At 66.3% G+C, this 112,213-nt stretch carries 108 protein-coding genes (1 of these 108 cut by a window edge); 52 read left to right on the top strand and 56 right to left on the bottom strand.

All coding sequences use genetic code 11. The features are described 5' to 3' along the window. Positions 1-36 carry the 3' portion of an FAD-binding monooxygenase gene (locus J2805_RS18100; protein ID WP_309978688.1) on the top strand. Its footprint begins 1,881 nt before the window's first position, so only the last 36 of its 1,917 coding nucleotides appear in the window; the start codon falls outside the window, past its left edge; its stop codon occupies positions 34-36. Here the strand turns inward: J2805_RS18100 and J2805_RS18095 are convergent. From J2805_RS18095 to J2805_RS18080, 4 genes are all read right to left on the bottom strand, one after another. Beyond that, positions 26-883: a prephenate dehydratase gene (locus J2805_RS18095; protein WP_309978686.1), complete on the bottom strand. Its 858-nt coding sequence runs from the start codon at positions 881-883 to the stop codon at positions 26-28. The two genes, J2805_RS18100 and J2805_RS18095, sit on opposite strands and share 11 nt — an antisense overlap. Positions 884-1,016: 133 nt before the next feature. After that, entirely contained in the window at positions 1,017-1,733 is a 717-nt protein-coding gene (locus J2805_RS18090; RefSeq protein ID WP_309978684.1) for a GntR family transcriptional regulator, read from the bottom strand. Positions 1,734-1,737: 4 nt separating this feature from the next. Then, on the bottom strand, positions 1,738-2,268 hold the full coding sequence (locus J2805_RS18085) for a PTS sugar transporter subunit IIA (protein WP_309978682.1): 531 nt from the start codon (positions 2,266-2,268) through the stop codon (positions 1,738-1,740). Then, on the bottom strand, positions 2,265-2,495 hold the full coding sequence (locus J2805_RS18080; protein WP_309978680.1) for a glucose PTS transporter subunit EIIB: 231 nt from the start codon (positions 2,493-2,495) through the stop codon (positions 2,265-2,267). The genes J2805_RS18085 and J2805_RS18080 overlap by 4 nt, the downstream gene beginning before the upstream one ends. 185 nt (positions 2,496-2,680) lie before the next feature. Between J2805_RS18080 and J2805_RS18075 the strand changes: the two genes are divergently transcribed. From J2805_RS18075 to nagB, 3 genes are read left to right on the top strand one after another with little or no spacing between them, the layout of a single operon-like run. Further along, the gene (locus J2805_RS18075; RefSeq protein ID WP_309978678.1) at positions 2,681-3,955 is read left to right on the top strand and encodes a PTS transporter subunit EIIC; all 1,275 of its coding nucleotides are present in this window, start codon (positions 2,681-2,683) and stop codon (positions 3,953-3,955) included. After that, a complete protein-coding gene (locus J2805_RS18070) occupies positions 3,945-5,321 on the top strand; it encodes an N-acetylglucosamine-6-phosphate deacetylase (protein ID WP_309978676.1) in 1,377 nt (458 codons plus the stop codon). The genes J2805_RS18075 and J2805_RS18070 overlap by 11 nt, the downstream gene beginning before the upstream one ends. Next, a complete protein-coding gene (gene nagB / locus J2805_RS18065; protein WP_309978674.1) occupies positions 5,302-6,105 on the top strand; it encodes a glucosamine-6-phosphate deaminase in 804 nt (267 codons plus the stop codon). The genes J2805_RS18070 and nagB overlap by 20 nt, the downstream gene beginning before the upstream one ends. Positions 6,106-6,213: 108 nt before the next feature. On the opposite strand, the gene J2805_RS18060 is transcribed toward nagB, so the two are convergent. Continuing rightward, a complete protein-coding gene (locus tag J2805_RS18060) occupies positions 6,214-7,623 on the bottom strand; it encodes an aldehyde dehydrogenase family protein (protein WP_309978673.1) in 1,410 nt (469 codons plus the stop codon). A 260-nt stretch (positions 7,624-7,883) separates the two neighbouring features. On the opposite strand from J2805_RS18060, the gene J2805_RS18055 reads away from it, so the two are divergent. Then, on the top strand, positions 7,884-9,359 hold the full coding sequence (locus J2805_RS18055) for an APC family permease (protein WP_309978671.1): 1,476 nt from the start codon (positions 7,884-7,886) through the stop codon (positions 9,357-9,359). Here the strand turns inward: J2805_RS18055 and J2805_RS18050 are convergent. After that, positions 9,336-9,989, bottom strand: coding sequence for an AmiS/UreI family transporter (locus J2805_RS18050; RefSeq protein WP_309978670.1), 654 nt, complete (start codon positions 9,987-9,989; stop codon positions 9,336-9,338). The two genes, J2805_RS18055 and J2805_RS18050, sit on opposite strands and share 24 nt — an antisense overlap. Before the next feature lie 206 nt (positions 9,990-10,195). On the opposite strand from J2805_RS18050, the gene gdhA reads away from it, so the two are divergent. Then, positions 10,196-11,533 (top strand): NADP-specific glutamate dehydrogenase, encoded by a 1,338-nt coding sequence (gene gdhA / locus J2805_RS18045; protein ID WP_309978843.1) that lies wholly within the window; start codon positions 10,196-10,198, stop codon positions 11,531-11,533. Positions 11,534-11,565: 32 nt separating this feature from the next. Here gdhA and J2805_RS18040 read toward each other — a convergent pair whose 3' ends face one another. Together J2805_RS18040 and J2805_RS18035 are read right to left on the bottom strand one after the other, a co-directional pair. After that, positions 11,566-12,525 carry an AraC-like ligand-binding domain-containing protein gene (locus tag J2805_RS18040; RefSeq protein ID WP_309978668.1) on the bottom strand — a complete coding sequence of 320 codons (960 nt, stop codon included), beginning with the start codon at positions 12,523-12,525 and terminating at the stop codon, positions 11,566-11,568. 125 nt (positions 12,526-12,650) lie between these two features. Further along, on the bottom strand, positions 12,651-13,247 hold the full coding sequence (locus J2805_RS18035) for a TetR/AcrR family transcriptional regulator (RefSeq protein WP_309978666.1): 597 nt from the start codon (positions 13,245-13,247) through the stop codon (positions 12,651-12,653). A 123-nt stretch (positions 13,248-13,370) separates the two neighbouring features. On the opposite strand from J2805_RS18035, the gene J2805_RS18030 reads away from it, so the two are divergent. Both J2805_RS18030 and J2805_RS18025 read left to right on the top strand, forming a co-directional pair. Further along, positions 13,371-15,317: a primary-amine oxidase gene (locus J2805_RS18030; RefSeq protein ID WP_309978664.1), complete on the top strand. Its 1,947-nt coding sequence runs from the start codon at positions 13,371-13,373 to the stop codon at positions 15,315-15,317. A 9-nt stretch (positions 15,318-15,326) separates the two neighbouring features. Then, the gene (locus tag J2805_RS18025) at positions 15,327-15,824 is read left to right on the top strand and encodes a hypothetical protein (RefSeq protein ID WP_309978662.1); all 498 of its coding nucleotides are present in this window, start codon (positions 15,327-15,329) and stop codon (positions 15,822-15,824) included. A 65-nt stretch (positions 15,825-15,889) separates the two neighbouring features. Here the strand turns inward: J2805_RS18025 and J2805_RS18020 are convergent, their stop codons facing one another. Beyond that, positions 15,890-17,218, bottom strand: a complete 1,329-nt coding sequence (locus J2805_RS18020; RefSeq protein ID WP_309978660.1) for an MFS transporter — start codon at positions 17,216-17,218, stop codon at positions 15,890-15,892. A gap of 306 nt (positions 17,219-17,524) precedes the next feature. Here J2805_RS18020 and J2805_RS18015 point away from each other — a divergent pair, with 306 nt between their 5' ends. Beyond that, positions 17,525-18,322: an IclR family transcriptional regulator domain-containing protein gene (locus J2805_RS18015; protein ID WP_309978658.1), complete on the top strand. Its 798-nt coding sequence runs from the start codon at positions 17,525-17,527 to the stop codon at positions 18,320-18,322. A 1-nt stretch (position 18,323) separates the two neighbouring features. Then, on the top strand, positions 18,324-19,256 hold the full coding sequence (locus J2805_RS18010) for a threonine/serine dehydratase (RefSeq protein WP_309978656.1): 933 nt from the start codon (positions 18,324-18,326) through the stop codon (positions 19,254-19,256). A gap of 96 nt (positions 19,257-19,352) precedes the next feature. On the opposite strand, the gene J2805_RS18005 is transcribed toward J2805_RS18010, so the two are convergent. Together J2805_RS18005 and J2805_RS18000 are read right to left on the bottom strand one after the other, a co-directional pair. After that, the gene (locus tag J2805_RS18005) at positions 19,353-20,723 is read right to left on the bottom strand and encodes an LssY C-terminal domain-containing protein (protein WP_309978654.1); all 1,371 of its coding nucleotides are present in this window, start codon (positions 20,721-20,723) and stop codon (positions 19,353-19,355) included. 96 nt (positions 20,724-20,819) lie between these two features. Next, a complete protein-coding gene (locus J2805_RS18000) occupies positions 20,820-21,293 on the bottom strand; it encodes a sensor histidine kinase (RefSeq protein WP_309978651.1) in 474 nt (157 codons plus the stop codon). 259 nt (positions 21,294-21,552) lie between these two features. Here J2805_RS18000 and J2805_RS17995 point away from each other — a divergent pair, with 259 nt between their 5' ends. From J2805_RS17995 to J2805_RS17975, 5 genes are all read left to right on the top strand, one after another. Continuing rightward, positions 21,553-23,046, top strand: coding sequence for a sensor histidine kinase (locus tag J2805_RS17995; protein ID WP_309978649.1), 1,494 nt, complete (start codon positions 21,553-21,555; stop codon positions 23,044-23,046). 64 nt (positions 23,047-23,110) lie between these two features. Then, on the top strand, positions 23,111-23,719 hold the full coding sequence (locus tag J2805_RS17990) for a response regulator (protein WP_396134415.1): 609 nt from the start codon (positions 23,111-23,113) through the stop codon (positions 23,717-23,719). 139 nt (positions 23,720-23,858) lie between these two features. Then, positions 23,859-25,406 (top strand): HNH endonuclease signature motif containing protein, encoded by a 1,548-nt coding sequence (locus J2805_RS17985; RefSeq protein ID WP_309978645.1) that lies wholly within the window; start codon positions 23,859-23,861, stop codon positions 25,404-25,406. 208 nt (positions 25,407-25,614) lie between these two features. Then, positions 25,615-27,456, top strand: a complete 1,842-nt coding sequence (locus J2805_RS17980) for a sensor histidine kinase (RefSeq protein ID WP_309978643.1) — start codon at positions 25,615-25,617, stop codon at positions 27,454-27,456. After that, positions 27,453-28,109, top strand: a complete 657-nt coding sequence (locus tag J2805_RS17975) for a response regulator transcription factor (protein ID WP_309978641.1) — start codon at positions 27,453-27,455, stop codon at positions 28,107-28,109. Before J2805_RS17980 ends, J2805_RS17975 begins: the two co-directional genes overlap by 4 nt. Positions 28,110-28,240: 131 nt before the next feature. Here J2805_RS17975 and J2805_RS17970 read toward each other — a convergent pair whose 3' ends face one another. Beyond that, positions 28,241-28,735 carry a hypothetical protein gene (locus J2805_RS17970; RefSeq protein WP_309978639.1) on the bottom strand — a complete coding sequence of 165 codons (495 nt, stop codon included), beginning with the start codon at positions 28,733-28,735 and terminating at the stop codon, positions 28,241-28,243. A 296-nt stretch (positions 28,736-29,031) separates the two neighbouring features. On the opposite strand from J2805_RS17970, the gene J2805_RS17965 reads away from it, so the two are divergent. After that, entirely contained in the window at positions 29,032-29,598 is a 567-nt protein-coding gene (locus J2805_RS17965; RefSeq protein WP_309978637.1) for a type 1 glutamine amidotransferase domain-containing protein, read from the top strand. A 109-nt stretch (positions 29,599-29,707) separates the two neighbouring features. Here the strand turns inward: J2805_RS17965 and J2805_RS17960 are convergent, their stop codons facing one another. The 6 genes from J2805_RS17960 to J2805_RS17935 form a co-directional block, all read right to left on the bottom strand. Further along, complete coding sequence (locus J2805_RS17960) at positions 29,708-29,962, bottom strand: hypothetical protein (protein WP_309978635.1); 255 nt, start codon at positions 29,960-29,962, stop codon at positions 29,708-29,710. A 132-nt stretch (positions 29,963-30,094) separates the two neighbouring features. Next, on the bottom strand, positions 30,095-30,325 hold the full coding sequence (locus J2805_RS17955) for a hypothetical protein (protein WP_309978633.1): 231 nt from the start codon (positions 30,323-30,325) through the stop codon (positions 30,095-30,097). A 362-nt stretch (positions 30,326-30,687) separates the two neighbouring features. After that, entirely contained in the window at positions 30,688-32,352 is a 1,665-nt protein-coding gene (locus tag J2805_RS17950; protein WP_309978632.1) for an FAD-dependent oxidoreductase, read from the bottom strand. Then, positions 32,349-33,455 carry an alcohol dehydrogenase catalytic domain-containing protein gene (locus J2805_RS17945; RefSeq protein ID WP_309978631.1) on the bottom strand — a complete coding sequence of 369 codons (1,107 nt, stop codon included), beginning with the start codon at positions 33,453-33,455 and terminating at the stop codon, positions 32,349-32,351. The genes J2805_RS17950 and J2805_RS17945 overlap by 4 nt, the downstream gene beginning before the upstream one ends. Positions 33,456-33,465: 10 nt before the next feature. After that, a complete protein-coding gene (locus J2805_RS17940; RefSeq protein ID WP_309978629.1) occupies positions 33,466-33,771 on the bottom strand; it encodes a YciI family protein in 306 nt (101 codons plus the stop codon). A 170-nt stretch (positions 33,772-33,941) separates the two neighbouring features. Continuing rightward, positions 33,942-34,838: a LysR family transcriptional regulator gene (locus J2805_RS17935; RefSeq protein ID WP_309978627.1), complete on the bottom strand. Its 897-nt coding sequence runs from the start codon at positions 34,836-34,838 to the stop codon at positions 33,942-33,944. An 89-nt stretch (positions 34,839-34,927) separates the two neighbouring features. Between J2805_RS17935 and J2805_RS17930 the strand changes: the two genes are divergently transcribed. From J2805_RS17930 to J2805_RS17885, 10 genes are all read left to right on the top strand, one after another. Continuing rightward, positions 34,928-35,758 carry an IclR family transcriptional regulator gene (locus tag J2805_RS17930; protein ID WP_309978625.1) on the top strand — a complete coding sequence of 277 codons (831 nt, stop codon included), beginning with the start codon at positions 34,928-34,930 and terminating at the stop codon, positions 35,756-35,758. A 156-nt stretch (positions 35,759-35,914) separates the two neighbouring features. Beyond that, entirely contained in the window at positions 35,915-37,291 is a 1,377-nt protein-coding gene (locus J2805_RS17925; RefSeq protein WP_309978624.1) for an MFS transporter, read from the top strand. Between the two features lie 89 nt (positions 37,292-37,380). Continuing rightward, on the top strand, positions 37,381-38,493 hold the full coding sequence (locus J2805_RS17920) for a Gfo/Idh/MocA family protein (RefSeq protein ID WP_309978623.1): 1,113 nt from the start codon (positions 37,381-37,383) through the stop codon (positions 38,491-38,493). Between the two features lie 3 nt (positions 38,494-38,496). Further along, the gene (locus J2805_RS17915; RefSeq protein ID WP_309978621.1) at positions 38,497-40,581 is read left to right on the top strand and encodes an FAD-dependent oxidoreductase; all 2,085 of its coding nucleotides are present in this window, start codon (positions 38,497-38,499) and stop codon (positions 40,579-40,581) included. Beyond that, positions 40,578-41,414, top strand: a complete 837-nt coding sequence (locus J2805_RS17910; protein WP_309978619.1) for a sugar phosphate isomerase/epimerase family protein — start codon at positions 40,578-40,580, stop codon at positions 41,412-41,414. The genes J2805_RS17915 and J2805_RS17910 overlap by 4 nt, the downstream gene beginning before the upstream one ends. Continuing rightward, the gene (locus J2805_RS17905) at positions 41,411-42,247 is read left to right on the top strand and encodes an aldo/keto reductase (RefSeq protein WP_309978617.1); all 837 of its coding nucleotides are present in this window, start codon (positions 41,411-41,413) and stop codon (positions 42,245-42,247) included. Before J2805_RS17910 ends, J2805_RS17905 begins: the two co-directional genes overlap by 4 nt. A gap of 49 nt (positions 42,248-42,296) precedes the next feature. Continuing rightward, positions 42,297-44,168, top strand: a complete 1,872-nt coding sequence (locus tag J2805_RS17900) for an FAD-dependent oxidoreductase (protein ID WP_309978615.1) — start codon at positions 42,297-42,299, stop codon at positions 44,166-44,168. Positions 44,169-44,312: 144 nt separating this feature from the next. Then, positions 44,313-46,406, top strand: a complete 2,094-nt coding sequence (locus tag J2805_RS17895) for a S8 family serine peptidase (RefSeq protein WP_309978613.1) — start codon at positions 44,313-44,315, stop codon at positions 46,404-46,406. Between the two features lie 31 nt (positions 46,407-46,437). After that, positions 46,438-47,331: a CPBP family intramembrane glutamic endopeptidase gene (locus J2805_RS17890; RefSeq protein ID WP_309978611.1), complete on the top strand. Its 894-nt coding sequence runs from the start codon at positions 46,438-46,440 to the stop codon at positions 47,329-47,331. Between the two features lie 114 nt (positions 47,332-47,445). Further along, complete coding sequence (locus tag J2805_RS17885) at positions 47,446-47,652, top strand: hypothetical protein (protein ID WP_309978608.1); 207 nt, start codon at positions 47,446-47,448, stop codon at positions 47,650-47,652. On the opposite strand, the gene J2805_RS17880 is transcribed toward J2805_RS17885, so the two are convergent. From J2805_RS17880 to J2805_RS17865, 4 genes are all read right to left on the bottom strand, one after another. Further along, complete coding sequence (locus tag J2805_RS17880) at positions 47,649-48,632, bottom strand: CapA family protein (protein ID WP_309978606.1); 984 nt, start codon at positions 48,630-48,632, stop codon at positions 47,649-47,651. The two genes, J2805_RS17885 and J2805_RS17880, sit on opposite strands and share 4 nt — an antisense overlap. Before the next feature lie 28 nt (positions 48,633-48,660). Then, entirely contained in the window at positions 48,661-49,911 is a 1,251-nt protein-coding gene (locus J2805_RS17875) for an ABC transporter permease (RefSeq protein WP_309978603.1), read from the bottom strand. 2 nt (positions 49,912-49,913) lie between these two features. Next, on the bottom strand, positions 49,914-50,861 hold the full coding sequence (locus tag J2805_RS17870) for an ABC transporter ATP-binding protein (RefSeq protein ID WP_309978602.1): 948 nt from the start codon (positions 50,859-50,861) through the stop codon (positions 49,914-49,916). 178 nt (positions 50,862-51,039) lie between these two features. Next, a complete protein-coding gene (locus J2805_RS17865) occupies positions 51,040-51,216 on the bottom strand; it encodes a CsbD family protein (RefSeq protein ID WP_309978600.1) in 177 nt (58 codons plus the stop codon). Between the two features lie 143 nt (positions 51,217-51,359). Between J2805_RS17865 and J2805_RS17860 the strand changes: the two genes are divergently transcribed. Next, positions 51,360-51,758, top strand: coding sequence for a hypothetical protein (locus J2805_RS17860; RefSeq protein ID WP_309978598.1), 399 nt, complete (start codon positions 51,360-51,362; stop codon positions 51,756-51,758). Here J2805_RS17860 and J2805_RS17855 read toward each other — a convergent pair. The 7 genes from J2805_RS17855 to J2805_RS17825 form a co-directional block, all read right to left on the bottom strand. Continuing rightward, entirely contained in the window at positions 51,755-52,885 is a 1,131-nt protein-coding gene (locus tag J2805_RS17855; protein WP_309978596.1) for a Gfo/Idh/MocA family protein, read from the bottom strand. The two genes, J2805_RS17860 and J2805_RS17855, sit on opposite strands and share 4 nt — an antisense overlap. After that, positions 52,882-53,670 (bottom strand): ThuA domain-containing protein, encoded by a 789-nt coding sequence (locus J2805_RS17850; RefSeq protein ID WP_309978593.1) that lies wholly within the window; start codon positions 53,668-53,670, stop codon positions 52,882-52,884. Before J2805_RS17850 ends, J2805_RS17855 begins: the two co-directional genes overlap by 4 nt. 81 nt (positions 53,671-53,751) lie before the next feature. Next, on the bottom strand, positions 53,752-54,606 hold the full coding sequence (locus tag J2805_RS17845; RefSeq protein WP_309978591.1) for a carbohydrate ABC transporter permease: 855 nt from the start codon (positions 54,604-54,606) through the stop codon (positions 53,752-53,754). Positions 54,607-54,613: 7 nt separating this feature from the next. Continuing rightward, a complete protein-coding gene (locus tag J2805_RS17840) occupies positions 54,614-55,624 on the bottom strand; it encodes a carbohydrate ABC transporter permease (RefSeq protein ID WP_309978589.1) in 1,011 nt (336 codons plus the stop codon). A gap of 9 nt (positions 55,625-55,633) precedes the next feature. Beyond that, positions 55,634-56,866 carry a sugar ABC transporter substrate-binding protein gene (locus J2805_RS17835; protein ID WP_309978587.1) on the bottom strand — a complete coding sequence of 411 codons (1,233 nt, stop codon included), beginning with the start codon at positions 56,864-56,866 and terminating at the stop codon, positions 55,634-55,636. 127 nt (positions 56,867-56,993) lie between these two features. Beyond that, positions 56,994-58,016, bottom strand: coding sequence for a LacI family DNA-binding transcriptional regulator (locus J2805_RS17830; RefSeq protein ID WP_309978586.1), 1,023 nt, complete (start codon positions 58,014-58,016; stop codon positions 56,994-56,996). 202 nt (positions 58,017-58,218) lie between these two features. Beyond that, positions 58,219-58,962, bottom strand: coding sequence for a GAF and ANTAR domain-containing protein (locus J2805_RS17825; protein ID WP_309978583.1), 744 nt, complete (start codon positions 58,960-58,962; stop codon positions 58,219-58,221). Between the two features lie 365 nt (positions 58,963-59,327). On the opposite strand from J2805_RS17825, the gene J2805_RS17820 reads away from it, so the two are divergent. After that, positions 59,328-60,656: a phosphoribosyltransferase gene (locus J2805_RS17820; protein ID WP_309978581.1), complete on the top strand. Its 1,329-nt coding sequence runs from the start codon at positions 59,328-59,330 to the stop codon at positions 60,654-60,656. 48 nt (positions 60,657-60,704) lie between these two features. Here the strand turns inward: J2805_RS17820 and J2805_RS17815 are convergent, their stop codons facing one another. Then, on the bottom strand, positions 60,705-61,748 hold the full coding sequence (locus J2805_RS17815; RefSeq protein WP_309978580.1) for a glycosyltransferase family 4 protein: 1,044 nt from the start codon (positions 61,746-61,748) through the stop codon (positions 60,705-60,707). A 269-nt stretch (positions 61,749-62,017) separates the two neighbouring features. On the opposite strand from J2805_RS17815, the gene J2805_RS17810 reads away from it, so the two are divergent. After that, positions 62,018-63,688, top strand: coding sequence for a GAF domain-containing sensor histidine kinase (locus J2805_RS17810; RefSeq protein ID WP_309978578.1), 1,671 nt, complete (start codon positions 62,018-62,020; stop codon positions 63,686-63,688). 72 nt (positions 63,689-63,760) lie between these two features. Here the strand turns inward: J2805_RS17810 and J2805_RS17805 are convergent, their stop codons facing one another. Then, positions 63,761-64,399 carry a response regulator transcription factor gene (locus J2805_RS17805; protein WP_309978575.1) on the bottom strand — a complete coding sequence of 213 codons (639 nt, stop codon included), beginning with the start codon at positions 64,397-64,399 and terminating at the stop codon, positions 63,761-63,763. A gap of 293 nt (positions 64,400-64,692) precedes the next feature. On the opposite strand from J2805_RS17805, the gene J2805_RS17800 reads away from it, so the two are divergent. The 3 genes from J2805_RS17800 (at position 64,693) to J2805_RS17790 (ending at position 67,108) form a co-directional block, all read left to right on the top strand. After that, the gene (locus tag J2805_RS17800) at positions 64,693-65,010 is read left to right on the top strand and encodes a DUF3040 domain-containing protein (protein WP_309978574.1); all 318 of its coding nucleotides are present in this window, start codon (positions 64,693-64,695) and stop codon (positions 65,008-65,010) included. Between the two features lie 185 nt (positions 65,011-65,195). After that, on the top strand, positions 65,196-66,068 hold the full coding sequence (locus tag J2805_RS17795; protein ID WP_309978572.1) for an NAD-dependent epimerase/dehydratase family protein: 873 nt from the start codon (positions 65,196-65,198) through the stop codon (positions 66,066-66,068). A gap of 8 nt (positions 66,069-66,076) precedes the next feature. Next, the gene (locus tag J2805_RS17790; protein WP_309978571.1) at positions 66,077-67,108 is read left to right on the top strand and encodes an aldo/keto reductase; all 1,032 of its coding nucleotides are present in this window, start codon (positions 66,077-66,079) and stop codon (positions 67,106-67,108) included. A gap of 84 nt (positions 67,109-67,192) precedes the next feature. Here J2805_RS17790 and J2805_RS17785 read toward each other — a convergent pair whose 3' ends face one another. The 6 genes from J2805_RS17785 to J2805_RS17760 all read right to left on the bottom strand — a co-directional run bounded on the left by J2805_RS17785 (position 67,193) and on the right by J2805_RS17760 (position 73,218). After that, positions 67,193-67,423, bottom strand: a complete 231-nt coding sequence (locus J2805_RS17785; RefSeq protein ID WP_309978569.1) for a hypothetical protein — start codon at positions 67,421-67,423, stop codon at positions 67,193-67,195. A 14-nt stretch (positions 67,424-67,437) separates the two neighbouring features. After that, entirely contained in the window at positions 67,438-67,647 is a 210-nt protein-coding gene (locus J2805_RS17780) for a hypothetical protein (protein ID WP_309978568.1), read from the bottom strand. Positions 67,648-67,691: 44 nt separating this feature from the next. Then, positions 67,692-69,005 (bottom strand): multiple monosaccharide ABC transporter permease, encoded by a 1,314-nt coding sequence (gene mmsB, locus J2805_RS17775; RefSeq protein WP_309978566.1) that lies wholly within the window; start codon positions 69,003-69,005, stop codon positions 67,692-67,694. Between the two features lie 5 nt (positions 69,006-69,010). Then, positions 69,011-70,540, bottom strand: a complete 1,530-nt coding sequence (gene mmsA / locus J2805_RS17770; RefSeq protein WP_309978565.1) for a multiple monosaccharide ABC transporter ATP-binding protein — start codon at positions 70,538-70,540, stop codon at positions 69,011-69,013. A 100-nt stretch (positions 70,541-70,640) separates the two neighbouring features. Then, entirely contained in the window at positions 70,641-71,765 is a 1,125-nt protein-coding gene (gene chvE, locus J2805_RS17765; protein ID WP_309978564.1) for a multiple monosaccharide ABC transporter substrate-binding protein, read from the bottom strand. A gap of 337 nt (positions 71,766-72,102) precedes the next feature. Next, positions 72,103-73,218 carry a DNA alkylation repair protein gene (locus J2805_RS17760; RefSeq protein ID WP_309978561.1) on the bottom strand — a complete coding sequence of 372 codons (1,116 nt, stop codon included), beginning with the start codon at positions 73,216-73,218 and terminating at the stop codon, positions 72,103-72,105. 145 nt (positions 73,219-73,363) lie between these two features. Between J2805_RS17760 and J2805_RS17755 the strand changes: the two genes are divergently transcribed. Both J2805_RS17755 and J2805_RS17750 read left to right on the top strand, forming a co-directional pair. Continuing rightward, positions 73,364-74,146 carry a phosphatase PAP2 family protein gene (locus J2805_RS17755; RefSeq protein WP_309978559.1) on the top strand — a complete coding sequence of 261 codons (783 nt, stop codon included), beginning with the start codon at positions 73,364-73,366 and terminating at the stop codon, positions 74,144-74,146. Positions 74,147-74,152: 6 nt separating this feature from the next. Further along, a complete protein-coding gene (locus J2805_RS17750) occupies positions 74,153-74,458 on the top strand; it encodes an MmcQ/YjbR family DNA-binding protein (RefSeq protein ID WP_309978557.1) in 306 nt (101 codons plus the stop codon). A 25-nt stretch (positions 74,459-74,483) separates the two neighbouring features. Here J2805_RS17750 and J2805_RS17745 read toward each other — a convergent pair whose 3' ends face one another. Then, on the bottom strand, positions 74,484-74,780 hold the full coding sequence (locus tag J2805_RS17745) for a MerR family transcriptional regulator (RefSeq protein ID WP_309978556.1): 297 nt from the start codon (positions 74,778-74,780) through the stop codon (positions 74,484-74,486). Between the two features lie 138 nt (positions 74,781-74,918). Here J2805_RS17745 and J2805_RS17740 point away from each other — a divergent pair, with 138 nt between their 5' ends. From J2805_RS17740 to J2805_RS17725, 4 genes are all read left to right on the top strand, one after another. Next, positions 74,919-75,341 (top strand): Hsp20/alpha crystallin family protein, encoded by a 423-nt coding sequence (locus J2805_RS17740; protein ID WP_309978841.1) that lies wholly within the window; start codon positions 74,919-74,921, stop codon positions 75,339-75,341. A 66-nt stretch (positions 75,342-75,407) separates the two neighbouring features. Beyond that, positions 75,408-75,794, top strand: a complete 387-nt coding sequence (locus J2805_RS17735; RefSeq protein WP_309978554.1) for a J domain-containing protein — start codon at positions 75,408-75,410, stop codon at positions 75,792-75,794. Between the two features lie 14 nt (positions 75,795-75,808). Beyond that, entirely contained in the window at positions 75,809-76,198 is a 390-nt protein-coding gene (locus J2805_RS17730) for a hypothetical protein (protein ID WP_309978552.1), read from the top strand. Between the two features lie 42 nt (positions 76,199-76,240). Further along, on the top strand, positions 76,241-77,791 hold the full coding sequence (locus J2805_RS17725; protein ID WP_309978550.1) for a GH1 family beta-glucosidase: 1,551 nt from the start codon (positions 76,241-76,243) through the stop codon (positions 77,789-77,791). Positions 77,792-77,834: 43 nt separating this feature from the next. Here J2805_RS17725 and J2805_RS17720 read toward each other — a convergent pair whose 3' ends face one another. Continuing rightward, positions 77,835-78,893, bottom strand: coding sequence for an App1 family protein (locus J2805_RS17720; RefSeq protein WP_309978548.1), 1,059 nt, complete (start codon positions 78,891-78,893; stop codon positions 77,835-77,837). 87 nt (positions 78,894-78,980) lie between these two features. Then, positions 78,981-79,712, bottom strand: a complete 732-nt coding sequence (locus J2805_RS17715; RefSeq protein WP_309978546.1) for a DUF72 domain-containing protein — start codon at positions 79,710-79,712, stop codon at positions 78,981-78,983. A gap of 123 nt (positions 79,713-79,835) precedes the next feature. On the opposite strand from J2805_RS17715, the gene J2805_RS17710 reads away from it, so the two are divergent. From J2805_RS17710 to J2805_RS17695, 4 genes are all read left to right on the top strand, one after another. Beyond that, entirely contained in the window at positions 79,836-81,629 is a 1,794-nt protein-coding gene (locus J2805_RS17710) for a glycoside hydrolase family 15 protein (RefSeq protein ID WP_309978544.1), read from the top strand. Between the two features lie 116 nt (positions 81,630-81,745). Continuing rightward, positions 81,746-82,612 carry a fumarylacetoacetate hydrolase family protein gene (locus J2805_RS17705; RefSeq protein WP_309978540.1) on the top strand — a complete coding sequence of 289 codons (867 nt, stop codon included), beginning with the start codon at positions 81,746-81,748 and terminating at the stop codon, positions 82,610-82,612. A gap of 97 nt (positions 82,613-82,709) precedes the next feature. Beyond that, on the top strand, positions 82,710-83,021 hold the full coding sequence (locus tag J2805_RS17700) for a hypothetical protein (RefSeq protein ID WP_309978538.1): 312 nt from the start codon (positions 82,710-82,712) through the stop codon (positions 83,019-83,021). A 13-nt stretch (positions 83,022-83,034) separates the two neighbouring features. Continuing rightward, complete coding sequence (locus tag J2805_RS17695) at positions 83,035-83,736, top strand: HAD family hydrolase (protein ID WP_309978536.1); 702 nt, start codon at positions 83,035-83,037, stop codon at positions 83,734-83,736. Here the strand turns inward: J2805_RS17695 and J2805_RS17690 are convergent. Continuing rightward, positions 83,733-83,960, bottom strand: coding sequence for a hypothetical protein (locus tag J2805_RS17690; protein WP_309978534.1), 228 nt, complete (start codon positions 83,958-83,960; stop codon positions 83,733-83,735). The two genes, J2805_RS17695 and J2805_RS17690, sit on opposite strands and share 4 nt — an antisense overlap. A gap of 199 nt (positions 83,961-84,159) precedes the next feature. On the opposite strand from J2805_RS17690, the gene J2805_RS17685 reads away from it, so the two are divergent. Beyond that, positions 84,160-85,335: a zinc-dependent alcohol dehydrogenase gene (locus tag J2805_RS17685; RefSeq protein WP_309978532.1), complete on the top strand. Its 1,176-nt coding sequence runs from the start codon at positions 84,160-84,162 to the stop codon at positions 85,333-85,335. Between the two features lie 20 nt (positions 85,336-85,355). Here the strand turns inward: J2805_RS17685 and J2805_RS17680 are convergent, their stop codons facing one another. The 6 genes from J2805_RS17680 to J2805_RS17655 all read right to left on the bottom strand — a co-directional run bounded on the left by J2805_RS17680 (position 85,356) and on the right by J2805_RS17655 (position 92,800). After that, a complete protein-coding gene (locus J2805_RS17680) occupies positions 85,356-86,255 on the bottom strand; it encodes a CHAD domain-containing protein (RefSeq protein WP_309978530.1) in 900 nt (299 codons plus the stop codon). A 72-nt stretch (positions 86,256-86,327) separates the two neighbouring features. After that, positions 86,328-87,491, bottom strand: coding sequence for a serine hydrolase domain-containing protein (locus tag J2805_RS17675; RefSeq protein WP_309978528.1), 1,164 nt, complete (start codon positions 87,489-87,491; stop codon positions 86,328-86,330). Between the two features lie 143 nt (positions 87,492-87,634). Beyond that, positions 87,635-88,447 carry a bifunctional allantoicase/(S)-ureidoglycine aminohydrolase gene (locus tag J2805_RS17670; protein WP_043484707.1) on the bottom strand — a complete coding sequence of 271 codons (813 nt, stop codon included), beginning with the start codon at positions 88,445-88,447 and terminating at the stop codon, positions 87,635-87,637. Positions 88,448-88,457: 10 nt separating this feature from the next. Beyond that, on the bottom strand, positions 88,458-89,732 hold the full coding sequence (locus J2805_RS17665) for a DUF6986 family protein (protein ID WP_309978526.1): 1,275 nt from the start codon (positions 89,730-89,732) through the stop codon (positions 88,458-88,460). Between the two features lie 3 nt (positions 89,733-89,735). Continuing rightward, the gene (gene aceB, locus J2805_RS17660; protein WP_309978524.1) at positions 89,736-91,334 is read right to left on the bottom strand and encodes a malate synthase A; all 1,599 of its coding nucleotides are present in this window, start codon (positions 91,332-91,334) and stop codon (positions 89,736-89,738) included. 26 nt (positions 91,335-91,360) lie between these two features. Continuing rightward, on the bottom strand, positions 91,361-92,800 hold the full coding sequence (locus tag J2805_RS17655; protein ID WP_309978522.1) for an NAD-dependent malic enzyme: 1,440 nt from the start codon (positions 92,798-92,800) through the stop codon (positions 91,361-91,363). Between the two features lie 221 nt (positions 92,801-93,021). Here J2805_RS17655 and J2805_RS17650 point away from each other — a divergent pair, with 221 nt between their 5' ends. After that, complete coding sequence (locus J2805_RS17650) at positions 93,022-93,777, top strand: IclR family transcriptional regulator (protein WP_309978520.1); 756 nt, start codon at positions 93,022-93,024, stop codon at positions 93,775-93,777. A gap of 117 nt (positions 93,778-93,894) precedes the next feature. Here J2805_RS17650 and J2805_RS17645 read toward each other — a convergent pair whose 3' ends face one another. Together J2805_RS17645 and pucL are read right to left on the bottom strand one after the other, a co-directional pair. Next, complete coding sequence (locus J2805_RS17645) at positions 93,895-95,400, bottom strand: nucleobase:cation symporter-2 family protein (RefSeq protein ID WP_309978518.1); 1,506 nt, start codon at positions 95,398-95,400, stop codon at positions 93,895-93,897. A 220-nt stretch (positions 95,401-95,620) separates the two neighbouring features. Next, a complete protein-coding gene (gene pucL / locus J2805_RS17640) occupies positions 95,621-96,529 on the bottom strand; it encodes a factor-independent urate hydroxylase (protein WP_309978515.1) in 909 nt (302 codons plus the stop codon). Positions 96,530-96,876: 347 nt separating this feature from the next. On the opposite strand from pucL, the gene J2805_RS17635 reads away from it, so the two are divergent. Beyond that, positions 96,877-97,065, top strand: a complete 189-nt coding sequence (locus tag J2805_RS17635) for a hypothetical protein (protein WP_309978513.1) — start codon at positions 96,877-96,879, stop codon at positions 97,063-97,065. Positions 97,066-97,177: 112 nt separating this feature from the next. On the opposite strand, the gene ligD is transcribed toward J2805_RS17635, so the two are convergent. Both ligD and J2805_RS17625 read right to left on the bottom strand, forming a co-directional pair. Further along, positions 97,178-98,422: a non-homologous end-joining DNA ligase gene (gene ligD / locus J2805_RS17630; RefSeq protein WP_309978511.1), complete on the bottom strand. Its 1,245-nt coding sequence runs from the start codon at positions 98,420-98,422 to the stop codon at positions 97,178-97,180. A gap of 119 nt (positions 98,423-98,541) precedes the next feature. After that, a complete protein-coding gene (locus tag J2805_RS17625; protein WP_309978509.1) occupies positions 98,542-99,906 on the bottom strand; it encodes an 8-oxoguanine deaminase in 1,365 nt (454 codons plus the stop codon). 387 nt (positions 99,907-100,293) lie between these two features. On the opposite strand from J2805_RS17625, the gene J2805_RS17620 reads away from it, so the two are divergent. The 5 genes from J2805_RS17620 to J2805_RS17600 all read left to right on the top strand — a co-directional run bounded on the left by J2805_RS17620 (position 100,294) and on the right by J2805_RS17600 (position 107,696). Beyond that, positions 100,294-100,788 carry a nucleoside deaminase gene (locus J2805_RS17620; RefSeq protein WP_309978507.1) on the top strand — a complete coding sequence of 165 codons (495 nt, stop codon included), beginning with the start codon at positions 100,294-100,296 and terminating at the stop codon, positions 100,786-100,788. Positions 100,789-100,802: 14 nt separating this feature from the next. Then, on the top strand, positions 100,803-102,299 hold the full coding sequence (locus J2805_RS17615; RefSeq protein ID WP_309978839.1) for an NCS2 family permease: 1,497 nt from the start codon (positions 100,803-100,805) through the stop codon (positions 102,297-102,299). A gap of 218 nt (positions 102,300-102,517) precedes the next feature. Beyond that, positions 102,518-103,783: an XdhC family protein gene (locus J2805_RS17610; RefSeq protein WP_309978505.1), complete on the top strand. Its 1,266-nt coding sequence runs from the start codon at positions 102,518-102,520 to the stop codon at positions 103,781-103,783. Beyond that, positions 103,774-104,808: an FAD binding domain-containing protein gene (locus tag J2805_RS17605; protein ID WP_309978503.1), complete on the top strand. Its 1,035-nt coding sequence runs from the start codon at positions 103,774-103,776 to the stop codon at positions 104,806-104,808. Before J2805_RS17610 ends, J2805_RS17605 begins: the two co-directional genes overlap by 10 nt. A gap of 2 nt (positions 104,809-104,810) precedes the next feature. Then, entirely contained in the window at positions 104,811-107,696 is a 2,886-nt protein-coding gene (locus tag J2805_RS17600) for a molybdopterin-dependent oxidoreductase (protein WP_309978501.1), read from the top strand. 13 nt (positions 107,697-107,709) lie between these two features. Here J2805_RS17600 and J2805_RS17595 read toward each other — a convergent pair whose 3' ends face one another. Both J2805_RS17595 and J2805_RS17590 read right to left on the bottom strand, forming a co-directional pair. Beyond that, the gene (locus J2805_RS17595; protein ID WP_309978498.1) at positions 107,710-108,141 is read right to left on the bottom strand and encodes a DUF3592 domain-containing protein; all 432 of its coding nucleotides are present in this window, start codon (positions 108,139-108,141) and stop codon (positions 107,710-107,712) included. Positions 108,142-108,144: 3 nt separating this feature from the next. Next, complete coding sequence (locus J2805_RS17590) at positions 108,145-108,573, bottom strand: DUF3592 domain-containing protein (RefSeq protein WP_309978496.1); 429 nt, start codon at positions 108,571-108,573, stop codon at positions 108,145-108,147. Between the two features lie 80 nt (positions 108,574-108,653). Between J2805_RS17590 and J2805_RS17585 the strand changes: the two genes are divergently transcribed. After that, positions 108,654-109,637, top strand: a complete 984-nt coding sequence (locus J2805_RS17585; RefSeq protein ID WP_309978495.1) for an aldo/keto reductase — start codon at positions 108,654-108,656, stop codon at positions 109,635-109,637. Positions 109,638-109,693: 56 nt separating this feature from the next. Here J2805_RS17585 and J2805_RS17580 read toward each other — a convergent pair whose 3' ends face one another. After that, complete coding sequence (locus tag J2805_RS17580) at positions 109,694-110,218, bottom strand: DUF488 domain-containing protein (RefSeq protein ID WP_309978494.1); 525 nt, start codon at positions 110,216-110,218, stop codon at positions 109,694-109,696. A 142-nt stretch (positions 110,219-110,360) separates the two neighbouring features. On the opposite strand from J2805_RS17580, the gene J2805_RS17575 reads away from it, so the two are divergent. After that, positions 110,361-111,011 (top strand): uracil-DNA glycosylase, encoded by a 651-nt coding sequence (locus J2805_RS17575; RefSeq protein WP_309978492.1) that lies wholly within the window; start codon positions 110,361-110,363, stop codon positions 111,009-111,011. Between the two features lie 38 nt (positions 111,012-111,049). On the opposite strand, the gene nboR is transcribed toward J2805_RS17575, so the two are convergent. Both nboR and J2805_RS17565 read right to left on the bottom strand, forming a co-directional pair. Continuing rightward, entirely contained in the window at positions 111,050-111,658 is a 609-nt protein-coding gene (nboR, locus tag J2805_RS17570; RefSeq protein WP_309978490.1) for a nicotine blue oxidoreductase, read from the bottom strand. An 83-nt stretch (positions 111,659-111,741) separates the two neighbouring features. Further along, positions 111,742-112,213, bottom strand: a 472-nt coding sequence (locus J2805_RS17565; RefSeq protein WP_396134408.1) for a transketolase-like TK C-terminal-containing protein, incomplete at its 5' end; no start/stop codon positions are given.

Below are 112,213 nucleotides of genomic sequence, written 5' to 3'. Positions count from 1 at the left end.
ATCCTGCAGGGGCGTCAGGCAGCTGTCAGCCGCTGACGGCCTTTGCTGTCCGGTACTCCGCGGCCGCGTAGACACCCAGGATCCGCACCTCCGCGGTGAAGAAGTCCAGCTCCTCGAGGGCCAGCTTCAGCGGCAGGTCCTCGGGGTGGCCCTCGACGTCGGCCATGAACATGGTGGCGGCAAACTCGTCGCCCACCATGTAGCTCTCCAGCCGGGTCATGTTCACGCCGTTGGTGGCGAACCCGCCCAGCGCCTTGTAGAGGGCGGAGGGAACGTTCCGGACGCGGAACACGAAGCTGGTCACTGCCGGCCCGGGCAACTCATCCCGGGTCGGCAGCTCCTTTTCCCGCGCCAGGACCACGAAGCGCGTGGTGTTGGACGGATCGTCCTCGACCCGTGACGCCAGCACTTCGAGGCCGTAGATCTGGGCCGCGAGCGGGGGAGCGAGGGAGAGTTTGGCGGGATCGTTCCATTCCCGAACTTCCCGGGCAGACCCGGCCGTGTCTCCGGCGATGACGGGGCGCAACCCTGCTTCACGGATCAGGCGCCGGCACTGGCCCAGGGCATGGATGTGGCTGTGGACCTCAGTGGCGGCCTCGATGGTGCTGCCGGGGATGCCCAGCAGGTCAAAGTGGATGGGCAGGAAGAATTCGCCCACGATCTGCAGGTGGGACTGCGGGAGCAGGATGTGGATGTCCGCCACCCGGCCGGCAATCGAGTTCTCGATGGGAATCATGGCCAGGTCGGCCTCGCCGCTGGAGACCAGTTTAAAGACGTCCTCGAAGCTGGCGCAGGGGACGCTTTCCAGTTCGGGAAACATCTGTTGGCACGCGATATTGGAGTTGGCGCCGGGCTCACCCTGGTACGCAATTTTCTGGGTCACGATCCGTATGGTTTCACGTCCCGCGCCCACCCGCCCAAGTGAGTAGCAGCAGATGTCGTTTTGAGGGCCCAAAACGACACCTGCTGCTACTTAGTTGGGGGAGTCCCGGGGAGTCCCGAGCAGTCCCGGGTCGTCAGAGGGCCAGCCGCATCGACACCTGGTACCGGTCCGAGCGGTACGTCGAGATGGAGTATTCGATGGGCGTGCCCGGATCGTCCGTTCCGGTAAATGACCGGCGCCGGAAGAGCAGCACCGGGGCGCCGGGTTCGATGTCCAGCAGGGCGGCGGTTTCCTCCGGCGCCGCAGCGGCCTCCACGGTCTGTTCCACATGCTGCACCGGATGCCCGGAGGCGGAAAGGACGCGGTAAAGGGACCCCGTCAGGTCCTCCGCGAGCAGGTCGGGCAGGAGCCGCGGCGGCAGCCAGGATTCGTCGACACTGACGGGCGCCCCGTTGGCCAGGCGGAGCCTTCGGACCTGGTAGGCCGCCTGCCCCGGGGCGAATCCGAGGTGCTCGGCGGCCGCTGCCGGGGGCACCTCCTCAGCTGCAGTAATGACCCGGGTGCTGGGCTCGAAACCGGCCGCCCTCATGTCCTCGTTGAAGGAGGCCAGGTGCAGGGTTGAACGCACCAGGCCATGCGAGACGAAGGTCCCTTTGCCTTTGATCCGGACCAGCGCCCCGTCCTGTACGAGGTCCGAGATGGCCCGGCGCACCGTTATGCGGGAAACCCCGAACTGCTCCTCCAGCTGGCGTTCGCCCAGCAGCGCGTCCCCGGGCCGCAGCGTGGAGGCCACCAGATCCTGCAGCTGCCGGCGCACCCAGACGTGTTTCAGTTCCCCTGCCGTATCCATAGGTCTATTGTCCGGGCAGGTTGAACATGTGCCCGCCGGCTTCGATGCGTGCTCCGCTTTCCGGCGACTGGCTTTCCGGCGACTGGATGGCGTCCGGTGCACTGTCCAGGATCACCACCGGGCTGCACATGCTGAGGTTCTTCGACCGGACAAACGTGACGTCGACGCTGATCATGGGATCGCCGGCGCGGACCTGGTCGCCTTTCTGTGCCAGCACGCTGAACCCCTCGCCCTTCAGGCCTACCGTATCGATTCCCACGTGGACCAGCACTGCCGGCCCGGAGGCATGCTGGACGATGTAGGCGTGCGGCATGACCTTGATGACCTTGCCGTCCAGCGGAGCGACGGCGGTGAGCACACCGGCGTCGTCATCGGGGATGACGGCGGCGCCGCCGCCCACCAGCCCTTTGGCAAACACGGGGTCCGGCACTTCGCTCAAAGGGATGAGCCGGCCGGGTAGCGGAGAGGCCACGCTGATGGCCGCGGCGGGGGCCGCTGCGCCCGCCTCAGGCGTGCTCACTTCAGGCGTGCTCACATCAGGTCCTGGATGTCTTCGGCGAGGCTCTCGGCTTCGGGGCCCACCACCACCTGCACCACCGTGCCGGCCACCATGACGCCGTGCGCACCGGCTGCCTTGAGGGCGGCTTCGTCAATCTTGCCGGCGTCCACCACTTCGGTGCGCAGGCGGGTGATGCACCCTTCGATCTCTTCGACGTTATCGGCGCCGCCCAGGGCGGCGAGGATGATTTCTGCTTTGGACATGTCCACTCCTGTAGGTCGTTTCACATTCGGTGTGCGGGCTCCGGAGGCCTTTTTTCCTGCCTGAGGTTGACAACAGAGCCCGATGCACTTCACAGTGATCATTGTCACTGGTTATAACCAGTCAGCAAAACTCTACTGAATCCCGCATCCCCGCACAAGCACCCCTTTTCGAAACGAGGAACAACATGTCCACGGAAAACCCGTCCGCTTCCGCCGGGGCCGGCCCGCTGGCCGAACAGTCCCCGGGAAAGACCAAAGGCAGCGGCAAAGCGCTGCAGAACATGCAGCGCTTTGGGCGCAGCCTCATGCTCCCCATCGCCGCCCTCCCCGCAGCGGCGCTCCTTCTGCGGCTCGGCCAGGACGACCTGCTGGGACGGTTCGAAGGCCTGACCACTGTTGCCCAGGTGATCGGCGCGGCCGGCGGTGCCCTGTTTGAAAATCTCCCGCTGCTCTTCGCCGTCGGTATTTCCTTTGGCTTTGCCAAGAAGGGTGACGGGTCCACGGCGCTTGCCGCCGTCGTCGGCTTCCTGGTCCTGACCAACGTCTTCAAGGTCATGGCACCCCTGGTGCTGGGCGCCGCTCCGGAAGGCGGCAAGGATCCCGTCATCAACTACGGTGTCCTCGCCGGCATCGTGATGGGCCTGACCACAGCGTGGCTGTGGCAGAAATTCCACCGGACCACCCTGCCGGACTGGCTCGGATTCTTCGCCGGCCGCCGGCTGGTGCCCATCCTGACCTCCTTCGCCGCGATCGTGATCGGCGTGGTCATGGCCCTCATCTACCCGTTCTTCAACACCGGCCTGACAGCGGTGGGCAACGCCGTGGCGGATAACACCGTGGTGGGCAGCGGAGTCTATGGCACCCTCAACAGGCTGCTCATCCCGCTGGGCCTGCACCACATCCTGAACTCCATCGTCTGGTTCATCATCGGCGACTACAACGGCGTCCATGGCGACTTGAACCGGTTCTTTGCCGGCGACCCATCCGCCGGTGTGTTCATGACCGGGTTCTTCCCCATCATGATGTTTGCCCTGCCGGCGGCTGCACTGGCCATCTGGCACGAAGCCAAGCCGTCCCAGAAGAAGATCGTTGGCGGCGTCATGCTCTCCACCGGCCTTACGGCCTTCCTCACCGGCATCACCGAACCGCTGGAATTCTCGTTCATGTTCGTGGCCTGGCCGCTTTACGTCGTCCACGCCGTCCTGACAGGAACGTCGATGATGCTGGTCAACTTCCTGGGCATCCACCACGGGTTCGGTTTTTCCGCGGGCGCCATCGACTACGTCCTCAACTTCGGCATCGCCCAAAATCCGCTCTGGCTGATTCCTATCGGGCTGGGCTACGCGGCGGTGTACTACGTGACGTTCCGCTTCGTGATCCGGCGCTGGAACCTGCGGACCATGGGCCGCGAAGATGAGACTGACGAGAGCGGTTCGATGGCCAAAGCAGATGCGAGCTGATCCCGGCGTGCCGGGGACAGGCCAGCGCCTGGGAGGCAGCGCCGGCGGTGGTCTGGGGTTGCGGGGGCGCCTCGTCACCGGCCGGAGCGGCGACGGAGTAATCGACGACGGCACCGTGGTGATCGCCGGGGACGGCATCCTTTGGTGCGGCCCGACGGCGGAACTGCCCGACGGCGTCGACGTCGAAACGACGCAGGTGCCGCTGATCCTGCCCGGGCTGGTGGACGTGCACTGCCACGGTGCCGTGGGGCACACGTTCTCCGCGGATGCGGAGGGCGCCCGTCGCGCCGCGGGCTTCCACGCCTCGCAGGGTACGACGTCGGTACTCGCCTCGCTCGTTTCGGCGCCGTCGGCTGTACTGCTGGAGCAGATTGCCGTGTTGCGGGAGCTGGTCCGGGACGGAACGCTGGCCGGCCTGCACCTCGAGGGACCGTTTATCACCAAGAGCATGTGCGGGGCGCAGGATCCGGCGGCCATCATCGACGGCCACCCGGGGCTCCTGAAGGAATGGCTCGAGGCGGGACAGGGCACGGTCCGGTCCATCACGCTGGCACCGGAAACCGCCCACTTTGCGGAACTCGTAGCCTTGTGCCGGGAGTACCAGGTGGTCCCGTCGCTCGGCCACACCGACGCCACGGCGGCCGTGATGCGGGAAGCCCTGGCGGGATGGGTCCTGACGGAAACGTCCGGGGGTGCCGATGGCGGTGCCGACGGTTCGGCCGGCCGCGCGGCCCATGGGGGTGCCGAGGGCGGCGGTCCGTGGTCGGCCACGCACCTGTTCAACAGGATGCCGGCGTTGGGCCACCGCACGCCGGGACCCATCCCCGTACTGCTGCAGGCCGCCCGGCAGTCACCGGACCGGATGGTCCTGGAGCTGATTGCCGACGGCGTGCACCTTGACCCGGAGATCGTCCGCATGGTCTTCAACCTGGTGGGTCCGGACTCGATTGCGCTGATCACGGATGCCATGGCCGCGGCGGGTATGTCCGACGGCCACTACACACTGGGCAGCCTGGACGTGCTTGTCCAGGACCGTGTGGCCCGGCTGGTCACCCCCGGGCATGGTGCCCATCCCGGGGCCATCGCCGGGGCAACGAGCCTGCTGCTGGAAAACGTCCGGCGCTGCGTTGACTGGGGTATCCCGTTGGCCGACGCCGTCACCGCGGCTTCGGCAGCCCCGGCACGGCTGATGGGACTGGACCGGCCGGGAACTGACAAACCGGGTTCCGCCCGAGTCGGTGCTTTAGCCGCAGGGTTCCGCGCCGATGTGCTGGTCACCACCGAAAAACTTGAACTGTTGCAGGCCTACCGGGCCGGCACACCACTAACGCAGGAAAGGAATGCGCGTGCAGATTATTCTCTGTGAGTCCGCGGAACACGTTGGGGGCAGGGCAGCCGACATCATCGACGCCCGGGTCCGGCAGGGGCCGGCCGTCCTGGGGCTGGCCACCGGAGGTTCGCCGAAATCCACGTATCAGGAACTGATCCGGCGGCACAGCGAAGAACAGCTCAGCTTCGGCCAGGTGACGGCTTTCACCCTGGACGAATATGCCGGGCTGCCGCCCGAGCACGACCAGAGCTACTACTCCACCATCCGGCGCGAGTTTGCCGATCACGTGGACCTGCCGCTGGAGCAGCTCATCACGCCGCAGGGGGACGCCGCGGACCTCATCGCAGAGGCCGACCGCTACGACGCGGCCATCACGGCCGCCGGCGGCGTGGACATCCAGATCCTCGGCATCGGCGCCAACGGCCACATCGGGTTCAACGAGCCCACCTCATCCCTGGTCTCGCGTACCCGGGTGAAGACCCTGGCGGGAGCCACCCGGGCGGACAACGCCAGGTTCTTCCCGGAGGGCGACGTTCCGCGGCTCTGCCTGACCCAGGGACTCGGGACCATCCGCGAAGCCAAGCTCGCGGTGCTCGTGGCCATGGGGGAGAACAAGGCCGATGCCGTCCGGGCCATGGTGGAGGGCCCGGTCAGCGCACACTGCCCCGCCTCCGTGCTGCAGATGCACCGCCGGGCCGTGGTCATCCTGGATCCCGCTGCCGCATCCGGCCTGAGCCTGCTGGAGTATTACCGGGACGCCCAGGAGTTCAACGACCAGCTGGGCCAAACACCCACCCGGCCCTGGCTGCAGCCGGCCTAGGAGTTTTGTCCAGATAACGGGCAGCATGAACCCGAGGCTTGTCCGCGTTACCGAACCTTCAAGGTCAGGTGCAGCGGACAAGCCTCGGACTTTTTGCAACAGCTACGACTAGCCGTTGATGACCTGCGGGACGCCGACGGCTTTGAGGCCTTCGACGCCGAACTCCAGGCCGTAGCCGGACTGCTTGGCGCCGCCGAACGGGACGCGGGGATCCACGGCGCCGTGCTTGTTGATCCAGACGGTGCCGGCTTCGATCCGGGCGGCGACCTTGCGGGCTTCGGCGAGGTCGGGGGACCAGACGGAGGCGCCGAGTCCGACGTCGAGCGCGTTGGCCATGGCGACCGCCTCGTCCACGGTGCTGTAGCGGATGATCGGCAGGGCCGGGCCGAACTGTTCCTCGGCCACCAGCGGGTTGCTGTTGTCGATGTCGGCCACGAGGGTGGCGGGGTAGAAGTGGCCGGTCCGGTCCGGGTCCGGGTTCCCGCCGAGCAGGATCCGGGCGCCGGAGTCCCGGGCGGCGTCAACAAGCCCGGCCACGACGTCGTACTGCGCCCGGTTCTGCAGCGGGCCCAGAACGTTGTTCTCGTCCAGGCCGACGCCCATCGGCATGGCCTTCGCCACAGCCGTGAGTTCGCTGCAGACGGCGTCGTAGATGTCGTCGTGGACGTAGAGGCGCTTCAGCGCCGCGCAGGTCTGGCCGGTGTTGATGAACGCGCCCCAGAACAACCCCTCTGCAATCTCTTTGGGGTCGGCGTCGGGCAGGACAATGCCGGCGTCGTTGCCGCCGAGTTCGAGGGTGAGGCGCTTGACGGTGTCCGCGGAGGACTTGATGATGGACCGGCCGGCGGCGGTGGAACCGGTGAACATGATCTTGCCGATCGCGGGGTGTTCGGCCAGGCGGGCGCCCACCTCGCGGTCTCCGGAGACGACGCTCAGGAGGCCGTCGGGAAGTTCCTCGTTGAGCACCTTGGCCAGGGCCAGGACGGACAGCGGGGTCATCTTGGAGGGCTTGACCACCACGGCGTTGCCCATTCGCAGGGCGGGGGCGATCTGCCAGATGGTGATCATCATGGGCCAGTTCCACGGGCCGATGGCGCCGACGATGCCGATGGGCTTGTAGTGCAGTTCGGCGTAGGTCTCGCCGTCATCGACGACGACTTCCGGGGCCAGTGGTGTGGTGGCGGCGGCGCGGAGCCAGGCGGCGCAGGCGCCGACTTCGAAGCGGGCGTTGGGGCCGTTGAGGGGTTTGCCCTGCTCGCGGGAGAGCAGCCGGGCGAGTTCTTCGGCGGAGCGTTCGACGGCGTCGGCCGCCTTGAGCAGCGCGGCGGACCGGGCGTCGTGGCCCAGTGCGGCCCACGCCGGCTGCGCGGCCGCCGCGGCGGCGATGGCCCCTTCCAGGTCCTCAATGGTGTGCACGGGCGCTTCGCCGACGGCGGTGCCCGTGGCGGGGTCAATGATGGTCCGGGTTTCGCCGGCGTCAGGGGTGATCGAGGCCAGCAGGGCGTCGTAAGTTTCCATGGGGTACTCCACTTCGAGTAGGTCAGGGACCGCAGGCCGGTGCGGCCCAACAGCGCTGCTTCAAGCGTGCTCCGGCGGGCGTCCCGGGTCTTGTCTTTCCGTGAAGAGCTGTTGTGCGGGAGCGAACGGAACGGGACCACGTGAGTGTGACTGCGCTCAGGAACAACAACTGATCGCTGTGGGACAAACCACATCCGGAGCCCGCTGCCATGCTGGATTTCACTCACCTCCCAGCACTCAATGACCGTTAGAAGGATCCAATGAGTATTTCGAATCCCGAATCCCGGACCGCAGAAACCGGGTCCCGCCAGGAACACTCCACAGCACTGCGCGCCGGCAGCATCGGAGTCCTGGGCATCCTGTTCTTTGTCCTGTCCGCGCAGGCCCCGCTGACCGGAATCGTCGGAGCAGCACCCCTGGCGGCCGCGCTCGGCAACGGTGCCGGCGCCCCGGGCGCCTACCTCGTCGTCGGCATCGTCATTGTGGTCTTCGCGGTCGGCTTTGTGGCGATGAGCCGCAAGGTGCAGACCAACGGCGCCTTCTACGCCTACGTCACGGCAGCGTTCGGGCGGAAGGTCGGTGCCGGGGCGGCGTGGCTCGCGCTTCTGGCCTACAGCACGGTGCAGGCGGCAATGTACGGGTTATACGGAGCGGCATTCTCCGGCCTGCTGGCATCCGCCGGGCTGACCGTTCCGTGGTGGCTGCTCGCCCTGGCCACCATGGCGGGTGTCCAGGTCCTGGGTTCCATGAACATCGAGCTGGGCGCCCGCGTCCTCGCTGTCCTGGTGGGCCTGGAGGTGGCCATTCTCCTGATGTTCGGGTTCTCCGTCCTGTTCAAGGGTGGCGGCCCGGAAGGGCTGGACCTCGCGGCCTCGTTCGCGCCGGAAGCGATCGCCAGCGGAGCCCCCGGCGTTGCCATCATGTTCGCGGTGGCCTCCATGTTCGGCTTTGAGTCGACGGCCATCTATTCAGCGGAGGCCAAGGACCCGCACCGGACCGTGGCGCGGGCCACGTATCTGTCCGTGGGCATCATCGCCGTCTTCTTTTCATTCATCACCTGGATGCTGGTCAGCTTCTACGGCCCGTCCCACGTCGTCGACGCAGCAGGGGCAGCACTGGAATCCGGGGACGCGACCTCGTTCGTAATCGGCCCGATCGTCGAAATGTTCGGACCATGGGCAGGGGTCACCGCAGGCGTCCTGCTGGTGACGTCCCTGCTGGCCGGCATCATCGCTTTCCACAACGGCATCAACCGCTACCTGCACTCACTGGCGCTGCGCGGCTCCTTGCCCGCCGTCATCGCCCGGACCAACAAGCACCGCGCCCCTGCCGCCGCTGCCTGGATCCAGACGGCGGTCGCCGCCCTGCTGGTGGCCCCGTTTGCGCTGCTGGGACTGGACCCGGTGCTGACGCTCTTCTCGTGGTTCAGCGGCCTTGCCGTCGCGGCACTGCTGGTGCTGTACATGCTGTCCTCCCTCGCCGTCGTCGGCTATTTCCGCCGGGAACGCGTGACCGGACAGCAATGGCAGACCTTCATCGCCCCGATGCTGGCCTCGGTACTGCTGGCGTGGGTGCTCTACCTGGTGGTCAGCAACTTCACGTCCCTGATCGGCGGAAGCGCCGAAACGGCGGTAGGGCTGCTGGTAGCTGTCCCCGTGATTTTCCTGGCCGGTGTGCTGGTGGAGATCCGGGTGGAGAAGCGGGCGCGGAGCCTAGAGCCTGAGTTCGTGGGGTAACACGCCTCCGCCGGCGGCATCCGGCACGCTGCGGCGGCCTCGCCACGCAAGGCCGCCTGCCAGCAGCAACAGCGCCAGCAGGGATGCCGCCGCTCCCGCGGCGACCTCCGGTTCGCCCGGCCAGTTGCCCGTCAGTCCCATGAATGCCGGCAGCGTGGCCGATGCCTGGCTGGTGAGGAGAAGGGACCAGCCAACCAGCGGCGCCAGGCGGGCGAAGCCCAACGCCAGCTGAAGGAAGAACAGCATCCACAGGTACGTCCAGCAGAGCCACAGGACGGCCAGGAACGGATCCTCCCCGGCCCACGCCGCAGCCAGCAGGGGTCCGCACGCGCCCACCAGCCCGGAGAACCAGCCGAGTCCCTTGGAGCCCAGCTCCAGCAGATGATCCAGCCCCACGTAGACATAGGTCAGCCCGAACAGGAACATCCCGGCGGCCCCCAGCAGCAGCTGCGGGCCGCCGTCGTTGATGCCGGAAGAGGCCGAACCCAAATAGGTGACGCCCAGGGCAACCTGAATAATGCCGATGACCAGGCTGAACACCGCCGCGTCCCGGCGGGGGAGGTGCCCGAGCGTCGCGAGCCCGTTGATAAGCAGCGCTGCACCGGAGAGAAGCAGGCAAATATGGGCCATCAGAAGTCCCTCGCCAGAGCGGGAACCGATGCCTCAATTTTCGTCTCATGGAAATCAAATGTCACAATACGGAGGTTAGCGGAAGGCCGATTGGCCATGCGTGACCCACGCAGTCACAATTGGGTATGTTGAAGTTTCAATAAAATGGTGCGGGCGCGACGTTTGCCGGAGAATTTTCCGCGCCCGGTTCGACGTAAGGAATCATGATGGATGCACGGCTGGAAGCTATCCGGGACACGGTGCTGGCGCGGAATCCGGGAGAAGCCGAGTTCCACCAGGCTGTGACCGAGGTCTTTGAAAGCCTCGGTCCCGTCCATGACCGGCACCCCGAATTCCTTGAAGGTGCCGTGCTGGAGCGGCTGTGCGAGCCCGAACGGCAGATCATCTTCCGGGTGCCCTGGACCGACGATTCCGGCCGGGTGCAGATCAACCGCGGCTTCCGGGTCGAGTTCAATTCAGCGCTTGGCCCCTACAAGGGAGGCCTGCGGTTCCACCCGTCCGTGTACCTGGGCATCGTGAAATTCCTCGGCTTCGAGCAGATCTTCAAGAACGCCCTCACCGGCATGCCGATCGGCGGCGGCAAGGGCGGCTCCGACTTTGATCCCCGCGGGCGCAGCGATGCCGAAGTGATGCGCTTCTGCCAGTCGTTCATGACCGAGCTGTACCGCCACATCGGCGAATACACTGACGTGCCGGCGGGGGATATCGGCGTGGGCGGCCGGGAAATCGGCTACCTCTTCGGCCAGTACAAGCGCATTACCAACCGGTATGAATCCGGTGTCCTCACCGGCAAGGGCATCTCCTGGGGCGGCTCTTTGGTGCGGCCCGAAGCCACGGGCTTCGGCACGGTGATCTTCATCGAGGAAATGCTGAAGACCAGGGGCTCCTCCTTCGACGGGCAGCGCGTGGTGGTCTCCGGCTCCGGAAACGTGGCCACTAATGCCGTTGCGAAAGCGCAGGCGCTCGGTGCCACCGTGGTGGCCTGCTCCGATTCCTCCGGTTACATCGTGGACGAGGCGGGAATCGACGTCGCCCTGCTTCGCCAGATCAAGGAAGTGGAACGCGGACGCCTCAAAGACTATTCGCTGCGTCGGTCCGGCGTTGCCTATGTGGAGGCCGGGTCCGTGTGGGACGTGGACGCCACAGTGGCGCTGCCGTGCGCCACGCAGAACGAGCTCGACGGCGGCGCTGCCGCCCGGCTGGTCCGCAACGGCCTGCTCGCGGTCGGCGAAGGCGCGAACATGCCGTCCACCCGGGAAGCCGTGGCAGTATTCCAGGATGCCGGCGTGCTGTTCGCTCCCGGCAAGGCGGCGAACGCGGGCGGAGTGGCGACGTCCGCCCTCGAGATGCAGCAGAACGCGAGCCGTGACTCCTGGTCATTCGAGCATACGGAGCAGCGCCTCACGGACATCATGGTGGGGATCCACGATCTCTGCGCCCAGACCGCCGATGAATACGGTGAGCCCGGCAACTACGTGCTGGGCGCCAATATCGGCGGCTTCGTCAAGGTTGCCGACGCGATGCTCGCCCAGGGCCTGATCTAGGCCGGGCGCCGCGGCAGCGAGCGCCGTGCCGGCTAGGCGCCGCGCCGCCAGTCGCTCGGTGATACACCGAAAGCGTCCCGGAACGAGCGGCTGAAATGCGCCGCGTCCAGGAATCCCCAGCAGGCGGCGACGGCACCCACCGATGTGCCCGTGTGCAAGGGGTCCCTCAGGTCGCGGCGGATGCGCTCAAGCCGCTGGCTTCGAATCCAGCTGGCCACGGTGGCGCCCGACTCGTGGAAGATGTTGTGCAGATGCCGGGTGGAGATGAAGTGGGCCGCCGCAATGCTGGCGGGTGACAGCTGAGGATCGGCCAGGTTGGCCTCGATGTATTCCCGCACCGACGTGGCCAGCAGGACCTTCGGCTTCATGCTGTCCGCCGCCATGTCCAGCTCGGAATGAAGCATGGTTGAGACAAGGTCCAGGGCGTTGGCGGCCAGCCGGGACCCGCTGGGGCCGCTGAGAAGCTCGGGGTTGGCCGCGAGCTGGGCAATGAACGGGCCAACGATGCCGGTCAGGCCGCTGCCGCCCGCGAGGCAGACGGCGGAAAGCTGGCCTACGTAATCCGGCGGCAGGGCCAGCGCGTCGTGGGGAAACATCACCACCATCATCCGTGCCTGCTCTTCGAACGCGAGCGTGTACGGCCGGTTGGTGTCGTAAATGGCGAGGTCGCCGGGGCGCAGCACGGCCTCGCGGTTGTCCTGGATGAGGAGCCCGGTGCCTTCCAGCTGCAGGTTGAGCTTGAAATAGCGCTGGTCTGATTGCGCAAGCAGGGCCGGTGTGCGGTGGACGCTGTGGGACGTGGCCGAGACCTCTACGATGCACATGCGGTCCAGCACCCTGGACTTCATCCGGCCGCGGAAAGTGTCGGGGTGGTCGGTCTCCGCCGCCAGCGGCACAAAGGACTCCGCCACGAGGTGCCTCCAGTGGTCAAACGACGTCGCCACGTTGGAGGTGAGGTCCTGGCCCGCGGGACGGGCGGTAGTTGCAGACATGGTGTTCCTGACGCCGGACGGCCATCTGTATGTAGTCCCCAAGACTGTGTCCTGCGACACAGTTATCTCAGGTTAGCGCCGAAGCGCCCACGTGTCATCTTTTTTCGACATGTGTGGAAAAAAGATCAGCTTCCGGCCGCCAGCAGCGTCAGGAAGGCGTCCAGCTGGTCACCTAAACCGGGATCGGCCTGACCTTCGGGGGCAAGGGCGGCGGCTATCTGCGCGCCGAGCAGCATGTTCAGCAGGTGCCCTGCGACGGCGGAGTCGTCGACGGCGGCCCTGACGGAGCCGGCAGCCCTGGCCTCGGCCAGATAGCTAAGGATGGACGCGTGCCACTGCTCCATGGACTCGCGGTGGATGGCAGCCTTCCCCGGATCATTGATGGCCTTCTGCCAGAACGGAACAACAATCCGCGCTTCGTTGACGCGCTCCGAGTCCAGCGGCAGCACCTCGACGCAAAACGCCTTCAGTGCAGGGATTCCCGCCTTGCCTGCGGTCACTTGCCTGATCCGCTCGTTCGTCCGGTTGAAGACGTGCCCGAAGGCAAACGTCAGCAGCGTGTCCTTGGTGGGAAAGTACGGCTTCAAGGCGCCGTTGGCGAAGCCGGCCTCAAGCGCGATCTCCCGCATGGTGGCGCCTTCGATGCCCAGCCTTGCGATGATCCGCCAGGTCGCATCCACCAGTTCCAGGCGACGCTCGTCATGGTCAACAATCTTTGGCACGCTGGCGCTCCCCCGGAAACTTTTTTATGTCGAACTCTTGTGATCCATCTTACGGACGGTTTATTCTCTACAACTATAGAAAATAAAAATCCGACCTGCCAAGGTCCCGGACAAAAGGCCGTCATGACACCCTCCCCAACTGACACGCTTACGCCGCATTGCCTGACCCCGTTCAGTCTGGTGACGGGCGCTGAAATCACCGAGGTCCAGGGCATCCTTCGCGCCGGGGGACTGCTTGGCCCGGAGAAGCGGATTGCCTACCTGGGCCTGCTGGAACCGGCCCGGGGCGCATCCCCGACTGCGGAGTCGAACGCGGCGGACCGCCGCTTCCGCGTGTTCATCCACGATGTGTCCGGCGGGCGTCCCCTGGACGTGACTGTCTCGGTCTCGAACGGCGTGGTGACCTCCGCCGTCGAACTCGACACCGCCGCTACCGGCGAACTGCCTGTCCTGGAAGAGGAGTTCGAAGTCGTCGAGCAGCTCCTGGCGGCCGACGAACGGTGGCTCAAAGCCCTCGCGGAACGCGGGCTCGACGTCGGCAAGGTCCGGGTTGCACCGCTGTCCGCCGGCGTCTTCGAGTACCCCGAGGAGAGGGGCCGCCGCATCCTCCGCGGACTGGCCTTTGTGCAGGAGTTTCCAGAGGACAGCGCCTGGGCGCATCCGGTGGACGGGCTGGTTGCGTATGTCGACGTCGTCAGCAAGGAAGTCACGCAGGTCATCGATCTCGGAGCCATGCCGATTCCCGCCGAACACGGCAACTACACCGATCCGGAGCTGACCGGCCCGCTGCGCACCACGCAGAAGCCCATCAGCATCACCCAGCCTGAGGGACCCAGCTTCACGGTCACCGGCGGCAACCACGTGGAGTGGGAAAAATGGAGCGTGGACGTCGGCTTCGACGTCCGCGAAGGCGTGGTGCTGCACAACCTCGCCTTCCAGGACGGTGAGCGGAAGCGTCCCATCATCAACCGCGCGTCCATTGCCGAGATGGTGGTGCCGTACGGCGACCCGTCCCCCATCCGGTCCTGGCAGAACTACTTCGACACCGGCGAATACCTGGTGGGCCAGTACGCCAACTCGCTGGAACTCGGCTGCGACTGCCTCGGCGAGATCACGTACCTCAGCCCGGTGATCAGCGACGCGTTCGGCAACCCGCGTGAAATCCGCAACGGTATCTGCATGCACGAGGAGGACTGGGGCATCCTGGCCAAGCACAGCGACCTCTGGTCCGGCATCAGCTACACCCGCCGCAACCGCCGCCTGGTGATCTCCTTCTTCACCACCATCGGCAACTACGACTACGGCTTCTACTGGTACCTCTACCTCGACGGGACTATCGAGTTCGAGGCCAAAGCCACCGGCGTCGTGTTCACCAGCGCCTTCCCCGACGGCGGATCGGACAATATCTCCCAGCTCGCCCCTGGGCTGGGAGCGCCCTTCCACCAGCACCTCTTCAGCGCCCGTCTTGACATGGCCATCGACGGCTTCACCAACCGGGTGGAGGAGGAGGACGTGGTCCGGCAGCTCATGGGTGAAGGCAACGAACGCGGCAACGCATTCTCGCGGAAGCGGACTGTCCTGGCCCGGGAATCCGAAGCCGCCCGGGAAGCCGACGCCCGCAGCGGACGGACCTGGATCATTTCCAACCCGGACTCGCGGAACCGGCTGGGCGAACCCGTGGGCTACAAGCTGCACGCCCAGGGCCAGCCCACGCTGCTCGCGGATCCGGACTCCTCCATCGCCCGCCGGGCGGCGTTCGCCACCAAGGACCTGTGGGTGACCCGGTTCGCGGAGGACGAGCGTTACCCCACCGGGGATTTCGTGAACCAGCATTCCGGCGGTGCCGGACTGCCGGCTTACATCGCACAGGACCGCGACATCGACGGCCAGGACATCGTGGTGTGGCACACCTTCGGGCTGACCCACTTTCCCCGGATCGAGGACTGGCCCATCATGCCGGTGGACACCGTCGGCTTCAAGCTCCGCCCGGAAGGCTTCTTCGACCGCAGCCCGGTGCTGGACGTGCCCGCGGGCCCGAAGCCTGCCGCCGGCGGACACTGCCACGGCTAGGCCAACGCCATGACAGTCCTGCGGGGATGGGGCCGCACCGCCGTCCCCAACCCCGGGCTACGGCCGGCGCTTCATCCCCGCATTGTTGCCGCGGCGACTGCCGGATCCTGCGTGGTGCATCTCTGGCTCGTCGCGGGCAGCCATCACGGGCTTTGGCTGAACCTGCTGATGCTCGCCATGGTGGGAGTCTGCCTGCCGTGCGCCGTGCATATCTGGCGGGACGGCCGGCCGGGTGCCCTGCGGCAGGTGATGGCGTGCGGCCTGGCAATGACGGTGCTGCATGCCGCCCTGCTGATGGGCGGTGCAGGTTCCGGCCACGGGGCCGGTCCGGCCGGCGGGGCCGGTTGGGCGTCCGGCCACAGCCATGGGGCGGCCGCCCTGCCGGCGGCAGCAGCCGCCGGATCCGCAGCAGGCTCCGGGGCTGAAATATTGCTGGCCGTCATCGCCGTGGAAATTACGACGGCGCTGCTCGCCGCGACGCTGCTGGCCCGCCTCCGCCGCCTGTGACGTTGCAGGCCCGGTGGTTGAGCCTCTCAAAACCCGCGGGTTCGAGAGGCTCAACCACCGAGGCCCTAGGGGACGGGGTTGCCCAGTTCGCGCAGTGGCGTTTTGTGGGTCTCGCGGGCCCACAGTGCTCCGGCAACAGCGAGGAGCGAGGATGCCGCCACGATCCAGGCTGCCGGACCCCAGTTGGCCTTGGCTGCACCCACCAGTGCGGTTCCCAGCAGCGGCGTGAAGCCGGCGCACAGGATGCCGACCTGCAGCCCGATGGCCATGCCGGAGTACCGCACCTTGACGTTGAACAGCTCGGAGAACCATGCCGGGTAGATGGCGTTGGACATGGCATAGGTACCGGCGGTGATCAGGGTGCTGGCGAGGAAGATCATGGGGATGTTGCCGGTGGAGATAACGGAGAAGTAGACAAAGATCATGGCGCCGGATCCGAGTACGCCGGCGATAAAGACAGGGCGCCGGCCGAACTTATCCGACAGCCCGGCCATCAGCGGCTGGGTGGCGATGGCGATTACGTTGCCCAGGATACTGACCCACAGCATGGTCGAGGCGGGAACCCCGACTGACACGGCGTAGGCCAGGCCGAAGGACTGCATAAAGGTGTTCGTGACCGTTTCGAAGGACATCAGGGCCACCTGGAAGAACTGGGCCGGGTGGGTCTTGAACATCTTGGCGAAGGGGAGCTTCGCCAGTTCGCCGTGATCGTGCTTCTCCTCGAAGACCTCGGGTTCCTCGAGGGAACGGCGGACCATGTACGCCACGAACAGCACGATGACGGAGAGCCAGAACGGGATCCGCCAGCCCCACGCCAGCCGGTCCGCCTCGTTCATGGCAGCCACCGGAAGGAACGCCAGGGAGGCCAGCACGATGCCGAAGGAAATGCCGCTCATGGCAAAGCTGGCGAAGAAACCGCGCCGGCCTGTGGGAGCTTCCTCGGTGGTCAGGGCCGAGGCCCCCGCGGTTTCAGCGCCCGCCGAGAGGCCCTGCATGAGGCGGAGCAGCACCAGCAGGGCGGGCGCCCAGTAGCCGGCCGTGTTGAAGTCCGGCAGGACGCCGATCAGGAATGTGGCAGCACCCATCAGGACCAGGGTGAGGACCAGGGTTGCCTTGCGGCCGATCTTGTCGCCGAGGTGCCCAAAGAAGACTGCACCAAAGGGACGGGCCACATAGGCCACGCCGAAGGTGGCGAAGGAGGCGAGCAGTGCAACGGTGGGGTCACCCGAGGGGAAGAAGATCTTCGAGAAGATCAGCGATGCCGCCGTGGCGTAGATGAAGAAGTCATAGTACTCAAGGGCGCCGCCAAGGAAGGCGGCCAGCGCGGCCTTCCTGGCCCGCTTGAGCCTGCGTTGCGTCTCTGCGGCCTCTGCGGCGGTTGCAAGATTGGTCATTCTGATGGTCCTTCCACACTGAAAGACGGGTGATGGGCTGATGGGAAGCAATCTCAGTTGTGCGCATTGCGAACAGCTGTGCGGTATGCGATTACGAAATAGCGTACCGCAGAGTGAGGCGCCTCACAACGCCTCTACGACGGCCATGCGCCAGCGCCTCGTCGGGGCGCGCTCCGGGGAAGGCTGACCTCAGGCGGTGGACGAGGCCCGCGGAGTCCGCTGGGGTTATCCGGATATGATCGGAATAAGCCTGCAGCCAACCGCCTGTGGGGCCGAAGGTGAGCTTCAGGGAGGGCGAGCGATTCCATGGCGGAGCAACCCGCGTACTTCGTGAAGTCGGTAGAGAAGGCCTTTGACGTGCTTAGGGCCTTCTCCCCGGACGAGCCCCGCCTGACCGTCTCCCGGGTGGCCGCGAAATCGGACATGACCAGGGCCTCCGCCCGGAGGTTCCTGCTGACGCTGTCAGACCTCGGCTACCTTCGCGCCGACGGCGCCTACTTCGAACTGACGCCCAGGTCGCTGGACATTGGACAGTCGTTCCTGGCAAATCTGGCGCTCCCCAGGATCGCGGAGCCGCATCTCAAATCGCTGGCCGCGGACCTCAACGAAACCACGTCGCTGTGCATCCTTGACGGCACAGACGTTGTTTATGTCGCATGCGTCCCGTCACCGCGGCTCCTGAGCGTTTCCATCAGTGTGGGCACCAGGTTTCCCGCCTGGGCCACGTCCATGGGGCGGGTGCTGCTGGGTGCGCTGTCCGAGGCCGAGCTCAGGAGTTACTTCGATTCCGTCCAGCTGCAGCGGTTCACCGAGCGCTCGATCGGCAGCCTCGAGCAGCTGCAGGCCGAGGTGGAACAGGCCCGCGCCAAGGGATGGTCCATGGTTTCGCAGGAACTGGAGGAAGGCCTCCGCGGCGTCGCCGTTCCGGTCTGGCGCGGAAACGACGTCGTTGCTGCCGTCAACGTGTCCCTGCAGACCCACCGGGCGCCCGCGGAGGCCATCGAAAAAACAGTCGTGCCGCTCCTGCAGGACGCCGCCCGACAGATCGGCCACGACTACGGCGGCCGCGCCACCGAACCACACAGCACTGCCACCCGGGGATGAAATGATCACACGCACTGACGTCGATGAAGCTGCTGCCAGGATTGCCGGGCTGGTGCGCCGCACGCCCGTCATCGAAGCGGACCAGGGGAGTTTCCCCGGGAATGTCTGGCTGAAGTGCGAGTTCATGCAGCACACCGGGACGTTCAAGGCCAGGGGTGCGTTCAACCGCGTGCTTTCCTGCCGTGAACGGGGCGAGCTGAAGGAGGACGTGGGCATCGTGGTGGCGTCCGGCGGCAATGCCGGCCTCGCCAACGCCTATGCCGCGGCCCGGGCCGGTGTGCCGGCCGCCGTCTTTGTCCCCGAGACCGCGCCCGCCATGAAGGTGAAGAAGCTCCGGGAATCCGGGGCGTCCGTCATCCAGCGCGGCGCTGAATATGCGGTCGCCTACGATGCTGCCGTCGCGTATGCCGCCGAAACCGGTGCCGTGTACTGCCACGCCTACGACCAGCCGGAAATCGCCGCGGGGGCGGGCACCGTCGGTTCGGAACTTCTGGAACAGCTGGATGGCGTTGACACCGTGCTGGTGGCTGTGGGCGGCGGGGGACTGATGGCCGGGATCGCGGCCGCCGTCGAGGGGCTGGCCAATGTGGTGGGCGTTGAGCCCGCCGCGGCTCCCACGCTCCACGCCGCGCTGAAGGCGGGAGAGCCGGTGGATGTCGCTGTCTCAGGCGTTGCCGCCGACTCGCTCGGGGCGCGGCGGATCGGACAGATCGGCTTCGAGGTTGCCGTCAGGACCGGCGTGAAGAGCGTGCTGGTGTCCGACGACGAGATTGTCGCCGCCCGCTCGCAGCTCTGGGCCGATTACCGAATGGTGGTGGAGCACGGCGCGGCGGCCGCCTTTGCCGCGCTGACCTCGGGGGCCTATGTCCCGGCGGACGGTGAACGCGTAGCTGTGATCCTGTGCGGCGCCAACACCGACCCTTCCACCGTCTGATTAGCCCCGTCTGATTAGCCCCGTCTGATTAGCACCGTCGGAATACCGACGTCCGAATTTCCCTGTCTGATGACCGCGGGGTTCCCGCTGCTACGGTCAGATCGCTGCCCGGCCCCCGGGCCGGGCGGAGATCCGCTTTGGCTCCTTGCGGTCTCGGCGGGCGTAGACGCGGGACCGCTGGCTGGACAGGGCCAGGATGAGCAGGATGTCCAGGGTCAGGCCCGGGAGGTTGGTCTGCAGGGTGATGCCTGGACCTCCGTTCGCCACGTCGATGACCTGCAGGCAGATCGCGGCGGTGCTCACGGCCATAGTGAGCGTGCGGGCCCAGTTGCGTCCCAGGAAAACGAGCCAGGCGAGCAGCAGCTCGGCGAGGGCAAAGAGCACCACCACGGCCAGGCCGGCGTAGAGCACCAGCTGCGCCTGGCCGGGGGTGAGGCGGGTGCCGGAGCCATCGGCGGAGCCGCCACCGGACTGAAGCAGCGGTTCGAGGTGTTCGGCCGGGAAGAGCACGATGGACATGGCGAGGGCCGCCGCCGCCAGTGCGCGGCCGGCGACGAGAGCGGCGCCGATGATGGTGGGGGCGGGGCGCCTGTTCCGGCTGTCGCTCGTGAGCCGCGGAACGGCCACACCGGGCGCCGGTGTTCCGCGCAGGTCAATGATGGGCAGATCGCCGTCGGTGGCAATTTCATCGCCCCCGCCGTTGCGGGTGTGATACCCGGTGGAGAAGTCCCGGATCACCCGGACGGCGGCCGACGGTTCGGCGTCGGAAATGGTCTTGACGATGTGGTCCCGTTCATCGTCCGTATGTTCGTCGATCTTGTGCGTGATCTGGAGTGTGAACAGTGAGAAGCCGACGCTGCGGTCGTACGTGCCGGCGGCCAGCCAGTCCACGGCCACGCCGCCGGGGAGCAGCCAGCCCGGCGGGCAGTGCCAGAAGCGGACATGGTGGCGCTTGCCGGGACTTCCGTCCACTTCCTGCTGGTACGCGAAGTCCTGCTGGCGGCCGAACAGAAACAGGGGGCTGACCGGGGCCTCGAGGTAGCTGCGGCGCAGGACCGTGGATGTGATGATCCGCCAGCTGCCGGCCAGGGTCACGTCATCGGCGATGGTCCAGCCGGCCCGCCGCATGGCCTGATGGAGCTGGGCTTCGGAGCCGAGCAGGCCGACGTTGACCGGATCCCCGAGCAGGCCGTCGCTGGTGCGGGCGCGTCCGATGAAGTAGTCGGGCACGTAGACGCGGGTCAGGATCGAATGGAGCCGGGGCAGGACGAGGTAGGCGAGCATCGCCCAGAAGATGAACGTGAACCAGATCTGGCCCCAGCCCCACTGGAAGCTGAGCTCAAGGAGCAGATAGGTCAACCAGACGGCGGCGACACCACCGACCAGGAAGAAGATCCGGTCCCATACGGTATCCAGTGCGGGGCGCGCTACGCCCGCGACAGGGACCTTCACCGCAGGCCTGGTCATGAGCAAAATGATACTGGAGCCGGTAGTTCGTTCCGTGGGCACAGAGGCCCGGGCTGAGATGCATGGTGATTCCCCCAGAGAATCGTGTGGTGCTGGTTAATCGAGCGGAAGAGTGACCGTGACGCAGGTGCCCTTGCCGGGGGCTGCGTCTACGGTTGCGGTACCGCCGGCTTCGTGGACCGCGATGGACATCAGGAGCAACCCGAAGCCCTGCGGCCGGTTGCCGTTGTGGTCGTTGCGGTCGAAACCGGCGCCGTTGTCCGCCACTGTCAGCCGGATGCCGTGATGCACTGCCGCGAGCCTCACGGTCAGTTCGGTGGCGGCCGCGTATTTGAAGGCGTTGCTCAGGGCTTCCTGGGCAACGTGGTAGAGCAGGGCGGCACTGCCGGCCGGAATCTCGATGCCGTGGTGCGGTGTCTCCCACCGGACCGTGGTTCCCTGGTCCCGGAGCGGAGCGGCTAGCCGGTCTATGCAGCCAGCGAGTCCAAGGGCGTGGAAATCCACCGGACCCTGATCGGTGATGACACCGTGGATCGCGGTGACCTCGTTATCAGCTGGAGCCTTTTTCATGGCTAGTCCTGCTTCCTTGCAGCCTGTGATGCTTTCTTCTCACGGGTGCTGGGTTCCCGCCTGGATGTTATGACTCAAGGGTGGAATGAAAGAATCAGGGGCTCCGCGAGGTTCGCGCAATTTTGGCTCAAGTTCCATTTGGCTCAAGTTGCCCGGGCATTGGCCCGAAGGATGAATCTGCTGGCTTTGAGGTTGAGCTCGGGCAGAAATGGCGGCTATTGTCACGGGGGCGCCGCGGCGCGTGGATAGGGTGACAGGCATGGAACCATTTCTGAAATCAATGCGGCATTGGGGCGCCCCCGTGGCGGCCGTTCTTTTCTTCGCACTCTGGTGCGTGGGCGAAGCGGGAAGGATGGGGCCGTGGCCCGGACTCAACATCTGGCCGGGAACGGTGCCGCTGGTGCTGATGACGGCGGCCATCGCCGTGGCGGTATGGCAGCCGATCGCCTCATTGGCCCTGACTGCCGTCCTGCTGACCGGCCAGTTCTTCTACCTCATCCCGGCGATGTACCCGAATCACTGGGCGATTTACATCGGATCGTTCATCGCCCTGGCGTTCATCCTGTGGACCGGGGCAAAGCGGACGGTCATCATTGCCGTTTCGGCCAACGCGGTCTTCATCGTGGCCATGACGTTCCTGATGATCTCCTGGCGGTACAGCTACGGGGTGGGCTGGTTCTACCCGCTGTACGGCGGTGACCGGGTTGCCTTGCAGGTCCACGGCTGGCAGCTCTTCTCCATCCTGACGCTCATCGCCGCCGGCTGCTCCGCCGTCGGACTCGCGTTGGCCCTCTACCAGGAGCGCGGCAGCCTGTTCCAGGCCCGGAACATTGCCCAGGCGGGCCTGAAGGAAGCGGAAATCGACCTCATCGTGGAGCAGGAACGGACGCGCATTGCCCGGGACCTTCATGATGTCCTGGCGCACTCCCTGGCGGTTATCGCGGCACAGGCCGATGGCACGCGGTACCTGAGCTCGGACCAGCCCAGGGCCGTGCTCAACGCCCTGGAGAATATCGCCAGTTCAGCCCGTGGTGCCCTCGTGGACGCGCAGCGCGTCATCGAAGGTGTGCGCGACGACGGCATGGTGGCGCCGCAGCCGCGGCTCAGTGATGTTGACCCGCTGGTGGACATGATGCGGCAGGGCAGCCTGATGGTCCACCGCAGCGAATCGGGAACTCCTGCGCGGCTGACCGCCGGCCAGGAGCTGGCTGTATTCCGCATCGTCCAGGAGTGCCTCACTAACGCCCTGAAGCACGGTGGCCGCGGCACAGAGGTGCGGGTGCACTTTGACTGGAGCGGCCCCGGGCTTGCACTGCATGTGGCGTCAGCCCTGGCCGACGGGGCAGCAACACCGGAAACCGACGGGCCCGCGCGGGTGGGTCGAGGTATACCCGGTATGCGCGAGCGGGCGTACTTGGCGGGAGGCTGGGTAACAGCCGGGCCCGACGGCGAGCAGTTCCGGGTGACCGCGTTCGTCCCCTACGGGCTGCACCCCGCAGGGGATGGCGGAACAGCCGCCGGCGGAGGGGACAGTGAGGGCGGTAACGACGGCGAGGACGGCGTGGAGCCGTTCACGGAGCCACTGGACGCGGTGCAGCTGGATGCAGCGGAATTGGACGCGGCGCAGCTGGACGCGGTGCAACTGGACGCTGCGCAATTGGACTCGGCGCAGCAAGACCCAAGGCAGCTGGAAGCTGCGCCACGGGAAGCCGCCCGCGAAGGCGCACAGCCCAAAGCGGCCGTCCGTGGGTGATGCCGCCGGCCGCATCTCGGTGGCGCTCGTGGACGACCAGCCGCTCTTCCGTTCCGGAATCCGGATGCTCATCGAGAGCCAGGCGGACATGGAGCTTTCCGGGGAGGCCGCGGACGGCGAACAGGCCGTGGCGCTCGCCGCGGAGCGGAACCCCGACGTGATGCTGATGGACCTACGGATGCCGGTGCTCGACGGCGTCACCGCCACACAGCGCATCCTGCGGCAGGCGGATTCCGAGGGCGGGAGCAAACCAAAGATCATCGCCCTCACCACCTTCAACCGGGACCAGGCGGTGGTGGAGGCCGTTCAGGCCGGGGCGAGCGGATACCTGCTCAAGAGCGCGGAACCCGAATTCCTCCTGGCGGCCATCCGCACTGTCCATTCCGGCTACTCCGTGATTGCGCCCGGCTCCGTCCATGACCTATTTCAGCATGCGGCCCGCACGCTGCCCTCCGCCGGGCCGGACCTCTCCGTCCTCGAGGTGCTGTCAGCGCGTGAACGCGACGTCTTCCTGCTGGCGGCAAAGGGACTGACCAACGCCGAGATGGCGGATAGCCTGTTCGTTTCCGAGGCCACCGTCAAGACCCATCTGCGCAGCGTGCTGGACAAGCTGGGGCTCCGCACCAGGCTCCAGCTCGTGGCCTTCGCCTACGAACGGCGGCTGCTGGGGTAGGGATCCGCGGTGGCCCTGATCTATGGCCCCGGCCTCCAAGGATCGCAAACTCTGGCGCCGGCCTGGAAGGATTGCCAACTCTGACACCGGCTTGTTGGACGCCGGCTTTATTGTCGGTGCCCGCTGTCATGCTGTGGGTATGAAAGACAGCGCAGTCGTGGAGACGTTGGAGGCCATCAGTGCCTCCGCCGCTGCGATGGCTGTGGCGTTCCGCCAAAGAACGGAGTACCCGGGCCAGGATGGTGCGGACCCGCTTCGGAAGCAGGCTGATGCTTTCCTGGACGGGCTGACGGGCGTGGCCGGGATGGAAGCCCAGCTCGCGGCCGTAAGAGTTCATTGCGCCGCCGGATATGCCGGCACCGACGCGGCAATGGCGCCGCCGGCCGCATCCCCACAGGAACACACCGCGCAGGTGATGTCCGTGACCGCTGAGGTGGCCTGCGCCCTGACCATCAGCGAACGCAGCGCCGGCGCACTGCTGGATGAGGCCCACGCCCTGACCACCCTCCTGCCGCTGACGCTGGCCGCGCTGCAGGCCGGAACCGTGTCCTGGCCGCATGCGCGGGTGATGTGTGATGAAACCACCGGGCTGGAACCCGCCGCGGCCGCTGCGTTGGAGGCGCATTTCCTGGACCCCGCCGCGGCGGGCCCGGCGCGTGGCTGCCCGGTCGGGGACCTGACGCCCGGACGGTTCCGTGCCAAAGCCCGCACCTGGCGGGAACGGCACCACCCGGTCAGCATCGAAACCCGCCACCGCAAAAGTGCCGCGGACCGGCGGCTGGAATACATCCCGGACCGGGACGGCATGGCCTGGCTCTCCGCCTACCTGCCCGCCCACACTGCGGCCGGGATCTGGGACCGCACCAGCGCCGCCGCACGCGCCCTCCAAGGACCCTCCGAACACCGCACCCTCACCCAACTGAGGGCCGACGTTGCCGCTACCTTGTTCCTCACGGCCGGTACCGCAGCTGACGGGACTGAGGGTGCTGACTGGGCTGACCGTGCCGACAGGGCTGAGGGCGCTGACCGGGCTGAGGGTGCCCTTGCGGGTTCCCGGCGGGCCGGTGATGTCCCGTCGCCTGCCGCGCAGGTCCTCGTTACCGTCCCGGTCTTCTCCCTCCTCGGCCTGACCGAGGAACCGGCCATTCTGTACGGATACGGACCGATCCCGCCGTCCATGGCCCGCCGCCTCGTAGCCGACGGCGCCTCCTCGCTTCGGCGGGTCCTGACCGACCCACGCGACGGGGCGCCGCTGGAAATCGGACGCAGCACCTACCGGATCCCGAAAACGTTGCGCCAATGGCTCCGGCTCCGCGACGGACGGTGCCCCTTCCCGGGCTGCAACAACTACTCCCTGGACAACGAGGCCGATCACCTCCTGGCCTGGTCCGACGGCGGGACCACCGGCATCAGCAACCTCGGCCAGCCCTGCCGCAGGCACCACCGACTCAAGCACACCACAGCATGGAAACCGGTCGGAGCCACCACCCACGAACCACCCGGCTGGACCTCACCTGCCGGACGAAGCTATCCCAGCGAACAACAGGACTGGGAACCACCCGACTGGCCGGAGCTGATGGACCCGTTGGCCAGCCCCGCGGGCTCAGCGGACCTGGACCCGCCACCGCCTGTGAATCTTCTACCGGTGGATCCCTTGCCCGACTGGGCGGTATTCACAGCGGCCTAGGATCGCTCCTGCCTTGGCTGCTCGCATCACCTTCGTGGCGGGTCACCGCCCTGCCTTGGCTGCAGCTGGATGCCCACGGCAGTTGAGGGCCCATCCGAGGGGACGCGCGTCGGATTAGGGCGTCGGACTCTGGCTTCGAACTCTGGCTTCGAACTCTGGCCGGACACCCGGTGAGGTGGGATTGTTAAGCTTGGCGGAGGGAAGCACCGTGACTCCCAAGCAACTGGTACTGGTAGTGGCTGCCACCGTGGGCGTCCTGGCCCTGGTGCTGATCTCGATCGACTGGGCGCCTGCGGCACTGCAGGATCCGGCGCGGACCCTGGGAGTCCTCAACGCCCAGGGGGTCATCCGCTGGGGCGAGAACCCTGACCGGGCCCCCTTCTCCGTCTTCGAGCTCACCCTCTTCATCGCCGTCGGGCTGGCTTTTGTGCTGGCAGGGGTGACGGCATGGCAGACCCGGCCCAACCGGAATCCCGGCCTGCTCCTGGTGGTCGCCGGGCTGCTGTGGCTGGCGGCCGGCGTGCGGCGGTCCAGTGATCCGGTCCTGTTTACGGTGGGTGTGGGGCTGACGCTGATGTACCAGCCGCCGCTGCTGCAGCTGGCCCTGAGCTTCCCGTCGGGAGTCCTGCGCTCGCGCGCGGAACGCGGTGCGGTGGTCTTCTTCTTTGCCGCCTGGGCGGTCATCGCGGCCGCCAGCTGGGCATTTTTTGATCCTCGGCTGCACGTCGCCGCCGGGCAGTCCACGTCCCGGAACCTGCTGCTGCTGTGGGACAGTCCGCAGCTCACCAACGCCATCGGGGACGTGGCCAGGATTGTTCAGGTGGGCGTTGGCCTGGCCATTGTGGCCGTCCTGGTTTCCCGTTGGCGATCAGGGTCGTCCGCGTACCGGGCTGCTTTCCTGCCGCTGTGGCTGGCCGTGATCATCAAGACGGCATCCACGGTCTGGGCAACCCTGGCTGTGGTCCAGCTGACGGGATCGCTGTCCAACGAGGCCCTGCTGTGGCAGTACCCGGCGACGGCCATGGTGCCGCTCGCCGTCCTGCTGGGCCTGTGGCGGTACCGGTTCGCGCGCGGCGCGCTGAGCGACTTGATGGTGGAGATCGGCATGGCGCCGGTCAGCGACCGGCTCATCCGCGCCCTGCGCAGATCGGTCCGGGACCCCTCCCTCAGCCTGTGGCGGTGGTCGCCCGCGTTGTCGGGATTCGTGGACGACGACGGCGTGCCCCGCGCCGTCCCGGAGGACGGTTCCGGGCGGGCGGCCATGGTGCTGGAACGCAACGGAGCTCCCGTCGGGGCGCTGGTCTTCGACGAAGCCCTGAGGGACCAGCCGCAGCTGCTGGCCGCCGTGCGGAGCGCCACGTCCCTGGCCCTGGACAACCAGAACATGGAGCAGCAGCTGCGCGACCAGCTGATCGAAGTCCGCCGCTCCCGGGAGCGCATCGTCACCGCCGGGGACGCCCGGCGTCGTGAGCTGGAACGGGACCTCCACGACGGTGCGCAGCAGCGTTTGGTCGCCGTATCCATGGACCTGGCCAGGGCGAGGCGAGCCTCGAATCCCGCGGAGATGAAGGAACTGGTGGACCACGCCAGTGACGAGCTTGCCGTTGCCCTGGCCGAACTGCGTGAACTGGCGAGGGGCGTCTATCCGCCGTCCCTGCGGGAAAGGGGCCTGGCCGGCTCGCTCACGGCGCTTGCGGAGCGCTCCGCGCTGCCCATCCAGCTGGACGTCGACCTGCCGCAAAGGCCTCCGCCGCCTGTGGAACTCGCGGCGTACTTCATCTGCGCCGAGGCCGTGACCAATGCGGCCAAACACGCCCGTGCCTCCACCCTGCTGATCGGGGTCAAGGGCACGGAAGCCCAACTCAGCCTGCACGTCACGGACAACGGGATCGGCGGTGCCAGCGCAGGCGCAGACGGCGGGCTGTTGGGATTGGCCGACCGGGCCGCGGCGCTGGGCGGGTCCCTTACCGTCACCAGCCCGGCAGGCCACGGAACCACCGTGGCTGCAACGCTGCCGTTCGCGGCGGATCCAATGGAGGACATGCCATGACACTGCGTGTAGCCATCGCGGACGACTCGGCGCTGCTCCGCCGGGGACTTGCCGCCCTGCTCAGTTCCGAAGGGCTCGAGGTGATCTGCGAGGCCGCGGATGGCCGGGAACTGCTGGAGTGCGTTGCCGCCCTGCGGCCCGATGTGGCCGTCGTCGACATCCGCATGCCGCCCACCTTCACCACCGAAGGCATCCAGGCCGCCACCTCCATCCGGCGAGACCAGCCCGGAACGGGGGTGCTGCTGCTGTCCCAATACGTCGAGACCGAAAACGCCATGTCGCTCTTCGGGAACGGAGCAAAAGGGCTCGGTTACCTCCTCAAGGAGCGGGTCTCCGACATTGACGACTTCATCGATGCCCTGCACCGCGTGGCGGCCGGCGGCACCGCCGTCGATCCTGAACTGGTGGCCCGCATGGTGGCCCGGCCGCACAACGGCCAGCAACGCGAGGACGAGCTCAGCAGCCGGGAGCGGGATGTCCTGGAGCTGATGGCGGAGGGGCGCACCAACCAGGCAATCGGCAAGACCCTGTTCCTGGGGGAGCGGACGGTGGAAGCCCACATCCGAAGCATCTTCCTGAAGCTCGGGCTGCGGCCGGAACCCGAGGACCACCGCCGGGTCCTTGCCGTCCTCACCTACCTGCGCCAGCAGTAGCAAACCGGCGGCAGCCCTTTTCGGGGCTGCCGCCGGTTGGTTGGCTGGTTGGACGTAGAGCTGGTTGGTCGCCCTGCTAGTCCCCGACGGGGGCTAATTCGAGGGCCTGGTTCGAAGCTGGTTCGACGGAGCTAGTTCGACATCGACGTCGTGCCGCTGCCGGTCCAGCCGGTGAACGGCGACCAGACACCGTTGGCACCTTCCTGGTGGCGGACCTTGTGGTAAACCTCCTCGTTGCCGATCTCGGTGTTGGTCAGGGTGCGGACATTGTGGATGGTGTGCCAGCCGTTGGCGGGGCCGAGGTAGCGGCTGAACGCAGAGTTGCCGAGGTGGTCGTCACCGTTGGGCCAGTCGTCGCTCTCCCAGCGCTGCTGCTCGATGTAGACGGAACGGTTGGCTGCGCAGTAGACGTTGACCCGGTAGTCCACCAGCTTGGTGCCGGAGGAATTGAATCCGGCAAAGATGGGCTTCAGCGGCACCACCTGGCAGGCGTAGTTGGTAGTGGCGGCCTGGGCGGGTGCGGCCAGGGCGACGCCACCCGCGGCCAGTCCCAGCGTCATTGCCGAGACGAGCGCGATCTTGGCGCGGGAGGGACGGGACTTCCTTGTTCCGGCGGTCATGGACATGAGTTCTTGCTCCTATTGGGGGTGGGGTGGTTTCCGGTTCCGGGATGCTCTCCTGATCCGGTGTTTCCATGGTGCGCGCGGGGTCCTGCCCGTGACTTCCGTGCTAGCACTGTTTGTGCCGTGCGGCTTTGCGCCTGCGGATGCCGGGGCGGTTCCAGCGATCCGGCGGACATGATCAGCTTGCTTATTATTTCCGGGCTTAATAGGGTTAAACGCGTAAGGCATCAACTCTCGGCGGGGATGGCCGGCCGGCGTAACGGCTGCGCACGCGCCCCGCTCCAGCAAGAGGAGGACATATGTCAGCGCACAATATTGCAGGCAAGAAGGTTGCGTTCCTGCTGACCGACGGCGTGGAGCAGGTGGAGCTGACCAGCCCCTGGAACGCCGTGAAGGAAGCCGGCGGTGAGCCCACCCTGGTGGCACCCAAGGCCGGGAAGCTGCAGGGCTACGACGGCACCGAAAAGGGCGAGAAGTTCGACGTCGACATCACTGTGGCTGAGGCCAATGCCTCCGATTTCCATGCGCTGGTGATCCCCGGCGGAGTGGTCAACGCCGACCACCTGCGCGTGGACAAGGACGCCCAGACCTTCGCCCGCAGCTTCTTCGAACAGCACAAGCCGGTGGCTTCCATCTGCCACGGGCCCTGGCTCCTCATCGACGCCGGCGTGGTCCGCGGCCGCAAGCTGACCTCGTACCACACGCTCCAGACCGACCTGAAGAACGCGGGCGCGGATTGGCGCGACGAGGAAGTGGTGGTGGACCAGGGCTTCGTCACCAGCAGGCACCCCGGCGACCTCAAGGCTTTCAACGACAAGCTGCTTGAGGAGATCGAAGAAGGCGAGCATGCCGGCCAGACGGCCTAAGCAGCGCCACGCACAAACGCAAACTTGGGACGCGCAAAAGGGAGGGGCCCGACGGCGGCAATTGCCGCCGTCGGGCCCCTCCCTTGTGCTGAAGTGTCTAAGGGCCTGCCTAGTCGCTGGAACTCGGTTCCGTGGTGAGCCCGCGGTCGTCTCCGGTTTCCTTGTCCTGCTCCTCGGCAGGTCCCGGAGGGTTGGTGCCGCCGGCCTCGGGAGAGCCGGCTCCGGCGGAGCGGGCATCAACGGGGCCGGGGCCGGCATGGCGGCCGGCGGCCTGGTCCGCGGGCCTTTCCCTCGGCGTGGGGTTCGATCCGTCCTCCACGCCGTCGCTCACGATGTCTTCGGATTCGTTGTGTTCCGTGCTCATGGACTGCTCCTGATCTTGCGGTGTCGGATCTGTCCGGCCTGCTCTAAGCACCGGCCCTTGTACCAAGCGGACTTACCGCTCCACGCTACAGCCGGGGGACAGGTGCGTACAGGCAAGGACCATGGCGTGTTCCTACGCGATCGATGCCCATTGCCGCAGTTCCCGGGTTTCGCCGTAGGGGACGTCGCGGCTCACGGCGACGGTGTAGGTGGAGAAGCCGGTCTGGGTGACCAGCACGCCGTGGCGGCGCTCCTGCATGGCGTGCCGGAGGGCAATGTCCACGGCGCTGTTGAGGTCGTTTTCGATGGTGACGGGATCGTGGGCAATGATCTCGAGGAGGATGTCGGAGTGGTGCTTGATCATGGGATGCTCTCTTTCGCGGTGTAGGGGCAGGGGCGTCTGAGGATGGATTTGGTGAGGGCTGTTTCCTGGGGAAATTGGGTAGGACAAAGAAATGCCGGCTAAGGCTGGAAGTGATTCGAGGATGCCCGGCATTCTGTGATGGGGCTGGGCCGGCGCACTGCGTCCGGCGGGGGATCGGGAACGTTATGTCGTTCCTGCGGATCCACCCCTAGTGTGGCGGACCGGCGGGCCGCAGGGCAATCATTTCGGCGGAATTTGTTTTGTGTGCTGCATCACAGTCGCCTGCGGGCCTGGAGAATAGGGAAGGGGCCGACGGCGGGTAGTTCCCGCCGTCGGCCCCTTGCCCTGGTGTTGCCCCGTACTTAGCGCGTCGCCAGGTGCTCGCCTGCGGCGAAGGCGCGGGTGATGGCCGAACCCAGGGTGGCGCCGCCGCCGGGATAGTTGTTGCGGAACACGCTGGCGGAGACGTTGCCTGCGGCGTAAAGCCCGGGAATCGGCTGCCGGTGGCGGTCCAGGACCCGGCCGTCGAAGTCGGTTTCCAGGCCCCCCGAGGTGCCAAGCACTCCTGCCGAAACGGGCACCCCGTAGAACGGGGCGGTGTCCAGCGGGGCCAGGCAGGGGTTGGGGGTGTTGCCCGCATCGCCGAGGAAACGGTCCTGGGGAGTGTCCCCGCGGTGGAACTCCGTGTCGACGCCGGCGGATGAATCGGTGTTGAACCGCGCCACCGTGGCGCCAAGGCCGGCGGGGTCGATCCCGAGTTTCCCGGCCAGTTCCTCCAGCGAGTCCCCGGAGGCCATCCAGTCGGCCGGCGACCCGGGCGTGGAACCGGCCACCGGATACCTGGCCATGTAGGTCGAGTCGACCACGAGCCATGCCGGGTTGTTCTGCTGCCGCCCGGTGTGCGGGTTTACCGACGCGAAGACGCGGCAGGCGTCGTGGTAGTTCAGTGCCTCGTTGACGAACCGCTTTCCCGCGGCGTTCACCAGGATGGAACCCGGCAGGGTCATCTCCACGTTGCCCATCCTGCCGGACTGCCGTCCGTCGTACTGATGCTGTGGCGCGGAGATCACCGGGACACCCCAGATGGCCGTCATGTCCGCTACCGCTGCGCCGTTCTTCAGGCCCAGTTCCAGCCCGTCGCCCTCGTTGGACGGCGCGCTGATGGGTGTCACGGGGAAGGGCAGGAACGCCTTGCGTAGCCGGGGATTCCATTCAAATCCGCCGGAGGCCAGCACGACGGCGGCCGCCTCCACTTTCCTGCCGGGTCCCGGCGTCGCCGTCCCTTCCAGTGTCACCTTCCCTTCCAGAGCCACCGTCCAGCCGCCTCCATTGCGGACCAAGTCAGCAACCGGCGTCTCCGCGGCGATGTGGACACCGCGATCCAGTGCGCTCGCGAGCAACCGCCCCACGAGGGCCCCTCCCATGGTCCGGACCCCGGTGGCTGCCCGGCGGGCGAGCAGCGCGGGGTCCGCGGCGCGGCCGTTGAGCTGGTCGCGTTCGGTCATGGTCAGCAGCGGAAAGTACGACGATGGCCGGATGGTGTCCGCCAGGCCCGGGTACGCCGACGGATCGAACGCGTCGTTGTCCAGGCCCCTTCCGCCGTCGGCCGCTCCGTTCCACTCCATGTGGTAATCCGGACGGGCTATAGGGGCCATGGACACCCGGGTGCTATTACAGAGGTATTCGACGGCGCGCGGCGCGGTGCGGACGTACCAGTCGATTTCCGCCGGGGACAGCACATGTCCGGCAGCTTCGCTGAGGTAGGCCACCGCGTCATCGTGGCTGTCACTGAAGCCTGCGTCGCGGGCCAGGTGGTTGTTCGGAGCCCATACCACCCCGCCGCCTGCAGCAGTGGTGCCGCCCAGCAGTGCCGCCTTCTCGGCCACCAGCACGCTCAGTCCGGCGTCAGCCGCGCGGATTGCCGAAACCAGGCCGGCCGCACCGCTGCCTGCCACCACGACGTCATACCCGGCGGCCAGCTGCTCCAGCGGCGTGAGGACGCCGTGCGTGTTCGGGCCGTTGCTCATGCGGATGCTCCCGAGAGTGTTGCTTCGACGGAAAATTCGCTGATTGATCGCTGGCTGGCACGGGCCCGGGCGGCAGGCATATCGATGAGGATCTTGCCCACCTTCTCCGTGCGGTTGCGCATCAGCTCGTAGGCCTGCTGCAGCTCCTCGAACGCAAAGCGATGGGTCAGGAGGGCGCGGCCCTCGTCCGGGTGGCGGGCCAGGAGGGCCAGCCCGTCCGGGATCAGGTTGAGGCTGTTGCGGCTGCCCAGCAGGTCCAGTTCCTTGAAGGGAATGTCCTTCATGGGCACGGTGGCAGAGCGTGCCGAGATGCCCACCTGGACGATGCGGCCCGCGCTGGCCACCAGTCGAATGGCGTTCTCCAGCGAAGATGGCGCACCGGTGGCCTCAAGGACCAGGCCGGGCCCGTACCCATCGGTGAGCCGATCCAGGCGCGTCTTCTGTTCGGCGTCCGGGAAGCCCTCGGCCGGTGCAACGAGCAGGGTGTCCACTGCGCCGAAGGCGGTTGCCAGTTCCAGGCGGTCAGCTTCGGTGTCCGCGCAGACCACGTTCACGCCCAGGTCGGTCAGGTAGAGGGTAGCGAGCAGCCCGATGGGGCCGCTGCCCAGAACCAGGGCGGTCTCACCTGCCACGGGGCGCCCCCGGTTAACGGCCTGCATGGCGATCGACGCCGGTTCGGCCATGGCGGCGAGCTCCAGTGCCAGGCCTTCGGGCACCGGGCACAGCTTGTCCACCGGGACGCTGAGCAGTTCCACCAGGGCGCCGTCGGAATAGCAGCCGATGCAGCCGATCTTCCGGCAGACGTTGAACCGGCCCGATCGGCAGGGCCGGCACGTCCCGCAGTAGGTCATGGGACTGACGGCAACCATGTCGCCAACGCGGATGCCGGCAGCGTTCCGGCCAACAGATTCCACGACGCCGGAGAACTCATGGCCCTGGACGATGGGCAGGTCCGTGGGATAGTCGTCCTCCCAGATATGCAGGTCGGTGCCGCAGAGCGTGACGTGGTGGACGCGGACCAGGGCTCGGCCCGGTTCCAGGACGGGTGCGGCCACTTCCTCGTAGCGGAGGGTTTCCTTGGCGACGGTCCGTGCGGTCAGCATGGTGCGGCCCTCAATTCCGGCCGGCGTTGCCGGGGTCGGCGCCGAAGAAGATGTTCCATTGCCGGACGGTGCGCTCTTCGATGAGGTTGTTGATAAAGAACGGATCCTGGTCCATGAGTGCTTCCACATCGGCCTTGGAATCGCCCTTGATGATCAGCAGGGCGCCGGGGGCTTCCTCCGGGCCGAATGGACCGCTCTTGACCAGCCGGCCGCCGTCGAACTGGGCTTTTAGGAATTCGACGTGGCGCGGACGGTGTTCGTCGCGGCTGGCGGCCGTGGCGCCGGCATAGGCGTAGGTGACGGCGAAAATTGCCATGGGGGGGTCCTCTTCATTGAGCGGTGATTGCCAGCGATGACGCGGGGCACCCTCCCGGGGCCGGTCACGCTGATGTCACTCAATGGTGGCGACGGAATTGAGACAAGTCCAATACTTACTTGGTCAATAACTATGTGCGAAATGCACATAGTCGACTCATTGTTCCGGCGTTAGGGCGTCGGTGTGGGGAGAACGGTATCGGCGATCTCCAGGGCCAGTTTCAAGGCTGGCGACATGACGGCGGGATTCCACGCGATGCCCGAATTCAGCAGGGGCACTGCGCCGGAGAGCGGACAGAACACGGTGCCGCCCGGCATGATGTCGGCGACTGAGTCCGGCATGAGGCTGACCCCAACGCCGCCGGCCACGAGGGACAGGGCGGTGTACGGGTCTGAGACTTCCTGCACCACGCGGGGCCGGAAACCGGCGGCAGTGCAGGCCGAGAAGATGGCGTCCCGCAGGGTGGATCCCTGGGCGGCCGGCATGGTGATGAAACCGTCCACTGCCAGTTCGGCGAGGCCGATGGAGACCCTGCCTGCGAGGGGGTGGTCTTCAGGCAGTATGGCGCCGAGTGGTTCCACGGCGATGCTCCGGGTGGCCAGCGAGGGCGCGTCCACCGGCAGTCCGATGAAGGACAGGTCCAGGGAGCCGTTGTCCAGCTGGTCGAGGGCATCCTGGGTGAGCAGTCCGCCGGTGAGCGTCAGCGCCAGGTGCGGGTAGCGGTTGCGCAACGCCCTGGTCAGGGGCGGAAGGGTCTTGTGGTTCAGGGCGCCGGAGAAGCCGATGCTGAGCCGGCCGTACACCTCGCCGCTGTCTGCCGTGGCGGCCCGCCGTGCCAGGTCCAGCTCCTCCAGGATCTTCCGGGCATGCGGCAGGAACGCGAATCCGGCGGTGGTCAGCGACACGGCCCTGGTGTTCCTCTCGAAGAGGGCGGTGCCGAGGCTCTTTTCCAGCTTCCTGATGGTCTGGCTCAGCGGTGACTGCGCCATGCGAAGCCGGTGGGCGGCCCGGCCGAAATGCAATTCCTCGGCCACTGCCAGGAAAGCCTCGATCTGCCGCAGTTCCACGCCATTCCTTCCGCTGGTTCCTTGCTCAGGTGTTGTCACGCCAAGGCTATATTGGCAGGAAAGGCGCAGACGACAACCCGGGAGGAACCATGGCGAACTCCGCATCGGGGGAGTCCGTCATCCAGCGCGTCGTCAAGATCCTGGATGCCTTCTCCAAGGGCCGTCCGCGGCTGACGCTTCGCGAGCTGGTGCGCCTCACCGGGATGTCCAGCAGCACGGCCCACCGCCTCGCTAACGACCTTGTGGACAGCGGGCTCCTGAACCGCGGCGAGGCCGGGGACTACGGCGTGGGCATGAAGATGTGGGAGCTCGCCTCGCGCAGCAACCCCTTGGAGGAGTTCCGCCGCCGGGGCCTCCCCTTCCTGGAAGGCGTCCACGCCGCCGTGCGGGAACAGGTGTCCCTGTCCATTCCGGATGTCGAGTCCCGGAGCGTGCTGTACCTGGAACAGCTGGACCAGCACGGCACGGCAACCAACCTGGCGGCGGTGGCGGGCAGGCTGGACATCCACAACACGACATCCGGTATGGCCATGCTGGCGCACATGCCCCGCCATGTGCAGGAACGCTTCCTCGCCGGGCCGCTGGAGAAGACCACGCCGAATACGGAAACGGATCCCGTAAAGATCCGTGCGCATCTGGCACTGATCAGGGAACGTGGCTATGCCCGGATGGCCGGGGTCCTGGTAGCGGAGAACACCGCCTACGCGGTTCCCGTCTTCGGTGAGGGCAACCGCGTGATCGGTGCCATCGCCGTCGTGCTTCCCACAGCCCATGAGAACCCCCATGTCATCCTCCCCGTCCTGGTGGCGGCCGGCCGCGGCCTGTCCCGGACCATGGGTGCGGAACGCCGCCCCTACGGCACCCGGCCGTGGCTGGAATCGGGTCGCCAGGAGATCAAAACCCGGGACGCCGCGAACTAACCTCATCCCGTTGAATGGGATATACGGCCGCGGTTCGTGACGCGGCTCATACAGTTTTTCTTCAGAGCCGAGGCTTCGAAACTTCCCACGGGAACGCCACTCTGAGCTGGCGCCGGCCCCCACCATTCAACCCGTGACACTCAATGAGGAGACACTATGGGACACGTTATGCAGCCCCCGACGGCAGATGCCCAGCAGGCCGTCGCCCTGGACGGGTCGGAAACCCCGCCCGCCAAAATGCCCCGGAAGGCAGCCCTGGCCTCCTTCCTCGGATCAACCCTGGAGTACTACGACTTCTTCATCTACGGAACAGCCGCCGCCCTCGTCTTTCCGAAGATCTTCTTTCCGGGCGGCGATCCCGTGGTGGCCCTGCTCGGAGCCATGGCGACATTTGGAGTCGGATATCTTGCCCGTCCGCTGGGCGGCATCGTGATGAGCCACTTCGGAGACAAGATCGGGCGCAAACAGGCACTGATGATCACTCTCGTGATTATGGGCGTTGCCTCCATCGGCATCGGCTTCCTACCGACGTACGGCCAGATCGGCTACTGGGCCACCGCGTTGCTGCTGGTGGGCCGGCTGGCGCAGGGCTTCTCCGCCGGTGCCGAGGCCGCCGGTGCTTCCACCCTCACCATGGAGCACTCCCCGGAAGGGCGCCGCGGATTCTTCACCAGCTTCGTGATGACAGGCTACGCGTCCGGCATGGTGCTCTCCACGGTCGTCTTCATCCCGCTGGCCGCCCTCCCGGAGGACCAGCTGCTCACCTGGGGCTGGCGCATTCCGTTCTGGCTTTCCGTGGTGGTCCTCGGCGTTGCCTACTGGATCCGTACCCGCCTGGAGGAACCGCCGGTCTTTGAAGAGGTCGTGGAATCGGACAGGCCCAAGGGCATCCCGGCGGCCGAAGTACTCAAGACCCAGTGGCGCGATGTGCTTCGCGTCGCCCTCGTCATGCTGTTCTCCGTCATGCAGACCACCTTCACGGTCTACGCCCTGGCCTACGCCACGGGAAGCTCCATCGGGTTGGACCGGACGCTGATGCTCAGTGTCAACGCCATCACCATCGGCCTGTCCATGTTCACCATCCCGCTGGCCGGCATCATTTCCGACAAGTTCGGCCGCAAGAAGGTGCTCCTGGTCGGTGCCCTCGGCTGCGCTGTTACATCGTTCGGCTACTTCTGGGCCATCAGCGAGCACAATATCGCCTTGATCTTTGTCTTCGGGTTCCTGAACATGTCCGTGTTCTACTCCTGCTGGAACGGTGTCTGGACGGTCTTCTTCCCCGAAATGTTCCCCGCGGCGGTCCGCTACTCGGGGATGGCCATCGGCAGCCAGGTTGGCCTGATCCTGACCGGGTTCGCCCCCGTCATTGCCACGATGCTCGCCCAGCCGGGCCCCGGCGGCTGGATCCCGGTGGCCAGCTTCACGGTGGTCTGCCTGACAGTCTCGGCGATCGCCATTGCGACGGCGCGGGAAACCCACAAGACCCCGCTCGAGGAGCTCGGCCTGCCCCGCAAACGCCGCATCTCCGCCTAGCGCCTGCCGGTTCCGCCCACACGGGCCCCAGACGGGTCCCCCGACGGGTCCGCCCACGCCCACCCACGCACCAGAAAGTTGATTCTTCCGTGATTTCATCAGCATCCGTACCAGCCCGTATCTTCCGCGTCGGCATCGTCGGCTGCGGCGCCATCTCCGGCAACCATCTCAAGGCCTTCGGCGCCCTGGACAACGTCCGGATCGTGGGAGTCTGCGACATCGACCTGGGGCGGGCCCGTGCCACCGCCGAATCCTGGGGTGTCCCGCACGCAGTAAACACCGTGGCCGAGCTCCTGGACCTCGGGCTGGACATCATCTCCGTCTGCACCCCACACCCCACCCACGAGGAAGTGGTGCTGCAGGCGGCTGCCGCCGGAGTCCACGTGCTGTGCGAAAAGCCGATAGCCACCAGGCTGGACGCGGCGGAACGAATGGTCGCTGCATGCGAGGAGGCCGGGGTTCAGCTGGGCGTGCTGTTCCAACGGCGTTTCTGGCCCGCTGCCCAGCGGATCCGTTCCGCCATCGACGACGGAACACTTGGCAAGGTCATCATGGCCCAGTGTTCCGTGATGCTGCACCGCGCCCCGGAGTACTACTCCCGCGATGCCTGGCGGGGCACTTGGGAGAACGACGGCGGGGGTGTGCTGATGACGCAGGCCATCCACCAGATCGATCTGCTGCAGTGGTATCTCGGTGATGTCGCCGAGGTGTACGGGAAGGTCAACACCTACCGGCACGGAGACTACATTGAGGTGGAAGATTCGGCAACCGCTGTCATCACGTTCGCGTCGGGAGCGATGGCAACCCTGGAAGCATCGACGGCAGTCTCACCCAACCTGGGAATCCAGCTTCGGGTCACGGGGGAAACCGGAGCCTCGGCCTCGCTGACGGAGTTCCCGGAAGGCAGCGACGGACGGCTTGACCTCTGGGCGGTCGACGAAAAGATCATCGTGGACCCCGTTCATCCCGAGGGCGTGGAGCCCAATGTTGATCTCTCGACGATCAACAGCCAGCTGATTCCCCACCACACCAGCCAGGTACGGGATTTCGTGCGGGCCCTGGAAACCGGTGCGGAACCGGCCATCACCGGCAGGGATGCCCTCAAGTCGCTGCGGATCCTCCTGGCGGTCTACGAATCCTCCCGTACCGGACTTCCCGTCCGCTTCGCCCGGATCAAGGTCCCCGCGAAAGTTGCAGGCTAGGGCATGGCTGAGAACCACAACGCTAAGGAACATCGCTACGCCGGCCGCCCCCTCACCCTGGGCCGCAACGGCCGCACACCGCGTATGCTCCGCAACCGGCTGGCCTCGGCCCCGATGGAGCGAAACTACGGCACCCCCGACGGGCACATCACCGAGCAGTACATCGACTACCTGGTCATCCGCGCCAAGGCAGGCCTTGGCATGGTGACCACCGAGGCCACCTATGTCCGCGCCGACGGCAAGGGCCGCACCCACCAGTTGGGGCTGCACAGCGACGACATGATCCCGGGCCTGCGGAAACTCACGGACGCGCTGCACGCCGAAGGTGCGCTGGCCGCCGTCGAACTCAACCACGGCGGACGCACCGCCCAGGCCGCGGTGTCCGGATTCAGGAACCTGGCACCGTCACCGGTGCCGTGCGAGGTGGCAGGCGGCGAGGTGCCGCGGGAACTCACGGCTGCTGAGTGCCACGAGCTTGCGGCAGCGTACGGCCGGGCGGCCGCCCGCGCGGTGCAGGCCGGTTTCGACGTCATCAACATCCACGGCGCCCACGGCTACCTGATCCACCAGTTCATGTCTCCCATCTCCAACCACCGCACAGACGAGTTCGCCGCCCCGGAACACTTCATGAACCTGGTGATCGACGAAGTCCGCCGGGCCGCACCCGACGCCATCATCGGCATGCGCGTCTCCGTGGTGGAAGGACCGGAGGACGGCATTACCGCCGATCAGCAATTGGCCATCATCGCCATGGCCCATCTGGAACACCTCGACTTCCTGGACATTTCCGCCGGCAGCTACGAGGCCGGCGAATGGATCGTCCAGTCCGGCGAATGGAAGCCGGGAATCCTGGCCGACTACGCCAAAGCCTACCGCCGGTTCGGGCTTCCGCTGGGCATGGCCGGGCGGCTGAACTCTCCGGCCATCATCGAGGAAGTCCTCAGCGGCGGCACCTGCGACTTCGTCAGCCTGGCCCGCGCCATCCACGCCGACCCTGCCTTTGTGGGAGGAGTGCTGCGCGGCGGGCGCTACCGGCCGTGCATCGCATGCAACGTCTGCATCGACAACCTGGGACTCGGCCAGGTGACCTGCACGGTCAACCCTGCAGTCGGCCGCTCCCGCGTCCCTGTCCCCACGCCGGCCGTGCGCGAAGGCTCGCGCGTCGTGGTGGTGGGTGCAGGTCCCGCCGGCCTCACCGCCGCCCGCGAACTGGCTGAAGCCGGGGCGCAGGTGACCGTGTTCGACGACGGCGCCCGCCCGGGTGGGCAGTTCGCCCTGGCCGAGCGGATGAAGTCCACCCCGGACTTCCGCCGCTTCGCTGAGTGGTCGGCGGACGAGAATGACCGCCTCGGCATCGAGGTCCGGCTGGGCACGCACGTGGACACCGGCGACGTAGGTGGGCTGGTCCGCGAAACCGGTGCAGACGCCGTCGTGATCGCCACCGGCGGGTTCCGCCCGGCTGCCGGCTTCCCGGGCGCGGAGTCCCCGAACGTCCGGGACGTGCGCGAGTGGCTCGCCGCCAACCCGGCCGTTTTGGACGGTCAGGACATTCCCGAATCCGTGACCATCTGGGGCGCCGACTCCGTGGCCATGACCGTGGCGGACACCCTCGCTGACCACGGCACCGCCGTGTTGCTGGTGGGCCCGCAGGATGTCATCGCACCCGAATCGGGCCGCCGCGCCAAGATCCTGGCCGTGCCGAGGCTGCGAGCCAATCCGCTCGTCCGGATCCGGCTCGGCGCCACTATCGAGGAGTACGACGGCAACCGGGTCCGGATCAGGTCTGCCGGCGGACCCGAAGGGCCGGATGCCCCCAGTGAATGGCTGGACGCCCCCGGCGAGTTGCTGGTCTCCCGCTCGGTGGCCCCGCTGGACGGCTCCGTGCCGGCGCGGGAACGCGACGCCGCGCTCAGCATCGCTGCCGGTGTCCCGGTGACCCTCGCCGGCACCGTGGTCGACCAGACACCGGCCATCGCCTCCAACGCGGTGAAAAGCGGCTATGACGCCGCCCAGCGCGTGGCCGCTGCGCTCGCGGAGTCGCCAACCGACCATCCTCCTGCACTCATCCTGAACGGAGCAGCATCATGAATACCTCCCCACGCCGCCAGGTGGGCCTGGCCCAGTTATCCCTGGTGGGAACGGCGCCCCCGGCCCTCGTGGTCATTGCCGCTGAGGCGGGCTTCGACTTCATCGGCGCCCGCGTTCGGCCCGTCACCCCCACCGAACGCGCCTACGACCTGCAGCCGGGTACGCCCATGCTGAAGGACACCCTGGCCCGTATGCGGGACACCGGGGTGACCGTGAAGGATGTCGAGTTCCTGCTCCTCGACGGCAGCGACCAGCGCGAGGCCTGGCTGCGGATGATGGCGGCAGGGCAGGCACTGGGCGCAAGCTCGCTGACAGTTGCCGGCGCCGACGCGGACACATCCCGCCTGGCGGACACCCTCGCCCGGATGACCGAAGACGGCCGCGGCTTCGGCATCGTGCCCACGCTGGAACCGATCTCGTACCAACCGGTACGTTCCATCCCTGCTGCGGCGGAGCTCGCACACAAGGCAGGCTGCAAGATCGTGGTGGACGCGCTGCACTTCACCCGCTTCGGCGGCACGCCCGAACAGTTGGCGGGCAGCCTGGAGCTCGTTCCGCTGCTGCAGCTCTGCGACGGCCCGGCCGCGGGACCCGTCAGCCGTGAAGGGCTCGTGACCGAGTCCCGGTCCGAACGCGGTGTCCCCGGCGAGGGCGAGTTCGATCTCGCCGCGTTGGTGGCCGCCTTCCCCGCCGGAACGCCCGTGAGCGTGGAAACGCCGTCGGACCGGCGGGTTTCCCAACACGGCGAACTGGGCTGGGCCCGGACCCTCAAAGCCGCTTCCGACGCCGTGCTGCAGGCGGCGGACAATCTTCAGGAAGCAGGAGCCAAATGAGCGAAGTACTGGAAAGCATGACGGCGGAACTCACCGCCGGTGTCCGCGTCCCGCTGATCGGGCTGGGCACCTGGCCAATGGAGGGCGAGGATGCTACCGATGCCGTGGAGCGCGCCATCGGCAATGGTTACCGCCACATCGACACCGCCGAAAACTACGGCAACGAACACGCTGTGGGCGAGGGCATCCGGCGCAGCGGCATCGCGCGGGAGGACGTCTTCATCACCACCAAGTTCAACAAGGACTGGCACAGCCGGGACGGAGTCCGCACCGCCTTTGAGCGCTCCGCCGGCCGACTGGGCGTGGATTACCTGGACCTGTTCCTGGTCCATTGGCCCAACCCCGCGCTGGGCCGCTTCGTCGAGGCCTGCGAGGGCCTCCAACAGCTGGCGGACGACGGTGCCATCCGCGCCTGGGGCGTCTCCAACTTCAAGCCCGCCCATCTGCGGAAGGTCCTGGCTGCCGGGTTGACGGTGCCGGTCAACCAGGTGCAGGTGGACCCGGCGCACGGCCAGCCCCGCCAACTGGCGTTCCACCGGGAGCACGGCATCACCACCGGAGCGTACAGCCCGCTGGGCCGCAACGGTGATTTCCTGTCGAACCCGGCCATCACGGGACCGGCAGAGGAACTGGGCAGGACGCCCGGGCAGATCGTGCTCCGCTGGCATGTGCAGCAGGGCCGCATAGCCACGCCGAAATCCGCCAGTGACGCCCGGCAGCGGCAGAACCTGGACGTCTTCGGCTTCGAGCTGACGCCGGCCCAGCTGGCGGCCATCAGCGCATTGGAGACCGGCGGCCCGCCGCGCCTCGATTCAGACACCTTCGGCCACTGAGAACTACGGCCACCAGAGAGACACCGAACGAACCACAATGGAGAACCCTATGAACGCGAGCATCGACTCGGCAACGCCGGACTCGACAACAACGGCCTCCACTCCGGAGCTGGACCGCCGCCTTCCCGCCTTGGAGTGCGATGTCCTGGTGGTCGGATCCGGCGCCGGCGGCCTGTCCGCGGCCGTCACTGCCGCCTACCACGGCCTGAAAGTCATCGTGGTGGAAAAGGCAGACGTCTGCGGCGGTGCCACCTCCTGGTCCGGCGGCTGGGCCTGGGCCCCCGGCAATCCGCTGGCCAGGGCTGCCGGCGTGAACGAGGACAAGGAAACCTTCCGTACGTATCTGCGCCACACCCTGGGCGAGCACTACCAGGCGGACAAAGTGGATGCCTTCCTCGAAGCCGTGCCGCACATGGTCGGCTTTTTCCAAAACAGGACGTCCCTGCAGTTCGTCCCCGGGACCAGGATTAACGACATCTACGGCAAGGTACCGGGCGCAGGCACCGGCAACCGCTCGGTGGGGCCAAAGCCGATCGACGCCCGCCGGATCCGTCCGGAACTCCGGAACAGGATGCGCCACCAGCTCTACGAGACGTCCTTCCTGGGCATGGGCATCATGGCCGGGCCGGACCTCACCAAGTTCCTCTCCGCCTCGCGGGGGAATCCCAAGGGCATCCTCCACGCCGGCTGGCGCATGGGCCTGCACGTCCTGGACCTGCTGACCCACCGCCGGAACATGCAGCTGGTCAACGGCACTGCCTTGACCGGCCGCCTGATGAAGTCCGCGGACGACCTGGGCGTGGACATCCGCGTTTCCACGCCTGCCCGCCGGCTGCTTACCGACAACACCGGCAAGGTGACTGGCGCCGTCGTCGGCTCCCCGGACGGTGAGCTGCAGATCAACGCAGCACGCGGCGTCGTTCTCGCCGCCGGCGGCTTCCCCAACGACGTCCGGCGCCGGGAGGAGCTCTTTCCGCACACGCCCACAGGCCGCGAACACTGGACGCTGGCACCCAAGGAAGCCACCGGCGACGGCATCAGCCTTGCCCAGGCTGTGGGCGCCCGGTTCAAGAGCGATGTGAAGTCCGCTGCTGCGTGGTGCCCCGTTTCGCTGGTGCCGTACCGCAGCGGCCGGACCGGGACCTTCCCGCACATCATGGACCGCGCCAAGCCGGGCAGCATCGGCGTCCTCGCCAGCGGCAAGCGCTTCGTCAACGAGGCCAACGGCTACTACGACTATGTCGCTGCGCTGATGGAGGCCACGCCCGAGGGCGGGACTGCAGAGTCGTGGCAGATCGCGGACAGCCGGTTTGTCCGCAAGTTCCCGCTGGGCATGGCCAAGCCGCTGCCGGTCCCGCTGTTCCCGTACCTGCGCTCGGGCTACCTGAAGAAGGGCCGCTCTGTCGAGGAGCTTGCTGTGAAGTGCGGCATCGATCCGGCGGCCCTCAGAGCAACTGTCGAGGAGTTCAACCGCAATGCCCGCGACGGCGTGGATCCTGATTTCGGCCGCGGGGAGACGGCCTTCAACCGCTACGGCGGTGACGCAGGACACCGGCCCAACCCTTCGCTCGGCCCGATCGAAAAGGGGCCGTTCTACGCGGTCCGGGTGGTGCCGGGCAGTTTCGGGACGTTCGCCGGACTCGACGCCGACAGCCGCTCACGGGTGCTGGACCACGATGGCCGGCCCATCGGTGGCCTGTACGTGGCAGGCAACGACCAAGCGAACGTGATGGGCGGAAATTATCCCGCCGGCGGCATCAACCTGGGACCCGCCCTCACGTTCGGCTACATCGCCGGCCGCGACCTCGCCGGAGCCACCACCTACGAGGACGACGGCGGACTCCCGCAGGCGGGGCATGACGCCGGACCTGCTTCGAGGCCAGCCGCAGGGACGGCGTTGCACATGCCATTGACCGCCTAGGGTGCCGAGCGTATGCTGACGCTCACTTTCCGGGGCCGTCGCTCGGCGGGGGTCCAGGTCTCCTTCTAGAGCACGTGCGGCCGCCGGGTGCCGGGGCGGTTGCCGCGGGGCTATTTCCGGCGGATCGCCAAGGGGCACAATTCCATGTCTGAAATCACCATCAACGGCATCACCATCGATCCGATCAAACAGAACCGGGCCCTGCGTGACGCCGGGCTGGTCGCCGAGGATGCCTCGGAGTCGGACCATATCCTCATCCAGACCACGGAACCGCTCACGGCAGATCAGCGTGCCGAACTGGCCGGGATTGACGTCGAGATGCAGGAGTACGTCTCGGACAACACGTACCTTGCGGCGTTCCCGCCGGAGGACCTGAACCGGGTGCGCGAGCTGCCCTTCGTGAGCTGGGCTGACGTCTACTCCCGCGTCTTCAAGATCCCGCCGCCGCTGCTGCCCCGCAGCACGGACTCGGGCAGTGTCCGGTCGCTGGCAGACCACGAACCGCGTCCGGACCGCCGGCTGGAACGGGTGGACCTGCTGCTGCACCCGGGCCTCGAGGCCGGACCGGACCTGATCGCCCGGGTTGCCGCGGCAGCCCGGGTGGAGCCGGACGCCGTGGCGGTGACGCCGGGCAAACTTCGGGTCACCACTTCTGTGGGCCAGCTGCCCGACCTGGCGAAAATAGATGAGATCCGGGAAATCCATCCGGTGCGCGACCGCCAGCTCTTCAACAACGTGGCGCGGGAAATCCTGAATGCCCGGGTCCAGCTCAACGGAACGACGTACCGTGGCGACGGCGAAGTGGTGGCCGTAGCGGACACCGGCTTTGATACCGGAGATGCCGCCAATCCGCATCCGGCGTTCACGGGACGGGTCAAGGCGCTCTATGCACTGGGGCGGACGGCGCCGAACAAGGCGGATGATCCGCACGGCCACGGCACCCATGTTGCAGGCTCGGTGCTCGGCCGCGGAAACTCGGCCACCATGGGCGGAGACATTGAGGGAACGGCGCCCGAGGCGAAGCTGATCCTGCAAAGCGTCCTGGACGCCAGCGGCGGCCTGGGCGGCATCCCGGTCAATCTCAATGACCTCTTCCAAAAGACGTACGACGACGGCGCCCGCGTACACACGAACTCCTGGGGCGTCCCCGGACTCAACCTGCCGTACGACGCCAGCTCGCGGGAGATCGACGAATTCGTGTGGAACCACCCCGACCAGGTGATCTGCTTCGCCGCCGGGAACGACGGTGTGGACGGAAACAGCGACGGCACCGTGGACTCGAACTCCATCGGATCCCAGTCCGCCGCCAAGAACTGCATCACCGTGGGCGCCAGTGAAAGCCTCCGCAAGGAATTCGCACCGTCTTACGGCACCTACTGGCCGGGGGACTTCCCCTCGAATCCGGTGAAACGGGACAAACAGGCGAACAACCCGGACGGGATGGTGGCGTTCTCCAGCCGGGGGCCCACCAAGGAGGGCCGCATCAAGCCCGACGTCGTGGCGCCGGGAACCAGCATCCTGTCGGCGCTTTCGCGGAACGCCCCGATGGGCAACACCTTCGGCACGTCCACGGACCCGCTGTTCTTTTTCGATTCCGGCACCTCCATGGCCTGCCCGCTGGTTGCCGGCTGCGCCGCCGTGCTGCGCGAGACCCTGGTGAAGAACGGCCTTGCCGCGCCCAGTGCTGCGCTGATCAAAGCCCTCCTGATCAACGGCGCGGACGTGCTGCCCGGCCAGTACAACCCAAGCGAAGCCGGGGAATCGCCGAACGGAGCCTCCGGCTGGGGCAGGGTGAACCTGGCCCGTTCCGTGGTCCTTCCCGGCCAGCCGGGCAATGCGGGCCTGGGCGAAGGCGGCCCGCTGGAACAGGGGCAGGAGGAAACCTTCACCATCGACATCCCCGAGGAGGTCCCCAAGGTTGTTGCCAAGGCTAGGCGGCACCGTGGCCCGGCCGGGGATCCTGAACCCGCCGCGGCCGGTGCCACGTTCAAGATCACCCTCGCATGGTCCGATCCGCCGGGCCCGCAGCTGCAGAACGACCTCGACCTTATTGTGCTGGCCGCCGACGGCACTGAACGCCACGGAAATTCCGGTTCCGCCGCCGGCTTCGACCGCCGGAACAATGTGGAACAGGTCCTCTGGACGGGCATGCCGCCGGGCCGGGCGACGATCGTGGTCCGGGCCTTCCGGATCACGCAGTTTCCGCAGCCCTACGCCTTCGTATGGCGGCTGTCCTAGCATTGATGTAGAGCGTGAACCGAGGCACCCCATGAGCGTTGAACCCGCCAGCGTTGAACCAACCGCGCCGGCTCCCCGGGGAAGTATCCGTTTCCGGATTGCTGCGCACCCCGTCGCCGCGTTCCTGGTTCTTGCCATCCCGCTGGCGTGGCTCGCGCAGTGCCTCGCCATCCTGCTGCTGCAGGACGCCACCCCCGGTCTTCTGGTGGAACTGCTTGTCCTGCTCGGGGTTGCGGTCCTCGTCACGGCAGCCACGGACGGCCGCGACGGGTTGGGCCGGCTGTTCAGTGGGGTGCTCCGCTGGCGCGTCGGCGCCGGCTGGTACGTCATTGCCCTGCTGGCGCTGCCGGTCCTGACGATCCTTACCGCCGTCGTGACCGGTACGCTCCGCGAGCCCGGCGGCGGGTGGGCCGCCACCGCCGGCATCTACCTGCTGAAGGCCGTGGTGGTCGGCGCCGTGCTGGGCAACATCTGGGAGGAACTGGCCTGGGCAGGGGTTGTCCAGCGGCGGCTGATGGACCGGATGGGCGTGCTTGCGGGCTCACTGCTGACCGCCATCCCCTTTGCCCTGATCCATTTGCCCCAGGCCTTCGCCGAGCGCGGGTTTGCGGCCACGCCCTGGGCGGACGTGGCGCTCTCGTGGGGAGTCCTGTTCGGCTTCGCCCTCGTGGCGCGCTACCTGCTGGGCCTGGTGTACCTCTCAACGGGCGGAAGCATCCTCATTTTGGGACTCCTGCACGGGTCGTGGAATGCGTCTCAAAGCATGGACACAGTGGACTGGTGGCAGTTCATCCCGGCAGTGGTGCTGCTGACGGCGGCAGTCGCGGCATACCGCGCCATCAGGTCCCGGACCACCGGCCAGGGCAGCAGCGGACATGCCCTGCGCCGGCGGCGCATCCGGCCGGTGGGGCCTGCCAACACGTAGCCCTCCTGGCACGGGAGGACGCCGCCGGGACTTCCGCCGGCCAGTAGCGCATAATCTGAGGAAGCCAGGATGCTGCCAGAACAGCACCCAGTTCCTGGCCAAGAGAGGCACGACATGTCCGAGAAGCTGCATCTCACCCCGGAAGACGAGTTTCCGGAAGATCTCTCCGCGGTCGGGGACAAGGACCTTCAGGTCCTCGACAGCCAGATCCAGCGCCAACTCGATTACGAGTATGTGGCCGAAGGCGAACCGAATCCCGAAACGGAATTCAGGCACTACGACCTCGATGAGGAATTCAGCGAGCGGGACAAGCGGGACTAACTGCCCACCGGAATTTCCAGCACGCCCGTGTCGGCGGACCATTCACTCTGTGTTCCCAGGCGGGCGCACAGCCCCTGCATCCGTGTGGCGATCCGTTGCGCGCTTTTCCCGGCCAATCGCGCCTGGAACCCGGTGATGACGGTCGGATGGAGCCGCAGCCGGACGGGCACGCCGCCGGAGAACTCCACGCAGAAGATGAAGGACTGGTCGTTGCGCTCCTCGGCGTCCACGGCGTAATCGTCGATGAAGTCACCGGCGCTGTAGATAATGGGCCGGCCGCGGTGGATCTCCACCCCCCGGAAGATGTGCGCCGAGTGCCCGAACACGAGGTCCGACCCGGCGTCGACCAGCGCCTTGCCAAGGCGCCGGTGCCCCGGCGGTACCTCGGCTCCCCAGTTGCCGCCCCAGTGCGCGGAAACCACCAACAGGTCCACCCTGGCCTTGGTGCGGCTGACCAGCGCCAGCAGGTCCCGGACCCGGGGGTCATGCCGGGCACTGTCGTCCGCCGGTACGTAATGGACCCCTGGCCGCTGCGGCCCTGCTTCCCAGTCCGGCTGGTTGTCCGTGAAGGCGATGAACCCGACGGCGGTTTGACCCACCCGCCTGACCGCAGGCCGGCGCGCATAGTCCTGGTCCGGTCCGGCCCCGGCGTGCAGGATCCCGTTGCTGTCCAGCACGGGCAGGGTCTCGCTTAAGGCCTCCGCTCCGTAGTCCAGTACGTGGTTGTTGGCGAGGGACACGGCGTTGATGCCGGCCGCCGTCAGGACGGCGACGTTCCGGGTGTCCGAGCGGAAATGGAACACCTTTCCAGGCTGCGGGGTGCCGCTGTCGGCCAGGACGCACTCGAGGTTGGCGAACCTGATATCCGCCTGGTCCAGGACGGGAAGCGTGTCGCCCCAGGGGAAACCGGGCGCGGCTGTCTTGAGCCTCTGGTTCACCAGCCGGCCCAGCATTACGTCGCCCAGCAACACCATGCGCATGGTGCGCCTCCGCCCTCCACAGGTTGGCCTACTGCTGCGCAGGGCCGGCGACGGCGTGCCGTGACCCCGCTTTGAGGGCGGTCCTGATGCGGACCTTTGAGGTGTAGGAGATCGAGCCGTACTGGAATAGGCGCACGGCCACACGGAGCATCACTGCGGCCCCGGCGTAGAGGATGGCGATCACCACCGCGGCCTCAAAGTTGCCCAGTGAGCCGAAGGCGTTCCGCAGCAAAGCCGTGACCGGCGCGGAGAACGGGAAGTAGGTGAACACCTGCACGATCGGCGAATGCGGCTCGGAGACCACCAGGCTGACTGAATAGAAGGGAATGAATATCAAGGCGATCATCACGCCCATGAAATTACCGGCCTCCTTCGCTGTGGGCATCACGGCGCCGATAGCCACCAGCGTGGTGGTGAACAAGGCGAAGCCGCCCACGAGGATCAGGAAGCCGACGCTCATGCGCGCGGGATCGAAGACAAGCCGGGACGCCTCGACCTCGGGGATGCTCAGGGCGTCACGGTAGAAGAGCGCGCCGATCAGGACGGGGGAAGCGAAGACGGCCACCTGCACCATGCCCACCATGAACAGCGCCAGCACCTTGCCGGTGATGAGGGTAGTGGGTTTCAGCGTGGTCAGGATCATTTCGGTGACCCGGTTCTCCTTTTCCTCCAGAGTGGAATTCAGCATCTGTCCGGCCAGGAGCACCACGAGTCCGTAGAAGACCACCAGGAAGGCAAGCGGCGGAATCACGGAGTTCATGCCCCCGGCCAAATCGGAGCCCTGGTACGTGACGGTTTCCACCTGCACAGTCCCGCCCGCCAGGCTGGACAGTTGCGGTGAGCCGATCCTCAAGGCAACGGCGTGGGCGAGCATGGCCTGGGCGACGGCGGCGTACTTGCCGTTCTCGAAAACACCTTTGTCCGTCCCGTACACCCGCACTGCCGTGTTCTCGGGATGTGCCGGGAACTCAAAGTAGGCATCGACGGCGCCGGACTGGACGGCCCGGATCCCGGCGTCGGACGACGCCGCGGCAGTGGCGCCGAACGCGGCGGCGTCGGCGGGGGTGATCAGGCCGGAGGCATCCACGTAGGAGATGCTGAACTGGGCGTTCTTCTGGGCCTCGGCGGCCGTGCTGGTGCTCGTGTTGCTAAGGAAGATCATCCCGAACACGATGGCCATGATGACGGGCACGGACAGTGTTCCGATCCAGAAGCGCGGCTTGGTGACCGTGCGGACGAACTCGAACCTGATCACCGTGCCCAGATTGTGCTGTGCCACGTCTAGGCCCCCGCCCTCAGGCCCACGCCGGCGGCGACAGGCGACGGCGGTGCGTGCTGCTCGCCGTAAACGCGGATGAAGATGTCCTCCAGCGAGATCTTGGTGGTGGTGAAACTGCGGATCACCACGCCGGCGTCCATGAGTTCCCGCAGGATGGCCGCTTCATCGGTGTCATCAGAGATGGACAGCTCCGCATAGTTCGTTTCCTTCAGCGTCACCTCATAGTGGGGTGACGCCGGAATGGACCCTGAGTGCCGGAGGCGGACAATCCTTCCGCCGTACTTATTCTGGACCTCATCAATGGTGCCGTAGGCCTCGGAGGTGCCGTCCTTCAGAAGGATGATCCGGTCACAGAGCCGCTCCACCTCCTCCATCTGGTGCGTCACCATGACCACCGTGGCGCCGTCGTTCTTCTGCTCCGCGATGATATCCATCAGCAGCCGGCGGTTCACCGGGTCGAAACCCTTGGTTGGTTCGTCCAGGATGAGGAGCTCGGGACGGTTCATGATGGTGACGCCGAGCTGGACCTTCTGCTGCTCGCCGCTGGAGAGCTTGTCCACCTGGGTGGCGGCCTTGCCGGCCAGGTCCACGCGGTCGAGGTACGCCAGGGACCACTGCCGCGCGGCGTGCCGGTCCAGTCCCTTGAGCCGGCCGAAGTAGGTCATGACGTCAATGACCTTTTCCTTCTTGTACAGCCCCCGTTCCTCGGGAAGGTAGCCCAGCCGGCTGCCGTGCTCCGGTTTGAAGGGGCGCCCGTTGACGTGCAGGATCCCTGCCGTGGGTTCGTATAGACCCAGGAGTGCTCGGATGGTGGTGGTCTTCCCTGAGCCGTTGCTGCCCAGGAATCCGAAGGTCTCGCCTTTCCGGACGTCGAAGGAAAGGTTGCGGACCACGGTGGTGTCCGCGAAGTCCATCCGGAAGCCGCTGATGTGGACCACTGCCTCGTCCATGGCCGTCGCCGCCTGTGCCGATCAATTGCCTGCCCGTGTCTCTTTCCCCCGGGGCGGGCTGCCATGTGACCAGACTGGCCGCCGATGCCCCAAGGCGGAAGGGGCGAAGGTCCCGGCCGGCGGGCATAAAAAATGGCCGGGGCGCGGAAGTCTCCGCGGCCCGGCCATCCGGTAACGACTACTTGTCGTTGATGGTGTCCTTGACGTCCTCGGCGGCGTGCTTCGCGTCGGCCGTGCCCTGATCAGTCTTGCCCTCGGTCTCCAGCTTGCCGTTGCCAGTCAGTTTCCCGAATGCTTCCTTGGCCTCGCCGATTGCCTTCTCGGTCGCGTTCTTGATCTTGTCGCCCAAACCCATGTTTGTTTCCTCAATCAGTTGATCAGTCGCAGGAAGGCGGATGCCGACCGTTGCCCCTCCACCCTAGGTGCAACCGGCTGCGCTATTTTCCATGCGACTTTTCGGGTCCGCATCAGACGCACGGGGACGGTAGCATCATGACCATGCCCGGAGTTCTCGACATTGCAGGCCCCATCCTGGAAGTGCTGACCTGGATTTGCCTGCCTGCCGGCCTGGTCCTCCTGGTGGCCGTGGCGGCGATGCGGCGGTTTGAAGATCAGTGGACCCAGTCGGAGGGCGTGGTCTACTCCGACGAGAGCGGCGTGGGTTTCCGCTGGTTCGACCACCATTACCAGGTCCACAACGCGCCAATGTCTCCGCACGACATCCGGCACATGGCCCCGGGGGACGCCGTCACCATTCACTACGCGGTGAAGACGCCCACCCGGTGGCAGACCAGCGCGCCGGAGGTTCGCGGCGAGGCGGCCGGAGTCCTTGGCTGGATCCTGAGCGGGATCGGGGCCGCAGCCCTGATTGCCGGCTTCCTGCTGCCGATGTTCTAAGCGGCGGAAAGGGCGGTCCGGGCGGAAGGCCAGGACTTGAGGACCTCCAGTGCGCCGGGGTCACGTTCGGCCAGGATGGCCTGCCGGTAGGACTCCTCCAGCAGGGCATCGACGGAAACCCGGGTTCCGCTGGAAGCGCTGAGCACTGCGGCCTCCACCATCGCCAGGCTCATGATGTTCCGGTGGACCTGCCCCATGGGGTTGCTCCCGGCGCGGAGCGCAGCCACGAACTCCCGCAGTGAGCCTGCGATCTCCTGCCCGGGATCCTGGCTGTTGGCCGCCACTGTGGCCCCCATGGATTCCACCGTTTCCAATGTCGGATCGTTGTCGCCGTCCCACAGCACGGTGCCGTGTTCGCCGCTGATCCGCCATGACGCGTTCCAGGACGTCTCCTGTCCGGGGCTGCACCAGCTGCCGGTGAAAACGAAGCGTTCGCCGCCTGTCATCTCGAAGATGGCGCTCGCTCCGGCATCACCGCGGTACCAGCTCCAGGACGGGTTGTACTCCTCGCAGAAGACGGAGACCGGGTCGGCGTCGAGCAGGAACCGGGCCATGTCGAACTGGTGGATGGCCATGTCCAGCAGGAGCGGGTGGTCCATGGCGTCGCGGAAGCCGCCGAAATGCGGAGCCTTGAAGAACTCGGCCGAAATGATGCCGACGCTGCCCAGCGAGGCGGCAAGGCGCTTCGCCTCGAAAAGCTGCCGGTTGTAGCGCCGGGATTGGCTGACCATGAACAGCTGCCCGGACAGTTCGGCGGCGGCGGCGAGGGACAGGCCCTGCACCACCGTCGAGGCAACGGGCTTTTCGCCCAGGACGGGCAGGCCGGCAGCCAGCGCCTCGGCGGTCACCGGATGGTGCGCGGCAGGGACGGTGACGTTGATGACGGCCCGGGCTCCGACGTCGGCTGCCAGCGTCGCGGTGCCGGTCCCGACCGGAAGGTCCGGGCGCCCGATGGCGGCGGCCGCCGCGCGGGCGGCCGCAAGGTCAAGGTCGACGATGCCGGCGAGTTCCACGTCCGGTGACTGTTCGACCGTGTTCAGCCAGGCGCGGCCCATGCCGCCGGCGCCGACGACGACGACGCGCAGCGGAGTTCCGTCGTCGGGGATGGTGGCGAAGGAGGTGCTCACGCGGTAGCCCCCTGGTAGGTCTTGCCGTTGAAGAAATCGTTCGTTTCGTAACGCAGCAGTTCGGGGTAGGCGCGCTCGGGGCGGTCGGTGACGGCCCACTCGACGGCGTTCGCGATGACGCGGCGGACGTCCTTGTGGTGATAGACGGGATAGTCCTGGTCGCCCGGGCTGAAGAAGAAGATTTTTCCGTGGCCGCGGCGGAAGGTGCAGCCTGAGCGGAAGACCTCGCCGCCGCTGAAGGAGCTGATGAACACGAGTTCCTCGGGGGTGGGGATGTCGAAGAATTCGCCGTACATTTCCTGCTGGTCGATCACGATGGGGTGCGGCACTCCCTTGGCGATGGGGTGGGTGGGGTCCACGGTCCAGACGAGTTCCCGGTCCTGCTCGGAACGCCAACGCAGCGTGCAGGACGTGCCCATGAGCTTAGTGAAGATCTTGGACCAGTGCCCGGAGTGCAGCACGATCAGGCCCATGCCGGCCAGGACGTGGCGGTGCACCCGCTCCACGATTTCGTCGTCCACGTCGCCGTGGGACATGTGCCCCCACCAGGTCAGGACGTCGGTGTTGGCCAGGACTTCTTCGGTGAGGCCGTGCTCGGGTTCGTCCAGGGTGGCGGTGCGGACGCTGACCTTGGCGCCGAGGTTTTCCTCGATGCCTGCCTTGACGGCGCCGTGCATGCCGTCGGGGTAGAGGCGGGCCACGAGTTCGTCGCGCTTTTCGTGCCGGTTCTCGCTCCAGACAGTGACACGGATAATGCCGTCCTGCGGGGTTGCTTGCGTGGTCATGGGTTCTCCTTGGAAGAATTTGAGTGGTCGGATGTGTTGAAGGGACTAGCTGTTGAACCGTGCAGCTATTTGACGGCCCAGTTATTTAACGGCTCCGCCGGTTGTGCCCGCAGCGATGTACTTCTGCGCAGCCACCAGCAGGATGATGGCCGGGATGGAGGCGAGCACCGCCGTCGCCATGACCGAACTCCAGTCGTTTACATAGGCGCCGATGTACTGGAAGATGCCCAGCGTCACGGGCCGGACGGCTTCGGTGGTGGTCAGCGTCAGGGCAAACAGGAAGTCGCTCCAGGCGAACAGGAACGTGAACAGGCCGGCGGTGATGAGCGAGTTCCGGCTCAGCGGCAGCACGATGGACCAGAACGCGCGGATGTGCCCGGCGCCGTCCACCCTGGCCGCCTCGATCACCGAGACCGGCATGCCGTTCATGAACGCCCGGATGATCAGGATGGCGAACGGAATGCCGTGCGCCGAGTCCGCCAGGATCAGCCCGGGGATGGAGTTGAGCAGGCCGAGGTCGTTGTAGGCGGTGTAGAGGGCGTTGGCCACCACGATGCCGGGAATCATCTGGCTGATCAGGATCGCGAACAGCACGATGCCGGCACCGCGGACCTTGAAGTAGGCCAGGGCATAGGCTGCCGGAGCTGCGATGGCCAGGCTCAGCGCAACGCTGCCCAGCGAAATGACCAGGCTGGTGCCCAGGTTGCCACCCTGCTCACTGATGGCGGTGGCGTAGCCGGTGAAGTCCGGTTTCAGCGGCAGCCAGGACGTTTCCAGCGTGGTGCCGTTGGGCTGCAGCGAGGCGTTGACCATCCAATAGACCGGGAACAGCATGATGGCCAGGAAGAAGATGGCCAGCGCCGTGGAACCCCAGTTCTTGCGGTCCGGGGCGAGGCGGGTAGTAATTGCCGCCCGGGAGGCAGTTGTCGTCGTCATGGTTTCCTCACTCATCTACGGCTCGCCGGCTGGCACGGAGGTACAGGACCGCGAACACCAGCGAAATGACTACCAGGACGTTGCCCAGCGCGGCGCCCTCGCCGAACTTGAACTCCTGGAAGGAGAGCGTGTAGGACTGCGTTGCGATGGTCTGGGTCGAGTTGGCCGGGCCGCCGTTGGTCAGGCCCAGGATGATGTCCAGGACCTTGAGCGTGTACACCACGCCCAGCACCAGGACCACGCTCACCACCGGCCGGAGCATGGGCCAGGTGATGTGCCGGAACGCCTTCCAGCCCGTGGCGCCGTCCAGGGATCCGGCCTCGTAGAGCTCGTCGGGGATTTCCTGCAGGCCGCCGTAGAGGATGGTCAGATTGAAGGGGATGCCGATCCAGATGTTGACGCCGACCACGGCGATCAGGGCCAGCGACGTGCTGGTCAGCCACGGCACGCCGGTGTCGATGATGCCCATGTCGCCCAGGAACCGGTTCAACGCGCCGCTGTCCTTGTCCAGGATCCAGCGCCATACGGCACTGGAGACGATCAGGGGCAGCAGCCAGGGGAGAAGGAGCAGGCTGCGGAGGATCCCGTTCAGCGGGAATTTCCGCTGGAAGAAGATGGCCAGCGCCAGGCCGATCACGAACTGGCCCAGGATGGACCCCACGGTGAACAGCACCGTGTTGAGCAGGGACGTGGAGAACAACGACGACGACAGGACAGTCACGTAGTTGGCCAGCCCCACCCACGGGGCTTCGCCGGTAAAGAACGTGGCGGTGGTGTAGTCCTGGAAGCTCATGACGACGTTCTTGACCACGGGGTAGCCGAAGAACAGGGCCATGTAGATGACGGCGGGCACCAGGAACAGCCACTGGAAGAGGCGCTCCCGCCGCTGGCGGCTGCGCCGCCGCGGCGCGGGCGCGGTGTGTCCCGTTCCCTCGCCGCCGGTCTTTCCGGCAGCAGGCTTTCCGTTGGCCTTCCCGTGGGGTGGTGTCGCCTGCGACAGATCAGTAGTCAGTGACATTGCCTATGCCTACTGTCCCTGCGCTTGCTTCAGGGCATCCGCAGGGGCTGCCTTCCCGGTGAGCGCGGTCTGGATGGCGGTGTAGATCTTGGTGGCCTGTGCGGGCCATTCCTCGCCGAGCTGACCGGTGCGGGCCCGGGCCGTCTTCACGAGTTCGGTGAAGGTGGCGAGTTTGGGGTTTTCCTCGGCGAACGTGGCAGCCAGGGTGGTCTTGGACGGGATGGTGTTCCGGACCTTGGCCATGGCCAGCTGGTTTTCGTCGCTGTTCAGGCAGGAGACCACTTCAGCGGCCTTGGCCTGGCGGGCCTTGTTCCCGGTCTGCGGCACGGTCCAGACTTCTCCTCCGAGCGGCGCAACGGAGGTCTGGCCGGCTTCCCGGACCGGGATCTTGACCACGCCGTACTGCAGCGAGGCCTGCTTGTCGAGGGAGGGGATCTGCCACGGACCGTTGACCATCATGGCGGCCTTGCCCGCAAGGAACTGGTCCTTGACGTCAGCCTGTGTCCAGTTCAGGGCCGAGGAGGACACCGAACCGTCCTTCACCAGGTCGGTCCAGAGCTGCAGGGCCTGTGCCGTCTCCTGGGTGTCGATGTTCTTCTCGTTGCCCCCGTTGGACCACATGACCGGCAGGAACTGCCAGGTGCCTTCGTAGGTGGGATTGGCGTTGAAGGCCAGCCCGTACTGGTCCCCGGACGTGAGCTTGGCCGCCGCGGCTTCCAGTTCGTCCCACGTGGTGGGCGGGGTGACGCCGGCCTTCGCCAGGATGTCCTTGTTGTAGAACAGCGCGATGGTGTTGACGGTGGGGGCCAGTCCGTAGACCTTGTCCTTGTAAGTGCCCGCGCTGAGGACGCCGGGGGCGAAATCGGTGGTGCTGATGTTGAAGTCAGCCAAGGGGGCCAATGCACCCGTGGCGGCTATCTGCTGCAGGTCAGGGTTGTCCAGCATCAGGACGTCGGGCAGTGTCTTGGAGGAGGACTGCTGGAGGACCTTGGAGATCAGGGATTTGCCCGGTACCGTCTCCCGCTTGATGGTGACGCCTGCCTTGGTGCCGCAGGCGGTCAGTGCGTCGCCGATGAAGCCCTTGTCCGGTTCGTTGTTGTAGTAGTCCATGACGGAGATCTCCGACACGGACTGGGTGGAGGATGAGGCGGCAGTGCCGCACCCGGAGAGCAGGACCGGCAGGCCCACGAGGGCGGTGACGGCAACGGCGAGGGGCCGGTGTTTCCTGATTGCTGACTTCATTGTCTGTTCCTTGGTGTTGTTGGGAAGGTGAATTAGTCGAAGCGAATCATCGATGCGTATCGACGATGATCAAAAAAATGAAGGTCAAAAAAGTTGGGTCCATAAAGGAGTTCGAGCTGTGGAGGAGCTAAGCGCCGCGGGGTGGGCGGAGGGTGCTGGAACGGTGCGTTATGACCGTGGGGACCAACTCCAGGGATTCATGTGGTCCCGGGGAGTCGGCTTCGAGGAGCTGGCAGATGATCTTCACAGCGCGGCGGGAAACTTCCGCTGGGCGCAGGTCGATGGTGGAAAGCGGGATGGGCTGGAGGTCGGCAAGGGTCGGGGAGGCGCTGCCGATAACGGAAACGTCCACTCCCGGGGTGAGGCCTCGGCTGGACAGGATCCGCCGGAGGAGGTCCTGGACCGTGCCGTCCGGTGCGACGAAGGCCGGGATTCCGGTGGTTTTGGCCAGGGCCTTGTCCACGGAATCCGCAATGACGTCCCGGTCGGCGCCTCCCGGCAGGTGCAGCACCGTCACTCCGAGTTCACCTGCGGCTTTGTCGGTGCCGCGCATGAAGCGGTCCACGTAGTTGACGTGGCGGTCCACCACCTCGGGCTGCCAATCAATCACGGAGACCACGGAATGCCCGGCTGCTGCAAGGTCCCGCACGCACTGATCGCCGGCCATTTCGAAGTCCGCGTCGATGCAGACCAGCCCTGTGGGGTCCCGGGGGATGCCGATGAGCACTACCGGTACGTTGAGGCTGCGGACAACAGGAAGGCGTTCGTCGTCGCCTTCCACCTGCATGAGGATGAGTCCGTCGCAGATCTGTTGCCCCACTACCCGCCGGAGCCCAGGGGCCCCTTCGTCCTCCGTGACCAGCAGAATGTCGTGGTCGTGTTGGCGCGCGGTGTTGGCGATCACCGACACGAACTCCATGATCGATGCCATGTGGAGCTCGGGGATGAACGGAATGACCAGGCCGATCACGCGGGTCTTGCGACTCGCCAGCGCCCGGGCGCCGGCGTTGGGCTGGTAGGTGAGTTGCTCAATTGCCGCTTCGACCTTTTTGCGGGTTTTTTCGGAGATGGGCCGCTTGCCGCTCAGGACGTAGGAGACGGTGCTCTGGGCAACGCCGGCCGCTTCCGCGACGTCTTTGCTGGTTGGCATGCCTTCCCACCTCCTGTGCGTTGTGGCTTTCCGGGCCGGCAGTCCGGGCTCCGGGCCATCTGGTTTCGTACCAGCTAGGCTCCGGCTCCGGAAACTGTCGTCGATGCGCTTCGTCGATGCGTATCGAGGAATAGTATGGCATGCATCACATGCGGGGCGCAACGTTTAATTTCGGCGGAATTGTCTCGGCGGCCGGCAGCGTTTACAGCTCGAAGTGCGTCCTCGCCGGCCCGTGGCCAAGCGAATCGACAATGGCCGTGGCCACGCCGTGCAGCTTCACATTGCGGGCGCTTGAGGCAGCCTTGAGGAGTTGGAAGGCCTCCTCCTGGCTGCACCGGTTCTGGGCCATGATGATGCCGATGGCAACGTCGATCGCCGTGCGGGACTCCAGCGTTGCCTTCAGGTTTTCCGCCGTCTCGCTGAAGTGGGCGAACCGCACGGCCAGCCGGAGGGCCATGGACGTCTGGCTGACAAAGTCCTCGGCGAGCTCCAGGACCCTGCCCTCAAACCGGCCGGGGCGGTGCGAATACAGGTTCAGGGCCGCACGGGTGTCGCCGTCGAGGCGGAACGGCACGGCGAGGATGGACCGGACTCCGTGGCCAAGGACCGTGTCGGAGTAGTTGGGCCAGCGTTCGTGGTCCGCAAGGTCCCTGATGTGGACTGTTTCCTGGTCGCGGGAGGCTGTCATGCACGGGCCGTCACCGAAGGCGTACTGGATTTCGTCCATGGCCTGCGCCTCCGGGCTGCTGCTGGCCACCGTCGCTGCCTTCTTGTGGCGGAGGAGCGTGACCCCGCACAGGACGGCATCCCCCGGTTCGGAAAGGCTGCGCGCGGATACGCGTGCGAGCTCGTGAAGGAATTCGCCTACATCTGTACTGTTCAACACCATTTCATGCAGGTGCTGGCTGATTGACGTTCCGGTGTCTGCGGTCGACTCGCTGGCCACGATGTTCTTGCTGCCGTTTCGTTCAGGTCAAAACGAGCCGGCAGCGCCGCCATCCACGCTGGAAATTGAATCGCGGGGGAGCACGCAGAGAAGCCGGATCGTAGAACTATCCAACGGCCCTCTGCTGAACCGTACCGAGAAAGTATATACATCACTTTGACGGGCTCCGGAAACAGTGAAGTGACGTGTCCCGACGCCGGTGCACGGCGGGCCGGGAGGCCGCCCGGACGCCGAATCCGGGCCGAAAGGCCCTCGCAGGCGGCCGCGGCCTGACGGATAGTGGGAGAAAGAGGCCGTCGCCGTCCTTTCCGCACGCCCATCTGCCAGGCGCGCAGCGGCCAATGTCACACTGCGAACGGCTGGCGATGAGCATTTTCGAGGATCGGGTTGAAGCGGGACGGCGGCTGGGCCAGCGCCTGGAGTACCTTCGCGGCCAGAACATCGTGATCCTCGGATTGCCCCGGGGCGGCGTTCCCGTGGCCTTTGAAGTCGCCGCGGCTCTCGATGCACCGCTGGACGTTATCGTGGTGCGCAAACTGGGCGTTCCCTTCCAGCCTGAGCTGGCAATGGGGGCGATTGGTGAGGGCGGTGCACGCGTGCTGGACAAGCACATCATCTCCCACGTCCGGGTGGCGGAAGCCGAACTCGGAGCAGTCGAGGAACGCGAGCGCGCGGTCCTGGAAACGCGGGTGGAACGGTTCAGGAAGGGACGGACCCGCAGTGACCTGAAAGGACGCACCGCCGTGATTGTCGACGACGGAATCGCCACCGGTTCCACGGCACGGGTGGCGTGCCTGATTGCCCGGCAGCTGGGGGCGGCCAAGGTAGTGCTCGCAGTTCCGGTGGCACCGGCGGACACGCTTTCAGGCCTCAGGGAAGCGGACGAGACCGTGTGCCTTGCCACGCCCCGCCACTTCACCGCCGTCGGCTATCACTACCGCGACTTTTCCCCCACGGGCGACGACGAAGTGGTGCTGCTGCTGGACGCTGCGGCCAAGCGGCTGCATAACGCCCAGTCAGCGGCGAACGGGGCTGGCGTCGACGAGGACGTGGAGATCGACGCGGACGAAGTGCGGCTTCAAGGGCATCTCTACCTGCCCGCGCCGGCGGCGGCCGTGGTGGTTTTCGCGCACGGGAGCGGCAGCAGCAGGCACAGCCCCCGCAACCGATTTGTGGCCTCATTCCTTCAGCGGGCGGGGCTCGGGACACTGCTCCTTGACCTGCTGACGCACGCCGAGGAACTCCATCGGGCCAACGTGTTCGACATCGAACTGCTCGCCGGAAGGCTCGCGGCGGCAACCGAGTGGCTCGCCGACCGGCCGGAAACGGCCCGCAGCCGCGTGGGGTACTTCGGGGCAAGCACTGGCGCCGGGGCCGCGCTATGGGCGGCCGCGGAACCGGGAGCGCGGGTTGAGGCCGTGGTTTCGCGGGGAGGCCGTCCGGACCTCGCCGGTAAAAAACTCAACGCCGTCAGTGCCCCAACGCTCCTGATCGTGGGCGGCGCCGATCGCGAGGTACTGGAGCTCAACCATTGGGCCCAGGCCCTCATGCACTGTCCCAGCCAGTTGACGGTGGTGCCGGGAGCCACACACCTGTTCGAGGAACCCGGGACGCTGTCCGAGGCCGCGGGACTGGCCAGGGACTGGTTCGTCCGTTACCTGGTGCCGGGGGAACCCGACGCGGCACAGGGATGACCGGCGGGAATAGGGTCGAGATCAGGGTGACGTGATCGAATCCGCGGTCTAGCGGCCCTGCGAGGGCATCCTGCCGAGCAACAGTTCGCTGTATAACGAGACGTGGTCGGCCACCATGCGCCCGATGCTGAAGCGCAGCTCGGCAGCCTGACGGCACGCGCGCCGGTCCAGTGCCGACGCCAGGACCAGGGCTTCGGCCAGTTCCCGGATAGTGCCGCGGAGGTAGCCTGTGACGCCGTCGTCCACGATTTCAGGGGCCGCACCGGATGCCGTACCCACCACGGGAGTGCCGGTTGCCAGCGCTTCGATCATCACCAGGCCGAAGGGTTCGGGCCACTGGATCGGGTTGAGGAATGCCGCAGCGCCGCCCAGCAGCTGGTACTTTTCCGCTGCGGTAAGTTCACCCAGGAACTCCACATCCGGGCCCAGGAGCGGGGCAACCTGGCTGTCGAAGAAGTCGGACTCCTCCTTGCCTTGGACGCGGGCGGACATCAGGAGCCTGAAACCCGCCTCCCTGGCGACCAGGATGGCTTCCCTCGGGCCCTTGTCCGGACTCATCCGCCCGAGGAACGCAGCGTACCCGCCGCTTCCGTCACCCACCGGAACGGCGTCCACATCGATGCCGTGATGGATCACCCTGGCGATGCTGGCGCCTCCGGCGTCGGCCGCCTGCCGATGCGAGATCGCCACCATGGACACATCAGGCCCCATGAGCCGGTAAAGATCGCCAAGGCGCGAGCTGAACAGTCCGTGGTTGGTGGTGACCACGGGCAGGGAAGCAGGGCGGTAGCGGAAAAAAGGGCCGGCCACGGTGTGGTCGTGCACCAGGTCCACATCCGTCAACGCTGCATAGGCACGGGCCACATGGTACAGCTCGGCTCCGGCGGACCAGATGGCGGACGAGTCGAAACTCGGCTTCGGCATGTCCGGCACCAGGGGAACCGGACAGGTGCTTCCTTCCGGGGCAGCCAGCAGGACCTCGTGCCCGGCCGCGGCCAGCCCTCGGGCCAGCCCGTCCACCACCACTTCGGTGCCCCCGTAACGTGGTGGAGGCACCAGAAGCCATGGCGGGGCGATCAGTCCGATGCGCATCTCTGATCACCTCCTCCTTTCGGGGAAGCCACCGTATTCCGCTGACTTAGATTCCCATTAGCGCGCGCGTCTTCCCAGTGTCTTTAGTCCCGCCCGGTGTCCCTTGAGCGGCTGTGTCCGTCTTGGTACTGTGTTGTCATCAGTCTGGGGTTGATCATGGGAACTCGGTGAAGCAGTCCGCCGTGTGAGTCTCGTTGCCTTGGGGAGCCGCATGATCCCGGACCTTCCGGTTTTCACACCGTACAAATCAGCCTTCGTTCGATGGCGCCATGTGGCGTGAACCCATCCGTAGGCGCACCGAGGATTTGTTGCGCGACTTCGTTGCCCGGGCCGATGAACTCGTGCGCGCCCAAGACCAGATGCAGGGCCTCCTGGGCGCCGTAGTCTCCCTGACTGAGGACCTCAGCCTCGAAGCCGTTCTTGACCGTGTGGTGCAGTCCGCCTGCGAACTGGTGGGCGCGCGCTACGGCGCGCTGGGCGTGCTCGACGACGATCACCAGCTGGGACACTTCATCACCGTGGGAATTGACGACGACGGCGCCCGGCTGATCGGCGAACTCCCCACGGGCCGCGGCGTACTCGGCCACCTGGTCAGCCACCCCGAAGCCCTGCGGCTCGACGACCTGGGTGCGCACGGGAAGGCCAGCGGATTCCCGCCCAACCACCCTGATATGAAGACCTTCCTGAGGGTTCCCGTCCGCGTCCGGGGCGCCGTGTTCGGGAACCTTTACCTGACCGAGAAGCTCGACGGCGGTCCGTTCACCCCGGAAGACCAGGAGCTGGCCTCGGCCCTGGCGTCGGCGGCGGGAGTCGCCATCGAGAATGCTCGGCTCTACGAGGACACGCGGCGGCGGCAACGGTGGCTGGAAGCCGGGCTTGAGGTGAGCGACCAGCTGAGTTCGGCGCTGTTCCCCGGAGAAACGGACAACCTGGACCTCGTGGCGGAGCGGGCATTGACTGTTTCGGACTCGATCCTGGCCATGATTGCCTATCCGGACGCCGACGGCACACAACGGTGCCGGACCATGGTGGGCGTTCAGTCCCTCCCCGCCGGTCAGGAGCTGCCGGCCTCGGAAGTCCTCTCCGAGGTCCTTGAAACGGGATTGTCGGCACTGGTGCGGGACCCCGAAGACGTGTTCGGACCCGACACTGACGGGAAAGTGGGCCCGCTGTTGGTAGCGGCCCTGGGGCGCAGGAGCAGTGAGTGCGGGCTCCTGATCCTTGCCCGGCCACCAGGAGCAGCCCTGTACCTCCAGGCCGACATCCAGTCCAGTGCCGTTTTCGGTTCCCGGGTGGGGTTGGCCCTGGGGCTGGCCAGGGCCCGGGAACGCCGGGAAGAGCAGCTGCTGTCCACCGACCGCGACAGGATCGCCCGGGACCTGCACGACCTGGTGATCCAGCGGCTGTTCGGCGCCGGCCTGAGCATGCAAAGCCTGCGGCGGTACATCCCGGACCCCGTGGCCCAGGAACGTATTTCGGCGGTGACTGCCGAACTGGACAGCACCATCCACGAACTCAGGGACACTATTTACTCCATGCGGACCGGCCACGGGCAGAAGGAGCCGCTTACCGGCCTCATTATGCGGACCATCCACGAGGGGATCCGGAACTCCGAATTCTCACCCAAGGTCCAGCTGACGGGACCGGTGGACGAAGCGGTTCCCGACGCCGTCGTCGAGCAGCTCCTGCCGGTGCTGTCCGAGGGTCTGAGCAACGCCGTCCGGCACTCCGGCGCCAATGAAATCGACATCTCCCTGACGGCCAGGCCAGACGGTGTGGAGCTCAGGATTGCGGACAACGGCTGCGGGTTCGAAAACCCCAGGCGCATCAGCGGCATTGCCAACATGAAGCACCGGGCCGTGGCCCTGGGCGGTGAATGCTCCATAAAGAGCACACCGGGGCGCGGCACGCGCCTGACCTGGAGCGCCCCTTCCAAGTAAGACCAAGTCACCGGGTAAAGCGGCCGGCAGGGGAAAGCGGGGCCCAGGAAACCGGGACCCAGGCGACTGAAACTAATTGCGCAGCTCGAAGCCGAGCTTCACCAAAATTCCGGCCACGTGCATCTTCACCGCGGCCCGGGCAAAGCGTGTCTCCTCGCTGATCTCGCTGTTGGTCAGGCCTTGGCCAATCAGCGCCAGGACGCGTAGCTCATGGGAGCTCAGGCCGCTGTGCCGGCGATCCGCCTGCGCCTGGTACAGGCCTTCCATGACCCTGCGTTTGGCCCCTGGCGCCAGCAGCGATTCGCCGGTGGCCACCCTGCGGATTCCTTCCACGAGGGCGGTTCCGGGCAGTTGCCGGAGCACATAGCCGGCCGCCCCGGCCAATACCGCACCGCTTAGGGCGTGGTCGTCGTCGTAACTGCTGAGCAGCAGGCACCGGAGCGACGCGTTATCGGCGAGGATTTCCCGGCACACCTCTATGCCGGTGCCTTCCGGCAAATGCGCGCCGATCACCACCAGGTCAGGGTTGAGCGCAGGGATCCGTAGGCTTGCCTCCGCCGCCGACCCGCTCTCTCCAACCACCACGAAATGCGCCTCTTCCAGCAGTTCCCGCAGTCCCAGCCGGACGAGGGCATGGCTGTCGAGGATGTATACCCGCGTTCCCCCAACAACGTTCTCCCCGTGTGCTGGGTCAGTGGCCACCGTGAGCATCACCCGGTCCTGGTTTCGTCGGATTGATAACGGCCAGGACGCCCGCCATCAGCAGGACTGCGCCTGCGATGATGCTCGCCGTTGCTGCCTTCATGACGGTGCTCCCGGGATGTGGCGCGGTGTTTACCGCGCCTATGAATTCAGGTTAGGGCTTGCACGGCAAGCGGGATTAGGGCACAAAGTCACTGAACAGGGGTCGTCCAAAGTCAACGGCTTGCGTCCATGACTTTCGGCTCTATTGACATAACGGCAGACTGGACGATCCTTAATATCAATCCAGTTCGGAGGTAATGATGCCGCTTTCTGAACACGAAAGGGACATCCTCAGGCAGATCGAACAATCGCTTATCGAGGATGATCCGAGATTCGCCGCGCGCATGGAAGGCCGGCGGCGTTTACTCATGCGCCGGGTAGTGCTCGGTGCGCTGTGCGTGGTCTGCGGATTCCTCCTGGTGATCGCAGGTGCCGCCCTGCAGCTGCTCTACCTCGGCGTCTCAGGCTTCGCGGTGATGGTGGCCGGCGGCTACTACGCCTCCCTGGGCATCGGGCCGAGCAGGCTTCCGTTCGGACGGCCGAGCCTTGGCCTGCCGGGCCAGTCACAGCACATCTAAGGACGCCAGTACGCCTCTCCGCCGGGCCTGAGGGCGCCGCCAGGCAGGGCCAACCCTTCCTAGGACTCAGAGGGCCAGCCAAAAGGGCTGCGTCCCTGCCGCAGCGCCCCTAGGGTGGAATGACGACGACGGTACCCCGCGACCTCAGGGGCACCGCTGCCGCCACCAACCCAGAGGAGTTCCTAATGAGAATTGCTGTTACCGGAGGAAGCGGAAAGCTGGGCAGAAGCGTGGTCCGCAGGCTTGCCGCGGACGGCCATGACGTCCTGAACCTGGACCGGTCGGGCACCAGGGGCCGCGGCTTCACCGAAGTGGACCTGCGCAACTACGGCCAGGTGCTGGACGTCATCCTCGGCCTCGACGACCGCCACGCGGGCTTTGACGCGATCGTGCACCTGGGTGCCATTCCGGCACCCGGGCTTGCGCCGGACGCGGCCACCTTCGAGAACAACATGCTGGCCACCTACAACGTCTTCCAAGCCGCGCGCCGGGCGGGGATCAAGAAGATTGTCTACGCCTCCAGCGAGACGGTGCTGGGACTGCCGTTCGACGTTGAGCCGCCCTACATTCCCGTGGACGAGGAATACCCGGCCCGGCCGGAGAGCACCTACTCGCTCGTCAAGCACCTGGAGGAGCAGATGGCCATCCAACTGACCCGCTGGGATCCGGACCTGAGCATTGTGGGGCTGCGGTTCTCCAATGTCATGGACCCTGAGGACTACGAGGACTTCCCGTCCTTCGACGCGGATGCGACGCTGCGCAAATGGAACCTCTGGGGCTACATCGACGGCCGCGACGGTGCCCAGGCCGTTGCCCGCGCATTGGAGAACGGCAAGCCCGGATTTGAGGCATTCATTATCGCCAACGAGGACACGGTCATGAGCCGCTCCAGCGCCGACCTGGCCGCGGAAGTCTTCCCCGGGGTCACGGTGACCAAGGAGCTCGGCGAGCACGAGACCATGCTGTCCATCGACAAGGCCAAACGTCTCCTGGGCTACGCCCCCGAGCACAGTTGGCGCAGCTACCACCCGAACCGCACCACCCCCACCGAAGACTGAGGAGCACTATGGAATACCGCACCCTAGGCAACAGCGGCGCCGTTGTATCCAACTATGCGCTGGGCACCATGACGTTCGGCGCTGAAGCCACCGAGGACACGTCCTTCGCCATCCTTGATGACTACTTTGAAGCGGGCGGCAACTTCATCGACACCGCGGACGTCTACAGCCAGGGGGTCTCGGAACAGATCATCGGCCGCTGGCTGGCCCACCGTCCCGAGATCCGGGACCGTGCCGTCCTGGCCACCAAGGGCCGCTTCCCCATGGGCCAGGCCCCGAACGACCTCGGAACCTCCCGCCGGCACCTGACGCGTGCCCTGGATGATTCGCTGCGCCGCCTCGGCGTGGAACAGATCGACCTGTACCAGATGCACGCCTGGGATCCCATCACGCCGCTGGAGGAGACGCTGCGGTTCCTTCACGACGCCGTCAGCAGCGGCAAGATTGCCTACTACGGCTTCTCCAACTTCCTGGGCTGGCAGCTGACCAAGGCCGTGCACGTCGCCAAGGCCCACGGCTGGAGCGCACCGGTTACCCTGCAGCCGCAGTACAGCCTGCTGGTCCGTGAAATTGAATCGGAGATCGTTCCCGCCTCTTTGGACGCCGGAATCGGCCTGCTGCCATGGTCTCCGCTGGGCGGCGGCTGGCTCTCCGGTAAATACAGGCGTGACGAGGCACCGGCGGGCGCCACCCGGCTCGGCGAGAATCCCCGCCGCGGCATGGAGGCCTGGCAGGCCCGCAACGACAATCCGCGCACCTGGGAGGTCATCGGAACCGTTGAGAAGATCGCGGCGGACCACGGCGTGAGCGCCTCGCAGGTGGCGCTGGCCTGGCTGGCGGACCGGCCTGCGGTGACCTCCGTGATCCTCGGGGTCCGCACCACGGAGCAGCTGGCGGACAATCTCGCCGCGGCGGACCTGACGCTGTCCGAGGAGGAAACCCTGCGGCTGACCGAGGTCAGCCAGCCTAACGTGGGCGTGTATCCGTACGGCCCGATGGCGCAGGAGCAGCGCACCCGGAAGATCGAGGGCGGCCGCTAACCACCTCGGGACGCACTGCTGGCGGAACTGAAAAGGCAGGCCGACGGCGGCACGTACGTGCCGCCGTCGGCCTGCCTGTTGTTGTCATTGCCGGTGGTCCTGCCTTTGATCCTGCCGGTGGGCGATCCGGCGAATCTCGTAGCCGTCGGTCTTGGCGACCAGTTGGCGGCCGTGGTTGCCGTAGAACTTCAGCCACAGCACGGACGAGTCAGGGGTGGCGTCTTCCACCTCGCCGATGCGGACAAATTGGCCGTCGTGGCGCAGCTCCACCCAGCTGCCGACTAGCCGCTGCCAGTCTTCGGGCGCTTCGGACACGAGAGCACCCTACTTCAGCGGATCAGTTCGCGGGTCATTCCGAACGGAACCTCTTCGGAAAGGGCCACGGTGTAGTGTCCGGGCCGGTTGCGGGTGATCAGGATTCCGTGGGTCCTGGTCAGCATCGCCACCTCCCGGAGGCCATTGACGGCGGCCTCGAGGCGTTCGTCCAGGACGCGCCGACTGGTGACCTGAATGTCGATCGGCTCAATGAGTGTGGGCATGGGCTGTCCTTTTCGCTGGTCGGGGTTTCCGGTGGAGGCCTGTCTCAGGGGTTGCGGACTGCGCTTGCCTGCTCGGTGCCGGCAGGGACCGGCACCGGGCGGTCCTGGACGGGTTCCTTGGTTTCTGCACCGGCAGGCGGTGTCGTCTTGAGCTTGAACCGTTTTCCGATGGCGGATCCGCCTCCGCTGCTGCGGTTCTTGTTGAAGATGTCGAAGCCGACGGCCAGGAGGAGCACCAGGCCCTTGATGAGCTGCTGGTAGTCGGTGCCGAGGCCGAGGATCGACATGCCGTTGTTGAGGACACCCATGATCAGGCCGCCCACCATGGCGCCGGCCACCGTGCCGATGCCGCCCTGCACGGCGGCGCCGCCGATGAACGCGGCAGCGATGGAGTCCAGCTCGAAGCCCGTGCCGCCGGCCGGCTGGGCGGAGTTCAGGCGGGCCGTGAAGACGAGGCCGGCCAGCGCGGCCAGGACACCCATGTTCACGAACAGCCGGAAGGTCACTGCCTTGGTCTTGATGCCCGAGAGTTCGGCTGCGTGGAGGTTGCCGCCGATCGCGTAGGTGTGGCGGCCGAAGATGCTGTTATTCATAAGTGCCGAGTAGACGATGACCAGGACGGCCAGCACGATCAGCACAATGGGAGTTCCCCGGTAGCTGGCGAGCAGGAACGTGATGATGAGCATCAGCAGCGCGATGAACCCGGTCTTGATGGCGAACCAGGCCATGGGCTCATTTTCCAGGTTGAACTTGCGGCGGACACGCCGTTCCTTGATGGCCTGGAAGAGGATGGCCGCCGTGCCTCCGACGCCCAGGATGACGGTGAGCCATTCCAGGACGGAGGTGCCGCCGGAAATGTCGGGCAGGAAGCCGCCGCCGAGGGCGCGCAGTTCTGCCGGAAACGGAGTGATCTGCTGGTTCTTGAGGGTGATCAGGGTCAGTCCGCGGAAGATCAGCATGCCGGCTAGGGTCACGATGAACGCGGGAATTCCCACGTAGGCGATCCAGTAGCCCTGCCAGGCGCCCACCAGGGCACCGACCAGCAGGCAGGCCGGGATGGCAATCCACCAGGCCCAGCCCCAGTGCACGATCATCACCCCGGATACGGCGCCGATGAAGCCCGCAATGGACCCGACGGAGAGGTCGATGTGGCCGGCGATGATGACCATGACCATGCCTATGGCCAGGATCAGGATGTAGCTGTTCTGGACCACCAGGTTGGTGACGTTCTGCGGCTGCAGCAGGATGCCGTCAGTCAGGACCTGGAAGAGCAGGACGATCAGGATCAGGGCGACGAAGATGCCAACCTGGCGGAGGCGGCTTGTCAGGAAGCCAAGTGATTCTCGTAGGGCGGACATGTTCGCTATTCCTTCTCTTGGGTCATGAAGTGCATGAGGGATTCCTGGGTGGCCTCGGCGATTGGAACTTCGCCGGTCACGTGGCCGGCGGACAGGGTGTAGATCCTGTCGCAGATGCCCAGTAGCTCCGGGAGCTCGGAGGAGATCACGATCACGGCCTTTCCCTCGGCGGCGAGCTCGGCGATGATCGTGTAGATCTCGAATTTGGCCCCGACGTCGATGCCTCGGGTTGGTTCATCGAGGATCAGCACGTCGGGGTCTGAGAACATCCATTTGCTTAGCACGACTTTTTGCTGGTTCCCGCCGGAGAGCTTTCCCGTGATGGCTGCCACGGAGGGCGCCTTGATGTTCATGCTCTTGCGGTAGCGGTTGGCCACGGTGGTTTCTTCGTTCTTGTCCACCCAGCCGCGCTTGGCGAGTTTGTGCAGGGCTGCCATCGAGATATTGCGCTTGATGTCTTCGATCAGGTTCAGGCCGTAGTGCTTGCGGTCCTCGGTGGCATACGCGATACCGTGCGAAATGGCGTCGGAGACGGTGGCCGTGCTGATTTCCTTGCCGTACTTGTACACCTTCCCGGAAACGGTGCGCCCGTAGGTCCGGCCGAAGACGCTCATGGCCAGTTCGGTCCGGCCTGCGCCCATCAGTCCGGCAAGCCCTACGACCTCGCCTTTGCGCACATTCAGGCTGGCGTTGTGGACCACCGTACGGCTGTGATCCTGGGGATGCTGCACCGTCCAGTCTTCGATGCGGAGGACTTCCTCGCCAATGCTGGGCGTGCGGTCCGGATACAGGCTTTCCAGGTCGCGGCCCACCATGCCGCGGATAATGCGTTCCTGGGTGATCTGCCCCTGGTCCAGCCGCAGGGTCTCAATCGACTTGCCATCGCGGATGATGGTCACCGCATCGGCGACCTTGCGGATCTCGTTGAGCTTGTGGCTAATGATGATGCTCGTGACGCCCTGGCCCTTCAGGTGCAGGATGAGGTCCAGCAAATGATCGGAGTCCTCGTCGTTGAGCGCCGCGGTGGGCTCATCCAGAATGAGCAGCTTCACTTCCTTGGAGAGCGCCTTGGCGATTTCGACCAGCTGCTGCTTACCGACGCTGATGTGCTGGATCGGAGTCACGGGGTTTTCACTCAGCCCGACGCGCGCGAGCAGTTTGGCGGCTTCCAGGTTCGTCTTGCGCCAGTCCACCCAGCCGTTCCTGGCCAGCTCGTTGCCGAGGTAGATGTTTTCCGCAATGGAAAGGTAGGGGCTGAGCGCCAGCTCCTGGTGGATGATCACGATGCCGCGTTTTTCGCTGTCGCTGATGGTGGAAAAGTCGCAGGGTTCGTTCTCGAAGAGGATGTCGCCCTCAAAGGTGTTGTGGGCGTACACCCCGGAGAGGACTTTCATGAGGGTGGATTTTCCTGCGCCGTTTTCGCCGCAGATGGCGTGCACCTCGCCGCGGTTCACGTCCAGGGTGACGTCCTGGAGGGCTTTCACTCCGGGAAAGGTTTTGGTGATTCCCCGCATTTGAAGAATAGGTACGTTCATGGTGATTTCCCGCTGACTTGTCAGAGCCGGACTCCTGCGGATGCAGGGTCCCCGGTTCGGGTGCGGCCGGAACCCGGCCCGGCCGCACCCGGTACGGTGGCTACTTGATGTCTGCCTCCGTGTAGTAGCCGGAATCAACCAGCTCCGACTTGTAGTTGTCCTTGGTGATGATGACGGACTCGAGCAGGAAGGCCGGGACCACCTTGACCTTGTTGTTGTAGGTCTCGGTGTCGTTGGTCTCGGGCTGCTGGCCCTTCAGGACGGCGTCAACCATTTTCACTGCCTGCTCGCCGAGCTTGCGGGTGTCCTTGAAGATGGTGGAGTACTGTTCGCCGGCGATGATGGACTTCACGGAGCCCTTCTCCGCGTCCTGGCCGGTCACGATCGGAAGGTTGCCCTTGGCGTAGCCGCCGGTGCTGGTCAGTGCGGAGATGATGCCAATGGAGAGGCCGTCATAGGGGGAGAGGACACCGTCAAGCTTGGTGCCGGAGCTGTAGGCGGCGGTCAGGATGTCCTCCATGCGCTTCTGGGCCACGGGGGCCTGCCAGCGCAGGATGGCTGCCTGCTCGAACTTGGTCTGGCCGCTGGGAACCTTCAGGGTGCCGGCATCCAGGTACGGCTTGAGCGTGTCCATGGCGCCGGTCCAGAAGAAGTTGGCGTTGTTGTCATCCGGGCTGCCGGCGAAGAGCTCCACGTTGAAGGGGCCTTTGCCTTCCACCTTCTTGCCGCTGGCGTCGAGTAGGCCCAGCCCGGTGAGCAGTGACGTGGCCTGCTGGACGCCGACCGTGTAGTTGTCGAACGTGGTGTAGTAGTCCACGTTCGGCGTGCCGTTGATCAGGCGGTCGTAGGCGATCACCTTAACGTTCTGCTCCTTCGCCTTGGCGAGGACGTCGGTCAGCGTGGTGCCGTCAATGGCTGCAATGATGAGGGCCTTGGCGCCCTTGGTCAGCATGTTTTCGATCTGCGAAACCTGCGTGGGGATGTCGTCATTGGCGAACTGCAGGTCCGCCTTGTAGCCCAGCTTCGTGACCGAATCGGAGACGTTCTTGCCGTCCGCGATCCAGCGTTCGGAGGTCTGGGTGGGCATTGAGATGCCCACGAGCGAGCCCGCCGCATCGGCGCTGCCGGAAGGAGTGGCCGCTCCGCCCCGGCTTCCGCACCCCGTAGCCCCCACTGTGACAGCGAGGACGACGGCAACTGCGCCCAGGAGTTTCTTGATTCTCACGTTTATCTCCTTCCGCGGACAACGCAGTCCGCGAATTTGTACTGAGCCGGGAGGCATCTGCGCTTCCCGGCCGGGGACGGCCGGTGGGACCGGTCGATTGGTGCCTGATCCGGAGGTCTGCCACCACGGGTACTTCAGTGACCGGACCGGCCGCTTGGTCGCTTCCGGCAGTTTATTCCATAAAGTGATGCTATGTTAGCGCTAACAACGAATCGAGCATAACCGGCGGACTCCTGTGAGTCAAATCACATTTTAGCCACGATGGAGGGCTTTTGCCCCGCCGGACGCCTGACATCGGACGTCTTGCATCGGAGGCTTGGCATCGGAGGCTGCCCCGTTAGGTTTCGACGACGAACTCGGCGTACGCGTAGCGGACGCCGTTGATTTGCAGTTCCAGGCCGTGGCTGCCGGCGTGGTGCACCCGTGTAGTCATCTGCCGGAAGGCATGGCGCTTGGACACCGTCGTGGTTTCGCCGGGATGCAGGGTGAGGGCCGCCAGTTTGAACACCTTTTCCGATTGCGAGCCGTTCGCCTTCATGTAGTGCACGATGTAGTCCACCGCCAGCCTGGCCGGGTCGGACCCCGTGTTTGAGATCTCGAATTCGAAGGCGAGGTCCGCCGGCAGCGCCACCACGCTCCGGTCCAGCCTCGGCGGGGCTACTGTGAGCGAGGCCGGGGCAAACCCCTGCAGTGCCAGGGCTCCCGGGTGGGCCTTCTTGACCAGGGTCCGCAGCCCGTGCCGGATCACCCAGACCGTGTTGGCATCCGGTTCCGCGGCCCAGGCTGCAGCCGCGGCCAGCACCGCATCGGGCGAGTGGCGAGCCAGATCGTTGAGGTGGTTTGCCACGGAGCGCCGGACGTACTCGTGCGGGTCCCGGTACAAGGCATCAAGGATACGAATGGTGGCCTCGGGCCGCTCCACCAGGCCGGGCACCCGGACCGCCCAAGGGAGGTAAGGTCGGGTGCCTTCGCTGGCAAGGCGTCGGACGTGCTCATCGGGGTGGGCCGTCCAGGTCAGTACGACGGCGAGTGCCCGGTCCAGGTCCGCCGCCAGCAGGCGCCGGATGGCGAACTCGCCGGTCAGTCGCGGCGTCAGTTCGGCGAGAAGCCGCAGGCAGTCTTCAAAATCCGCGGACTCGTGTGAGTCGAGTGCCAGCGTCACAGCCGTTTCGGTGACGGGCCACAGCGTCCAGCCCGTGAAGTCGGCATCCTGGAGAGCGCGGCGGAAGATGCGCGCCGCCGTCGGGTATTCACCCTGCGGGCCGGCCGCCCCGGCGATGTCCGCCAGGAGTCCCCGGCTCACGCGGTCCGTGCGTCCGCGCAAACTGAGGTGGTCCAGGGCCTCGCCGGCAGCCGTCGCGTTCGGCCAGGACGTGCCTGGTGTTGCGTCCGTCAGCACCCGCACCAGCAGGCCGACGGCGGCCCGGTCAATCAGTTCGTTCATGGCGCCCATCCAGTCAGGCTACCGCCGCAGCCGCCCTGACGGGCCACCGGGCGTTACGGTCCGGGCAATCGGCGGCCGGCCGCGGGCCAAAACGGCCAAACCGGGATAATCTCAGCGGAGAACATCGTTGAGGACAGCTGAGGCGGGACGTTGAATGGCTGAAGATCGATCACGGAAATCACCCCATTGGTGGCGGGTCTTCCACGATAAATTCGTGGTCGAAGAGCGCTACATGAGCGCATCGTCCCGGAAAAACCTCTACCGGATCGCACTGGTCCTGATAGTCCTGGGTGCCGGTCTGTTCACGCTCACTCTCACGGATGTCCTCGGAAGGGACGGCCTGACCGGCCTCGACGAACCCGCCCGTGCCTGGCTGCTAAGCCAGCGCTCGGAGCCGCTCACCGGCGCCATGATCTTCCTTGCGATCGTTTTCGGGCCCGTAGCGCTGCCCATCATCATTCTCGTGGTCACCGTGGTTTGGGGCCTGGCCGCCAAGCACGCCTGGCGGCCGCTGCTGCTGGCCGGAGCCATGCTTACAGGCGTCGCGCTGGCGCAAATCATCGGCCGGTCGGTCGACCGGCAGCGGCCGCCCCTGGACCTGATGCTGTTCGGGCCCGACGTCACGTTCTCCTTCCCCTCCGGACATGTTCTCGGCGCCTGCGATTTCCTGCTGGTCACCGCGTTCCTCGTTTTCTCGCGACGCGAAAGCACATGGCCTGCGGTCGGAGGCTTTGCCGCTGCCGCCATCGGGATTGTGCTTGCCTCGGTCAGTCGTCTCTACCTGGGGTACCACTGGGTCAGCGACGCACTGGCCTCGCTGTTCATCTCCTTCGTGGTGCTGGGGGCGGTTATCGCGCTGGATACCTGGCGCACAGCCCGCGTGCCCGGAGAGCAGATCACCGGCGAACTGTCCAAGGCCGATACGGTGGAAGGCTAGCTGAGAGTGGCCGGCGAGGAGGACGTCCGGCGCATCTGCCTCGGACTGCCCGGCGTCACCGAGCGGCCCAGTTGGAACCAGCCTGCGTGGTTTGCCCGGACCCTCATGGCCAGAATCTGGGAGGACGGCGTCCTCACCGTCAAGACCGGGGAGCGGGAAGCGCTTGCCGGGACGGACCCCGCCACGTACTTCTGGACCCCTCACCACGAGCGCTCACCGCAGCTTGTCCTGGTCCGGCTTGACCGGATCGACATGCAGGAGCTCGCGGAACTGCTCGAGGAGTCCTACCTGCTTGCCGGCGGCGGGACGTAATTCACGCTCAGGCCGCTGCTTACCGTCAGGCCTGCGGGCGGGCGCGGGCCCTTTTGAGCTCTGTCCGGAGCCTGGCGTTTGCCGCCTCAAGTTCCAGCACCTTCGCCACGCCGGCAAGGTTGAGCCCTTCGTCCAGCAACTCGCCGATGCGTTTCAGTACGGCAAGGTCCGCGTCGCTGTACTGCCGCGTCCCCCCTGAGGTGCGGTCCGGCGTGAGCAGGCCCTTCCGTTCGTAGAGCCTGATGTTCTGCTGACCCGTACCCACAAGGTGGGCCACCACGGAGATGGCATACACGCCCGTCTCCGCACCACGTGCTGCCATGGTCCTCCTTTGTTTTTTCGTATTGCCCTTGCCACAGTCTCTCACTGGTGCTATAAAAAATCTATACCCGCCACCACAGATAAAGGCGGGTGACAAAAGAAAAACAGCTACAACTACATGTCGAAGGAGTGGGAAATGATGTTGATGCGTACGGACCCGTTCCGTGAACTGGACAGGCTCACCCAGCAGGTGTTCGGAACCGCTGCCCGGCCTGCGGCCATGCCGATGGACGCCTGGCAGGAAGACGGGGAGTTCGTGGTCGCGTTCGATCTGCCGGGAGTCGACGTCGACTCGGTGGACCTCAATATCGAGCGGAACGTGCTGACTGTGCGGGCGGAACGTCGCGACCAGACGCAGCCCAACGTGGAGTTGGTCGTGTCGGAGCGCCCCCGGGGCGTCTTCAGCCGCCAGCTGATCCTCGGTGACACCCTGGACACGGACAAGGTCAAGGCCAGCTACAACGCCGGCGTCCTGACGCTCCGCATCCCGATCGCCGAGCAGGCCAAGCCGCGCAAGATTGAAATCGAATCCAAGCAGGACATGCACCAAATCAGCAGCTAGTCGAAAGAGGATGCAGGGGGCGGGTGCCGGCAGGACCGGCGACCGCCCCCGGCACGGACCACGGCCATGAGCAACCAACCGCCTGACTATTATCAAGTGCTCAAGGTGGGCAGAACCGCCACTCGGCAGGAGATCGCGCACGCGTATCGGGCTCTGATGCGGCTGTACCATCCGGACGTCGACGACGGCGGCAGCGGGACTGCCCACCGCGGCAGCACCGGCCTGCTGGAGATCATGGAGGCGTTTTCTGTATTGGGGGATCCGGGGACCCGTGCTGAATACGACAAAAGGCTGTCCGCGTCGGCCGCCCGCCCAAGCGGGCCGAAGGAAGTGCCGGTCCGCAGGGTCCATGCCCAGCCGCCATTGCTGCGGGTTACACCCGTCCTCTGGGAACGCGGGCCGTGGGCTGGCGGGCCCTGGGCCGGCGGCGGATCACGGGCAGCGGATGAGTAGAAAAGGAGCAGTCCATGAGCGCCTGGCGGCGTTATGATTCCCATCTGATTCCGGCCTTCCACGAACGCTTTGAGCAGCGGTGGGGTACGGGCACGGCCCCGTTTCTGGACCCTGAGGCCCACGAGGAGCCGCTCCCACGGGCCCAGTGGATCCATCCCGAGACAGGCGCGGCGCTCGCGGTAGTCCCGATCTGGGCGCCTGACGATCCCCAACACAGGTCGTTTGGGGTCTTCTACCTGCCGCCGGCGGGAGACATCTGGGTGCTGCGGCCCGGATACACCGGTTATCTCGAACCGTCGGTCAACGATACGGAGCACCTGGTCACGCTCCGCAATGATGCCTTCAAGAAAGCCCTGGTGCACGCCAAGGAATTCCTCTTCGGCTCAGAGCCGGCAGTGCACTAAGATCAATCCATTTACGCGGCAACTACACAAGGGGTCAAGCCGATGAACTTTTCCGCTAAAGAAATGGCCGCCATGATCCCCCCGTCCTTCACCATGGGGGTCGCAACCGCCGCCTTCCAAATCGAGGGTGCCTTGGACGAAGACGGCCGGGGACCATCCGGCTGGGACATTTTCGCGAAGAAGCCGGGGGCGATCGTGGAGGACCACAGCCCCGCAGTTGCCTGCGATCACTACCACCGCATGCCCGAAGACGTTGCTTTGATGAAGGAACTGGGAATCGACTCCTACCGGTTCTCGCTGTCCTGGTCCCGTATCCAGCCGGGCGGCAAGGGCCCGGTCAACCGGGCGGGGCTCGATTTCTACGACAGACTGCTGGACCAGTTGCTCGCCAGCGGGATTTCGCCGATGGTGACCCTCTACCACTGGGACACGCCGCTTCCCCTGGACGAGGCCGGCGGCTGGATGAACCGGGATACGGCCTACCGGCTGGCTGAGTTCGCCGCGATCGCGGCCGCGGCCTACGGAGACAGGGTGGCCCGCTGGGTGACGGTCAATGAACCGGCCACCGTGACAACCAACGGCTACGCACTAGGCCTTCATGCGCCGGGCGAATCGCAGCTCCTACAGGCCCTGCCCACCGTCCATCACCAGCTGCTTGGCCACGGCCTGGCAATGCAGGCGCTGCGGGCAGCAAAAGTCCCCGGCGAGATCGGCATGACAAATGTGTACTCGCCCATGATTCCCGCCTCGGGCAATCCACTGGACAAGCTGAGCTCGGGGCTGATGGACGTCTTCCAGAACAGGCTGTTCGCCGACCCTGTCCTGCTCGGAAAGTACCCGGACGTCATCCGGGCTGCCACGTTCTTCACCCCGTTCAGCCCCTCCGACGAAGACATGGAACTGATCTCACAGCCCATGGACTTCTACGGACTGAATTACTACATGCCAACCCGTGTCGCCGCCGGCCCCGGAGAGGGAGCTGTACCCGCGGGCATGGCAGAGGCTATGGGGGACGATCTCAGCGGCACCGCACCGGGTGCACCTTTCCACATCACCGCCTTCCCTGATTCGGAAACAACCGCTTACGGCTGGCCGATCAGGCCCGATTACATGCAAGTGGCACTCGCGGAAATGGCGGAACGCTACCCCGAACTTCCGCCCGTCTTCATCACGGAAGGCGGAGCGAGCTTTGAGGATGTTGTGATTCGGGACAAGGCCGGGGGCCGGACCATCATTCCGGACGAACGCCGCCTGCGTTATCTTGCCGAACACATTTCCAGCGCCCTGATGGCAACGTCTCCCGGCGGTCCTGCGGAATCGGTGGACTTGCGCGGTTATTACGTGTGGTCCCTGCTGGACAACTTCGAATGGTCAGCCGGCTACAAGCAGCCGTTCGGCCTCCTGCATGTCGACTTCGACACGCTGGACAGGACGCCGAAGGCATCGTACTACTGGCTGCAGGAGCTCCAGGCCGAGCGGCTGCAGGCCGCCGCGGCGGCCACCGCCGCGACGCAAGAGGCCGGTGCCGGCTCCGCCCCCGCCCAACCGGCCAAACCGCCCGCGGCTGAAGGGGAACCCGAACCGGTGGCCTGACCCGTCCGCGCCCCAGGCGCGCTGGGGGTGAGAGCGTCTTCGGTCAGACCAGTTTCAGGTCGGAAAGGCCCTTGGTGATGCCTGCGCCGTCGGGGGAGTAGATCCACGGGACGGCAGAGGCGCTGTGGTCCCCGGTTTCAGAATGGCCGCCAGCCAGCACTGATTCGCCAACGGATAGCTGGCGGATGGCAATGGCGGCGACGCGGTCGCCGTGGTCCCTGGCAAACCGAGAGTAGATCTGTTCGTCGTGCTGGCCGTTGTCGCCGATCAGCAGCCACCGCACATCCGGGAATTCCTTGGCCAGCCGGTCCAGGTTGCCGTTCTTGTGCTCCTGGCCGCTGCGGAACCAGCGGTCCTGGGTCAGGCCCCAGTCCGTCAGGAGCAGGGGGCCGGCCGGGTACATGTTGCGGCTGAGGAACCGCGCCAGTGTTGGCGCCGCATTCCACGGTCCGGTGGAAAGGTAGATCACCGGGGCGTCGGGGTGTTCCACCACCAGCCTGTCCATCAGCACCGGCATGCCGGGGGTGGCCATCCGTGCCCGTTCGCTGAGCACAAAAGTGTTCCACAGGGCCAGGAAGGGCCGGGGGAGCGCAGTGACCATCACAGTGTCGTCGATGTCGGACACGATTCCGAACCTGGTGTCCGGGCCAATGACCAGGATGCTGGCCTTCACGGCCTCGGTCCCCTCGGCGCGCAATGTTGCGGTGTGCCAGCCCGGGGAGAGTTCGACGTTCACCACCGTGTCCACCAGACCGCCACGGTCCGCCTTGACACGGGTGGTTACACCTTCGATTTCGATGTCCACGTCCGTGAACTGCAGGGGCACACTGGTGAACGCCCGCCAGCCGCGGACATTCTGGGTGCCGTTCTTGGCGGCGTGCTCGGCGCGGCTGCCGGGTTTCGGTTTGCTGGTCAGCACTGCCCGGCCAAGGACCCGCACCCAGGACGTGGAACCGTACCCCTGGTAGGCAACGGTCTGCGGAGCAAAATTCCAGCGCCGGGCCAGCTGGATGCGGACACCGTTGACAGTATCCGAGATCTTATGTGCCGCCCGGAGGGCGTGGTTCCCGGGCAATGTTGATTCCTGCGGCGCCAATTCCATGCCTCCACTCTGCCACAAGGGGGCCCTTCGGTAACCGCCGGCGGCCACAAAGGCGCTGCACCGTAACAAGGCGCAGCGCAAAGTGGGTCAGCCTTCGCCCACCAGCCACCGCAACGTGTCGGCGTTCCGCACGGCGTTACCGCCGCCGTCGTTGTTGAAATAGACGAACACGTCCTTACCCGAGCCCCGCCACTCGCGGATGCGGTCGGCCCACCACCGAAGGTCATCCTCCGAGTACGAGCCGCCGTAGAGGTGCTGGTGGTCCGGGCCGTGCAGGCGGACGTACACGAACGGGGCCGTGGCCCGCAGGATGCACGGCAGGTTGGCGCCGCTCATGATGCAGTAGGCAGCCTCGTGGTGCTCCAGCAGGGCGTACACGTCAGGGTGGTCCCAGCTGGGGTGCCGGAACTCCACCGCAACCCGGACCCACCACGGCAAAGCCGCCAGGAAGTAGCCAAGGCGGGCATCGTCCCGGGCAAAATCAGGCGGGAGCTGCACCAGCAGCACGGCCCTTTTGTCGCCCAGCACATGCCAGCACTTGATGATCCGGTCCACCCAGACCTCGGGGCTGTACAGCTTCTTCCCATGTGTCAGGCCGCGCGGTGCCTTGACGGACATGGCAAATCCTTCGGGGAGGCGGCGGTGCCAGCTCGCGAACGAGGACTCCCGGGGCCAGCGGTAGAAACTCGCGTTGAGTTCCACCGTACTGAAGCGCGCCACATAATGCGCCAGCCGGTCACGCGCCGGAAGCCCCGGCGGGTAGAGCACATTCTCCCAGTGGTCATAACTCCAGCCGGACGTGCCGATGTGGATCCCCAAGTTGCCCCCCGCCGTCTGTCAGCCGCGCGTACAACGGATACGGTCGGAAACGGATCTCCGACATTCGTTGCAGCATGCCATGGATAGTAGTCGGCCGGGGCGGCGTGTGGCACTGTATGTCCCATGGCACGCATAGAGGACTACGCGGTGGTTGGTGATCTGCACACGGCGGCACTCATCAGCACGGAGGGTTCCATCGACTGGCTGTGCCTGCCGCGGTTTGACTCGCCGGCCTGCTTCAACGCGCTGCTGGACACCCCGAAGTCGGGGCGGTGGCTGCTGGCACCTGCCGGCGGCGGGGACTGCACCCGGCGCCACTACCGCAAGGGCACCCTCATTCTGGAGACAGAATGGGAAACCGAAAGCGGAAAAGTGAAGGTCATCGACTTCATGCCGCCCCGGGACGCCGTCGCGGACATCGTGCGGATCGTGGTTGGCATCCGCGGCAATGTTCGAATGCGTGGCGAACTGGCACTGCGGTTCGACTACGGCCACATCGTCCCCTGGGTGCGGCACGACGAGTTCGGCATCCACGCCGTCGCCGGTCCCGATGCGGCCTACCTGGTTACGGACGCACCGCTGCGCGGCGAGCGCATGCAGACCGTCAGTGAGTTTACGGTCGGGGCCGGGGAGCGAGTGCCCTTCGTGCTCACCTGGACGCCCAGCCACCTGTACCGCCCGCGGTCCATTGATCCGGAGGCCGTCCTGGCATCCACGGAGGCTTTCTGGCTGGACTGGTCGGCGAAGTGCACCATCACCGGCCCCTACCGTGAGGCCATCCAGCGTTCGCTGATCACGCTGAAGGCACTGACCTACGATCCCACGGGCGGGATTGTGGCCGCTGTGACCACGTCCCTGCCGGAACAGCTGGGCGGCTCCCGCAACTGGGATTACCGGTACTGCTGGCTCAGGGACGCCACGCTCACCCTGCAGGCACTGCTTGCCGCCGGCTACACCGAAGAGGCAGCGTCCTGGCGGGACTGGCTGCTGCGGGCAGTGGCCGGCGACCCCGCCGACCTGCAGATCATGTACGGCATCCACGGGGAGCGCAGGCTGCCGGAGATGGAGCTCCCCTGGCTGCAGGGCTATGAGAAGTCCGCGCCCGTACGGATCGGCAACGGTGCCGCAGGCCAGCTCCAGCTGGACGTGTGGGGCGAGGTCCTGGATTGCCTGTCCCTGACCAGGCACTCCCTGCTGAAGCACAGCGACGAGGCCTGGGATGTCCAGGTTGCCCTCATGGAGCACTTGGAGGGCGCCTGGCAGCGGCCCGACAACGGCCTCTGGGAAATGCGCGGCCCTCGCCGCCACTTCACCCATTCCAAGGTGATGGCCTGGGTTGCTGCCGACCGGATGGTCAAGGGCGTGCGGGATTTCGGGCTGGTTGGCCCGGCCGACCGCTGGGAGGAGCTGCGGGACGCCATCCGCGCCGATGTCATGGCCAACGGCTTCGACGCGGAGCGGAACACCTTTGTGCAGTCCTATGGGCGGCCGGAGCTGGACGCGAGCCTTCTGCTCATTCCCCGCGTTGGATTCCTGCCGCCGGACGACCCCAAGGTGGTGGGCACTATTGCGGCCGTGCAGCGCGAACTGACGCACGACGGTTTCCTGCTGCGGTACCGGACGGCGGAATCCGACGACGGCCTGCCCGGGGACGAAGGCGTTTTCCTGGCCTGCTCCTTCTGGCTGGTGGAAGCGCTCATCGGGGTGGGGCGGCGCCGCGAAGCCAAGGAACTGTTCGACCGGCTTCTGGCGCTGCGCAATGACGTGGGCCTCCTGAGCGAGGAATGGGGAGTCGACTCCGGCCGCCAGCTGGGGAACACGCCGCAGGCCTTCAGCCACTTCGCATTGATCATGAGTGCGCTGGAACTGCACGAGGACAGCGTGCAGCGCAGCGACACTCCGGTGCACGGGAGCTAGCTGGTAGCGGCCCGGCCTGCCCGCGGTCACATTTGGTTCAGCTGGGGGACGGCGGCCGCTGCGTGGTTCCATGGTCACGGAACCTATTCGGAGCAGGCACGAAGGAGTGTTGACCGGTGAAATTTGCGCGTCTTGGAGATCCAGGCAGGGAGCAGCCGGCCGTTCAGTCCGGCGGGCCGGACTCGAACGGGAAGTGGTATTCGCTTACCGGCCTGACAGCTGACATTGACGGAACGTTCCTGGAAAGCGGGGGCGTAAACCAGGCCCGCGATGCCCTCGCAGCGGGGAACCTGGCCGAAATCACCGACGCCGGCGCGCTTCGCACCGGCACTCCGCTGGCCCGCCCCGGCGCCGTAGTGGGCATTGGCCTGAACTACGCCGGCCATGCGGCCGAGTCAGGCGCCGCCGTGCCGGAAGTGCCCGTGGTGTTCCTGAAGCCAAGCAACACTGTGGCAGGCCCGTTCGACGACGCGCCCATCCCGCCGCTGTCCCGCAAGTACGACTGGGAAGTCGAGTTGGCAGTAGTGATCGGGCGGCGCACCTCCTACCTGACCTCGGTGGACGAGGCCGCCGACTGCATCGCCGGCTACGTGCTGGCCAACGACCTTTCCGAGCGGGACTACCAGCTGCCCGGCGCGGCAGGGCAATGGGTCAAAGGAAAATCGCTCCCGGCGTCCACGCCCCTTGGCCCGTGGTTCGTCCCGGCCGCAGACCTTGACCCCTCAGGCCTTCGGCTGCGGACCTGGGTCAACGGCGAGCTGCGCCAGGACTCGTCCACGGCGGACCTCATCTTCGACGTTCCCGCCATCGTGCACCACCTGAGCCAGTTCATGGTCCTCGAAGCCGGGGACATCGTCCTGACCGGCACCCCGGAAGGCGTGGCCCTCTCCGGGCGCTTCCCCTACCTCCGGGACGGCGATGTGCTGGAGCTGGAAGTCGAAGGACTGGGCCGTCAGCGCCAGGTTCTTCACCAGACCGCCTAGCCAGCCGTCGGCCGGATGTTCCTCAGGGCTTCCGTATCCCGCAGAGGTAAGTATACTTACTAATACCTCAGGTTGGGGTGAAGACGGAGGAGTTGCAATGGCTGGATATTTCGAGCTGGTTGATGCCCCCGACGGCGGCTACCGCGTCAAGCTCATCGACGGTACCGGAGCCCTTATGGCCATCTCGGTGACCTTTCCCACCAAGCGCGCCGCCGCGGCAGGCGTGGCCAAGGCCAGGGAGATTGCAGGGACCGGCCTGATCAGGGACCTCAGCGAGAGCCAGGATTCCGAGCCGCTCAAGCAGCCCCCCGTCCGGCAGCATGTGAAGGCTCCGAAGAACATAGGTGTCCTGGGATCCGGGCGGCCAACGGGAACCACCGGTCAAAAGCGAGCCCGCACCCATCACTGAGCACAACGTGGCCATGCCCAACATCGGACCAGGCGCGCGGCGGAAACGCGGCGTCCTCTTCGATGTCGACGGGACCCTGGTGGATTCCAGCTACCTGCATACCCTTGCGTGGTGGCAGGCTTTCAGGCAGGCCGGGCTGGATGTCCCGATGGCGTCCATCCACCGCTCGGTGGGCATGGGAGGGGACAAGCTGGTAGACCGGCTCCTCCCGGCTGACCGTGACAAATCACGGGACGAAGCAATCATGGACGCCCACGGTGCGGTGTTCGCAACCTTCTGGCCCTCGCTGCGTCCGTTCGACGGGGCCAGGGACCTCCTGGCCCAGTGCTGTGAAAGCGGCCTGGCCGTCGCGCTCGCATCGTCGGCCCGTGCGAAGGACCTCGAGATGCTGCGCTCCACGCTTCGCGCCGACTCCTTCATCCATGCCGCCACCAGCGCCAATGATGCCAAGGAAAGCAAGCCGGACCCTGACATCCTCGAGGCCGCACTGAAGGCAATTGGCCTCCAGTCCGGAGATGCCGTTTACGTCGGCGATGCGGTGTGGGACGTGTACGCTGCCGCCAAACTGGGCATTCCCACGATAGGCCTGATCTGCGGTGGCACCAGCGCCGGCGAGCTGCTGGAGGCCGGTGCAGTGGAGATTTACGAGAATCCGCGGGACCTGCTGGCGAACCTGCGCGACAGCGCCGTGGGCAGGCTCGCCGCGAGGTCCTAGGCGTCGGCGGCGTCGGCGAGGTCGCCCTTGTTCCAGGACACGGCGACGCTGACGGAACCGTCGTCGTCGCGTTCCACCTCGGTGATGACATCAGTGGGCCCCGCCCCCATTTCCATGAGCTTGGCCCGGTAGGACGTGACCAGTTCCTCAAGGCTGGATTCGGTCCACTCGCCGGGACGCATCCGCGTGGAAATCTCCACCGGCTCTGGCTGGTACAGCGTCATTGTCGTTGCCTTTCCTCGATGCTCGGGATGATCCAACGCTATGATCCGACGCGTCCGCAGGCAAGGGATTTGCTCAGTTTGCTTAGTTTTTTGTGTTTCGTAAAATAATAAGCTTACTGATCTTTTCTTCGCCGTCGATCGGCGTTACGGTCGAAGTGGCCTGTTGGAAGATCGGCGCATACTGACAGAAAGGCGCACCATGAAGGCACTTACCTGGCAAGGCAAACGCTCCGTCAGCGTGGAGAACGTTCCGGACCCGATAATCCAGGAGCCCACGGACGCAATCATCCGCATCACCTCCACGGCAATCTGCGGCTCGGATCTGCACCTCTATGAGGTCCTCGGTCCCTACATGCACAAAGGTGATGTCATCGGGCACGAACCCATGGGCATCGTGGAGGAAGTGGGAAGCTCAGTCACGAACCTTTCCAAAGGGGACCGCGTGGTGATCCCGTTCAACATCGCCTGCGGAACCTGCTTCATGTGCCAACGCGGCCTGCAGTCACAATGCGAGACAACCCAGGTGAAGGACAAGGGCTCCGGCGCTGCCCTTTTCGGATATTCGGAGCTGTACGGGTCGGTTCCGGGAGGCCAGGCCGAGTACCTGCGCGTACCCTACGCGGACTACGGGCCCATTAAGGTAGGCACGGAACTTCCGGATGAACGCTATCTGTTCCTCTCTGACATCCTGCCCACCGCCTGGCAGGCAGTGAAATACGCGGATACCGAGGCGGGCGGCGCGCTGGCCGTGTTTGGCCTCGGCCCGGTGGGGCAGTTCGCCACACGCATCGGAAAGCACTTCGGTCTGCGGGTCATCGGAGTGGATCCCGTCCCCGAGCGGCGCGCGATGGCAGCCCGGCATGGCATCGAAACAATGGACTATGCCAAGGGCATTGCCGATGAACTCCGGGAGGCGACCGACGGGCGGGGCCCCGATTCGGTGATTGACGCCGTCGGCATGGAGGCGCACGGATCCCCGATCGCTGGCTTTGCGCACCAGGCGCTGGGACTCCTGCCGGACAAATTGGCGCAAAAGGCCATGGAAACGGCGGGTGTGGACCGCCTCGCGGCCCTGCACACCTCCATCGACGCCGTCCGCCGGGGAGGCACGGTTTCCCTGAGCGGCGTATATGGGGGACAGGCCAGCCCGATGCCGCTGCTGTCGATGTTCGACAAGCAGATCCAGCTTCGGATGGGCCAGTGCAATGTCCGGAACTGGACCGACCAGCTGCTGCCCCTCGTGGAAGACGAGGCTGATCCCCTGGGCACCATGGACCTTGTAACGCACCGGGTGGGGCTGGATGAGGCCCCGGCCATGTACGAGACATTCCAGAAGAAGGAGGATGGCTGCATCAAAGTGGTGCTGCAGCCCTAGTTCCGCCGAAGTTTCCCGGGTTAGCTGCCGGGAAACTTCTTCCAGGCTTTCCAGAACTTAGCCTCTGACCGGTCCGCAACAGCTTCCTCCTGCGCGTGGAGCCGTCCATAGGTAAAACCGCTCTCCCCGGTGCGGAAGGCCCGCCCGCCAAGATCGGAGAGGAGGGTCCGGGCCACGACGCTGTCCTGGTGAAGGCCCAGGATCTGCTGAATTTTGTGGGCGCGTTTGGCCATTTTCGCGGCTTTCTTCCCCGCCGCCGGTTCGGCGGCCTCGGCAGCGTACCGGAGCCGCTTGGCCGCCTTGCGCACATCATGAAGGCCGACGTCGGAAGCCGGGCCGGACGGGGGAGAGACGGCTTCGCCGCTGCCGCCGTCGGGCTGTTCCTGGAGATCCCGCACTTTGCGTCGGACTCTTTTGGTGTCCCTGGACACCAGCTTCAGCATGGTCTTGCGGGCGGACCCTGCAGCTTTCGCTGTCAGGGGAGGAGCGGCCACCAACTTCTCAAGGCGGGAGACCAGGCTGGCGTAACGGTCGCCGTCGAGGGCCTCCCGGACGGCGCGCCGGCCGTCAGCCGAGGTGGAATCAAGTTCGGTGTCGATTCGCTGTGCCGCCGGTCCGAAGATCAGCGCATCCGGTTCCTTGGCCAGGAGGTCCTTCAGCCGGTCGTGGATCACTTCCGGATCCCTCGCCGAACCGAGCACCTCGGAGAGCCACTTCAGCTCTGTGCGCACCTCAGTGACGGTGCCCTCATCGAAGAGCTTCTTCCCTGTTGCCAGCACCGACCGCAGCCGTCGGGCGCACATCCGCATCTGATGGACAGAATCCGGTTCGTCCCGGCGTACCAAGGGCTCCTGGTGCCTGAGCTCGGCAAACTGCTGGGCCAGGTAATGTGTCAGGACCTCGCCGGCTGTGGTGGGCATGCTTCACTCTACGTCCGCCCGGGGTGTCGCCAGAAGAGTCTGCGGTGTGCCGTGTCGCGGATGGGTCTGTACCTAGCAACTGGCGTTGAGTGCGTCCTCGACTACGTTCGTCAGGTCCTCCACGATGCCGTTGCCAGTGATAGTGAAGGACCCCGGGGGATAGGCGAGGGAGACTGTTGCCTGCCGGGTGCCATCCGCGCTGGACATGGAAACTGTGCCGTACCCAACGGTGCCGCCACCATGGCCGTAGTAGAAATTGTTCGTGCAGGTGTCGTTCCAGCGCTGGATGCCCAAGCCGTACCGGGCGTAGAGCGGACTCTGCATTTCCGCCACCATGGCCGGCGGAACCAGCCGGCCCTGCAGCAGTGCGGCGTAGAAGGTATTGAGATCGCCGACGCTGGATAGGAGGCCGCCGGCAGCGGCGCCTGCGTGAAGGGCGGGGTAGCTGACGTCCAGGCGCTCGCCGAAGATGGTGACATAGCCGTGGACCAGTGACGGCGGCGGCGAGCCGAGGTCCGTCAGCCGGGTGCCCCGCAGGCCGAGCGGTTCGATGACGTCCTCCCGCAGGACGTCGCCGATCGGTTGGCCGCGAAGCCGCTCCACAATCATGCCCAGGGCCACGTAGTTGGTGTTCGAGTACTCAAAACCCTGTCCCAGTTTTCGTTCCCACCGTTGGGACGCCGCCAAGGCGAGGAGGTCTCCGTGCTTCCAGCTGGTTGTGAGCACTTCCCGCAGGCTGCCCTGCTGCATCAGCGGGACGACATAATCCGGCATTCCCGATTGGTGTTGCAGCAGCCGCCGGATCGTGACCGGGCCGGGCGGGTGCATGATGCTGTCGAAGTCCGGCAAATGCCGGCTAACGGGGTCGTCCAGTCCCAGCTTGCCCTCGGCAGCCAGCTTGAGCACGGACACCGCCACGAAGCTCTTGGTCACACTGGCGACGTGCAGGGAATCCGTGATCTCCGCCGGTTCCCGGCCCTCCAGGCTCCTGACGCCGGAAGCCCGGGACCATTCCTGGCCGCGCACTTTGGCCTGCATCAGGACGGCCGGGGCGCCGCCGTCGAGCATCCTGTTGCTGAACTGTTCCAATGCTTCCGCCAGGTGCGCGGTGGAAGCGGCCGGCTCCCGAGGCTCCGGGGCCGCGGTGCAGCCGCCCAGGGCTGCTGCGAGCCCGGCGGCGGCTGCGGCGGCCGCGAGCCGGAACGGCAGGGTGCGAATCCACGCCACGGAACTCATGTTCCTCAGCCGGTCCGGAGGCGTCAATAGCTGCCGTGCCGCCGTCGGCCACGTTCCCGTTAACCCAACTGACTCGCAGTTGACGTCGCGAAACCGCGGTTTGGCGACGTTAACTGCGAGTCAGTTGGGCAGAAGAGCCCGGGCTAGGTCAGGCGGATCTGGCGGTTCATGTCCTTGTACAGCAGGTAACGGAACTGACCCGGGCCGCCGGCGTAGCAGGCCTGCGGGCAGAAGGCGCGCAGCCACATGAAGTCACCGGCCTCCACCTCAACCCAGTCGTTGTTGAGCAGGTACATGGCCTTGCCCTCGAGGACGTACAGGCCGTGCTCCATGACGTGGGTCTCCGGGAACGGGATGACCCCGCCCGGCTGGAACGTCACGATGTTCACCTGCATGTCGTGCGCCAGGTCGCTGGAATCCGTGAAGCGGGTGGTCTTCCAGGCGCCGTCGGTATCCGGCATCGCGGTGGGTTCCACCTCGGCATCACTGGTGACGAAGGACTTTGCCTCGTAACCCTCAAGCCGCTCGTAGGCCTTGCGGATCCATTGGAAGGAGACAATGTCATCCGAGACGTTCTCCAGACCCCAGGCAGCACCGGCGGCCAGGTAGGCGTAGCCGCCCTCCTCCAGCTGGTGAAGTTCGCCGTCGAGGGTCAGGTTGACTTTGCCCTTGGTGACGAAGACGACGCCTTCGACGCCGGGCTCAAACTCGGCCTTGGGAGCGCCGCCGCCCGGGCCGATCTCCACGATCAGCTGCGAAAACGTGGTGGCGAACCCGGAGATCGGGCGGGCCAGGATCCAGGAGCGGGTGTTGGAGAAACCCGGCAGGGTGCTGGTCACGATGTCGGTCATGACGCCCTTGGGGATGACCGTGTAGGCCTCCGTGACGATGGCCCGCTCCGTGGTGAGGTGGGTCTGCGGCGGCAGGCCGCCCTGGGGGTAGTAGTACTTGCCCATCATTGGGTCCTTACTTCGAAGTGGAGTGGGCCAGCCGCGGGTGGGCCAGACCGGTGAGTTGGGGGATTCCGACGCCGGCAAGCGCCTGGACGTCTTCGGCGCCCACGGCGCCGCACTGGACGCCGCGCAACACAAAAGCGGCCAGTGCCCGGGCGGTGGCGGGCTCGTCCATGACCCCGCCTTCGGTGCGTTCCACATAGTTGCGCAGCCGGGCCGCCGCGGCGGGCAGGCCTTGGCGGTAGAACGCGTAGGTCGCCGCGAACCGGCTGGGCAGCTGGGCCGGGTGCAGGTCCCAGCCCTGGTAGTAGCCGCGTTCCAGGGAGCGCCGCACCAGCCGGCCGTGCAGTTGCCACGCGTTCTCCACGTTGTCGCCCACCGGGATGATGTTCGTGGAGCCGTCCGACAGCCGGATGCCCGTCCCGGCCACGGCCAGCTGCATGACTTCCTTGGCGAAGTCCGCCACCGGGTGTTCCATGGACTGGTATTCGGCGGAGATCTGCAGGGAGGCGGAGTAGTCGTACGTGCCGTAGTGCAGGCCGCTGATCCTGCCGGGGACGGCGTGCGGCAGCTGTGCCACCGGTGACGTGCCGTCCGGACCGAGGATGAGCTGCGGCGTCTCCACCTGGACCTCGAACCGGAGTCGGCCGGCGGGAAGCGAGTGCGCTTCCTCCAGCCGGGAGACGGCGAAGTCCATGGCCTTGACCTGCGCCACGGTGGTGACCTTGGGCAGGGTGAGGATCAGGCCTTGGGGCAGCTCGCCTGCGGTGGCCAGGCCGGAGACAAACAGGTCCAGCGTCCGCAGGCCGCGGGCCCGGGTGGCCGCCTCAAAGCACTTGAAGCGGATGCCGATGAACGGGGGCGCCGTGCCGGCCGCAACTGCGGCGGCCACAGCGGACGCCGCGGCAGCAGCGGCGGCGTCCTCGGCGTCGTCGCCCCTGTCCCCGAACCCGTCCTCGAAGTCCAGGCGCAGGTCCTCGACCGGTTCAGTCTCCAGCTTCGCCTGGACCCGTGCCGCCACAGCCTCGGCAAGGTCGGCGTCCTGGCCCAGCAGGTGACCCAGGCGGGCCAGGCCGCCGTGGGCCTCCGCCGTCGTGAGCGCCTGCGCGCCCCACTCAGCGGAGAACGACGGCGCGAAGCGGTCCGCCGGTATATACACGGTATGCACCGGTTGGCGGGTGCCGTCGTCGCCCGGGTAGTTGCGCTCCAGGAGCTGGTCGGTGGCGGCCAGCTGGGCGTCGATCTGGGCGAGATCGTTGGGGGTGAAGGAACCTGAGGGTACCGCCATGCCTCAGCCCACCAGTTCGTAGGCCGGCGTGGTGAGGAAGTCCGTGTAGTCCTCGGAAAGGCAGATGTCCGCGATCAGCTCACTGGCGGGGAGGTAGTACTGCGCGAAGGCTTCCTCTCCCACTTCGCCGCGGAGCTTCTCGGTTTCCTCGGTGAGGATGGTGCGGACGAGTTCACGGGTAACCGTGTTGCCGGTATCGGCCAGGACCACGCCGTTGCGGATCTGCTGCCAGACCTGTGAACGGGAGATCTCTGCCGTGGCGGCATCCTCCATCAGGTTGTGGATCGCCACTGCGCCGTTGCCCGAAATCCACACGGCCGTGTACGCCACGGCGACGTAGAGGTTCAGGCGCAGCCCGGCTTCCGTGACGGTGCCGTCAGCCGAGGCGATGTCCAGCAGCTGGTCCGCCGTGACGCTGACTTCGGGGCGCTGCTTGTCCAGCTGGTTGGGACGCTCCCCGAGGACCGAATCGAACACTTCCCGGCACACCGGCACCAGGTCCGGGTGCGCAACCCAGGAGCCGTCAAAGCCGTCGTTGGCCTCGCGCGTCTTGTCCGCACGGACCTTCTCGAACGCCTGGGCGGTGACCTCGGGTTCGCGGCGGTTGGGGATGACGGCAGCCATTCCGCCCATGGCAAAGGCGCCGCGGTGGTGGCACGTCTTGACCAGCAGTTCGGTGTAGGCGCGCATGAACGGCGCCGTCATGGCCACGGTGGCGCGGTCCGGCAGCACAAAGTCCGTTCCGGCGTCGCGGAAGTACTTGATGATGCTGAACAGGTAGTCCCAGCGGCCGGCGTTGAGGCCGGCGGCGTGGTCCCGGAGCTCGTACAGGATCTCGTCCATCTCGAACGCCGCGGGGATGGTCTCGATCAGCACGGTGGCCTTGATGGTGCCCTGCGGGATGCCCAGGAACTCCTGCGCGAAGACGAACACTTCGTTCCAGAGCCTCGCCTCAAGGTGGCTTTCCATCTTCGGCAGGTAGTAGTACGGACCGTGGCCGTTGAGGACCAGTTGCTTGGCGGTGTGGAAGAAGTGCAGCCCGAAGTCCACCAGCGCGCCCACGGTGTGCTCGCCGTCGAGCAGGAGGTGCCGCTCGTCCATGTGCCAGCCGCGGGGGCGGGCCACCACGACGGCGAGCGGCGCATCGGTGCGGAGCCGGTACTCCTTGCCCTCGGGCGAGGTGTAGCTCAGGGTTCCGGTGGCCGCATCGCGCAGGTTCAGGATCGCGTCGATGACGTTGGCCCACGTGGGCGTGCTGGCGTCCTCGAGGTCGGCCAGCCACACCTTGGCGCCGGAGTTGAGGGCGTTGATGGCCATCTTGGCCGGCGAGGCGGGGCCGGTCATTTCCACGCGGCGGTCCTGCAGCGCGGCAGGCGCCGGCGCAACCTTCCAGTCGCCCTCGCGGACATCCTTGGTTTCCGGCAGGAAATCAAGCTTTCCGGTCCGGGCTACCTGCTCGCGCTTGGCCACGCGGGCTTTGAGGAGTTCGGCGCGGGTGCCCGCAAACCGCTTGTGGAGCTCCTCGACGAAGGCCAGGGCCTTCGGGGTGAGGATTTCCTCTGCACGTGCAATCGGCTGCGGGTCTGTGACTGAGAGAGCCATTGTCCGGGTCCTTTCTAGGCTGCGAATCAGGCGTTGGCGGGTTCTAGGGTTGCGCGCTGCGCCGTAGGCTGCGCGGCGGCCTTCGCTGCGTTGGCGGCGTTTGCTACGGCACTTGCGACGTCGGCGGCAACGTGGGGGTCGAAGACGCTGGGGATGATGTAGCTGGCGTTGAGTTCATCGTCCGCCACGCGGTTGGCGATCGCCTCCGCTGCGGCCACCAGCATGTCCGGCGTGATGTCCGAGGCTCCGGCGTCCAGCAGCCCGCGGAAGAACCCCGGGAATGCCAGGACGTTGTTGATCTGGTTGGGGAAGTCGCTGCGCCCCGTAGCCACCACTGCCGCATGCTTTGACGCTACCACCGGGTCGATTTCCGGTGTGGGGTTGGCCATGGCGAATACGATCGCGTTCTGCGCCATCGCGGCGACCTGCTCCTCGCCAATCACGTGCGGTGCGCTGACGCCGATGAAGACGTCCGCCCCGACGAGTGCCTCGTGCAGGGTTCCGGAGAAGCCTTCTTCGTTGGTATTGGCCGCAATCCAGCTGCGGTGTTCGTCGCTGTATTCCGCGCCGGAGTGGATGGCGCCGGAGCGGCCGGCGGCGATGATGTGCTGCGCTCCCTGGGCCTTGAGGAGCTGGATGATGGCCGAGCCTGCGGCACCGACGCCGGACACGACGATCTTCACCTCGTCCAGTTTCTTGTCGACGACGCGCAGCGCATTGACCAGGGCGGCAAGGGTGACAATCGCGGTGCCGTGCTGGTCGTCGTGGAAGACGGGGATGTCGAGTTCATCGCGCAAGCGCTTCTCAATTTCAAAGCAGCGCGGCGCGGCAATGTCCTCAAGGTTGATGCCGCCGTAGACGGGGGCCATGGCCTTGGCGATCATGATGATTTCTTCGGTGTCCTGCGTGTCGAGGCAGACCGGCCAGGCGTCAACGTTGGCGAACTGCTTGAACAGGGCCGCTTTGCCTTCCATGACGGGCAGGGCCGCGGCCGGGCCAATGTTGCCGAGGCCCAGGACGGCTGAACCGTCGGTGAGGACGGCGATGGTGTTGCGCTTGACGGTCAGGTTGCGGGCCGCTGAGGGGTCCTCCGCGATGGCAAGGCAGACGCGGGCGACGCCGGGGGTGTAGGCGCGGGAAAGGTCGTCGCGGTTGCGAAGGGCGACCTTCGGGACGACCTCGAGCTTGCCGCCGAGGTGCATCAGGAAGGTGCGGTCGGAGACGTGCTGGACCGTGACGCCGTCGAGCGCGTTCAGGGCGTCCTTGACGCGGGCAGCGTGCTCGTCGTCGGTGGTGTTGCAGGTGACGTCCACAACCAGGGTCTCGTGGTGGGACTCGGTGACGTCCAGGGCGGTGATGGCTGCGCCGGCGGCTCCGACGGCGGCGGCCAGCTCGCTCGTCGCGGTGAAGCTCGACGGTGCTTCCACGCGCAGGGTGATCGAATTTCCGGGGCTCGGGTTCGCCATTGAATGTTCCTCCTGGTCGGGCCCCGATGCGGTGCGCACAAGGGCTTACTGCTCAATCAAATGTTTTCGTATTATGGATATTATTATCTACTTTGTGGAAATACAAGCCCTGCGCGCACATCGACGGCGGCCTGAGCGTGCTGTATCTTGGGTCTTCTAAGCAATTTTTTTCACGATGTGGATAAGAGTTGTCGGAACCGATACCGCAGGAGACCACGGTTATGGCTGAAAAAGCCCCGGGAGGCGTGCAGTCCGTTGAGCGCGTCTTCGAACTTTTGGAACTGATCACTGACGCCGGCGGAGACGTCACGCTCAGCGAGCTTTCGTCCTCCACTGATCTGCCGCTCCCCACCATCCACCGCCTGCTGCGCACCCTGGTCACCCTGGGCTACATCCGCCAGCTGCCGAACCGGCGTTATGCCCTCGGTCCGCGGCTCATCCGGCTGGGCGAAGGCGCCAACAAGCAGCTCGGAGCACTGGCCAGGCCTCAGCTCAAGTGGCTTGTGGACCGGCTGGGGGAGACGTCCAACATGGCAGTGCTGGACTCGGACATGGTGATCTACGTGGCCCAGGTGCCGTCGCTGCACTCCATGCGCATGTTCACCGAGGTAGGCCGCCGCGCCCACACCCATGCGACCGGTGTGGGCAAAGCGATCCTGGCCCAGCTTGATGACGAAACCGTCCGCGGGATCGTCCAGCGCAGCGGCATGCCGACGCCCACGCCCAAGAGCATCGGCGACATCGACTCCCTGCTCCTGGACCTGAAGCTGATCCGCGAACGCGGCTACTCCATTGACGAGGAGGAACAGGAGATCGGCGTCCGCTGCTTTGCGATGGCGGTTCCGAACGCGCCGACGCCCACGGCCATCTCCGTGTCCGGGCCGGTTTCCCGCGTGGACCAGTCCTTTGCCGAGCGCGCCGTTCCGCTGCTGCGCGAAGCAGCCCAGACGATCTCGGACGAGCTCAACCAAAGCTGACCCCGCCGTCGTTCTCTTCAGGCGGCGTCCGGGAGTGCGCGGCGGAAGCGCGAACGGACAGTTGCGGCCCTTGGGATAGGGCCGCAACTGTCCGTTCGCGCTTAACAGGCTGGAGCCTTAGTGCTCAGACTTCGATGACGACTCCACCGGGACTTCCTTGCCGTCGCAGTCGATCAGCTTGCCGTCCTCGAAACGGTCGCCGTCGGCCAGGCACTTGAGGTCCTCTTCGCGGACCACGCGCCCGGTGCCGGCCACGAACACTGACTGGTTCTCCGAGTTGCCGGCTTTCAGGTGGTTGAAGAGCAGGTTCAGGAGGATGGCCATGACGGCGGCGGAGCTGATGCCGGAGTGGAAGATGGTGCCGAACCAGGACGGGAACTGGTCGTAGAACGCCGGGGCGGCAATCGGGATCATGCCGAAACCGATGGAGGCGGCCACGATGATCAGGTTCATGTTGTTCTTGTACTCCACTTTGGCAAGTGTCCGGATGCCGCTTGCGGCAACCGTGCCAAAGAGTACGACGCCGGCGCCGCCCAGGACGGGAGTCGGCACCGCCGCGACAACACGGCCAAGAACCGGCAGCAGGCCAAGGATCACCAGAATCAGTCCGCCGGCGCTGACCACGAAGCGGCTCTTGACGCCGGTGATGGCAACAAGGCCCACGTTCTGGGCGAAGGCGCTCTGGGTGAAGGAGTTGAACAGCGGCGAGATGGCACTGGAGAGCATGTCCGCCCGGAGGCCGTCGCCGATGCGCTTGGAATCAACCTTGGTGCCCACGATCTCGCCCACCGCGATGATGTCCGCGGAGGTCTCAGTAAGGGTCACCAGGATGACGATCAGCATGGAGATGATCGCGGCGATCTCGAAAGTGGGCGGACCGAATGCGAAGGGGGTGGGGAACGCGACGATTTCGCCCTGGCCCACCTTGGAGAAGTCAGCCATGCCGAAGACGAAGGCAATCAAGGTGCCGAGCACCATGGCCAGCAGGATGGAAAGCCTGGAGATTGCGGCGCTGCCCACCTTGCTGAGCAACAGGACGATAGCCATGGTTGCCGCGGCCAGGCCGATGTTGGCCACGCTGCCGTAGTTCGGCGCCTTGCTGTTTCCGCCCATTGCCCAGTTGGCCGCGACCGGCATCAGCGTCAGGCCGATGGTGGTGATCACCGTGCCCGTGACCACCGGCGGGAAGAAACGGATGATCTTGGAAAACAGCGGGGTAATGAGCAGGCCGATCAGCGAGGCGACAATCACCGAGCCGAAGACGGCCTGGATCCCGCCGCCGCCGTGAACGATCGCCACCATGGTGGAGACGCCGGCGAAGGAGACACCCTGGACCAGGGGAAGCTGGGAGCCGAAGAACCGGATGCCGACTGTCTGGAGGATCGTGGCCAGCCCGCCAACGAAGAGGCAGGCGGCGATCAGCAGGCCAATGTCCTGCGAAGACATCCCGGCTGCTGCGCCGATGATCAGCGGCGGGGCGATGATGCCGCCATACATGGTGAGGACGTGCTGGAAGCCGTAGGCGAACGTGCTGGCGAGCGGAAGCCGCTGGTCCTCTGGACGGCCGGACTGCTTGCGGCCGGTGCCGGCCACTGCAGCGGCCGATTTCTTCTTAATGTTCATGGCAGACTTTCTTGGTGTTCATGGCAGACGTCTTTGTCTGGCTAACGGTGTCTGGCTAACAGTTTTAATCGGTGGAGCTCAGGGTGGAGCTTGGCGGGCTCGGTAGGCGAGCCGGCCCGGAGTTTTTGTCCAGATAAGGGGCGTTAGGGGGTGCCCAAGCCCCGTTATCTGGACAAAAACTCTGGGCGGGTGGCTCGCTCGGGCCGCCGCTGGTGGTGCTTTAGCAGAAGCCGGCGATGCCGGACCAGGCGATGTCCGCCGGAGCGGCGTCTTCGCGCTGGACAGTAGCCTCGATCAGGCCGTACGGGCGGTCGGCGGCAAAGAAGACCTCGTTGGGGTTGTCGAGGCCGAACGGCGAGAGGTCCACCAGGAAGTGGTGCTTGTTGGGCATTGAGAACTTGATCTCGTCGATCTCGCTGTGTGCTTCGAGGACCTTGGCGCCCATGTCGAACAGGGTCTGCTGCAGGGCGTGCGAGTACTTTTCGGTGAAGCCTTCCAGCAGGAGGCTCTTGACGTCCTCGTAGCTCTTGTTGAAATCGAGGGCGCCGAAATCGGTGTTGGCATTGAAGCGCCAGCGGGCGGAAACGTCCGTGGCCAGGATGCGGTCAGTGGTTTCCGGGAGGGTGGTGTATTTGTCCTTCGGGTATCCCACGAATCCGGACTGGGTGGACTTGAGCACCGTGAGGTCCTTGAGGCCCGAAATGAGGTGCGTTGCCGCGCCGTCGCGGACCAGCACGGCGGTGCGGACCTCCTGGCCGTTGCGCACGAAGGAGTGGTCGTGCTCCGCGCCGTGGGCCTGGATCCGGTCCCAGCTGTAGGACTCGGCTTCCCAGCGGCCGCCGGTAACCCAGTCGAAGCTGGACGTGAAGTGCTCGCCCAGGCGCAGGAGGAAGGCCTCCGGTGAGCCGACGCCTTCACGGGCAAACGCGTAGATGGTGTTCTTCTGGGTGTCGGTTGCCACGACGTGGCTGTTGTCGCCTTCGAGGTGGGCCGCCGCGAAGTCTCCGCGGAGCTGCGAGGTGACGTTGAGGTCTTCGATCTCGTGGCGGTCGGTGTCCCGGGTGATCTTGACGACCCGGACTTCGGCCTTGCCGTACTGGTTCTGGCCGAGGATGATTTTGCTGCTCATGGTCTGTTCCCAACTTCCGTGATGTGGAACCTAGGTTCCATCATTGAAATTAAGCGCGTGTTTCGCACGCGTTTCTGATGGAGCCGACCCAACAAAAAAGAGCCGGCATCCAATGACGCCAGCTCATTACGACCCTGCCTGCTGCTCCCAGGTTACGTGACCTACGCCACGAGTTGACTTAAAGCGTAGCCGAGCTTTGCCGTGGTGTACATCACTGGTCGAAAAATCCGATTGTGACCGGACCCGTTGACGTGCGGCGGTCCGCACCCTAAGCTTTTCATATAGCAAAACTTATTTTCCACTTTGCGGAAAAGCGGTATGGCCCGACGACCTCGGAGGAGGATCAGATGTACCAGCAGGACACAACGCCGGTGGCACCGGCAAACACGGCGGCACCCTCAGTCCAGGAGTTCTACCTTCCCCTCGGAGGCGGCACGGATCCGGACTTCTACCTGCCGGCGGACCGTCAGCACGTCCCCGGTCGCTTCTCGCGCTGGATCCACGGACTGCCGGGCTTCGGCGGCCAGCGTTCGTAACGGGTCTGACGACACGCATCTTCGCTGGGGACGCAGAATCGGTCTGGGGACACCCGAATTCGGGTGTCCCAGACCGATTCTGCGTCCCCAGGCCGATTGCGCGTCGCCGGGATCAGGAGCCGGGGCGGCCCGGCCACTCCTTGCCGGCCCAGGGGTCGTAGTCAGCGATGAGCTCCTCCTGCGGCGGACGCTCCGGCTCGGGGACGTGCTGCAGGTTCACCCGCACCCTGTACCAGAGCGAGCTTGATCCGCGCATTCCGTCCACGAGCACATCGGCCGGATGCAGGGCCGGGACAAGGTCCGCATGCCGCGTCTTCCACTCGTCGAGCGCCGCGAGCGCCTCCGGCTTTGTCCTGGTGCGGGCCACCTCGATGAGCGGCATCACCGACTGCCTGCGCCCGGCGCCGTCGCCACTGCGCGGGGCCTTCTCGGCGGGGCCGAGCTTGGCCGCCAGCGCGAGGAGCCCGTCGAGTGTGCCCACTGCGTCGTCGATGCCGGCGTGCGGGTCGCCCACCGCTGCGAAGCGCTCGGGTACTGTCCGCACCGTGAACTGTTCCGGCCGGGCGGAGCGGACCTCGTCCCAGGTGAGCGGCGTCGAGACGCGGGCATCGGGCAGGGGCCGTATCGAGTACGCCGACGCCACGGTGCGGTCCTTAGCGTTCTGGTTGAAGTCGACGAAAACACTCTCGCCACGTTCCTCCTTCCACCACCGCGCGGTGGCGAGTCCCGGAGCGCGGTTCTCGACTTCGCGGGCGAGGGTCTCGGCGGCGAGCCGCACGTCGCGGTAGGACCACTCCGGAGCGATACGCACCAGGATGTGGAGTCCGCGCGATCCGCTGGTCTTCGGCCACCCCACGAGCCCGACGTCGTCGAGCACCTCCCGCGCGACGTAGGCGACATCGACGATCTGGGACCAGTCAACTCCCGGCATCGGGTCGAGATCCACCCGGAGCTCGTCGGGGTGCTCGAGGTCCTCGGCGCGGACGGGATGCGGGTTGAGGTCCAGGCAGCCAAGGTTCACCACCCACGCCAAGCCCGCAGCATCCCGGATGACGGCCTCCTCGGCCGACGTCCCCGACGCGTAGTGCAGCGTCGTGGTGTCGATAAAGTCGGGGTGGTTTTCAGGCACGCGCTTCTGGAAGAACGGCTCGGCGTCGATGCCCTTCGGGAAGCGTTTGAGCACCATGGGCCTGCCGGCGGCGCCGCGCAGCGCACCCTCCGCGACGGCGAGGTAGTAGCGCACCAGGTCGAGCTTCGTCAGCCCCTGCTCGGGGAACACCACCTTGTCCGGACTGGAGATGCGTACCTCGGTGCCGGCAATGTCGAGGATCTCGGCCGGCGTCTTCGACGGGTTCATGCCGCCACGCTAGCAACGATCAGATGCCGCAGCATAGGCCCCGTTTCGACGGTTCCCCGCAGGTACGACGTCGCCGGACGTCGTGTGCGCAGGGAACCGTCGAATCGGCGGAGGAGGTCCTAGCCGTTCACCAGCTTCCGCGCCGCGGCTGAGTGCTCGGCGATCAGCCCGGCAACATCGAGCCCCGGAATCTGCCCGTCCACCACACGCCACTGCCCGCCCACCATGACCCGGTCTGCCCGGTCCGCCGCGCACAGCAGCAGGGCGGCGAGGGGGTCGTGGCTGCCGGAGAACCGCAGGTCGTCCAACCGGAAAAGCGCCAGGTCCGCCTGCATCCCCGGCGCCAGCTGCCCAAGATCGGGGCGGCCCAGCACGGCTGCGGAGCCGCGGGTTGCCCACCCCAGTGCCCGCTCCACCGGAACGGAAGCCCCGTAGCGGAGCCGCTGCAGGTACAGCGCCTGCCGCGCCTCGAGGATCATGTTCGAGGCATCGTTCGACGCCGATCCGTCCACTCCCAGCCCCACGGGAACGCCCGCGTCCTCCAGCTCCAGGACCCGCGCAGTGCCCGAGGCCAGCCTCATGTTGGAGGTGGGGCAATGGGCGACGGCGGTGCCGGCGGCTCCCAGCCGGGCGATCTCGGCGTCACTCAAATGGATGCCGTGGCCCAGCCAGGTCCTGTCCGTCAGCCAGCCCACGCTGTCCAGGTAGTCCACGGTTCGCAGGCCAAACATCTCCCGGCAGAAGTCTTCCTCGTCCAGGGTCTCGGCGAGATGGGTGTGCAGCCGTACGTCATGCCGTTCCGCGAGGACAGCGCTTTCGGCCATGATCTCCTTCGTTACCGAAAACGGCGAGCACGGGGCCAGGGCCACCTGGATGACGGCGCCGTCGCCCCGCTCGTGGTACTCGCGGATGAGCCGTTCGCTGTCCGCCAGGATCACCTCCGGCGCCTGGACGGTGGACTGCGGCGGCAGCCCGCCGTCGTCCTCTCCGAGTGTCATGGAACCGCGGGTGAGGGTTGCCCGCATCCCCAGCTCCCGCACAGCCCGGACCTCAATGTCGATGGCGTCCTCCATGCCGTCGGGGAAGAGGTAGTGGTGGTCCGCGGCCGTGGTGCAGCCGGAGAGCAGCAGCTCCGCGAGGGCAACGGTGGTGGCCAGTTCCAGGTCCCGCGGCTTGAGGCGCGCCCAGACCGGGTACAGGTTCTGGAGCCAGGGAAACAGCGGGGCGTTGGCCACCGGGCCCCAGGCCCGGGTAAGCGTTTGGTAGAAGTGGTGGTGCGTGTTGATGAGGCCCGGCAGCAGGACATGCGCTGAGGCGTCGAACGTCTCCTGGCAAGGGGATGAGGGCAGTTGGCCCGCGGCGAGGACTTCCGTGATGATTCCGCCGCTGACCACGATGCCGCCGGAGGCGTCCAGGGTGTTGGCGGTGAAGGCCGCGAGCGGATAACGGATCCAGAGCCGGGAAGTGGAAGGGTGCGTGGACATGCAGGCGCTCCTGTCTGAGTGTGCGGTTGTAATGCCAGCTCAGTGAAGGCCTGTCTGCTGATCCAGGCGTCCGGCGGCGAGCGCCGGTTGGGCTTCAGCGTAGGACCGCGCGAACCGCCGCGTCAACGCGCCGAAGTGAACCCGCGGGTTGTGACAACTTGGACATCTAAATTTCACACCACGAAATTAACTTTCCAAAACCTATGGCGCAGCTCACGTTCCAGTGCTAATCTCGATTTTGCCAAAGGCGGGCCCCCGGACTCCGGGGAAGCTATCTACCAGGCGCAACTTAACCTTCAAAAGCACATGCTGAAGCCTGGTAACCGTCGCATCTGGCCCTTTCGTTCCACCTCGGCGTACCGGCTTCCAAGCAAAGGGAGTCGCATCATGAGTACCACCGTCACGGCCCAGGAATTCCTGGCCAAATCCATCGAGTTGGCCACGGCCAACGTCCTGAACAGCGGCGGTCCGTTTGGCGCCGTCGTTGTCACGGCAGACGGAAAAACGTTCGACGGCGTCAACCGCGTCACCGCCACGAACGACCCCACAGCCCACGCCGAAGTCACCGCCATCCGCCGGGCGTGCAGCGAACTTGGCACGTTCGACCTCACCGGAGCCACCCTCTACACCAGCTGCGAGCCGTGCCCCATGTGCCTGGCCTCGGCACTGTGGGCCCGGGTGGAGCGCGTGGTGTTCGCCGCCGACCGGCACGACGCCGCCTCCGTCGGCTTCGACGACGCCGTGTTCTACGAGTACTTCGAAAACGACCAGCGGGACGCGCTGATGCCGGTGGCCAAGCTGGAACTCGAGGACCCCCAGGCGCCTCCGGTCCTCCAGCCGTTCAACACCTGGAACACGCTCGACTCCAGGATTGACTACTAGGGCCGGTGGCTGACATGACAATCCTGGACACCACCTCCGAAGAGCGGCAGCAGCCTGCCGCCCCCAAGCGCCCGCAGCCGTCCAATGCCTTCCTGGACCGTTTCTTCGAGATCACCAAACGCGGTTCCACCCTGGCCCGCGAGGTCCGCGGCGGCCTGGTCACGTTCTTCACCATGGCCTATATCGTCATCCTCAATCCGCTGATCCTTGGCGGCTTCAGCGCGGACAACGCCCCCACCGACGTTGCCGGGGGCTGGCTGTCCGCAGCGCAGGTGGGCGCCGTCACCGGCCTCACCGCCGGCGTGATGACCATCCTGTTCGGACTGATCGCCAACCTGCCCTTCGGCCTCGCGGCGGGCCTGGGCATCAACTCCTTCCTGGCAGTGGCCGTCATCCAGGAAGTCACCTGGGCCGAGGCCATGGGCCTGGTGGTCATCAACGGCATACTGATCGTCCTCTTCGGCGTCACCGGCGCGCGGACAGCCATCTTCCGCGCCGTGCCCAAGGAGCTGAAGGCCGCCATCACGGTGGGCATCGGCCTGTTCATTGCGTTCATTGGATTCGTTGACTCCGGCTTTGTCCGGGCCACGACGGCGGGCCCTCCGGTCCAGCTGGGCGACAACGGTTCCATCACCTCGGTTCCCACCCTGGTGTTCATTGTGGGCCTGCTGGTCATGGGTATCCTCGTGGCCCGGAAGGTCCAGGGCGGCCTGCTGATCGGCATCGTGGCCACCACCGTGCTGGCGGCCATCGTCGAAGCAGTCATGAAGATCGGCCCCGGCAGCGCGAGCAACCCCGGCGGCTGGCACCTGAACACTCCTGTCCTCTCCGGCCAGCTGGTGTCCGCTCCGGACCTTTCCCTCGTGGGGCAGTTCGACCTGTTCGGCGCCTTCGGCAGGATCGGTGCGCTGGCGGCCGTGATGCTGGTGTTCACGCTGGTGTTCACCAACTTCTTCGACGCCATGGGCACCATGACCGGCCTGGCCAAGAGCGCCGGCGTGGCGCACAAGGACGGCACGTTCCCCCGGCTGAAGTCCGCCTTCATCGTCGAAGGCCTGGGAGCCGTCGCAGGCGGAGCCACCTCGGGTTCGTCCAACACGGTGTACATCGATTCCGCTGCGGGCATCGGGGAAGGCGCCCGCACCGGACTGGCCTCCGTGGTCACGGGCGTCCTGTTCCTGGGCTCAATGTTCCTGACCCCGCTCACGTCGGTGGTGCCCCTGGAAGTGGCCGCCGCAGCCCTGGTAGTGGTCGGCGCCATGATGATGGCCCAGATCCGCGAAATCAAATTCAGCAAGTTCTCCGTGGCGCTGCCGGCCTTCCTGACTATCGTCACCATGCCGCTGAGCTACTCCATCGCCAACGGCATCGGCGTCGGCTTCATCTCCTGGGCAGTCATCAGTGCCTGCTCCGGGAAAATCCGGAAGGTGCACCCGCTGATGTGGGTGGTCACGGCCGGCTTCCTGGTGTACTTCGCCCGCGGTCCCATCAACGCCCTCCTCGGCGCGTAGGGACCTCCGCGCTGGGCCCCCCCGGGGTCCCATACAGACCGGACCGGGGCTGGCAGATGGGGCCGGCCCCGGTCCTCCAAACTGCTGATCGCCAAACTGCTGATCCGCCAAACTGCAACCCAACTGACGCAGGCGCCGCTACCGCCGGTGCTTCCGCCGGCGCAGGATAGGAAAGAGAATATGGACACCATCGCCGCACAGGAAAAGGGAGTGCAGCAATGCTGGATCTGATGCCTTCACTGAAGGAGTGGCAGCCCGCCGCCACCGGCCAGCGCTGCGCCGTGGCCACCGTAGTGGGCGCCGGCGGATCCGTGCCAAGGCCGCTTGGCACGTCCATGCTCGTGTCCGAGGCCGGCGAAGTCCTGGGCAGCCTGTCCGGCGGCTGCGTTGAAGGCGCCGTCGTGGAGGCGGCGCTGGCGGCAATGCACGACGGCGGCACCCGCCGCGAGTTTTTCGGCTACAGCGCCGAGGACGCGTTCGCCGTCGGACTCACCTGCGGCGGGGAGCTGGAGATCCACATCGAGCCGCTCGGCTCGGCCCCGGGCGGCCTCCGGCTGGAGAACCTGCAGGCGCTCGCCGGCCACGCGCCTGCCAGTGCCCTGGCACTGATCCGCAGGGTGGACGCCCACGGCGGCGGCGCCGTCGTGATCCCCGACCCGGCATCCTTCCTGGTGGCGTCTTCCGCCGAACTCGCCGCACTGCTGGGACTGGCCTCTCTTGGGGCGCCGGCTGCCGGACGGCTGCTGCTGGCGGCCGCTGCGCAGCTGGAACCCCTGCTGCGCGGGGGCCGGACCGGGCTCGTCAGGCTCGCCCCACCGGAGGGCTGCCTTTCCGGCACTGCCGTGCCACACGGCCACGCCACGAACCCAGACGTCAACCCCGAGCCCATTACCCTGCTCGTGGAGAGCCGCCTTCCGCCGGCCCGCCTGCTGATCTTCGGCGCCAACGACTTCGGTGCAGCCCTGCTGCCCGCCGCCCAGCTGCTGGGCTACCACGTGACGCTGTGCGATGCCCGGCCGGCCTTCGCGGGCCAGTCGCGGTTCGCGGGCGCCGACCAGGTGGTCACCGCCTGGCCGCACCGCTACCTGGCGGAGGAAGCAGCGGCAGGGCGCATCGACGCCCGGACCGTGGCCTGCGTCCTGACCCACGATCCCAAGTTCGACATCCCGCTGCTGGAAACGGCGCTGGGCCTGGACCTGGCCTTTGTGGGCGCCATGGGATCGCGCCGCAGCCACCGGCAACGCGTCGATTCGCTGCTTGCCGCCGGGGTTACGGCCGAGGCCCTGTCCCGGCTGCATTCGCCCATCGGACTGGACCTCGGCGCCGTGACCCCCGCGGAGGTGGCCGTGTCCATCACCGCCGAGCTTGTGGCCAGCCGCAGCAGTTCCGGCGGCGCACCCGTGCGGGCATCGTCGCTGAAAGACGGCACCGGCCCCATTCACACCGTCAACACCGCGCAACACCAGGAGACCCCATGGACATGAACACCATCGAGGCCGTGATCCGCACCGAGGACCCGGCCGACTGGCGCGACGGGGACGCCTGGCTCGCCGGCGGAACGGTCCTCTTCTCGTACGGGAGCTTCGCGTTCGGCAAGGAACCGCTCCGCCGGCTGCTGGACCTCGGCGCAGCCGGCTGGCCCGCCGCCACAGTCACTGAAACCGGCATCGAGCTGGCGGCAACCTGCACCGTGGCGGAGCTCTATGCGCTGCCTTCCTCCGACGTTTTGGGGGAGCGGGCAGCGGCCTGGCCTGCCCTGGACCTTGTCCGTCCGTGCTGTGATTCGTTCGTGGCCTCCTTCAAGGTGTGGAACATGTCCACCGTGGGCGGCAACCTCTGCACGTCGCTCCCCGCCGGCCCCATGATTTCCCTGTGTGCCGCCCTCGACGGCGAGGCCAAAGTGCTCGGTCCGGGCGGCGCACAGCGCACCGTGCCGGTGGCCGACTTCGTCACCGGGGATGGAAAGAACTGCCTGGCGCCCGGCGAACTCCTGCGCAGCATCCATCTTCCGGCGTACGCCCTTGCCGCCCGCGTGGCATTCCGCCGCCTCTCGCTCAGCAACCTGGGCCGGTCCGGGGTCCTCCTGATTGGAAGGCTCGACGCCGACGGCACCCTGGTCCTCACGGTCACCGCCGCCACCAAACGCCCCGTCCAGCTGCGCTTTCCGGCTCCGGCGGGGGATGCTCAGTCCGGCGCTGCGTCGTCGGCCGCTGCCCTCGTGGATGCGCTCGATGCCGCCATTCCGGCGGAGCTGTACCACGACGACATCCACGGCCTGCCGGAATGGCGGCAGGACATGACATACCGCCTCGCGGAGGAAATCCGGGCTGAACTGGAGGCCCCGGCCGGCCTTCCGCCCGCCCGCGTCTCCGGGGATTTCTGGCCGCCGCCGCAGACATCAGCGCAGCAAACACCGCCACAGCAACGCCCGGTGCACCGCACTTCAATGCAGCGCAACACCCAGCACACGGCTTCATCGCAGGCTTCGTCTCAGCAGAAAGGGGCCTGAGCATGGCCAATAACACCACCATCGAAATCAACGGCGTTCCGGCGGCAGCTGAGCCGCGCCCCGGCCAGTGCCTGCGCACGTTCCTGCGGGAGCAGGGAAACTTCGGCGTCAAAAAGGGCTGCGACGGCGGCGACTGCGGAGCCTGCACGGTCCACGTGGACGGCACCCCCGTGCACAGCTGCATCTACCCGGCCGTGCGGGCCGAAGGGCACGCCGTCACCACCGTCGAGGGCCTTGCCCGAACCTGCGGATCGTTCGAAGGAACCGGCAACGGCACCGACGCCGTCGGAACCAACGGCACCCTCCATCCCATGCAGCAGCAGTTCCTGGACCGCCAGGGATTCCAGTGCGGATTCTGCACCGCCGGCATGGTGATGACGGCCGCCACGTTCGACGAGCAACAGCTGGAAAACCTGCCCCGCAACCTCAAGGGCAATCTCTGCCGCTGCACCGGGTACCGGGCCATCGAGGATGCCGTCTGCGGCCTTGAAGGACACCCGGACCCCGAAGGTCCGGGGTCAGGGATCGCCGGCGAGGGCCAGCCGGATCCCCGGCCGGGTCAGCTCGGCGACGACGTGCCCGCCCCCGCGAGCCTGGCCGTCGTGACAGGAAAGGCCCGCTACACCCTGGATGTGCCCGCGGACGAGCTGCAAGGGCTGCTGCACCTGAAGCTCCTGCGTTCGCCGCACGCCCACGCCCGGGTGCTCTCCATCGACTCAACCGCGGCCCTGGAAATCCCCGGTGTGGTGGCGGTCTTCACCCATGAGGACGCCCCGGCCCAGCTGTTCTCCACCGCTCAGCACGAGCTCTTCACCGACGACCCGGACGATACCCGCGTCCTGGACGATGTGGTCCGCTTCATCGGGCAGAAGGTTGCCGCCGTCGTCGCCGATTCCGTGGCCGCCGCGGAAGCCGGCGTGCGTGCCCTCAGGGTCGAGTACCAGGTGCTGGACGCCGTTTTCACCCCCGAGGAAGCGATGCGGCCGGGTGCACCGGCCGTCCATGGCGGGAAGGACGCAGCGATTGCGCGCATCAGCCGGCCGGAACAGAACGTCGTGGCGGAGCTGCATTCCGAACTCGGCAGCGTTGCCGACGGGTTTGCCGAGTCGGACTTCATCCACGAACAGACGTACCGCACGCAAAGGGTGCAGCACACCGCGCTGGAAACGCACGCCGCCATCGCGTCCGTGGACCCTGACGGCCGGCTCCAAATCCGCACGTCCAGCCAGGTGCCCTTCCTGGTCCGGCGCACCCTTTCCCGGGTCTTCGACATGCCGGAAGAGCAGATTCGCGTGGTGGCCGGACGGGTGGGAGGCGGCTTCGGCGGGAAACAGGAGGTGCTCACCGAGGACGTGGTGGCTATGGCGGCGATGAAGCTGAAGCGGCCTGTGCAGCTCGAATTCACCCGGACGGAGCAGTTCACGTCCGCCACCACCCGGCATCCGTTCACCATCCATCTCAAAGCCGGCGCCAGCAGGGACGGCCGGCTCACCGCGCTGCAGCTGGACGTGCTGACCAACACCGGGGCCTACGGCAACCATGCTCCGGGCGTGATGTTCCACGGCTGCGGCGAATCGCTGGGCGTTTACAAGTGCGCCAACAAGAAGGTGGACGCCCACGCGGTGTACACCAACACGGTTCCCTCCGGCGCGTTCCGGGGCTACGGCCTGAGCCAGATGATCTTCGCGATCGAGTCCGGCATCGACGAGCTTGCCACCGGGATCGGCATGGATCCGCTGGAGTTCCGCCGCCGCAACATGGTCCTCGAAGGCGACGACATGCTCTCCACGCATTCCGAACCTGAAGAGGACGTGCACTACGGAAGCTACGGGCTGGACCAGTGCACCCGGCTGGTGCAGGACGCGCTGGCCCGCGGGCTCGAACGCTACCGGGCCGCCGGGCTGGATGACCTGGGCCCGGACTGGGTCACGGGGGAGGGGACGGCGCTGTCAATGATCGACACCGTCCCGCCGCGCGGCCATTTTGCCCACTCCAAGGTCCGGCTCCTTCCGGACGGAACGTACGCGGCCGACGTCGGGACCGCCGAATTCGGCAACGGCACCACCACCGTGCACGCGCAGCTCGCGGCCACCGCCCTGTCCACCACGGCGGGGCGCGTCACCGTGCGGCAGTCGGACACGGACCTGGTGCAGCATGACACAGGCGCCTTCGGCTCGGCCGGAACGGTGGTGGCCGGAAAGGCCACGCTGGCCGCGGCCGAAGAGCTCGCGGTCCGCATCCGCGCGTTCGCCGCCGGCATCCGGCAGATCCAGTCCTCCGGCTGCGTGATGGAGGAGGACGCCGTGGTCTGCGAGGGGACCAGGGTGCCGCTGACGGACCTTTACGACGCCGCCGAAGCGGCCGGCGTCGAGCTTGCCACCGAAGGGCACTGGGGCGGGACACCCCGCTCGGTCGCGTTCAATGTCCAGGGCTTCCGTGTGGCGGTCAACACCGGAACCGGGGAACTGAAGATCCTGCAGAGCGTCCAGGCGGCGGACGCGGGTGTGGTGGTCAACCCGCGGCAGTGCCGCGGCCAGATCGAAGGCGGGATCGCCCAGGCCCTCGGCGCCGCGCTGTACGAGGAAGTCAGGGTGGACGACGGCGGGAAGGTCACCACGGACATCCTGCGGCAGTACCACATCCCCACCTTCGCGGACGTGCCCCGCAGCGAGGTGTATTTCGCCGAAACCAGCGACAAGATGGGCCCGCTGGGGGCCAAGTCGATGAGCGAGAGCCCGTTCAATCCGGTGGCTCCGGCGCTGGCGAATGCCATCCGGAATGCCACAGGCGTGCGGTTCGCCGAGCTGCCCATCGCGCGCGACAAGATCTACCTGGGACTGAAGGAAGCGGGCATGGCCTCGCGTTTGGAGAGCGCCAACGGCCTATAGCGGCGCGGGGAGGCTACCAGAGAACGGTGGCAAACATCGTGACGCCGCCGGCCCCGAAGAGCACCATCATCAGGCCTGTGGACATCAGGCCTTTGGCAACGACCAGGACCGGCTGCGTGGATTCGGCAGGGTTGGCCGGGTTGAACAGCACCGGAATGGCGGTTCCGATGATCGCCTGGTCGAAGCCGTAGATGTCCGACTGGCCCAGCCAGCGCTTGCCCGTCGAGTCGGTGAATTCGTAAGTCGGGGCGAAACGGTTCCTGCCGTTGCTGCCGGGTCCGTCCGTGCCATGGAGGTTGCCTGTGACCATGGCCGAGGTGCGTGACCACTTGGACACGGCACGGCGCCGTCGCAGGGATGGGGCCAGCGAGAGGCCTATCAGGATCAGGCCGACCACCAGGAACATGCCCGGCACCACCACGAAGATCAGTTTGATGGAGTCCATGGTTCAGCCTGTGAGGACGCCGATAAAGACGAACATGCCCATAAGGATCGCGGCGAAGACAGCAGCCGCAATGCCGAGCACCGTAGTGGTTCCGTTCTGGACCTGGAACGACTGGACGGGATTCATTGGGTTGTAGGCCACCTCGACGAACGATCCGGGCATCGGCGGGTTGGCGTTTGAAACCTCCGATTCGCCGGCAAAGAGGGTCCCGTACGGGTCCGCGAACTGGTAGGTGGCGAAGAAGCGCCGGCTCCTCGGTCCGCTGCCGGCGCCGTTGCTCCAGCCTGCAACGCTGCCGGTGACCGTGGCCCGCGCCTTTGGCCAGCTTGCTATCAGTTTTTCGTGGCGCATCGATTTACGATACTGATGGATCAGCGTCAGCGTGATGCCGACGGCAAACAGCGCCCAGACGGCGTACAAAACGATTCTCAAGCTATTCCCCCGGTCGAGTCACCAAGAAGTATGCCATCCCGGCTCGCACCGGACCGAAGCCGACGGCATATAGTCGGATGATGGAACAGCGCATTTTAGGCAAGACCGGACGGAACGTCTCCATTGTCGGACTCGGAACCTGGCAGCTGGGTGCGGACTGGGGCAACGTGGATCCCGCGCAGGCACGGGACATCCTGGCTGCGTCCGTGGAAGCGGGTGTCACGTTCTTCGACACCGCGGACGTCTACGGCGACGGCCGCAGCGAGCAGGCCATCGGCGCATTCCTGGCGGATAACCCCGGCCTGGATATCACTGTGGCCACCAAGATGGGCCGCAGAATGGAGCAGCAGCCGGAGAACTACAACCTCGCCAACTTCCGCGAGTGGACGGACCGGTCCCGGCGGAACCTGGGAACGGAGCAGCTGGACCTGGTGCAGCTGCACTGCCCGCCCACCGAGGTCTACAGCAACGCCGAGGTCTATGACGCACTGGACACCCTCGTGGCGGACGGTGCCATCCGGAACTACGGCGTCAGCGTGGAGCGGACAGACGAAGCCCTCGAAGCCATCCGGCACGAAGGCACCGCCACGGTGCAGATCATCCTCAACGCCTTCCGGCTCAAGCCGCTGGACCTGGTGCTGCCCGCGGCCGAGGCGGCCGGGGTAGGCATCATCGCCAGGGTTCCCCTCGCCTCGGGCCTGCTATCCGGCAAATACACCGCGGATACCTCCTTCGCGGCGGACGACCACCGGAATTTCAACCGCGACGGCTCATCGTTCGACGTCGGAGAGACCTTCTCCGGCGTGGACTTCGGGCAGGGGCTCAAAGCGGTGGCAGAGTTCGAGGAACTGGTGCCCGACGGCGTCAGCACCGCCCAGGCGGCCATCGCCTGGATCGCCGCCCAGGACGGTGTCAGCACGGTGATCCCGGGCGCACGGAACGTGGACCAGGCCCGCTCCAACGCCGCCGCGGCGGGCGTCACCGGCATTGACGCAACGTTCGACGTCGGGGTCCGGGAAATCTACGACCGCTACTTCCGCGATTCGATCCACCCGCGCTGGTAGGCGGTCTCCTGGCGGGGGACATGCGTGCCTGAGGTTGCGGGACCAATTGGGGCTGATCAGTCCGCCGGATACCAGACCCGCTCGCCGTCGACGCGTGCGAAGGACGTCAGGGTGTGGGGTTTGGCGGTCTTTTCCGTCATGATGTCCAGCACCTCGACGTTCCGGACCACCAGCGCGTCACCGATCAGTGAGCGGTGGCAGCGCCACGGCACGGCTTCCGCGCACATGATGGCAGCATTGTTGCTCCGCCCACGTTCCAGCAGCTGGTCGATGGCTGCTGAGAACTCTTCGGTCTGCATGAAGTCCGCGTAGCCCCGGAACGACGCGTTGCGCCAGGCACTGTTGGGACTGTCCTTGCGGGCGTGCCGCAGTCCGCCGAGGGATTGCATCCGCCGGTAAGTGATTCCGCGGGCACGCAGGCTCGCCGCCAAGGCATCCTCATTGAACTGCGGATTGTGCCGCGACTTCGGGACGGTGCGCACATCGATCAGCTTCTTCACGCCGTGGGCCTTCAGGACGCCGATGAATTCCTCGATGGGATGAGTGGAGTGGCCCACCGTGAAGATGGTCATGTCCGTCATGCCCCAATGCTATGGCGGCGGCTGCCAAAGCGGCGATGACGCGGGAGCCCGGGGGCATCTTGGCGCGAACTGGCAGATAATGGCCTCAAACCGGGCGTTTGACATCGTTAGCTGCCAGTTCGTGCTTCGAAGGGGGACGTGCGTGACCACACCATCCATCAGCGCGTTCGTTGACCAGCTCTCGGCCGTAGCCACACGGCCAGCGTGCAACAACTTCTTCGATCACACCACTCCGGCCAATGCGCAGCGCCGCCGGAACCTGGGCCTCTACCTGCAGGAAATGCTGGACCGCTCCCCGAAGGTGCTGCTGGTGGGGGAAGCCCCCGGCTTCAGGGGAATGCGGATCACCGGCGTTCCCTTCACCAACCGCACCATGTTCGAGGGGCCGGCGAACCACTTCGGGTTGTTCGGGCCGGGAAAAGGCTACGTGTTGCCGGCGGAGGCTGAGGGCGTCGCGTCCGAGCCGACCGCGACAGTGATGTGGCAGGTACTGGCCGAGCTGGAATTCCTGCCTGTGCTGTGGAGTGCCTGCCCCTGGCATACGCATGTGCCGGGACGGCCGCTGTCCAACCGCACGCCGACTGCCCCCGAAGCAGCCCTGGGTACTCCGTTCTGGCAGGCACTGATGGAGCTGTTTCCCGTCGAAACCGTTGTGGCCGTGGGTAATGTGGCCCACCGCAGCCTGCAACGGAGCGGCCTGGACGTGCCGAAAATCAGGCATCCCGCCCACGGCGGCAGGTCCGGCTTCAAGCGCGGACTGGAGGAGCTGCTTTCAGCGGGGGTGCGGCAGTAGGGCAGCCTCCGGCCAAGGGGCCGGGCCTTGGGTCTGGCCTAGCCGAGCAATCGCAGCTGGTCCGGAGTATCCAGGTCTTCGCCGCCGGACTGGTCGCTGCAATCCACCAGGTCGATGAGTTCCGGGTGGGCCTGCAGGAAAAGCCGGGCACCGGCGTCGCCCGTTGCTGATTCGGCCGCTTCCGCACGCAAAGTGACGTCCAGCAGCAGCGGATGGCCGCGCCGGAGGGTGCCGCCCGGTCCGCGGTAGGCGGCGGCGGTCACCCGGCCCGGCCGGTGCGCTGCCAGCACGCGGGCCACCGTTTCCGGGGTCAGGCCGGGCTGGTCCACCAGGGCCATCAGCACATGGTCCTCAGCTGCCGCCGCGGCAATTCCCCGCCGGAATGAACTGCCCATTCCGGACTGCCAGTCCGGGTTATCGATGACGGTGTGCAGGGTCAGCTTGGTGGTTTCGCGGACTTTGGCCGCCTCGGCCCCGAGGACGACCACCACGTCGCGGCAGCCGCCGTCGAGCAGCACACCGGCGAGCACTTCCACCAGGGTCCGGCCGCGGAACGGCAGCAGGGCTTTGGGCCCGAGCCCCAGGCGGGTGCCCGCCCCGGCGGCGAGCAGCACCGCCGTCGTCCGCGGTGCATTCAAGTCAGCCATCGCCCCAGCCTATCCACCCCAAAGGCGGCTGACGGCGGTGCCCCAAAGGGACACCGCCGTCAGCTGTCGAACGAACAGGCCCGTCAGGCGTCGCCACCCGCGCCGCCGGTGGTGCCGGCGTTGACGTCCAGGAGCTTGTAACGGTCCATGGCGTACGACGGCGCCCCCGCCTCCACCTCGCCCCTCGCCGCGAGCAGCTGCAGCGTCTTCACCACGATGGAGTGGGTGTCGTTCTTGAAGAAGCGCCGTGCCGCGGCGCGGGTGTCGGAGAAGCCGAAGCCGTCCGCACCGAGCGAAGCGAACTGGTGGGGCAGGAACTGGCGGATCTGGTCCGGGACGGCCTTCATGTAGTCCGAAACCGCCACGACGGGCCCCTGCGCATCGGCCAGCTGCCGGGCCACAAACGGGACCCGTGCCGGTTCGCCGGGGTTCAGGAAGGCTTCCTCCTCGGCGGCGAGGCCGTCGCGGCGCAGTTCGTTCCAGGACGTGACGGACCAGACGTCCGCGGAGACGCCCCAGTCCTCGGCCAGGATCCGCTGGGCTTCCAGCGCCCAC

It is taken from the genome of Arthrobacter oryzae (genome assembly GCF_031454875.1).
In the GTDB taxonomy this organism is placed as follows: domain Bacteria; phylum Actinomycetota; class Actinomycetes; order Actinomycetales; family Micrococcaceae; genus Arthrobacter; species Arthrobacter oryzae_D.
This window is presented reverse-complemented; position numbering and strand designations above follow the sequence as displayed.

What these genes read in the sequence shown, in the direction of transcription:
- aceB (WP_309978524.1), bottom strand. Translation starts at nt 91,334, where the DNA reads ATGGCTCTCTCAGTCACAGACCCGCAGCCGATTGCACGTGCAGAGGAA.
- J2805_RS18040 (WP_309978668.1), bottom strand. Translation starts at nt 12,525, where the DNA reads ATGTCTGCAACTACCGCCCGTCCCGCGGGCCAGGACCTCACCTCCAAC.
- J2805_RS17580 (WP_309978494.1), bottom strand. Translation starts at nt 110,218, where the DNA reads ATGACGGACATGACCATCTTCACGGTGGGCCACTCCACTCATCCCATC.
- pucL (WP_309978515.1), bottom strand. Translation starts at nt 96,529, where the DNA reads ATGAGCAGCAAAATCATCCTCGGCCAGAACCAGTACGGCAAGGCCGAA.
- J2805_RS17810 (WP_309978578.1), top strand. Translation starts at nt 62,018, where the DNA reads ATGTGGCGTGAACCCATCCGTAGGCGCACCGAGGATTTGTTGCGCGAC.
- J2805_RS17735 (WP_309978554.1), top strand. Translation starts at nt 75,408, where the DNA reads ATGAGCAACCAACCGCCTGACTATTATCAAGTGCTCAAGGTGGGCAGA.
- J2805_RS17670 (WP_043484707.1), bottom strand. Translation starts at nt 88,447, where the DNA reads ATGGGCAAGTACTACTACCCCCAGGGCGGCCTGCCGCCGCAGACCCAC.
- J2805_RS17860 (WP_309978598.1), top strand. Translation starts at nt 51,360, where the DNA reads ATGCCCGGAGTTCTCGACATTGCAGGCCCCATCCTGGAAGTGCTGACC.
- ligD (WP_309978511.1), bottom strand. Translation starts at nt 98,422, where the DNA reads ATGAACCCGTCGAAGACGCCGGCCGAGATCCTCGACATTGCCGGCACC.
- J2805_RS17595 (WP_309978498.1), bottom strand. Translation starts at nt 108,141, where the DNA reads ATGGACTCCATCAAACTGATCTTCGTGGTGGTGCCGGGCATGTTCCTG.
- J2805_RS17600 (WP_309978501.1), top strand. Translation starts at nt 104,811, where the DNA reads ATGGCCAATAACACCACCATCGAAATCAACGGCGTTCCGGCGGCAGCT.
- J2805_RS17700 (WP_309978538.1), top strand. Translation starts at nt 82,710, where the DNA reads ATGGCTGGATATTTCGAGCTGGTTGATGCCCCCGACGGCGGCTACCGC.
- J2805_RS17615 (WP_309978839.1), top strand. Translation starts at nt 100,803, where the DNA reads ATGACAATCCTGGACACCACCTCCGAAGAGCGGCAGCAGCCTGCCGCC.
- J2805_RS18025 (WP_309978662.1), top strand. Translation starts at nt 15,327, where the DNA reads ATGACAGTCCTGCGGGGATGGGGCCGCACCGCCGTCCCCAACCCCGGG.
- J2805_RS18055 (WP_309978671.1), top strand. Translation starts at nt 7,884, where the DNA reads ATGAGTATTTCGAATCCCGAATCCCGGACCGCAGAAACCGGGTCCCGC.
- J2805_RS17990 (WP_396134415.1), top strand. Translation starts at nt 23,111, where the DNA reads ATGCTCATCGAGAGCCAGGCGGACATGGAGCTTTCCGGGGAGGCCGCG.
- J2805_RS17745 (WP_309978556.1), bottom strand. Translation starts at nt 74,780, where the DNA reads ATGGCAGCACGTGGTGCGGAGACGGGCGTGTATGCCATCTCCGTGGTG.
- J2805_RS18075 (WP_309978678.1), top strand. Translation starts at nt 2,681, where the DNA reads ATGTCCACGGAAAACCCGTCCGCTTCCGCCGGGGCCGGCCCGCTGGCC.
- J2805_RS18090 (WP_309978684.1), bottom strand. Translation starts at nt 1,733, where the DNA reads ATGGATACGGCAGGGGAACTGAAACACGTCTGGGTGCGCCGGCAGCTG.
- J2805_RS17850 (WP_309978593.1), bottom strand. Translation starts at nt 53,670, where the DNA reads ATGACCACGCAAGCAACCCCGCAGGACGGCATTATCCGTGTCACTGTC.
- J2805_RS17910 (WP_309978619.1), top strand. Translation starts at nt 40,578, where the DNA reads ATGAATACCTCCCCACGCCGCCAGGTGGGCCTGGCCCAGTTATCCCTG.
- J2805_RS17985 (WP_309978645.1), top strand. Translation starts at nt 23,859, where the DNA reads ATGAAAGACAGCGCAGTCGTGGAGACGTTGGAGGCCATCAGTGCCTCC.
- J2805_RS17865 (WP_309978600.1), bottom strand. Translation starts at nt 51,216, where the DNA reads ATGGGTTTGGGCGACAAGATCAAGAACGCGACCGAGAAGGCAATCGGC.
- J2805_RS17915 (WP_309978621.1), top strand. Translation starts at nt 38,497, where the DNA reads ATGGCTGAGAACCACAACGCTAAGGAACATCGCTACGCCGGCCGCCCC.
- J2805_RS18020 (WP_309978660.1), bottom strand. Translation starts at nt 17,218, where the DNA reads ATGACCAATCTTGCAACCGCCGCAGAGGCCGCAGAGACGCAACGCAGG.
- J2805_RS17665 (WP_309978526.1), bottom strand. Translation starts at nt 89,732, where the DNA reads ATGGCGGTACCCTCAGGTTCCTTCACCCCCAACGATCTCGCCCAGATC.
- J2805_RS17725 (WP_309978550.1), top strand. Translation starts at nt 76,241, where the DNA reads ATGAACTTTTCCGCTAAAGAAATGGCCGCCATGATCCCCCCGTCCTTC.
- J2805_RS17625 (WP_309978509.1), bottom strand. Translation starts at nt 99,906, where the DNA reads ATGTCCACGCACCCTTCCACTTCCCGGCTCTGGATCCGTTATCCGCTC.
- nboR (WP_309978490.1), bottom strand. Translation starts at nt 111,658, where the DNA reads ATGGCTGACTTGAATGCACCGCGGACGACGGCGGTGCTGCTCGCCGCC.
- J2805_RS17945 (WP_309978631.1), bottom strand. Translation starts at nt 33,455, where the DNA reads ATGCTGACCGCACGGACCGTCGCCAAGGAAACCCTCCGCTACGAGGAA.
- J2805_RS17730 (WP_309978552.1), top strand. Translation starts at nt 75,809, where the DNA reads ATGAGCGCCTGGCGGCGTTATGATTCCCATCTGATTCCGGCCTTCCAC.
- J2805_RS17890 (WP_309978611.1), top strand. Translation starts at nt 46,438, where the DNA reads ATGAGCGTTGAACCCGCCAGCGTTGAACCAACCGCGCCGGCTCCCCGG.
- J2805_RS17885 (WP_309978608.1), top strand. Translation starts at nt 47,446, where the DNA reads ATGTCCGAGAAGCTGCATCTCACCCCGGAAGACGAGTTTCCGGAAGAT.
- J2805_RS17795 (WP_309978572.1), top strand. Translation starts at nt 65,196, where the DNA reads ATGAGAATTGCTGTTACCGGAGGAAGCGGAAAGCTGGGCAGAAGCGTG.
- J2805_RS17835 (WP_309978587.1), bottom strand. Translation starts at nt 56,866, where the DNA reads ATGAAGTCAGCAATCAGGAAACACCGGCCCCTCGCCGTTGCCGTCACC.
- gdhA (WP_309978843.1), top strand. Translation starts at nt 10,196, where the DNA reads ATGGATGCACGGCTGGAAGCTATCCGGGACACGGTGCTGGCGCGGAAT.
- J2805_RS17800 (WP_309978574.1), top strand. Translation starts at nt 64,693, where the DNA reads ATGCCGCTTTCTGAACACGAAAGGGACATCCTCAGGCAGATCGAACAA.
- J2805_RS17760 (WP_309978561.1), bottom strand. Translation starts at nt 73,218, where the DNA reads ATGGGCGCCATGAACGAACTGATTGACCGGGCCGCCGTCGGCCTGCTG.
- J2805_RS17965 (WP_309978637.1), top strand. Translation starts at nt 29,032, where the DNA reads ATGTCAGCGCACAATATTGCAGGCAAGAAGGTTGCGTTCCTGCTGACC.
- J2805_RS17845 (WP_309978591.1), bottom strand. Translation starts at nt 54,606, where the DNA reads ATGACGACGACAACTGCCTCCCGGGCGGCAATTACTACCCGCCTCGCC.
- J2805_RS17650 (WP_309978520.1), top strand. Translation starts at nt 93,022, where the DNA reads ATGGCTGAAAAAGCCCCGGGAGGCGTGCAGTCCGTTGAGCGCGTCTTC.
- J2805_RS17930 (WP_309978625.1), top strand. Translation starts at nt 34,928, where the DNA reads ATGGCGAACTCCGCATCGGGGGAGTCCGTCATCCAGCGCGTCGTCAAG.
- J2805_RS18060 (WP_309978673.1), bottom strand. Translation starts at nt 7,623, where the DNA reads ATGGAAACTTACGACGCCCTGCTGGCCTCGATCACCCCTGACGCCGGC.
- J2805_RS17710 (WP_309978544.1), top strand. Translation starts at nt 79,836, where the DNA reads ATGGCACGCATAGAGGACTACGCGGTGGTTGGTGATCTGCACACGGCG.
- J2805_RS17675 (WP_309978528.1), bottom strand. Translation starts at nt 87,491, where the DNA reads ATGAGTTCCGTGGCGTGGATTCGCACCCTGCCGTTCCGGCTCGCGGCC.
- J2805_RS17940 (WP_309978629.1), bottom strand. Translation starts at nt 33,771, where the DNA reads ATGGCAATTTTCGCCGTCACCTACGCCTATGCCGGCGCCACGGCCGCC.
- J2805_RS17645 (WP_309978518.1), bottom strand. Translation starts at nt 95,400, where the DNA reads ATGAACATTAAGAAGAAATCGGCCGCTGCAGTGGCCGGCACCGGCCGC.
- J2805_RS17680 (WP_309978530.1), bottom strand. Translation starts at nt 86,255, where the DNA reads ATGCCCACCACAGCCGGCGAGGTCCTGACACATTACCTGGCCCAGCAG.
- J2805_RS17950 (WP_309978632.1), bottom strand. Translation starts at nt 32,352, where the DNA reads ATGAGCAACGGCCCGAACACGCACGGCGTCCTCACGCCGCTGGAGCAG.
- J2805_RS17820 (WP_309978581.1), top strand. Translation starts at nt 59,328, where the DNA reads ATGAGCATTTTCGAGGATCGGGTTGAAGCGGGACGGCGGCTGGGCCAG.
- J2805_RS17790 (WP_309978571.1), top strand. Translation starts at nt 66,077, where the DNA reads ATGGAATACCGCACCCTAGGCAACAGCGGCGCCGTTGTATCCAACTAT.
- J2805_RS18015 (WP_309978658.1), top strand. Translation starts at nt 17,525, where the DNA reads ATGGCGGAGCAACCCGCGTACTTCGTGAAGTCGGTAGAGAAGGCCTTT.
- J2805_RS18000 (WP_309978651.1), bottom strand. Translation starts at nt 21,293, where the DNA reads ATGAAAAAGGCTCCAGCTGATAACGAGGTCACCGCGATCCACGGTGTC.
- J2805_RS17815 (WP_309978580.1), bottom strand. Translation starts at nt 61,748, where the DNA reads ATGCGCATCGGACTGATCGCCCCGCCATGGCTTCTGGTGCCTCCACCA.
- J2805_RS18030 (WP_309978664.1), top strand. Translation starts at nt 13,371, where the DNA reads ATGACACCCTCCCCAACTGACACGCTTACGCCGCATTGCCTGACCCCG.
- J2805_RS17695 (WP_309978536.1), top strand. Translation starts at nt 83,035, where the DNA reads ATGCCCAACATCGGACCAGGCGCGCGGCGGAAACGCGGCGTCCTCTTC.
- J2805_RS17780 (WP_309978568.1), bottom strand. Translation starts at nt 67,647, where the DNA reads ATGCCCACACTCATTGAGCCGATCGACATTCAGGTCACCAGTCGGCGC.
- mmsA (WP_309978565.1), bottom strand. Translation starts at nt 70,540, where the DNA reads ATGAACGTACCTATTCTTCAAATGCGGGGAATCACCAAAACCTTTCCC.
- J2805_RS17610 (WP_309978505.1), top strand. Translation starts at nt 102,518, where the DNA reads ATGCTGGATCTGATGCCTTCACTGAAGGAGTGGCAGCCCGCCGCCACC.
- J2805_RS17635 (WP_309978513.1), top strand. Translation starts at nt 96,877, where the DNA reads ATGTACCAGCAGGACACAACGCCGGTGGCACCGGCAAACACGGCGGCA.
- J2805_RS17895 (WP_309978613.1), top strand. Translation starts at nt 44,313, where the DNA reads ATGTCTGAAATCACCATCAACGGCATCACCATCGATCCGATCAAACAG.
- J2805_RS17925 (WP_309978624.1), top strand. Translation starts at nt 35,915, where the DNA reads ATGGGACACGTTATGCAGCCCCCGACGGCAGATGCCCAGCAGGCCGTC.
- J2805_RS17805 (WP_309978575.1), bottom strand. Translation starts at nt 64,399, where the DNA reads ATGCTCACGGTGGCCACTGACCCAGCACACGGGGAGAACGTTGTTGGG.
- J2805_RS17605 (WP_309978503.1), top strand. Translation starts at nt 103,774, where the DNA reads ATGGACATGAACACCATCGAGGCCGTGATCCGCACCGAGGACCCGGCC.
- J2805_RS17970 (WP_309978639.1), bottom strand. Translation starts at nt 28,735, where the DNA reads ATGTCCATGACCGCCGGAACAAGGAAGTCCCGTCCCTCCCGCGCCAAG.
- J2805_RS17975 (WP_309978641.1), top strand. Translation starts at nt 27,453, where the DNA reads ATGACACTGCGTGTAGCCATCGCGGACGACTCGGCGCTGCTCCGCCGG.
- J2805_RS18050 (WP_309978670.1), bottom strand. Translation starts at nt 9,989, where the DNA reads ATGGCCCATATTTGCCTGCTTCTCTCCGGTGCAGCGCTGCTTATCAAC.
- J2805_RS17685 (WP_309978532.1), top strand. Translation starts at nt 84,160, where the DNA reads ATGAAGGCACTTACCTGGCAAGGCAAACGCTCCGTCAGCGTGGAGAAC.
- J2805_RS17900 (WP_309978615.1), top strand. Translation starts at nt 42,297, where the DNA reads ATGAACGCGAGCATCGACTCGGCAACGCCGGACTCGACAACAACGGCC.
- J2805_RS17755 (WP_309978559.1), top strand. Translation starts at nt 73,364, where the DNA reads ATGGCTGAAGATCGATCACGGAAATCACCCCATTGGTGGCGGGTCTTC.
- J2805_RS17960 (WP_309978635.1), bottom strand. Translation starts at nt 29,962, where the DNA reads ATGAGCACGGAACACAACGAATCCGAAGACATCGTGAGCGACGGCGTG.
- J2805_RS17620 (WP_309978507.1), top strand. Translation starts at nt 100,294, where the DNA reads ATGAGTACCACCGTCACGGCCCAGGAATTCCTGGCCAAATCCATCGAG.
- J2805_RS17870 (WP_309978602.1), bottom strand. Translation starts at nt 50,861, where the DNA reads ATGGACGAGGCAGTGGTCCACATCAGCGGCTTCCGGATGGACTTCGCG.
- J2805_RS17995 (WP_309978649.1), top strand. Translation starts at nt 21,553, where the DNA reads ATGGAACCATTTCTGAAATCAATGCGGCATTGGGGCGCCCCCGTGGCG.
- J2805_RS18080 (WP_309978680.1), bottom strand. Translation starts at nt 2,495, where the DNA reads ATGTCCAAAGCAGAAATCATCCTCGCCGCCCTGGGCGGCGCCGATAAC.
- J2805_RS17830 (WP_309978586.1), bottom strand. Translation starts at nt 58,016, where the DNA reads ATGCCAACCAGCAAAGACGTCGCGGAAGCGGCCGGCGTTGCCCAGAGC.
- mmsB (WP_309978566.1), bottom strand. Translation starts at nt 69,005, where the DNA reads ATGTCCGCCCTACGAGAATCACTTGGCTTCCTGACAAGCCGCCTCCGC.
- J2805_RS18010 (WP_309978656.1), top strand. Translation starts at nt 18,324, where the DNA reads ATGATCACACGCACTGACGTCGATGAAGCTGCTGCCAGGATTGCCGGG.
- J2805_RS17720 (WP_309978548.1), bottom strand. Translation starts at nt 78,893, where the DNA reads ATGGAATTGGCGCCGCAGGAATCAACATTGCCCGGGAACCACGCCCTC.
- J2805_RS17955 (WP_309978633.1), bottom strand. Translation starts at nt 30,325, where the DNA reads ATGATCAAGCACCACTCCGACATCCTCCTCGAGATCATTGCCCACGAT.
- J2805_RS17655 (WP_309978522.1), bottom strand. Translation starts at nt 92,800, where the DNA reads ATGGCGAACCCGAGCCCCGGAAATTCGATCACCCTGCGCGTGGAAGCA.
- J2805_RS18070 (WP_309978676.1), top strand. Translation starts at nt 3,945, where the DNA reads ATGCGAGCTGATCCCGGCGTGCCGGGGACAGGCCAGCGCCTGGGAGGC.
- J2805_RS17840 (WP_309978589.1), bottom strand. Translation starts at nt 55,624, where the DNA reads ATGTCACTGACTACTGATCTGTCGCAGGCGACACCACCCCACGGGAAG.
- J2805_RS17740 (WP_309978841.1), top strand. Translation starts at nt 74,919, where the DNA reads ATGTTGATGCGTACGGACCCGTTCCGTGAACTGGACAGGCTCACCCAG.
- J2805_RS17585 (WP_309978495.1), top strand. Translation starts at nt 108,654, where the DNA reads ATGGAACAGCGCATTTTAGGCAAGACCGGACGGAACGTCTCCATTGTC.
- J2805_RS17880 (WP_309978606.1), bottom strand. Translation starts at nt 48,632, where the DNA reads ATGCGCATGGTGTTGCTGGGCGACGTAATGCTGGGCCGGCTGGTGAAC.
- J2805_RS17690 (WP_309978534.1), bottom strand. Translation starts at nt 83,960, where the DNA reads ATGACGCTGTACCAGCCAGAGCCGGTGGAGATTTCCACGCGGATGCGT.
- J2805_RS17905 (WP_309978617.1), top strand. Translation starts at nt 41,411, where the DNA reads ATGAGCGAAGTACTGGAAAGCATGACGGCGGAACTCACCGCCGGTGTC.
- J2805_RS18005 (WP_309978654.1), bottom strand. Translation starts at nt 20,723, where the DNA reads ATGACCAGGCCTGCGGTGAAGGTCCCTGTCGCGGGCGTAGCGCGCCCC.